Consider the following 95,304-nt stretch of genomic DNA (forward strand, 5'->3'; position numbering starts at 1 on the left):
CCTATCAGCGCCAATACCGGGTCTCCCGGGACCAGCTGGCGGTCGAGCGACTGCGCGAGCTGTTCAGCGTGGCGCTGGGTTACCCCAAACCGGACACGGCGCCGGATTTTGGTCTGTCGGAGCAAACCTGGCCCTCGGTGTCCGATCGGCCCGAGTCGCCCTATCTGGTGTTTGTGACCAACGCCAGCTGGGAGACCAAGTGCTGGCCCGAGGAGCATTGGGTGCAGTTGTTGCAACAGGCGACGCAGAATGGCTATCAGGTGTTGCTCCCCTGGGGCAGCCCGGATGAGCAGGCGAGGGCGACCCGCCTGGCCGAGGCGGCCGGCGCGGGCGTCCAGGTTCTGCCCCGGCTCTCGCTCTCCGAGCTGGCGGGCCTTCTCAATGACAGCGCTGGCGCCGTGTGCAACGACACCGGCCTGGCGCATATCGCCGCCAGCCTCGATCGCCCGGTCGTGACCGTCTACGGCCCCACAGATCCGCGCCTGATTGGCGCCACCGGCCGCCACAGCGAGCACCTGGTTGCCGAGGGGATCTCCTGCGCCTCCTGTCGCCGGAACGAGTGTCAGCGCACGGGCGGCCCCGAGGCCCAATGCCTGCGTGCCATCGAGCCCGAGCGCGTCTGGCAGCGCCTGCGTCACCTGCAGGCAAACGCCGAGTAGCCAGCACGATTGACCGTACATCATTGACCGTACCTTATTTAAAAGAACCTTGTTGAAAACGCCTTACCATTAATGGGAATGAATAATTTATGACCGTTCGCACCCGCATTGCCCCCTCGCCAACCGGCGATCCACACGTCGGCACGGCCTACATCGCCCTGTTCAACCTCTGTTTCGCCCGCCAGCACGGCGGCCAGTTCCTGCTGCGCATCGAAGATACCGACCAGACCCGCAGCACCCCGGAGTCCGAACAGGCGATTCTGGACAGCCTGCGCTGGCTCGGCATCGAGTGGGACGAAGGCCCGGACGTGGGCGGCGAGCACGGCCCCTACCGCCAGAGCGAGCGCATGGACATCTATCGCGGCTACGCCGAAGAGCTGGTCGAGAAGGGCCATGCCTTTTACTGCTTCGCCACCGCCGAAGAGCTCGATGAAATGCGCCAGGAGCAGCAGGCCCGCGGCGAGACCCCCAAATACGACGGCCGCGGCCTCAAACTGAGTGAGGCCGAGGTCAAACAGCGCCTGGACGCCGGCGACCCCTACGTCATCCGCATGAAAGTGCCGGAAGAGGGCACCTGCAAAGTCCAGGACATGCTGCGCGGCGAGATCGACATCGACTGGTCCCAGGTGGACATGCAGGTGCTGCTCAAAGGTGACGGCATGCCCACCTACCACCTGGCCAACGTGGTGGACGACCACCTGATGGGCATCACCCACGTGATTCGTGGCGAGGAGTGGATCAACTCCGCCCCCAAGCACCTCAGGCTCTACGAATACTTCGGCTGGGAGGCGCCGGTGCTGTGCCACCTGCCGCTGCTGCGCAACCCCGACAAATCCAAGCTCAGCAAGCGCAAAAACCCCACCAGCATCCTCTACTACCAGGCCGCCGGCTACCTGCCCGAGGCGGTGCTCAACTACCTGGGCCGCATGGGCTGGTCCATGCCCGATGAGCGGGAGAAATTCTCCCTGGCCGACATGCAGGAACACTTCGATATCAACCGCGTCTCCCTCGGTGGCCCGATCTTTGATGTGGAAAAGCTCTCCTGGCTCAACGGCCTCTGGATTCGCGAAGACCTGAGCGTCGAGCAGCTGGCCGAACGTCTGCAATCCTGGATCTACAACCGGGACATGCTGATGAAAGTCCTGCCCCACGCCCAATCGCGCATGGAGACACTGGGTGACTTCGCGCCTCTGGTGAGCTTCCTGGCCAGCAGCCACCTGACCCTGACCGAGGCGCATTTCACGCCCAACAAGCTGGAGCTGGAGGATCAAAAGAAGGTGCTGCAGTTCGCCCTCTGGCGCCTGGAAGCCCTGCGCACCTGGGAGCGCGACGCCATCTTTGCCGAGCTCAAGAGCCTGGCCGACGCCCTGGAAATCAAGCTCAAAGACTTCCTCGCGCCCCTGTTCGTCGCCATCTCCGGCACCACCGCCTCCTTCTCGGTCATGGACGCCATGGTCCTGCTCGGCCCGGACATGAGCCGCGCCCGCCTGCGCCAGGCGCTGGAAGTATTCGGCGGTATTGGCAAGAAGCAACTGAAAAAGCTGGAAAAGGCCTACCAGGCGCTGGAGGCGCCTTCCAACGAAGCATAGACGGTAATCCAACGACTTAAGAGCCCGCTCAATCTGTAGCGGGCTTTTTTGTGCCGCCCTATAAATCCCCTGCCGATCCTGCGCAACCTCTGGCCTCCAGCTATACTCCCTCTAGGTCGAGTGCAGGATATGACCTGTCGCTCTACCCCGATGAGACGGGAACCGATGAGAATGTCTTTATGCTTGCGAAAGGAGAGTAAAAGAGAACGCAGAACCGATGAACATCTGGCGGGTGTCGCACCATGATCGGCCGGGTGGAGGTCTTCTTTCGTCGGTTGCGTCGCAACCTCAGCCGCAGTCTCTGGTTATCGAGACTGTTGAAGTTGCCCGTGTCCGAGGGCTCGCCCAGTCGGCCCGGCCTGATTCTGGTGCAAGTGGATGGTCTCGCGCAGCGACAGTTTGAAAGGGCGCTGGCGAAAGGGGAATTACCTTTCCTCCAGCGTTTGCTGCGGCGCGAGCATTACCGGGTGCACCGGCACTACTCCGGGTTGCCGTCTTCGACGCCAGCGGTTCAGGCCGAGCTGTTTTACGGCGTTAAGGGTGCGGTACCCGCATTTTCGTTTCGCGATCGCGACACCGGTAAACGGGCCAGCATGTTTGACGCCGACGCCGCAACGAAGGTTCAGGAGCGCTGTGCGGGTGGGGCGTTCGAACCGTTGTTGAAAGAGGGCAGCGCCTACTCCGATAACTACACCGGCGGCGCCAGTGAGGCGCATTTCTGCGCGACGTCTGTGGGGTGGGGCCCGGCCTTGCGCAGTGCCAATCCGCTGGTTCTGGTAACGTTTTTGTGCGTCAACTTTTACAGTTTTTTGCGGATGGTCGTGCTGTTCTTTACCGAGCTGGGCCTGGCAATAGTGGATGTGGTTCGCGGCGTCATCCGGGGCCAGGAGATCCTCACCGAGCTGAAATTCATACCGGCGCGGGTGGGCATTACCATTATCCTGCGCGAGCTGTGTGTGATTGGTGGCAAGATTGATATCGTCCGTGGTCTGCCGGTGATTCATATCAACTTTCTCGGGTATGACGAACAGTCTCACCGACGTGGTCCGGGCTCTCTGTTTGCCCACTGGACTCTGAAAGGCATCGACGATGCCATATCCCGGTTGTGGCATGCGGCCCATCATGCGCCGGGGCGCCACTATGATCTATGGGTGTATTCCGATCACGGCCAGTCGGACGTTACGCTCTATCACGAGATGCAGGGCTACAGCCTCAAAGACGCTGTGGCCCAGGCCGCCGAAGTGCTGGCACTGAACGCAGGCGCCGAGTTCAAGTCGACGGTTGGCAGTAAGCAGGGTTATCGCGCGCGGATGTTGGGGGGGCGACGTGTCCAATATTGGTTTTCTGTGTTGGGCATTAACGGCGATGAGGTTCCGGCGCAACATTGGGTGGTCTCGGCCTCGGGCCCGGTGGGGCATGCGTATTCGCCCGTGCCGCTGAGCGACCGGGAGCGAATGGCGCTAAGCCATGAGCTGGTGCATACCCACAAGGTTCCCGCCGTGTTGACCGTGACGGCCTCCGGGAGCGTCAGTGCCTGCACCGCCCAGGGGGAGTTGTCGCTCCCTGACGACAGTGCGCGGCTGCTTGGTGCCGGGCATCCATTTGTGGCGGTGATGGGTGAAGACCTGGTGCGACTGTGTCGGCACCAAGATGCGGGCGACCTGGTGTTGCTGGGTTGGTGTGATGGTGCGCCGTCGCTGACGTTTGCCCACGAGAATGGTGCGCACGGCGGTGTGGCGCCGGAGGAAACTGGCGGCTTTGCGCTCTTGCCCAGAGACGTACCCCTGCCAGCCTCTCCCCACAATTTCCTGCGCCCTCTGGACCTGCGCGCGGCGGCGTTGCGTATCCTGGGGCGGGCGGGGCCTCAGGCGGCTGTCGGTACTTTTCAGTGGGATACCCCGAAGGCGGAGGGTTTGCGGGTCATGACCTACAACGTCCACAGCTGTATCGGCATGGATGGCAAGGTTGATACCCGGCGTATCGCCCGCGTGATTGCCCAGGCTCAACCGGACATCGTGGCGCTGCAGGAGCTGGATGTGGGCAAGGCGCGCAGCTTTGGCAAGGACCAGGCCCATCTGATTGCCCGCCATCTGGATATGGACTTCCATTTTCACCCGGCCATTCACCTGGAAGAGGAGTTGTACGGAGACGCCATCCTGACGCGATTGCCCCTACGTCTGAAAAGGGCGGGACCCTTGCCCGGCCAGGAAGGCAACATCCAACGAGAGCCCCGTGGAGCCCTGTGGGTGGCGGTAGAATTCAGGGGGTGTGAGGTTCAGATCATCAATACCCATCTGGGGCTGAGCGTGCGTGAGCGCGGGGTTCAGGTTGACGCCCTGCTGGGGAGTGAGTGGCTGAACCACGCCGAGTGCCAGGGGCCAGTGATTCTGTGTGGTGATTTCAACGCGATGCCGTCGTCAGCGGTTTACCGTCAGCTGGCTACCCACTTCAAGGATGTGCAAACCCAGATTCCGGGGCTTAGGCCACGAGGGACTTTTTTCAGCCGCTTTCCCCAAATCCGCCTCGACCACATTTTCATCAGTGGTGGCCTGGAGGCGGTCACTATGACCACTATCGATTCCCAGCTGGCGCGCACAGCCTCGGATCACCTGCCGTTGGTGGCCGAGATCCGGGTACCTGACGGGCACTCCCCTCGCCATTCGGGGGAAGCTGATATTGAACAATAAGTGCCCAAAAATCAAAGAATTAGGATTTTTGGCCGATTTAGTGTTGACAGCCCTTTTCGGAGTGCTACAATGCGCCCCGCTTCCAAGGAAGCAGCACAATCTGGGGCCTTAGCTCAGCTGGGAGAGCGCAACACTGGCAGTGTTGAGGTCAGCGGTTCGATCCCGCTAGGCTCCACCAAGTACCCACAAAAAGCCCTGGGCGAAAGCTCGGGGCTTTTTTGTGGGTACTTGGTGGAGCCTGGTTGGGTGAGAATCGCTGACGCGGTTCACCAATCGGCAGGATAGCCGATTGGCACAGCCGAAGGCTGCCCGGAGGGCGAGGGCCATGGATGGTCCGAGTGAATCCCGCCCCTAAGTTGGCTTCCAACTAGCTAGCTCGCCTAGCTCCCATACCAGAAAAGCATCCCCCTCCAATTTCATGATGGAAACAGACTATTTCCCCGCCAGGTGAACTCTGGCACACTTCATTTTCCGGTCCAGCACGCTTTCCACACTGGTGCCTTGAGAAGTATTTGAAAATCAATAAGTTAGGTTTTGGGCTAGCTAGATCACGTGCCAGCGGCTATGGCCAAGTGAGCCGGCACACTATATTTGTATAGTGGTTGCCGAGGGCTCTAAAAATATTCAGTATTTTCAATCGGTTACGCCAAATAAAGGGCAGCTCGCCGAAAGCAAAGCGTTCTGGCTCAATATATATCTGTTAGGGCTTGGAGATGTCAATGGACGGAAGTATCAAAAATCTTTTCCAGCACTACCTTTCCCAATTGGAGGTCATAGTCGCCAAGATCCCGCCAGAAAAGTTCTCTTTGACCCTGTCTAAGGGCATGTTCACTTTGGAGATGAATGCCAAAATTGCGGCCAATTTTGCTTTACGAGGTTATTGCCCGTTGTTAAAGCAGAGTGTTGTTTCGTTTTTCAGAGACGAATTGGGCAAGGAGGCTGTTCAGGCGCAACTTTCGGAGACAATAAAGTATCTAAATGAATTACCAGAAGTGAAGCAGCTAGATGATACGAAGCGCCTAAAGGATAAAGCAGGTTTTTCTGAAGTGGATCTGTCACAGCCCGCTTTTATTTACCACTATATTGTTCCAAATATGCTATTCCATATAAGCATGGTTTATGCTATAGCGAGAGCAAATGGTGTCGATTTAAGTAAGGGGGATTACGATGGTATTCATTCGTACCCTAAAGAATTTAGTTTTGTATAGTCGCTCTAACAATCACAGGCACCGCGACGGCTTTTCCATTGCGGCTTCGCCCCCATTACAAAGCCGCGCGTGCTGCGGGCGTTAGCGATCCAAGTTACCCAACCTCCCGAGCGCAAACAGGCTATTTCCCCGCCAGGTGAACTCTGGCACACTTTCCACACCGATGCCTCAAGAAAGGTTTTTGCCGATGAATAGGTTGGAAGTTGTTTTTGAAAAAATACTGTGGAATTCAAGATTTCTGATTTTAATCGCGGTTGTTTCAAGCTTGTTGGGTTCCTTGGTACTGTTCATAGTTGGGACCATGGATATCTTGAAGGTGGCGATTATGGCGTTTGATTATTACCTTGGGCGAAGCGATCAGGATATTCATGAATTTATTGTCACCGATATAATCCTAGCCGTGGATATCTATTTGGTATCGGTCGTCTTGCTTATGTTTGGTGCAGGAGCATATAGGCTGTTTATTTCGCCGATTGAAGAATCGGAAGAGAGTGGTGCCTCTCATCCTTTCAATATTCAAACATTTGATGAGTTGAAGGATAAGATCGTAAGAGTAGTGATTCTTGCAGTAATTATCGAGTTTTTCAGAGCAGTCGTAGATATCCAGTTTGCGACTCCATTGGATGCAATATACCTGGCCTTGTCGGTTTTAGCGTTAGCAGCGTCTGTCTATCTGATGAATGCAAGCCACGATAAGAAAAGCGTTAAGAAGAGTGATTCTGGCCCTTCTTCCTGATTGTTGGCTTCGCGCGCTCACTCGTCTTATTGGACTGAGCGCTCCGCCGCAGGCCGATGTTGCCATTGGGAATACCCTGGGCAGCAATATTATCAATCCCCTGGGAGTGCTCGGAGTTTCCGCGTTGCTACAGCCCCTTCCAATCAGTGATCGAACTCTGAAGTTTGATCAATGGGTAATCTTGGGAGCGTCGCTGGTTTTGTGATTCTTTCTGTATACGGGCAGTCGGCTTAGCAGGCTTGAAGGTGGATGTCGGAGAGCCAAAGAGCCAAGGATAAAAACTCTACACATAAGGTGTTTATACTATGAGTATAATACTTCGCTTGGTCCTGTCAGTGGTGCTCTCCATCGCCTCCTGCTTGTCGCTGGCATCAGAACCCCCGCAAGGCAGTTCCCTGCGGTTCACCCCCTCCGGATCCAGCGAATACACCTTCAACACCGGGACCGTCTCCGGAAAGCTCCGAGCCGACGGTGAATCAGTCGGCCCTGGCGAGGTAATTTACTCGGAAACCGGCCAGAAGATCAGCCGGGTGTATGGCTGGCTCAACCACTATCGGGTGTTCTCTGATGGTGTCCGCTACGGGCGGGGTATGCGCCACCTTCCCAGCAATGTGGAGGCCCATGAGGATGGCAGTGTGACCGTGGTATGGCCTGCGGAGGAGACCCGTCCATTCCGTATGCAAGCGACTTACCGATGGGTTGCTCCGAACAGGCTGGACGTTGATACCGAAGTACGAGCGGAAGAGGCGCTGTCCGGTTTTGAGCTGTTTCTTGCCTCCTATTTCCCCGACACCTTTACCGATGTCCGTATTCCTGTAGAGGCGTCTGACGGCGATGGTCCGGATTGGGTCTTCGCCCCGGAAGAGGACGGATACCGACAGGCCTTCGCGCGGGATGATGCCGCCGTTGCCTTACTGGAGGACGGTCGCTGGGAGCTGGAGCCTCACCCCATAGAGTGGACTCTGCAGCCCCAGTGGGTCTGGCGGCCCATGTCGCTGCGGCGCGACCCGGAAACCGGGGTCACGGTCCTGTTCATGACCGACCGGGAAGAGACCTTCATTGTGTACAGCCCTCACTCCACTCAGCGCCATTATGCGCTATATTACTCGCTGTTCGGGCGCGACCTGGAACCCGGTGAGGTTGCCACCGCGCGGTCTCGAGCCGTGGTGCTGAACAATCCCGATGAGGAAGAAATCCTTCGCGAAGCCCGCACGTTTTTTGGTGACTAGCTAAGCGGCGGGCTGGAAGGGCCCGGTCACCACAAATTTGTGTTCAAAGAATTACATCAGGAGTCGTAATCTATGCCATTGTTCAATCCATCAGTCAAAACCCAGCGCACAGTCACAAAGCTTGTTTCATCGGCCGCACTGGGTGCTGTTCTCTGTGTGCTTTCGGCCTGCAGCGGTCAACCCGCTAGTCCAGAGGGCACCGACATCGCTCCAGTGCAATGGCAGCAGCACAAGGCAAGTACGCCCCCCAGTGCGCGTCACGAAAACGGTTTTGTGGCAGTGGGTGAACGATTGTATTTAATCGGCGGGCGAGGTGAGCGGCCCCTGGATATTTTTGATCCGGCCACTGGCCGCTGGAGTCAGGGCGCCGAACCGCCGTTTGAAATTCACCATATGCAAGCCATCGCCTACGACGAGAAACTCTACGTGCTGGGCGCCATGACTGGCGGTTTTCCAGAAGAGCCTCCACTGGCCAATATTCTGATTTACGACCCCGCCAGTGACGCCTGGTCGGAGGGGCCTGAAATTCCCGCCGATCGTCGGCGCGGCGGCAGTGGTGTTGTGTTACACGAAGGGCTGATTTACATAGTGGGTGGGAACACGCGCGGCCATATGAGCGGCTATGTCCCCTGGGTGGATGTGTTTGATCCAGAAACCGGACGCTGGACAGAGCTGCCCGATGCCCCGCATTCGCGAGATCATTTTCATGCGGCGGTGATTGATGGGCACCTATACGCGGCTGGAGGACGCACCTCATCCCATGACACGGGCGAAAGCATGTCGCTCACAGTTGGGCCCGTGGATGTGTATGACATTGAGAACCAACGCTGGCACACCCTGGCAGCGCCTTTGCCCACCCAGCGCGCCGGAACGGCCACGGTGGCCTTTAATGGATTGTTGGTCGTCCTCGGTGGCGAGAGTACCAGCCAAGTGGAGGCCCACAGCGAAGTGGAGGCGTACAACCCGGAAACTGAGGAATGGCACAGCCTGCCGCCCCTACCGGTCGGGCGCCACGGGACCCAGGCGGCGCTGTTTGATGGGGAATTGCATATAGTCGCGGGCAGCGAAAATCGTGGTGGCGGGCCTGAGTTGAATGATCATTGGGTGATGGAGGTGGGGGAGTAAATATCCGTCTAAATTCAACCGCGTTCTTGCCATCTATAGAATTTCGACGGGAGGGCGGCGGACGTAGGCTCTGGAGCCGCCTTTCTGGACAACCACCAATTTGGTCAGTGTGTTGGCAGTTGCGCTAAAATCGTGCACACTTTGTGTTTGTAACTGGCGTGCAATATATTATTTTAGACATTCAAGGAGTAAGGATGAACTCTGATGAAAATAATAAGTTTCTACTTGCTGCAGCACTTTTTTGCGCATTAGCCGCTCTTTCTCATGTTGGCTGTATCGTGTTCGGCGGGGATTGGTATCGTTTCTTTGGTGCTGGTGAGCCGATGGCGCAGATGGCCGAGCAAGGGCTTTGGTACCCTACCATCGTCACTTCTGGCATTGTCGTAATCCTATCCATTTGGTCACTTTATGCCCTGTCAGGAGCAGGTGCGATAAAGCGTTTACCTCTGACGAGATTGGCTCTAGTGGCCATCGCAAGCATCTTTTTGTTCCGGGGCTTTTCATTTGTGGTCCTGGTGCCCAAGTTTCCGGAAAATAGCCTGACATTTTGGTTGGTAAGCTCAGCTATCTGTGTGGTTATTGGTAGTCTGTTTGCCGTTGGCGCTTTTCAGAAATGGTCAGAGCTTGGCCGTAAAAATGCCTTTTAAGACGCACCAGTCGATGCCTTTTCTGATTAAGTAATCACAAACTCGGGCAGTATTGTGGTAACAGTGCGTGTCTACGGTGTAAAAATTCAAGAGGGAAAAGAGCAATGGCCTCAATAGAAGAGTGTCAGAGGGATATGAACAATGCCTATTATTTCGGCATTCCGGGGATTATTTCTTCGGGCTCGATTTGGCTTTTAGCCGGTATGGTTTCGCTGCTTCACAGCCCTAATGCGGGGGTCGCGACATTAATATTTGGTGGGACTCTAATATTTCCCATTTCGGTGTTGCTTTGCAAGGCACTTGGGCGTAGCGGTAAGCACTCAAAGGGGAATCCGCTGGCCCCACTGGCAATCGAAGGAACCCTTTGGATGCTACTTTCGATACCTGTTGCTTTAGGCGCGGCATTCTATAAGCTCGAATGGTTCTTTCCCGCAATGCTTTTGGTTATTGGGGGACGCTATTTGACTTTTAACACTATGTACGGGAATCGTGTTTTTTGGACGTTTGGTGCTTCGTTGGTAGCCACAGCGTTCATTTTGGTTGTGCTTGACGCACCGGTATATGTAGGTGGCCTCGCTGGCGGTATTATTGAGTTGTTTTTTACAGCCGTGCTCTTTGTTCGCAGGTACTGAATATGGAAATAAGACCATTTGAAGAAGCTGATAGAAGGGCCGTTATAGAGCTTTGGCAGGTGTGTGGCTTGACTCGGCCCTGGAACGACCCTTATAGGGATATTTCCAGAAAGCTGGCTATCCAGCCGGAGCTGTTCTTTATAGGTGAAGTTGATGGCAAAGTGGTGGCGTCCGCTATGGCTGGGTATGATGGACATCGGGGATCGGTTTTCTATCTGGCCGTGTCACCCGATTACCAGCGCCGTGGCTACGGTAAGTTGATGATGGATAGAGTGGAAGGTGCCCTCAAGGCAATGGGGTGCCCCAAGCTGAATATCGTGGTTCGTAGTTCAAATGAGCAGGTGCTTAAGTTTTATAGTCACCTGGGCTACGCCCTTGATGATGTTGTATGCCTTGGGAAAAGGCTGATTCCCGATACTTAGGAGTCGAGTCATGCATGTTAAGGAGCCAATATGATAGTGATCTATGGAGTCAAGGAGCAGTCACCGCACCAGTGGGGTTTTCGAGGAATGACAGGTGACAAAGCGAAAGACCTAAAGTACAAAGTCAAGGTATAAGAGCATTGTATAGTTGGTCATACGTGCGCTCAAAGTACGGCGAAAGTATATCTCTTCACTTTGAATACCGATACAATAATGATTTGGACGCCAAGGGCGGTTCAACGTGGCAGCGGACGTCTCACCGCTCCGGAGTGCTCTATCCGCTGTATGGTTCCTGACGTTGGAGCGACATTGTGGGTGCATTGCCGGTGGTGGGAGCTTTGTCCGCTGTCGTTTTAAAAACCAAATCTGGGAAAAGCGATGAAAAAAGCAGTATTTGCCACACTGGCGGCACTCACCTTGGTAGGGTGTGGGCAGAAGGTTTCGGTCGACCAATCGACAATGTGCATCTATACCAATGATGAAGAGGCTAAGCAGTGCACAGCGGGCGAAATGTCCTGGTACAAGCCTGGCAGCTGGGGGAATAAACAGCTTCCGATGAGTGTGGCGGCGGCCTATTGTGATTTTAACTATGAGGTCATGTACAACGATGCGGGCGTGATCTGCGTGTTTACCGACAAGCGTTTGTCGTTGGTTCAGTAGGGACATCATCCAATCGATCAGCTATCGGGCGGGGAAAGCGTAGGGTATTGGCAGCTCCATGCTCCGGATCTTTTGGGAGGTGACAGAGTATGTGCGGATACATCGGCAACCTCTACGAGGCCCCTGGGGTGATCGACCTCATGGAAGAGCTCGGTATCCAGATGCCACTTCCGTTCTTCCAGTCGTATCAGCGGCGGGTTCACCCGGCCCTCATTACCGCCGAAGGTGGCGCCCCTGCGCTCTCAAAGGCGATCTGGTGGTATGCCATGAAGAGGGAAGGGCAGACGTGGGTTCCCAACCCCGACATCACCAGCTTCAATGCCAGAAACCTCGATGGCCGCTTGTGGAAGCCGGCCGTGAAATCGCGCCGTGGCCTGATCTTCGGGACCGAGGTCGGTGAATCAAAAGGACGGGATCACTACCTGATGCGCACTGACCGTGGGCTGGCTGTGGGCGCGCTCTACCAGGACTGGCACACGCCTGGGGAGGAGATTGTCCGCTCCATGGCGGTCATTACCCGGCCACCCCACCCGCGGTTCTCTCGGTACCATGACAAATCGATCCCGATGTCCCTTCCGATGGAAGCCGATATCCTGCGCACCTGGCTCGATCCGGCCTGTGGGGCGGACCATCCTTTGATCGCCTCCCTGTTGGATAACCCCAGGATTTATACTCCACTTTCGGTGACCCGGGTGAAGAGCTTCAAACGCGGTGAACCTCTGGGAGATACAGAGCAGTTGGCGGCCGATGAGTGATGTGAGAGTATCAGACAGGGTTTGATAGAAATTCGCCCTTACTGACTGCCATGCTGAGGTGTTGTCGTCCCATGGATTTGAAATTTTACGATAAGCTCCCCGCTCCAGTGCAGCACTGGCTCAGCATTCTCGGGTCCGCGGGCCGCTACTGGGTGGAGAGTCAGGCCTTCATTTATGCCGCAGCACTGGCGTTTTTCACCGTTTTTTCCATTGCGCCGGTTCTGGTGGTGGTTGTCATGCTCGTTGGCCTGGTGATCGGGGAGAGGGCGGTTCAGGGTCAGCTTTTCGAGCAGCTTGAGGGGACGGTAGGGCCGGAAGCGGCCGGCGTGGTCCAGACGGCTGTGATCAATTCGCAAATTGACCAGAGTGGCATCTGGCCGGCGCTGGTCGGCGTTGTCGCTACCATCATCGGTGCCACCACGGTGTTTGCCCAGATGCAGCGGTCTCTGAATGATATCTGGAGCGTCGCCCCACGGCCTTCCAGAAGCAGCCTGTGGATCTTTATCAAGAGCCGGCTGTTGTCGCTGACCGTTATCCTGGCCATTGGATTCATTCTGTTGGTCTCGCTGCTGTTGTCGGTGACCTTGCGTACCGTCATGGCGTTCGCGGAGGAGTGGCTGCCGGTTCCCGGTTGGGCGATGGTGAGCATGGAGCTGTTTCTGTCGCTGCTCGTGGTTACGGTGCTGTTCGCGGCCATGTTCAAGATTCTGCCGGATGTGGTGCTGTCCTGGCGGGACGTCCTGCTCGGCGCCTTCATCACTGCTGTGCTGTTCACGGCCGGGCGCTCCCTGATCGCCATCTACCTGGCTTATACGGCCACGGCGTCGGCCTATGGCGCGGCCGGTTCTCTGGCGCTGCTTCTGCTTTGGGTGAATTATTCCTCAATGATCCTCCTGTTCGGGGCGGCGTTTACGCGTGCGCACCTAGAGGGCCGGGGCCTGTCCGTTCGCCCGAGAAGCACGGCCGTGTGTGTGCATCGAGAATTGGTCGATGATGTGCAGTAGATGGGTTGATGTAGGGATGATTAAAACGGGTTTGCAGACCGAATTGGCTACCGAGCGGGGGCGTTGTGGCGCTATCGGTTGGTGCCGAGGTGCGGTATCAGATGTTTCTTGCGGAGGTGACTATGGAGCCCAGTTTGTGAACAAGGCGGTTCTGATATACTGCTAATCTCCATTCTCAACGCCACAATTGGACCTATGTATGCCCGACGCTGAGATACCGGCTGACGAAGCTCAACGCCTTGCGACGCTCAAGGCTCTGGGTATACTTGATTCCGCTCCTGAGCACCGTTTCGATCGCCTCACTCGCATTGCCGCGCACTTGCTGGATGTCCCGATCGCCTTGATCAGCCTGGTTGATGAGAACCGCCAGTGGTTCAAGTCCCATTTCGGTTACGAGGTCTGTGAGACCCCCCGAACCATTTCTTTCTGTGCCCATGCGCTTGACCGGCGCTCTGTGCTTACCATCCCGGACGCCACGCTGGATGCACGGTTTGCCGACAATCCTCTGGTGACCGGGGAGCCGGGCATTCGCTTTTATATGGGCGTTCCGTTATGTGGGCCGGGAGGGCACGTCCTGGGGACGCTCTGCGTCATTGATCGCAAACCGCGCCATATGTCCCAAGATGAAGTGCAAGTGCTCCAGGACTTGGCAGAAGTAGTCGAGGATGAGCTGGGCCGTCAGGAGTTACGCACGGTCAGTGCCCAGTTGCACCACAGCAGCCAGAGGCTGACTTCAGTCATTCAGGCATCCCCACTGGCTATTATCACCTGCAATATGGAGCAGCGGGTCGATGTTTGGAACCCCAGTGCCGAGCGTTTTTTTGGCCGCTCTGCGGATGATGTGGTCGGTCGGGCGCTGGTTGATATCAGCCCTGCTTTGTCCCACAAATTGCATGAGCTCTCCCAGCGCGTAGGGCAGGGCGATACAGTTCGTGATGAACGGTTCGATATCACGGTAGATGACGGCACTAATCGGCATCTCAATCTGTCGGTCGCGCCTCTGATGAGTGAAAGCGGCGCGCAGGTCGGGTTTACCGCCGTAATCGCCGACGTGACCGAACGAGAGCGCCTGTTAATGCAAACCGAGTATGAGCACCAGCTGCTGAATGCGGTATTGAGCAATGTCGATGCTGGTGTCGCCGCCTGCGATGAATCCGGCCGATTGACGGTGTTCAACCGGACCGCCCGCGACTACATTGGAGAGCCGGTTCGCGAGGGCGCCGAAAAATGGGCAGAGGTCTACCAGGTGTATGATGCCACCGGCCAACGCCTGCTATCCCCGGAAGAGCTGCCTCTGTACCGGGCTCTCAACGGGGAAACGGTGGAAAACGAGGAGTTCCTGGTGCGCCCTGAAGGCAAGCCGGAGCGTGTTTTGTCAGCCAACGGTTCTACTTATGGTCGCAGTGATGCCCAGCAGCGTGGCGCGGTGGTCGTATTTCATGATATTACCGCACGAAAAGAACTAGAGCGTAATCTCAAGTATCAGGCCACCCATGACCTGTTGACCGGCCTCCCCAATCGCGGCGCTCTGATGGAGATTCTCTCAGGCGCCATCGCTCGAGCCGAACGTTCTGGTGAGGCAGTGGCGCTGCTTTTTCTGGATCTGGATGGTTTCAAGGGTGTCAACGATACCCATGGGCATCTGGTCGGAGACGAGGTCTTGCGGCTGTTTTCACGGCGGCTGAAGGACGCTGTGCGCACCAGCGACACTGTCGCTCGGCTGTCAGGGGATGAATTCGTCATCATCGCCGAGCAATTGAAAAACGCGAGCGCCGATGCTCTACGAATCGCTGAAAAGGTTCTCAATGCCAATTCGACGCCCCTGCCGGTGGCCGGAGGCTTGATGCTCAAGACCAGCATAGGGGTGGCTCTGCATCGTGGACATTGTGGTGCGGAAACCCTACTCACTCGGGCCGATGCCGCCATGTATAGTGCGAAGCAACAGGGTGGTAGCCAGGTCTTTATTGATGCTCTCAACGTGTAGTCTTGATGAACGAGACGCTGTCCTGGCCGCACGCCTGTTCGAACTGCACGGGGTGTTTGCCATCACTCTGGGTGTGGTCGCTCTGGGTCATATTGCGGCGGCTGTGCGCCATATGCTTCGCAAAGACGGCATCGTTCGTCGGATGCTGTAGTCGTCCGAAAAATTCACCGATCCGTTCGTCAAAATCCTCTCTTTTACCCCTCTGTTGGTAGTCAAAAGAAAAGTGTTTGAAATCGAAAAAGAATGGAGGTAATCTTCGCGGTGACCTGTAACCGGTTACAGGAAACGCAAAGGACTGGCTGGATAAGATAAAAATATGCTCATTATTATCCGTTAGTAGCAATTATGGACTAAAAAATACCGTTTTGTGGCACTTAAATACTCATAAATCGCCAAGTACTTTCGGGTTTTATGACAATCGATACGCATTTCAGGTGTTTTTAGGCCGTTTTCTGGCGCCGTTTTACCGGTCCGACAGCATAGTGTTTGACCCTATAAGTACCCAATAAATTGAAAGCCCTATGAAATTAAGGAGAGTTCCATGAGATACAACAAAACACGTTTCCAGAAACGGCTGATCGCAGCGGCGGTGGCCTCCTGCGCGCTCGGTGGGTTGAGTGGCCCGTCGTTTGCGCAGGGGGCCGACCAGCCCGCGATGGAAGAGGTGGTGGTTCGCGGCATCAAGAGCTCGTTGCAGCGCTCGATCGATATCAAGCGCGATTCGACCCAGATGGTTGAAGCGATTACCGCCAATGACATCGGTAAAATGCCGGATCAGAACATCGCCGAGTCCCTGCAGCGGCTCCCCGGTGTGCAGATCGACCGGCGCGGTGGCGAAGGCACCAAGGTTCGCATTCGTGGCCTGGACCAGAACATCACCCTGCTCAATGGTGAGAACTTCGTCTCCGGTATGGAGTATTACCAGCTCGGTGAGTGGCGTCAGAATTACGATGGCTCTCTGGAGGGGATTCCCTCCGAATTGCTGGGCGGTGTTGAAGTGTATAAAACACCCGTCGCTTCCATGGTCGAAGGGGGCATGGGGGGCGTCGTCAACCTGAAGACGCGCAGTGCGCTGGATCTTTCCGAACCGCTGCTGGCGGCGAATATCAAGGCGGACCAGGGACTGGATGCGGAGGAGACCAAACCCTCGGCCTTTATCGTTGCGGGGAACAACTGGGGCGATTTCGGCGCAATTGTCTCCCTGACGATGAACCAGAAAACCGTCCATAACGACATGATCCAGAACTTCTCCCGAGAAAATACCAGCGTGTTGTGTACCGAGGGTGGTGAGTTCGACAGCGATTCACTGAGCTGCTCTGACGGGCAGTCCTACCTGGCTCCCGGGATGTTCTACGTGATGGACACGGAGCAGGAGCGCGAGCGTCTGGGCGCTTCGGTCAATCTGAGCTGGCGGGCCACCGACGCCCTGGAGTTCGGGTTTGACTGGTTCCATTCCACGCTGGATATCGAAACCCGCTCTTATACCGTCAAGCATCCCATGGCGACTGACGATGCCACCGGCATCAACGAAGATTTTGACTATGGCATCAACAGTGCCAATGATGTGGGTATTCTGAATTTCGGTACCATTGATGTGCCGGGCGGCGAGACCAACACCGCCGGTGAGGTGATGGACGGTGCGGCCGACAACCTGGCGCTTCGGGCCGAGTTCGACAACGGTGGCAATTTCCGGTGGAGTTCTGGTCTGACCTATGCCGACTCTTCCCATGAGCGCCGCGCTGGCATGGTGGATAGCCGCTTCACACCCTATACCTTTCGCGGTTATGTCGGCACGGATGAGTCGCCCAATGGCTGGGGGGATGTGGTACCCAACCCGCGCTCCAGCGACACCCGGTACGAGTATCGCTCGGGGTCTAAACCTTCTCTGGCCTACACCGATCCGAGTATCCTGACCAACCCGGAATATCATACCTACAAGTCCCACTGGGCGTTGGGTTCGGATGTGGAGCAGGAATCTTACAGCGCCCGGCTGGATACCGAGTACGATATTGAACTCGGACATCTGAAAACGCTGAAGTTTGGTGTGCGCCTCGCCGAAGAGGAAGTGGAATTCACCGAGTTGCGCTGGATGACCGACTTCAGCCGGACCGAGGGCGCCATGACGCCCAACATCTATGACGAAGACGGGAACGTCGTCACCGAAACCAATTTTGATCCGGAGACCGAACCCGGCCCCTTGAACGACGGCGTTCGCGAGGCGGTCTATTACGATCTCTGTGGCAACGGCGGTATTCCCGCGGGCGAGACCTGTGATATTGATGGCGACGGTCAAGACGACAACCGCCCCTTCGGCCCCTGGGGCTACTTTATTGATGCGGCCATCGGCCTCAAGGCGTTCGAACTGGAAACCTCCGACGGGACCAATATGGCCGAGGCGCTTTATGGCCCGGAGGTTATGCTTGGTGATGCCGGTCGCTGGAGTGGTGGTCCGGGTTATTTGCCCTGGGAGAGTTTTACCGATAATCCCGGCCGTTCTGTAGAGCTCAGTAACTTCTTCCCGTCCGGTGGTTACCAGTCCAATGTGCTGATGCACGATGCGACACCGATTGTGAATGACGTTGAGGGCTGGATTGACGGTGTGGCGCCCAACACTCCGGGGCGCTGGTTTGAAGTGCCGCTGAACTCCTGGGTGGTGACTGAAACCAGTACCGCGCTGTACGGTGAGGCGGACTTCTCCGGCGACCGCGTGCCCTATAACCTGAACCTGGGTGTGCGCGTGGTAAACACCGAGGTGGATATCGAGCTGGCGACCCGAAATCCTCAGGCGGTGGCCGAAGGCTGGACGCAGGCCACCGACGGCTGGAACAGCCAGGGGGTACTGCTGGTCTGGGAGAACCGGACCGTGACTGAAGATTACTGGGATGTGTTGCCGAGCCTCAACTTCACACTGGATACCACCGACGCCACCAAAATCCGCTTCTCCGCCGCCAAGGTCATTGCCCGGCCCAATCTGCAGGATCTGGGCCGTGGTGAGCAATACAACTACACGCGGACCAACGAGCCGGGCTTTGGTGACTACTTCCAGTTTACCGGCGGTAGTTCGGGCAACCCGTCACTGGACCCCTATCGGGCAACCCAGGCGGATGTGGCCTTTGAGTGGTATTTTGATGACCTCGGTCTGTTGTCCGCCGGTGCCTTTACCAAGGCGGTGGAGTCGTTCATTGCCAGCGAAACGCGGCTGGAATTCGGCGCCGATGATGGTCCTGACGGCGGTAGCTGGGGTGGCGTGAACCGCCCGCAAAACGGCTCGGGTGGCAGCGTCTCGGGTATCGAGCTGGCCTTCCAGCAGTCGTTTGATAACGGTCTGGGTTTCAGCGCCAACTACACCTATTCCGACAGCAAAACCGATACGGACTCCGAGCTGAACAGCAATCTCGGCCTGCCTGGTGTCTCCGAAAATGCCTTCAACCTCATGGGCTTTTACGAGAACGAATACTTGAGCACGCGCCTGGCTTACACTTGGCGTGACGAGTATCTGTCGCCGCACCGCTCGGTGTTCGATGTGGGTGGTCTGGAAAACGGCGCTTCGGAATTTTATGACGCCTACGGGCAGTGGGATGCCAACCTGACCTGGGATTTCAACGACAACTTCTCGTTTACCGCAGAAGCGATCAACATCACCGGTGAGGAGCAGACCAGCTATCTGGGGTATGAGTCCCATCCGATGACCTACACCTCGCAGGAGCCGCGTATGGTTCTGGGGGTCAGCTTCCGGATGTAAAGCCAGAGGGTGTTTTACACACCAACGTCAGGCGCCCCTAGCGGGCGCCTTTTTTTATTGTGATTCGGGTGGCTCGGGGGCCGCGACCTCTTCGTTGAGCCAGGTTCCACAGTATTTGCAGTACCGGGCGTCGCGCTCATGCTGATGCTTGCCGCAGCCGGGGCAGGCTTCATCGGAGTAGCGCTCCTGACGCAAGGAGCGTATGACTTCGGCGGAAAAAACGCCGGCGGGCAGGGCGATGATTGAATAGCCCGAGAGCATGATCATAACGGAGATAAACTGACCCAGTGGCGTGACTGGCGTGACATCACCATAACCGACGGTCGTCAGGGTGACGATGCCCCAATAGATGGACTTGGGGATGCTGGTAAATCCGGCTTCACGGGGCTCGATCAGATACAGCAACGACGAAAACACCGTTACGAACATCAATACCGAAAACAGGAAAAGCAGGATCTGCCCGCGACTGCGAGCCAAGGCGTCCAGCAGCAGGCGGCCCTGACCGACCAGGGCCATCATCTCGAGAACCCTGAACAGACGCAGCGTTCGGAGGAGGCGGAAAACGACGAGAGTCTGAGCGCCCGGAAATACCAGCACCAGCCAGGTCGGCAGTACCGCGAGCACATCGACAATGCCGTAAAAGCTCTTCAGGTACAGTCGGGGCTTTTCCAGGCAGTAAACCCGTAACGCCAGCTCCAGTGTAAACAGAAGCGTGATAACCCATTCGGTGTAGTAGAAAATCGTACCAAAACGCTCGTGATATTCCCGGACGCTGTCCAGCATGACGATGGCGACGCTGAAAAATATCAGTATCGCCAGAAGGATATCGAAGCCTTTTGCAAGGGGGGTGTCAGATTCAAAAATAATCTGAAAAATTCGGGTTCTGACCCCGACTTTGGCGGGTTTCAAGGCGGACATTCGGTAAGCCTCTCGCAAGTCAGTAAACGGGTAAAGTCGTCGTCGCGCCCGCGACTTTTTTATGGCGACTCGGGCGCCTGCTCCCAGACTTTCAACCGCTCGGCCGTGTCCTCGTCCACCAGTTCCAACGCGATGCGCTGGCGGGCGTGGTCGACGGATTTGATGATCACATGGACTTTCTGGTCGAGCCGGTATTGGTGCGCTTCGACGGTGATTTTCAGCCGGCGCGAATCGAAGCTGGGTTTGCCTTCCTGATCCATCCGCACAAAGCCTTCAATGCCCCAGTCATCCAGTTTCACGCCAATGCCCATGGAGTTGACCATGCCGATGGTGCCGGTGTGGACGCTGCCGATCCTGTCGCTGACAAAGTCGCAGGCGAGCCACTGTTCCAGTTGCCGGCAGGCCTGCCGGCCCCGGTGAAGTTGGGTCTGCAATTGCTCGAGCAGTTCGGCCGAGGGCTTCTGGGGGGCTTCCTCGCGCAGGATGTTCTTGATCGCCCGGTGGTTGTAGAGGTCGTGGTAGCGCCGGATGGGCGAGGTCACGGTGGCGTAGTGCGCAAAGCCCAGGCCAAAATGCTCGCTCGCTTCGGCCGAGAGCGAGGCCGCCTGCAGCATCCGCTGCAGCAGTGGCAGCAGGGTGGAGAAGGCCGGAATCTGGTCCGGGTTGTTGCGCAGGTCACTCAGCAGTCGCTGGAAGTCCGACAGCGCGCGCGGGTCGCCCACGGCGTAGTCCGGGGAATCTTCCTTCATCAGGCTCAGAGCGTCGTCCAGGCGTTCCGGGCGAAAGCCGATGTGGTTGGAGAAAATGCCGTGCCCCGGGTAGCGGCTGAACAGCTCGCCCGCACAGATGTTGGTGGCCAGCATGGCCTCTTCCACAATCCGGTGCGCCGAGGTGCGCTCGCGTTTTTCGATGCGATCGATTTTCTTCTGATCGTTCAGGACAAAGTAGTAATCCGGGCGATCTTCCATCACCAGCGCGTACTGCTGGCGGTGCTCGCCACGGGCCCGGGCGCACTGGTACAGCTGCTTGAGCATCGGTGCGATGGGCTCGGGCAGCTCCTCCGGGCGGGCGTCGTGGTCCAGTACTTCACTCACCAGGTTGTAGCTGAGCTTGTGGTGTGAGCGGATTAGCGCCTCGCTGAACCGGTAGTCGCCTATGGTGCCGTCGCTGGCAATCTGCATGCGACAGACCACGACGGGGCGGCGCTGTTCGGGCACCAGGGAGAAGGTGTCGTGGGACAGCTCCGACGGCAGCATGGTGACGCTCTGGCCCAGCAGGTAGACGGTGCTCGCGCGCTCCCGGGCCGCCTGATCCAGCGGCGTCCCGGATTCGATGTAACGGCTGGGGTCGGCAATGGCCACCCAGAGCTCCCAGCCCTCCTCGCGCGACTCCAGGTACACGGCATCGTCCATATCACGGGTGGTTTCCGCATCAATGGTGACAAAGGGCAGGTGGGTCAGGTCTTCCTGCTCCGGTTGTGCGGTAATAGGCGTCAGGTTGATCGCCTGGGCCTGGTCCTGAGCCTTGGAGCTCCAGTCGGTGGGCAGCTCGAATTTGGCGGTGATGTAGCGCGCCTCCACGCCCGGCTCGCCCGGTTTGCCCAGGGTGTGCTCGATGCTGGCCTGGGCCTTGCCCTGGTGCTTGAACGGGTGCCGGCTGACCCGGCACTGGATATAGTCGCCGTCCTCGTGCTTGCCCCGGCTGTTGGGCGGGATGAACAGCCAGCGGCTGAATTGCGGCAGATCGGGCTCGACGAAATGGGCATTGCCCTTGATCCGGTAGCGGCCCACAAACTGTTTGAGTTCACTGTCGAGCAGACGCTCCAGCTGCGCTTCCAGCTGGTCCTTTTTATTGCTGGTCAGACTCACTTCCACACGGTCGCCGGGCAGCACCTTCAGGGTTTCGTCCGGGGGTAAAAAGGCGTCCCGGCCGTCATCCAGGTTCACGAACGCAAAACGCCGAGTGGTGGTGCGAACCACGCCGGAGGCCAGATCTTTTTCGGAGCGGAGATTGGTCTTGAGCTCGGACAACTGTTGCAGAGCGTCTTTATTGAACATGTATGACAACTTTCTGGGCTGAATGGGAGAATGCTAGGCCGGGATAATAACAGGAAACGCCCGCCGGCGTTACCGGTCCGGCCGAGTCGGGACGACCCAGTGGCACAGTTCGGTACGACCCAAGGGCATCGCTCGGGGCGATCCTTTCGGGCAATGTCCGTGCGACCCAATCGGGCGATAGTGTAGTACTATTGGCGCAATGGATACTCTGAACCAATTGATGCTTTTTGGCGGGCTGCTGTTTGTGGTCAGCATTCTGGCCAGCACGCTCTCCCCGCGCATGGGCATGCCCCTGCTGCTGGTGTTTCTCATTATCGGCATGCTGGTGGGCGAAGACGGCTTTGGCGGCGTCCAGTATGACGATGTGCAGTCGGCCTATTTCATGGCCACGCTGGCGTTGGCTGTGATTCTGTTTGATGGCGGCTTGCGCACGGACCGGCACAATTTCCGGGTCGGGCTGCGCCCGGCGCTGCTGCTCTCCACCCTCGGGGTGGTGCTGACCGCTGGCATCTGCGGTGCCTTTGCCGCCTGGATTCTCGGCGTGGGCTGGGTGGAAGGTTTTCTGATTGGCGCGATTGTCGGCTCCACCGACGCAGCAGCGGTGTTTTCCGTGCTCAACATGCAGGGGCTGGCCCTCAAAACCCGTGTCGGGGCGACGCTCGAGATCGAGTCGGGCCTGAACGACCCCATGGCGATTTTTCTGACCATCATGCTGGTGGAGTTCATGGTCAGTCGCCAGAGCGGGTTCGACTGGATGATGTTGGGCCAGTTTGTGTGGCAGATGGGCGCGGGCGCGCTCATCGGTCTGGCGGGGGGCCGCCTTCTCGCCTACGGGGTGGGCAAGCTCGCCCTGAGCCCCGGCCTCTACCCTCTGCTCGCCCTGTTCGGGGGGATTTCCATTTTCGGCACCGCGGCGGTGCTTCAGTCCAGTGGTTTTCTGGCAGTTTATCTGGCAGGCCTGGTGGTGGGCAACCAGCTGTCCCGGGGCCTCTACAATATTCAGCGGTTTCACGACGGTATTGCCTGGCTGGCGCAGATCAGCCTGTTCCTGATGCTGGGCCTGCTGGTCTCCCCCAAGCAGCTGCTGGTGTACGCGCCGAGCGCGGTGCTGGTGGGGGTCTGCCTGATCTTTCTGGCCCGTCCGTTTGCCGTGTGGCTCTGTTTACTGCCATTCCAGTTCTCATGGCGCGAGAAGCTCTTTATCAGTTGGGTGGGGCTGCGCGGTGCCGTGCCCATTGTGCTCGCCATGTTTCCCTGGCTGGCGGGCTTTGAGAACTGGCCGTTTTTCTTCAATATCGCCTTCTTTATCGTGCTGGTCTCACTGGTCTTCCAGGGCTGGACGGTGGCGCCCCTGGCGCGCTGGTTTGAACTCGACGTGCCAACCAGCTCGACCCGGGTGCAGCGGGTGGAGCTGGGCGTGCCCGGTCAGGTGGGGTATGAATTTGTCGGCTATAAGCTGGCCGATGGCAGTCCGGCGCTGAAAACCCCCTCCGACCGCTTGCCGCTGCCGCCCAAAACCAGTCTCTTGTGCGTGCTGCGCAATGAAAAGCCGTTGTCGCTCAAAGAGGGCATCAAGTTACTGCCGGGCGATCACGTCTATCTGCTGGCCACGGCCAGCGAGCTGCCCGCGCTGGACAAGCTGCTGGTGGGCATGGACGAACCGGATCGGCTCTCGGTGCAGGCGTTTTTCGGCGAATTCGTGGTTACGCCACGCGCCAAGCTGGCGGATCTGGCGATGCTTTATGGCTTTGAGGTGCCCGAAGACAAGGCGGGCTGGAGCATTGCCCGCTATATTTACAGCCAGTACCGCCATCCGGTGGTGGGTGACCGCGTTCGCCTGGGCCAGGTCGAGTTCGTTGTGCTGGAAATGAACGACTCCAGGCTGACCAAGGTGAGCCTGAACCTGCACCGTTAGCTGGCTCTGGCACTGCTTGATCAGCCCGCTCGAAATGGTTAAGGTCTGGTAATCGATAAAAGGGGGTGTAGTGGTGGAACCGATCGGAAACAGTCTGATTTTGGTGGGAATGCCCGGCGCGGGCAAGAGCACCATCGGCGTGTTGCTGGCCAAAGAGCTGGTCAAAGAGTTTGTTGACACCGACTTGCTGATTCAGCTCTCGGAGGGCAAGTCGCTCCAGGATATTATCCACGATCATGGCTACCAGCATCTTCGTGAAGTGGAAGAGCAGGTACTTCTCAGCGCCAATTACATGAATCACGTGATCGCCACCGGCGGCAGTGTGGTTTACAGCGATGCGGGGATGCGCCATCTCAAGCGCTCCGGGCGGGTCGTGTTCCTGGATGTTCCTCTCGAAGAACTCGAACGGCGGGTGCACAACTACGCCACCCGGGGCATTGCCTGCCCGCCGGGGCAGAAGTTGCCGGATCTCTATCAGGAGCGTCGGGCCCTGTACCACCAGTATGCCGATATCGTCGTCAACTGCACGAACAAGGGGCAGGATGAACTGGTCTCCGAAATCATCTATGCCGAGGGCGAGCAGTTCGCCGAGATGGACGCCTGAGCGACCGGTCGGCGAGCTCGGCTCGACCACAGCATGACCCTGGCGTTACAGCGGCAGCTCGGTTGAGTATTTCACCTGCTTCAACGCAAAGTTTGAATTGATCGAAGCGACGTTGGGCAGTTGGCGCAATGTCTGGTTCAACAGCTGCTCGTAGTGCTCGATACTGCTGACCACCACTTTCAGCAGGTAGTCACAGTTGCCGGTACTGGCATAGCATTCAAGTACTTCCGGAATCCCCTGAATCGCCTCTTCGAACGCTTCCAGAGCCTCACTCTGGTGCCCCTGCATGATCACGCCGCTGTGCACCACCACATCGAGTTTGACCTTCCGGGCGTCCAGAAGCGTGACTTTGCCCCGGATGATGCCCTCGGCTTCCAGCCGTTTGAGACGGCGCCAGCAGGGGGTATGGGAAAGGCCGATCAGGTTGCCCAGATCCGCCATTGAATAGTCGGCGCTGGCCTGCAGAGCGCGCAGGATTTTCCGATCGAAATCGTCCAGCTCTAATGAAGTTGATGAAGCAGTCGTGGCCGCCATGGTTATTATCCTGGTTGATGGTTTCTCTCACTTTCTATTTTTAGAGTCTCACCCTCCTATTGTAGGGGGCGAAGGCGGCGCAATCAATTGGAATAGATGTGAGGGCGTAGGCGCCGCCGCCCGGAGGGGAGGGCGTGCGGCGGAGGGGAGGGCGTGCGGCGGAGGAGACTAAGTCACTGAATCCTGGTCTATTTCCCGGTTTCGTCCTGTTCGTCCTTCAACCGTTGGAGGTGTTTCTGGCTCAGTGACAGAAACCGGGGCGTGAGGCCAACATCTTCATAGATGGGGTCCCCCATTTCATCCCGGGTCACGACTTTGGAGCCCTGCTCGTAGGGAATGCCGGTCTCAATTTCGTTCAGAGCGGCTGAAAGGAGGTCAGTGATAAAGGCGTCGGCCGACTTTTTCGGGTAAAGCTCGCACAGGGCTTCAAGTTTCGCGGCGTCCTCAAGCGGCAGGCGAACCTCGTAACTGTGCTTGGTGAGTTGGCCTCGGGCACCTTTTTCCCACTGGGACATGAGTTCACTGACTTTCATTGATAAAGACCTCTTTAATGCATGTGTGTCAGGTTCGGGCCGGGGTGGAGCTTCAAGCCCCAAAATTGCGCCAAATCAATCATTTGCGCAGCTGCTCTGCTTCCGTGCGGCCCGGCGCGGCGAATACCGTCAATCCGTTGTCACAATTCAAGTATAGAGCAGTGTGTCGTCCTCTTCTATGTGGGGGCGTCTGCCCGCCAATAAAAGCCCACCCGGACAAAGGATTGAGAACACTCCCTGAAGCCTTGTTGCCGGGTTTAAAGGCCCCTGTGGGGCTGTATTGTGCTCTGGGGGAGGGCCGTGTATCGTATGCGCTTTTTGGTTGGCCAGCGGCCTGCTGACAATGACCGTTATTGAGGAGTACATCATGAGAATAATCCTGCTCGGCGCCCCCGGGGCCGGTAAGGGCACTCAGGCGCAGTTGATTATGGAGAAATTTGGTATTCCCCAGATCTCTACCGGCGACATGCTGCGCGCTGCCGTAAAAGCGGGCACGCCCCTGGGTGTGCAGGCAAAAGACATCATGTCAGCGGGCGGTCTGGTACCGGACGATCTGATCATCGCGCTGGTCAAAGACCGGATCAAGGCGCCGGACTGCGCCAACGGTTTTCTGTTCGATGGCTTTCCCCGGACCATCCCCCAGGCCGAGGCGCTGCTGGAAGCCGAAATCCAGATTGATCACGTGGTTGAGATCGACGTGGATGACGAAGAGATTGTGTCGCGCCTGGCGGGCCGGCGTGTGCATGAGCCCTCTGGTCGGGTGTATCACATCGAACACCAGCCGCCCAAACAGGATGGTGTGGATGACATCACGGGTGAGCCGCTGGTACAGCGCGAAGATGACAAAGAGCAGACTGTGCGCAAGCGTCTGGCCGTTTATCACGAGCAGACCAAGCCTCTGGTAAAGTTTTATCAGGATCTGGAAGCGTCCGGTCACCCCAATGCGCCCAAGTACAACCGGATTTCCGGTGTGGGGAGCATTGAGGAGATTCGCAGTCAGTTGGAAGCGGCGCTTAAATAATCGCCTTTGTGAAAATCGAAAAAGGCGATCCGGTAAGAGTGACGGATCGATAAAAGGCCCCCTGGTGGGGCCTTTTTTTTTTGAGTGTCGAAAAGTCGATGCGGCTCAAAAAAAATCGGTTTGCCGACATAAAACCAACGAGATTTCCTTTTCGCGCATAAAAACCGGAAAAAATTGCGATTTTTTGCAGAAAAGTTTGCTAAAAACTCGCAATAGGACTAATTTTTACATAGTATTTGTGTCGCGGATTGATTGCACACGATATGTGCGAGATCTTTATTATCAACTGATGTGCACACAACGATACAAAGTTGAGGAGAATGATTTATGGCCAGAGTAACTAAAAAACGCAAGGCTACCGCCAAGCGTGCCACGACCAAACGTGCAGTTAGCAAACGCGCGGTTACTACCCCGACAGTAGATCCGGTGGTTGCGAAAGCCGAAGCCAAAGTGGAAAAGCTGCAGAAAGACGTCGACGCCCAGGCCAAGAAAGTGGATGCCGCGCGCCAGAAAGCGGCGGCAGCCAAAGCCAAGGCGGCCGGTTCGACTCGCGCCACTGACAAGCGGGCGGCAAAAACAGCCACAGCAGCGGTAGCCAAAGCGTCCGAGAAAGCCAAGGCGGCTCGTGCCAAGGTTTCCGAGGCGCGCGTTGAGTTGACCAAAGCCAAAGCGGCCGCCACTGCCAAGGCAGCGGCGGAAGCGGCTGAGGCCAAGGTTGCCGAAACGCGTGAACGTCTGGCCAAGCGAGCCGAAGCTGATCTGGAGAAGGCCAAAGCGGCGTTTGAGCAGCGTTGGATGAAAGCTCGCGCCAAAGCGGACGAGCGCAAAGTAAGAGCCACCCGCAAGAAGCTGGCGGCCAAAACCAAAGCGGCCGAGAAGAAGGCCAAAGCCAAAATGGCTGAGGTCGAGCGCAAGGCAGCGGCCAAAGCCAAGGCCAAAACCAAGAAGAAGGCGACCAAAAAGCGGGCGACCACCAAACGGTCCACAACCGCTACTCCGGCCAAAACCGGTGCGCGCAAGGCGAGTGCCAAGCGTCGCGGTCGTCCCAGCAAGAAGTAGTCGGTAGCCTCCGGGCTGCTTCTCGGCCGCCGTTAAGCGGTGGCCGAGTCTGAAAACCCCTTTGGGCACTTCACTTTGTCGGTGAAAGGGCCTGAAGGGGTTTTTGTTTGGTGGTCCATGTGGCTGATTCTGTAACTCTCAGAGAGCCTGTGCTGGTGCGAATCAAGGCGCGTTTCGCCGGCAAGGGTGGCTCCCTTGTCAAGAGACGCAACGCCGAGTCGCGCCAGCACAGGCTCTCCCGAAGGGCCGCCACACAAGCACCCTGGGCGGTGTTGCGCTCGCTTGAATTGACTACGGCCAGTCCTGCACTCGCGCGCCTTGCCCAGAGCGCTTGTGTGACGGCTGAGAGTTACAGAATCAGCCACATGGACCACTAGCCCCCAAATCTGGCAAAATGCCGCCACTTCCCGACGACCTGTGTAACTTATGACCCGACTACTGATACTCGACTCCGCGACTGATGCCTGTTCCGTGGCCCTTCTGGATTCCCGCCTTCAGGGCGCCGATCGCATCCGGCAGCGGTTCGAACTGGCGGCCAAAAGCCACACCCGTCGCCTGCTCCCCATGGTGGATGAAGTCCTGACCGAAGCCGGGTTGTCGCTGTCTGAGGTTGACGCCCTGGCGTTCGGGCAGGGGCCCGGGTCGTTTACCGGCCTGCGTATTTGTCTTGGGGTGGTGCAGGGGCTGGCCTTTGCCCGCGATTTGCCCGTAGTCGGTGTTTCCACGCTCGATTCCATGGCGGTGGGGTTTTATCGCCAACATCCCGAGTTGCTCGAATCTGACACCCCGCTGTTGGTCGCGCTCGATGCGCGCATGCAGGAGGTCTACTGGTCGCTCGTGCGACCCGGTGAGACGGCCGGGGCGCTGGTTTCGCTGGCGGAAGAAGCGGTGGCCCCGCCCCAGAGTGTGGTCGAGCATCCGGCGGTCGCTGCGCTGGCGGGCAACTTCTGGGGTCTGGGGCAGGGCTGGCAATACTCACAGCTGCAGGCACTGACACCGGCCGGGCTGGAGCCGGCCTTTTATCCCGGTGCGGCGGATATGGCCGAGCTGGCGCTGTCAGCTTATGAGCGGGGTGAGGCGTGCTCGGCCGAAGAAGCCCAGCCGGTTTATCTGCGCAACACCATCTCCTGGAAGAAACGCGAGCGCATTCGTTCCTGAAGTGAAGTCACTCCAAAAACACGGAAAAGACCATGGACCTGATTCAAGTCATTCTCCTCGCTCTGATTCAGGGCATTACCGAGTTCCTCCCGATATCCAGCTCCGGGCACCTGTTGTTGCCCAAGGAACTGTTCGGCTGGTCGGATCAGGGGCTCGCGTTTGATGTCGCCGTGCACGTGGGTACCTGGTTTGCGGTGATACTCTATTTCCGGCGCGATTTGTGGAGCATGGCGCGGGACTGGGGGTTGCACCTCGGTGCCCGACAAGAGGCAACGGACAATAGCCGTCTGGCCTGGTATCTGATTCTGGCGACGCTACCGGCCGCCTTTGCCGGCCTGGCTCTGGATAGCGTTATCGAGGCGCACTTGCGCTCGACCCTGGTCGTGGCGCTGACCACTCTGATTTTCGGGGCTGCTCTGGGGTGGGCTGACTGGCGCGGCAGTCGCCAAAGAACCTTGCTGGATATGACCTGGAAGCTGGCTCTGATCATTGGCCTGGCACAGGCGTTGGCGTTGATTCCGGGCACGTCCCGCTCCGGCATTACCATCACCGCCGCTCTGTTTCTCGGCCTGACGCGTCACGATGCAGCCCGTTTTTCCTTTTTACTGTCCGTGCCGGTGATTGCGCTGAGTGGCGGGTACAAAACGCTGCAGCTCTGGCTGCAAAGCGGTCCGGTACCCTGGGGCGACCTGCTGTGGGGAGCGCTTCTGGCGGGCTTGAGTGCGTTTGTGTGCATTCATTATTTCATGCAGTATATCAGCCGGATGGGGATGATGCCGTTTGTGGTTTACCGGTTTATCCTCGGCGGTGTTCTGCTGCTGTTGGTTTTTGCGTAATTGCGTAATAAAGGGGTACGAAGCTCGATGACCGAAGAACAGACATCTCAGGATTTCAATACCGGTCTGCTGTCCTACCTGCAGGCGTCACCGACCCCGTTTCATGCCGCCGGGAATCTGGCCGCCAGACTGTCCGAGGCCGGGTTTCGGGAGCTGAAAGAAGGGGACAGCTGGGATCTCGTTCCCGGTGAAAAATACTGGGTCATGCGCAATGGCTCCTCACTCATTGCGTTTGTTTACGGGCGCGAGCCTCTGGTCGATACCGGCATCCGGATGGTGGGTGCGCATACCGACAGCCCCTGTCTCAAAGTGAAACCGCAGCCGGACATGGTGCGCCAGGGTTACGCCCAGTTGGGCGTCGAGGTTTACGGGGGCGCGTTGCTCGCGCCCTGGTTTGACCGGGATCTGTCGATGGCAGGAAGGGTCAGCTATCGCGATGGCGACGGCCGCATCCGCAGTGCCCTGGTGGATTTCGAGCAGGCCGTGGCCACCGTTCCCAGTCTGGCGATCCACCTGGACCGGGAAGCCAACCGCCAGCGCAGCATCAACCCGCAGAAGGAAATGCCACCCCTATTGTTGATACAGGATGGCGAAACCGAGCTTCCGGCGTTTCGTGACCGGCTTATGGCGCAACTGCAGACGCAACACCCATCGCTCACTATCGACAAGGTTCTGGATTTTGAAATCAGTCTGTACGACACCCAGCCTCCGGCGCTGATCGGTCTGCAGGGGGATTTTCTGGCGAGCGCGCGCCTGGATAACCTGCTCAGCTGCTACGTCGGAATGCAGAGCATCCTGGAGGCCGATGGCCGCTATAGTAGTCTGCTGGTGTGCAACGATCACGAAGAGATTGGCAGCGCCTCCGCCTGCGGAGCAAAAGGCCCGATGCTGCAACAGTTTCTCGATCGCGTGATGCCGGACACCGAGCAGCGGTTAAGGGTGCTGGAAAACTCACTGATGATTTCCGCCGATAATGCCCACGGTGTACACCCCAACTTCAGCGATCGGCACGATGAGTGTCACGGCCCGCTGTTGAACCGGGGGCCGGTAATAAAGGTCAACGCCAACCAGCGTTATGCCACCAACAGTGAGACCAGCGCGCTTTTCCGGGACATGGCCGAGCGCGCCGGGGTGTCGGTTCAGACCTTTGTCTCGCGTGCCGACATGGAGTGTGGCAGTACCATCGGCCCGATAACCGCCGCTGAAGTGGGCGTGAAGACACTCGATGTCGGCGTGCCCACCTTTGCCATGCACTCAATTCGAGAACTGGCCGGTAGCCGCGATGCCAGCGACCTCTATAGAATACTCAACGCTTTTTACCACTACCCGCATCCACTGAGTCAGTGGGCTTGAAGATTGTCAGGAGTTTGATGAAATGACGTGCACCCGAGCCATCAGCCTGGTGGCGGCCCTGTGCTCCACCGCCTTGCTGTCCCTGCCGGCGAGTGCCAACGGTGGTCACTTTCAGGTGGAAGATTCCAGCCTGATCCCGCCTCAAACCTGCAGTCTGGAGACCTGGGGCACCCGCGAGGAGCCCAACACCACCTGGGTGACCAACCCGACCTGTAATTTTACCGGTGGCTCGGACTGGTCGCTTCCGGTGACTTATGATGTGGAGCGGGATGATATTGCCAGCGTCGGGCTCGAGTACAAACGAGTGCTGCTCAACACCGGCAGTGGCCCGGCCCTGGCACTGATGGCCGGTGGGCAATACCAACGCGCGACGGAAGAGGTTGATGAGCTGTTTGTCACAATCCCGCTGAGCTTTCAGCCCATGGACATGCTGGCACTGCACGTCAATGGTGGGGTGCTGCACGACCGCCTGGCGGATGAGACCTACGCGACCTGGGGGCTGGCCGCCACTGTGAAGACCATCAGTGGCCCGGTACTGATTGCGGAAATGGTCGATGATGACCGACGCGAGCCCCTGTATGGCCTCGGTGCCCGGTTTGATATCGGTAGCACGCGCTGGACCCTGGACCTGGGCGTTTCCCGGGATACTCAAGTGGACGAGACCGCCTATACTTTAGGCTTGAACATTCCCCGTCTGTTCTGATTCAGGCAGACATCGGTAATACTGTGATTGAGTTTTGGTGATCTATGAGTATCCAGCGGGACACCCTGAGGGCGTTCACTCCATTCGATACCCTGTCGGACGAGTATCTCGATAAAGTCCTGGAGAAGGCGCAACTGGACCCGGTCGCGCGCGGGACCCTGATCTTCAAACGCGGCAAGACACTGGAGACCCAGTACTACCTGGTCTCCGGTCAGGTCGACCTGATTGACGCCCAGTTCGAGCGCCAGTCCCTGGAGGCGGGCTCTGACCTGGCCCGCTACCCGCTGGCGGATCACTCCCCGACCCAGGTATCCGCGGTCGCCAAGTCCGATGTCGAACTGCTGTCTCTCGAGAGTGATTTCCTGGACCTGGTGATGGCCTGGAGCCAGAGCGGTGACCACCCGGAGGGAAGCGAGGGCCGCGAAGAGGACGACAACGGCCACGACTGGATGTCGTCGCTCCTGGAATCCCCGCTGTTTACCCGGGTGCCGCCCAGCCACATTCAACAGCTGTTTGTGCGCTTTGAGGAGGTGGACCTTGAACAGGGTGACTGGGTACTGCGTGAGGGCGAGCCCGGGGATTATTTTTACGTGCTGGAGTCCGGGCAGGCGCAGGTGAGCGACAAGACCGGTCGCCCCCTGGCCCAGCTGGGAGCCGGCGACTATTTTGGCGAAGAGGCGCTGGTGGGGGATACCACCCGCAACGCCAATGTACAGATGCTGGCGCCGGGGCGTTTGATGAGGCTGGGGAAAGACGATTTTATTGCCCTGCTACAGGCGCCCGCGCTGCAGCTGATTCCGGCCGATCAGTGGTCCGGAAATAAAGCACAATTGGGTGAATACCAGTTACTGGACGTTCGACTGCCGGTGGAACGGCGCTTTGGCCGGGTGGAAGGCAGCCGGAACATTCCGCTTGGACAGCTGCGCCAGAAGCTGCCGGATTTAACCCGGGAGTCGACCTACGTAGTGGCCGATGACGCGGGCCGGCGCAGCTATGTGGCCGCGCAGTTGCTCATACAGGTCGGGCTGGATGTATTCATTCTCGAAGAGGCGAGCCGACTGCACGGCCAGACAGCGGGCTGATGCGGGTCCTGCTGCTCTCGGGGTACGATGCGCCCAGCCACAGGCGTTGGCGAGAGAGTCTGGCGGCGCGTTTCCCCCATTGGCACTGGACCCAGCTGAGTCTGCCTCCGCGCCATTTTAAATGGCGCATGCGCGGCAGCGGTTTTCTCTGGGCCCATACCGAGCAGTCGCAGCTGGCCGAACCCTACGATCTGCTGATTGCCACTTCGATGGTGGACCTTTCCGTGCTGCGCGGCCTGATCCCGTCGCTCGCGGCGGTGCCCACCCTGGTGTACTTCCACGAGAACCAGCTGGCGTATCCCACCCGCAAACAGCAGCGAGCCAATGTGGAGCCGCAACTGGTGAACCTCTACACGGCCCTGTGTGCGGATCGTATTGCCTTCAACTCCCGCTACAATCGCGACACCTTTCTGACCGGCGTCGAGCAGTTGCTGCGGCGCCTGCCGGACCCGACGCCGCCCGGCGTGATGGACCAGCTGCAGACGCGCAGTGCCGTGTTGCCGGTGCCGATCGAGCCCCAGTGCTTTTGCGCCGATCAAACGGACAGCCGGCCGTTTACCCTGATCTGGAATCACCGCTGGGAATACGACAAAGGGCCCGAGCGGTTGCTGGCCGCACTGAGGCTGTTTTTTTCCGAGCGGGAGAGCGGCGCACCGCCGATTCAAGTGCACATTGTGGGCCAACAGTTTCGCCAGCAGCCCGACGCCTTTGCCGAGATCCAGCAATTGCTTGAGCATCAGTGTGCCCTGGGGGAGTGGGGCTACGTGCAGAGCCCGGAGCGCTACCGCGAGCTGATGGCGCAGAGCCATGTGGCCCTGTCCACAGCACTGCACGATTTTCAGGGGCTGTCGGTGCTCGAAGCGGTGGCAGCGGGTTGCCGGCCCCTGGCACCCGAGCGGGAGGCCTACCCCGAGTGGTTTGCCGAGGAGTTTCTCTACCCCAGTGATCTGGTGCACCCGGAGCGCGAGGCCCGAGCACTGGCTGACCGACTGCACCAATGGGCCGGGCAACATGCCCGGGGGTGTCTGCCGGCGGCGCCTTCGGTCGAATTTCTGAGTGAGGCCCGCTTGCAGCCCGAATACCAGGCCTGGTTCGATGCCCTGATTGTGAACCGTCCGGGTGCACAATAGCCGCCGCTGCCTGTATCATTACGACCTTTTAATCAGTCCACACGGGAAGCAACATGAGCCAGCAACGGGTTTTGACCGGTATCACGACCACGGGTACACCGCACTTGGGCAACTATGTCGGCGCGATTCGCCCGGCCATTGCCGCCAGTGAGCGGGAGGACGCCCAGTCGTTTTACTTTCTGGCGGACTTCCATGCGCTGATCAAAAGTCAGGATGCGGAGCTGGTGCATCAGTCCACCCGCGAGATTGCCGCCACCTGGCTCGCGCTCGGGCTCAATACCGACAAGGCGATTTTCTATCGCCAGTCCGATGTGCCGGAAATTCCCGAGCTGTGCTGGCTGCTGACCTGCATGGCGGCCAAGGGCCTGATGAATCGTGCCCACGCCTATAAAGCCGCTGTGGCCGCCAACCTGGAGGCGGGTGAGGACCCGGACTACGGCATCACCATGGGCCTGTACAGCTACCCGGTGCTGATGGCGGCGGATATTCTCATGTTCAATGCCAACGAAGTGCCCGTGGGCAAGGATCAGATTCAGCACGTGGAAATGGCGAGGGACATTGCCGCGCGTTTCAACCATCACTACGGCGATCATTTTGTCCTGCCTGAAGCCCGGGTGGACGATCATGTGTCCGTGCTTCAGGGGTTGGACGGGCGCAAAATGAGCAAAAGCTACAACAACACCATTCCGTTGTTTTTGCCCGAGAAAAAACTGAAAAAGCACATCAACAAGATCAAGACCAACCTGCTGGAGCCCGGCGACCCCAAAGACCCGGATGATTCCACCGTGTTTCAGATCTGGCGGGCCTTTGCCACCCCCGAGCAGACCCGGCAGATGCGCGAGCAATTTGCCCAGGGCATCGCCTGGGGTGAGGCGAAGAAACAACTGTTTGAGCTGGTGAATGGCCAGCTGGGTGAGGCGCGCGAGCGCTACGAGGCACTGCTGAACAACCCCGAGCATGTAGAGGAAGTGTTGCAGCAGGGCGCGGCCAAAGCGCGCGCCTACAGCCAGCCGCTGCTGGAAAAACTCCGCCACGCCGTCGGCATCCGCCCGCTCGGCTAGGGTAGTGGTGCCCGCCGTTAACCTGCGCGGTGGGCGGAGCCCACCCTACGGGGGCGGGGGTTAGCCCAGGAAGAAGGTGGGCACCACCATCCGTAGGGTGGGCTCCGCCCACCGTCTTCCGTAATGCGGGCTCCGCCCACCTTTCGCCCACCTTATTGAAATTATAACCCGGCTACCACCCGATAAATCCCACCGGTCAACTGCTGCAACTCCTCCGGCGAAATCACAAACGGCGGCATGATGTACACCAGCTTGCCAAAGGGGCGAACCCAGATGCCCTGCTCGACAAACTGCGGCTGTACCTTTTCCATATCCACCGGCTCGTGCAGCTCCACCACGCCGATGGCCCCCATTACACGCACATCCGCCACGGCGGGCAGCTCGCGGCAGGCGCCCAGCTGTTCCTGCAGCTGTTGTTCAATTCCGCTCACCTGGGCCTGCCAGTCCCGACTCAGCAGCAGCTCAATGCTGGCATTGGCCACCGAGCAGGCGAGGGGGTTGCCCATGAACGTCGGGCCGTGCATGAACACACCGGCTTCGCCCTGACAGATGCCCTCGCTCACCTTGTCGTTGCACAGAGTGGCCGCCAGGGTCATGTAGCCGCCGGTCAGGCCTTTGCCCAGGCAGAGGATGTCGGGGCTGATGCCGGCGTGCTCGCAGGCAAAGAGCTTGCCGGTGCGGCCAAAGCCGGTGGCAATTTCATCGGCGATCAGCAGTACCGAATGCTGATCACACAGTTCGCGCACCCGCTGCAGGTAGCGCGGGGAGTAAAAGCGCATGCCCCCGGCGCCCTGGACGATGGGCTCGAGAATCACGGCCGCCAGCTCGCCCTTGTGGCTTTCCAGCATTTGGGCGAACTCTTCGATATAGCGCTCGTCCCACTCGGCATCAAACCCGCACTCGGGCTGTGGCGCGAACAGCTGCTGTGCCAGGGTGTGGCTGAATAACTGGTGCATGCCGTTGACCGGGTCGCACACCGACATGGCGCCAAAGGTATCGCCGTGGTAGCCCCGGCGCAGGGCCAGAAACCGGTGCTTCTCCGGTTGCCCCTGAGACTGCCAGTACTGCATGGCCATTTTCAGGGCCACTTCCACCGACACCGAGCCGGAGTCGGCCAGAAACACCTTGTTCAGCCCCTCGGGCGTCAGGTCCACCAGTGTCTTTGCCAGGCGCACCCCGGGCTCGTGCGTCAGCCCCCCGAACATCACGTGGGCCATACTTTCCAGCTGCGTCTTGATGGCGTCGTTCAGTACCGGGTGGTTATAGCCGTGCAGCTGACACCACCAGGAGGCCATGCCGTCAATCAGGGTCCGGCCATCGGAGAGGTGCAGTTTGACGCCCTCGGCCCGCTCGACCGGAAAGACGGGGGTGGGGTTGAGAAACGAGGAGTAGGGGTGCCAGACATGCTGGCGGTCGATGTCCAGAATCTCCTGAGGGGATAGCGGTGGAGTGGGCATAGCTTGGGCCTTTCGCAATCGGGTTCAGTGATAGATCGATATCGGTCGGGAATGCGTTAAAGACGCTCACGCTAGCAGAAAAGCCGTTAAAAATCAGCTGGTTCGGAGTTTGTTTGGGAGAGGGAAGGGTGAGGCGTAAACGAGCGGGCGCTGGAGATCCCTTCCAGCGATTAACCGCTTTACCGGACTGTCTTACCGGTTCAAATACTCCATCAACCACTGCATGGCCGGACGCTGCTGGCCGTCGCTGGTCATCAGGCCGGAGCCATCGATCCAGGTGGAGCCCACGATATAACCCCACAAGGTGATGCCAACCACGTCGGGATGATTGTAGAAAATCGGAAAATGCATCTGCATATACTCGAGTTGCTGCTGATCATCGGATTCTCCAATGTCGTATTCGGAAACGTACATCGGCAGACCCAGCTGGGCAATCTGATCGAGCTTGTCTTCGATTTCCTGGGCGGTCCAGACTCTGGGAGCGTAGAGTCCGTGCGCCTGGAGCCCCAGGGCATCCACGTAGCCGGATTCAACGATGGGCTCTATCATCTCAATGATCGCATCTGTATCCCAGGTCATGAAGTTATAGTCGTTGTAGATGAGAATCGCATCAGGGCAGTGCTCGCGAGCCAACCTGAAGGATTCGAGAATCCAGTCGTCGCCATAGGCACTTTCCGCGTAGGTCGCCGGGGCATGAGAGGGCAGTGCCTCGTTCACCACGTCAATCATCTCGGTATCCGGGTAGCGGTCACAATAGTCGACGATCCACTCCTCGATTTCCTCCCGCTGTTCCTCAGGACTCAGGCTTGCGATCCAGTTCGGCTGTTGACTGCCCCATACCAGAACGTGGGCCTTGACCGGAATGTCGTTGGCGCGAGCAAAATCATAGATGTCATCCAGCGGTCCCCAGTCGTACTGGTCCCGGGTGCCTTCCACGGAGCCCCACTTGCCTTCGTTTTCGGGCGTGATCTGATCCCAGTACTGCATGAAGTCGTCGCGAACCTGACCTCGTGTGGTGATATTGCCCACGAAAGTGACAGAGGTGTCGTTGCTGCTTGAGCTCTCGCTGGAACTGCTCGATTCTTCAGAGCTTGAGCTGGAGCTGCTCGACTCTTCAGAACTGGAGCTGGAGGAGTTGCCACCCCCGGAGGAGCCGCCACAGGCAGTCAATGTAGCCGCCAACAGGGCTGACAGCGCAATGGTCGAGAGACACGACGTCACTCGAAATTGGGTAGGAAACATGGTGTAGCCTCTTTGATTATTAGATTGTTGCTGACAACTCCCGGTGTTTTGTAAGGGAGTGCATCGAGGTTATCTAATATAGTCATAATAACCAGAAGCTTAGCTTAGTGGAGTTCGGCTCTAGCCGCAAGGCCTGTTTCGGAACAAAAAGGGGAGCTTTCGATCGATAAAAAAAAGAGCGGCTGAGCCGCTCTCTTTTTTGCCTTGGCAATACTCAGATGTCCGAGTTGCAGGCGTTACCCTGGAAGGCATCGGCCACGCCCTGAAGTGCGGGCTTGGCGGACAGGTCGGCGTTGAACAACAGTGGCCAGACATCGTCGTAGTCCGCACCGGTGGCGTTGCGGAACTGATTCATCAGCCAGCTTTCATCGTCAGTCAAGCCCCAGACCGTAAAGCCACCGCGCAGCTCAGCGGGGACAGTTTCCAGGTAGACCCGGGCAATGTCGCAGAACCGCTGTTTCTGCTCGCCGGCGAGTGCCGCATCGTATTCGAGTTCATCCGGTGCATTACCGCCGTAGGGATTGACCACGGCCACATCCAGCTCGGTGACTTTGACCTTCAGGCCCCGGTCGACCACTTCCTGAAAGGCATTTTCAAAGTCATTCAGACTTGGGTAGGTCATGTAGACGTGCATCTGAAAACCGACACCGTCGATCAGGTCACCCTCGGCCAGTCCGTCGGCGATTTCCAGGGTTTTTGCCAGGCGCACGTCGTTGGCGGTGTTGTCGTAATCGTTGTAATACAGGTCGATCTCGGCACCGGTGTCCCGGGCGGCCTGAAACGCGACTCTGATGTACTCGGGGATATCGCCCTCGGACGCTGGAGGCAGCTCGTTGTAGAACAGGGACTGACGGAAGCCATTTTCGCCTCCCTGGTCTACTGCTTCGTTGACCACATCCCAGCTGGCAACGGTGCCCGGGAACTCGGATTCAAAGTGGTTGACGATGCCTTTGACATGATCGGACAACATGGCAGCGAAGTCGCCTTCATAGTTTTCCATGAAACCCGGCACCTGGTAGCCGGAATGCCAGACCAGGGCGTGGCCATGCACGGTCATGCCGTTGGTGTCGGCAAAGCCCACCAGTTCATCGGCATCGCCGAAGGTGAAGGTGTCTTCCTGGGGGTGCAGGTAGCTCATTTTCATGATGTTGCCGGCGGTCAGCTCACTGAAGTGCTCAGTGATCACATTCTGCCGCTGGGTGGCATCGCTGTGATTGAAAATGCTGTAGCTCTCGCCGGCGGCGGAGACCGCGACGCCGACGGGAAAGTCGGCCAGCGCATAGAGCTGGAAGTCGGGATCGATGGAGAAGGCGCCATCGGTATTGTCTTCAGAGCTGCTTGAGGAGCTCGACTCTTCGGAGCTGGAACTCTCGCTGCTGGAGCTCTCACTGGAGGAGCTTGATTGTTCAGAGCCGCCCCCGGAGGAGCCGCCGCAGGCGGTCAGAGTGGTCGCCAGCAGGGCGGAGACGATCAGGGGAGAGAGTTTTGCGGTCTCCCGGTTCTTGATCTGGAGCATGATGAAACCTCTTCGGATAGTGGTCGCTGCCGGATCAGGCAGCCTGAGTTATTTTTAATAGTCTTAATAACCATAAGCTATGCTAATCCACTTTCCTGTCGGTCGCAAGGGCTCCCTTTTTGATGGGGGGAGGGGGAGCCCTTGCAATCATCGGAAGTCTTTGCGACAACCGGGGTAGGTTCGCTCGATCAGTAAACGCCGCGAATGTGCTGCTTCACCTCCTGCTGATAAAAGTCGTAGAGCTCTTCGTGCAGCTGGTCGGGCAGGGGAGGCAGGTCACTGACCTTGGCGTTTTCCCGGACCTGCTCGGGCGAGCTTGCCCCGGGAATGATGGCGGTTACCGCCGGCTGATCCAGAATCCAGCGCATGGCCATCTGGGCGGTGGTGTAACCCTCCGGCGTGCGGTCTTCCACCTGCTTGGCCAGTTTGACCCCGGTTTCAAACGGAATGCCCGCAAAGGTTTCGCCCACATTGAAGGCGTCGCCATCGCGGTTGAAGTTCCGGTGATCGCTTTCATCGAATTGGGTTTTTTCGGAAAACTTGCCGCTGAGCAGGCCGCTGGCCAGGGGCAGGCGCACGATGACACCGATATTCTGGTCTTCGGCCTTGGGCAGCAGCTCGTCCAGCAGTTTTTGCCGGAAGATGTTGAAGATCACCTGGAGTGAGGTCAGATCTTTGTGCTCGGCACAGATCAGCCCCTCTTCCACGGTTTCGACACTGGCGCCGAAGTGCTGAATCAGGTTTTCCTGCTGCATGGTGCGCAACCAGTCAAAGATTTCGCCCCGGCGCATGATCTCGGTGGGCACGCAGTGCAGTTGCAACAGATCAATGCAGTCAGTCTGCAGGCGGTCCTGCTGGCGCTTGATGGAGTCGCGCATGTGAGTGAGGGAGTAGCCGTCGGGGAATGCGCCGTCGCCGCGACCGTACTTGGTGGCGATGACCGGTTTGGGGGTGCGACTGCTCAAATGCTCGCCCAGGTAGCGCTCACTGGCGCCGCCGCCATAGACGTCGGCGGTATCAAAGAAGCTGATGCCGGACTCCAGGGCCGCGACAATGATGTCTTCCACGGTTTTGGGTTCAATCGGGCCAAAATCGCCGCCCAATTGCCAGCAGCCCAGGCCCACTTCGCTCAGTTGCAGGTTGCTGTTGCCCAGTGTTCGAGTTTGCATGTGTGCTCCTCATTGTTGAATGGAAAGGTTGAGTGGATAAGGTTGATCGAAAAGTCTTTTGGTCAATGTGACCATGCTATCAGTAATGCGCCCGGTCGTCTTTCGGGCGCGGGCTTTCAGTCGGTCAGGCAGGCCGGGTCAAACGCATAATCCCCATTGAGCCAGTCCCGCAGCTCGCGTGCTTCGGGTTGGGTGAAGGCCTCGTAGTGGCTTCTGACGCTCTGCCGCTCCTGCTGGTCCATCTGTGCCAGTCCCCGGTCCTGAAATGTTGCCTGGTCGGCGATCAGTTGCCTGGCCAGGTCCGGGGGGCACTGGGCGTGGCAGGCTTCCGCAAAAGCTTCCACCGGGCGGTAGCGATCGCCCTCGCGGTAAGCCTGGGGCAGGGTCCGCAGTGGAATTTTTGACAGCGCTGGCTGGTTCATGGGGTTGACCGCATGTCCGGCCACCAGCCCCCGCAGCCCGGTATGAGACTCGGGGTAGGCCATCAGTTGCAGCAATTGGGATTTTTCCGCGCTGTCGTTGACCGGGTAATTGTCCCACAGAAAGGGTTTGCGCCTGAGCCATTCGCTGACTTCCAGCAGGTGTTCCCTCGGGTAGTCGGTGGAGCAGACTTTGGGGCCGGTCCAGAAAACATCCACCTGGTCAGGCAGTTGCCGGCCCAGGGTTTCCCAATAGTGCGCCGGGCGGGCGCCAAAGACTTTTTCCAGGACCGGGTCCAGACTGTAATAGGTGGGGCATAGAATCAACTGGGTCGCCGATGTGACCTCGGCGGCCGTTGTGGCCAGCTCCGCCTGGCGGAGGGCCAGCTCGGGCAGGTCGCCGCGCATGTCGTCGAACAGCAGACACAGAATATCGGGCTCCAGCTCGTTGATCCGGCGGACCTTCTGCTCCAGCAGGCGGTGACTCTCGGGAGAGGGCTGGCGATAGAGCTCCAGGGGGCTCAGGCCGATACCAAACCGGATGCCGGCCTGGCGGTAGGACGCGCGCAGGCGACGGAGCTCATTCCATTCGGGCTCGGGCCAATCCTGTTGCCACTCCCGACGCAGATAAGGATCGGCTTTGGGGGCGTAGAGGTAGAAATCAAAGTTGTGTTCGGCCAGAAAGCCGGCGTAGTCGCGGCGGGCCGACCAGGGCCAGTGGCGGCCAAAGAAGCCTTCGATCACGCCCAGGGGCGGAATGGCCGTTACAGATGCCGTTGTTTCGCGGTGCGTCATGAGGTTCGGGTGCCTTGGGTTCCGGGGCTCCAGCTTACCCCTTGAGAGGCCTCGGGAAAAGCCGCTCAAATTGACTTTTTCACCCTAAGTGCTTACTATGCCTGCCTTTTCAGACGACGCTCATTTTCTCGCGGCGCCCGCGTTGGTGGCGCTCTCCGAGTTGGGACACCCCGATTCATTCGCGCTGTTTGCCGCCCGGTCAGCCGATGCGCTGGCCGGCGCGATTGCCCGGTTCAATGCTGGCAAGCGAGTGACAAAATGAGTGGTCGGTTCCGTCGGTGGCGACAGTCCCGGCAACAAAACCCGATACCAATGGCCCGCGGTGGCGGATAGAGAGGTCGTACTATGGCAAGTCCCACCCAGTTTCCCAGTTGGCAAGCGCTTTCCAAAAACGCTCAAACCCTGCGTCAGCGCGAGCTCAAGTCCCTGTTTGACGAAGATCAGGGGCGCTTCGACGCCTTCTCCATCAAAGCTCCCCAGCTGCTGTTCGACTACTCCAAGAATCTGATCACCGAAGAGACCCGCAAGGGCCTGCTGGCGCTGGCCGACGATGCCAAGGTCGCCGACTGGCGCGACCGCATGTTTGCCGGCGAGCACATCAATCGCACCGAAGACCGGGCGGTCATGCACGTGGCGCTGCGGGATCAATCCGGCGAGCCGATCATGATTGACGGTGAAGATGCCCGGCCGCAGATTGAGCGTGAGCTCAACCACATGCGCGAGCTGGTATCCAGTGTTCGCTCCGGCGAGTGGAAAGGCTTCTCCGGCAAGCGCATCACCGACGTGGTCAGCATCGGCATTGGCGGCTCCAACCTGGGTCCGCTGATGGTGACCGAGGCGCTGACAGCGTATCAGGACGACACCCTGACAACACACTACGTGTCCAATGTCGACGGTTTCCAGATTGCCCAGGTGCTGGATCGGGTCGACCCGGAAAGCACCCTGTTCATCGTCGCCTCCAAGACCTTTACCACCCTCGAGACCATCACCAATGCCAACACCGCGCGTGACTGGTTCCTCAAGGGTGGCGGCAGTGAAGACAGCACCAAACAGCATTTTGTGGCGGTGTCTACCAACGTGAAGAAAGCCGTGGAATTCGGTGTGGCGGAAGAGAATATTTTTGAAATGTGGGACTGGGTCGGCGGCCGCTTCTCACTCTGGTCCACCATTGGTCTGCCTATCGCGTTGCAGCAGGGCTTTGAGGCCTTTGAAGAGCTTCTGCAGGGCGCCTATGAGATGGATCGCCACTTCAAAGAGGCACCGCTGAGCGAGAACGCGCCGGTAATGCTGGCGCTGGTCGGAATCTGGAACCGCAACTTTCTGGGCTATCCCGCCCACGCACTGCTGCCCTACGACCAGTGCCTGCACCGTTTCCCGGCCTACATGCAGCAGGCGGAAATGGAAAGCAACGGCAAGTCCGTCAACTGGGCCGGCGAAACGCTGGAATACCCCAGTGTGCCGCTGATCTGGGGCGAAGTGGGCATCAACGGTCAGCACGCCTTCTACCAGTTTCTGCACCAGGGCACTGACATCATTCCGGCCGACTTCATCGGCTCGGTGAAAGGCACGGTGGATGTACCGGGTCACCACGACGCGCTGATGGCCAATATGTTTGCCCAGACCGAAGCTCTGATGAAGGGCATCGACGCTGACCAGGTCCGGGCCGACCTGAAGGCCAAGGGCATGGATGAGGCGCGCATCGAGGAAATCGTGGCACACAAGGTCCACCGTGGTAACCGCCCGACCAACACCCTGTTGATGGACAAGGTGACCCCGCGCTCACTGGGGGCGCTGATTGCGCTCTATGAGCACAAGATCTTTGTTCAGGGCATCATCTGGCAGATTCACTCCTTTGACCAGTGGGGTGTGGAGCTGGGTAAAGTCCTGGCCGCCGGTATTCAGCCCGAGCTGGCTGAAGGGCAGGCGGTAAGCGACAAACATGATGCTTCCACCCGCAGTCTGATAAACTACTACAAACAAGCAAAGCAACAGTAGAGGCTGTACCCGGTGGCAGAGCGCCGCCGGGGAGGCCCTATTGGCCATAAGAGGGCGCCCGCAGGCGCCCCGACCGCTGAAACGGAGACATGTGAGAGAACCGGCTGGCATCGAGTGGCAAAGAATCACGAGAGCCCCCGGAGCATTCGACCGTGAAATTAGCAAGCCAGGCAGGTGAATTCTGACAGCGGGCCCTGATCGCGGGGCCTGTGCGCGGATCCGGGTGGCCCAGGCCCCCCGGAAATCAGCCCATCCGTGAAAGGATGAGCGCGCGATGTCAGACGACGCCCCCGCTTACAGCATCCCCCTTTGCGGGAGGAGCCGTCGCGCCTGGCTGGATGTCAAGCAATCTATGGTGCTGAAATGACTCACAAAAGACTCTCCGAAATTACCCAGCGGATTATCGACCGAAGCCGCGACACCCGGGCCGCCTATCTGGAGCGGATTGAACAGATGCGTTCGGATGGTCCCTCGCGGTCTCGCCTCTCCTGCGGCAATCTGGCGCACGGTTTTGCCTCGGCCGACGGTGAAGAAAAACAGATGCTTTCCGACAGCAATGCCCCCAACCTCGGCATTGTGACCGCCTACAACGACATGTTGTCGGCCCACCATCCTTATGGTGACTATCCCGAAAAGATCAAAAGAACGGCGTTTGAGTCCGGTGTGACCGCCCAGGTGGCCGGCGGCGTGCCGGCCATGTGCGATGGGGTGACCCAGGGCCAGGACGGCATGGACCTGTCGCTGTTCAGCCGCGACGTGATTGCCATGGCCACCGCGGTATCGCTGTCTCACAACATGTTCGACGGGGCCATGTGTCTCGGTATCTGCGACAAGATCGTTCCCGGTCTGATGATCGGCTCACTGTCGTTCGGCCATCTGCCTGTGGTGTTTGTGCCCGCCGGCCCGATGACCCCGGGTCTGCCCAATGCGGAGAAGGTGAAAGTACGCCAGCTCTTTGCCGAGGGTAAAGTGGGCCGGGCCGAGCTGCTGGAGGCCGAGAGCGCCTCCTACCACAGCCCGGGCACCTGCACCTTCTACGGCACCGCCAACAGCAACCAGATGCTGATGGAGATGATGGGCATGCAGCTGCCGGGCAGCTCCTTCGTCAATCCCGGCACCGGCATGCGCGACAAGCTCACCGAAGCGGCCGTGAAGCAGCTGGTCAAGCTGACCGAGCGGACGGATCAGTACACGCCCATGGCCCAGGTCATCGATGAGAAGGCGGTCGTCAACGGCATCATCGGCCTGTTGGCCACTGGTGGTTCGACCAACCACGCCATTCACCTGGTGGCCATGGCCCGGGCGGCCGGGGTCCAGATCAACTGGCAGGACATGTCCGATCTGTCCGATATCATCCCCTTGATGTGCCACATCTATCCCAATGGCCTGGCCGATATCAACCGCTTCCAGGCCGTTGGCGGCATGGGCTTTCTGATCCGCAGCCTGCTGTCGGAAGGCCTGATGCACGAAGATGTCAAAAACATCATGGGCGACAGCATGGCCGAGTACGCCAAGGAGCCCTTCCTGGAAAACGACGAGCTGGTGTGGCGCGATGCGCCCACCGAGAGTCTGGACGACGACGTGCTCCGGCCCGCCGCCAAGGCCTTCAGCCCCACCGGTGGCATGAAGCTGCTCAAGGGCAATATGGGTCGCTGTGTCATCAAGGTGTCGGCCGTCAAGCCCCAGAATCGCGCCGTCAAGGCGCCCGCCAGGGTGTTTTACCGCCAGGAAGATCTGCAGGCGGCGTTCAAGGCCGGCGAACTGGATCAGGATTTCGTCGCCGTGGTGCGCTTCCAGGGGCCCCGTGCCAACGGTATGCCCGAGCTGCACAAGCTGACTCCACCGCTGGGGGTCCTTCAGGATCGTGGCTACAAGGTGGCCCTGGTCACCGATGGCAGGATGTCCGGTGCCTCTGGTAAAATCCCCGCAGCAATTCACCTGACACCGGAAGCGCTGGATGGGGGTCCCATTTCGCTGGTGCAGGACGGGGACATGATTGAGCTGGACGCTGAAGCCGGCACCCTGGAATTGCTGGTGTCGGAAGAAGAGCTCAAAGCACGCAAGCCCGATCAATCGGATATCTCGGCCAGTCATTACGGCACGGGCCGTGAACTGTTCGCGCCCATGCGCGCCGAGGTGGGGCTGGCAGAAGAGGGTGCCACGGTTTTCCGCTGGTAGTGAGAGCCCGGCGGGTCAGACCGGCCGGGGCCAACCGCAAGCACAGAATATAAGGTTTTTAATCCATGCTCGAAGCATTTGATTTTGTAATATTTGGCGGTGCCGGTGACCTGGCTCTGCGGAAACTGATTCCCGGTATGTATCGGGCCTATTGTAATGACGAGTTGCCCGAGGGCACCCGGATCTTTGGGACCAGTCGCCGCGAAGAGGATATTACCCAGTACCACCAGAAAGTGCGGGCGGCGGCCGAAGAGCATCTGCGCGAAGGCGAGTTCGTCGCGGAAAAATGGGATCAGTTTGCCAAGTGCGTTCATCCCCTGTTTCTCGATATTGCCAACCACGACGAGAACTGGGAAAAAATGGCCGAGACGCTCAAAGCCGGCAACAAGCAGCGCGTTTTCTACCTCTCAACTCCTCCCAGTGTTTTCGGTGTCTGCTGCAAGCACATTGCAGAGAGTGATTTGATCAGTCCGACCACCCGGGTCGTGGTTGAAAAACCCCTGGGCTATGACGCCCAGTCCGCCGAAGCCATCAATTCGGAAATCGCCGAGTATTTTGAAGAGAGCGCGATTTACCGCATTGACCACTATCTGGGCAAAGAAACCGTCCAGAATCTCCTGGCGCTGCGTTTTGCCAATGGCATTTTCGAGCATCTGTGGGATGCCAAAACCATCGATCACGTGCAGATCAGCATCTCGGAAACCGTCGGCCTGGAAGGTCGCGCCGGTTTCTACGACGGTGCTGGTGCGCTGCGCGACATGGTGCAGAACCACCTGCTCCAGCTCTTGTGTCTGGTCGCCATGGAGTCGCCCAATAAGCTGACCGCCGACAGCATCCGCTCGGAAAAAATCAAGGTGCTCGAATCACTGCGCCCGCTCAAGGGCGATGCGGTCAAGTGGCATACCGTGCGCGGCCAATACGTGGCGGGTGAAATGAACGGCGAATCGGTGCCGGGCTACCTGGATGAACTGGGTAAGGAAAGCACCACCGAGACCTTTGTCGCCATTCGCGCCCACATCGACAACTGGCGCTGGTCGCGGGTGCCGTTTTACCTGCGCACGGGTAAGCGGATGGAAAAACGCTGTGCGGAAATCGTCATTCAGTACAAAGACGTCTCCCACGAAGTCTATCCCAGCTCAGCCGGGCCCCTGTCGCCCAACCGCCTGGTGATCCGTCTGCAGCCGGAAGAGAGTATCCAGATGGTGCTGATGTCCAAGAATCTGGAAAAGCATGACACCGAGTTGTTGCCGGTTGCGCTGAACCTGAATCTGGCCGAAACCTACAAACACTTTGTCAGTGATGCCTACAAGCGTCTGATGCTGGATGCGGCGGCGGGTGATCCCAGCCTGTTCATTCACCGTGCCGAGGTCGATGCCGCCTGGGCCTGGATCGATCCCATCATTGAAGCCTGGCAGCGTCCGGAAAACCGGCCGTTGGCCTATGCCGCCGGCAGCAACGGCCCGGAGGCCTCCGAAGAGTTGCTCAGCGGTGATGGCTGTCACTGGTTCAATATTGATGATCTCCTGCCGGAAGGGAAAGGGTAATGCTCGAAGAGAAATTGTTTGAAAACCGTGAAGCGCTGCTGGCGGCCCTGCAGGAAGACTGTGTGGCAGCGCTGCAGGCGGGATTGGATGAGCGCGAGCAGGCCAGCTTTCTGGTCTCCGGCGGCAGTTCGCCCGCTCCTTTGTACCAGCGTCTGAGCCAGATCGCGCTGGACTGGCAGAATATCCATGTGGCGCTGGTGGATGAGCGCTGGGTTGAGCCGGGCCACGCGAAAAGCAATCAGTCATTTGTCGAGAAAAACCTGTTGCAGCATCAGGCGGCCACGGCTCCGTTTACTGCCATGAAAAACTCGGCGGGCAACGCTGACGAGGGTCTGGCGGAGTGCGAAAAAAGCTATCAGACGCTGCCTTCCCCCTTTGATCTCACCATCCTGGGTATGGGGCCGGACGGTCACACCGCTTCGCTGTTTCCGGAAGCCGAAGGGCTGGATCAGGCGCTGAGCACCGATGCGTTGTGTGCGGCGATCAATGCCCACCAGAGCGACGTTACCGGTGAGTATACCGAACGCATGACACTGAGCCTGGCCGGTCTTCTGAACTCCCGTCGGTTGGTGCTGCTGATTACCGGCGATGAAAAACTACAGGCCCTGAGAGCCGCACAGGCGGGTGACGATGTTCGCACCATGCCCGTGCGCGCCGTACTGCAGCAGACGCGTGTACCGATTACGCTCTACTGGGCGCCTTGAGAATCTTGAGAGTATTGTCCAATCAACCCAATCAATGAGGAAAGCAACTGTGGCTTTAAGTATCGATAAAATTCTCCAGGTCGCGCCCGTGGTCCCGGTGATGGTGGTGGAGCGTCTGGAAGATGCGGTGCCGCTTGCCCGGGCACTGTATAACGGCGGCCTCAAGGTGCTTGAAATCACCTTGCGTACCCCCGTGGCCCTGGAAGCGATCAGCGCCATGGTCAAAGAACTGCCGGATGACGCCGTGATCGGCGCCGGCACCATCGTCACCCCGGACGATCTGCAAAAGGCCGTGGATGCCGGCTCCAGTTTTCTGGTGAGCCCCGGCACGACTCCGGCACTGATCGAAGCCGCCAAGGCCAGCTCCGTGCCGTTGTTGCCCGGTATTGCCACACCCAGTGAGGCCATGAACCTGCTCACCCAGGGGTTCAAGTACCTCAAGTTTTTCCCGGCTGAGTCCGCCGGCGGTGTGTCCATGGTGAAATCCATTGGTGGTCCGCTGCCGCAGATCACTTTCTGCCCGACCGGTGGCATCAATCTGGCCAAGGCGCCCGAGTACCTGGCGCTGCCCAATGTCGCCTGTGTGGGCGGTACCTGGATGGCCCCGAAAAATCTCATCGCCGAAAAGCGCTGGGATGAAATTGAAAAGCTGGCGCGCGAGGCAGCGCAGCTGGAGCGTTGATTGCCAGAGTGACGCTTTTGAACATCAGATCTATCGAACGGACTGTTTTCGACACCAAATTTGTTAATTTCGATACCGAATCAATCAATCAGGAGATAAATGAATGACCATTAAAGTAGCAATTAACGGCTACGGCCGTATTGGCCGAAATGTGTTGCGCGCGCTGTACGAAAGCAACTACCGCGATCGTATCGAAGTAGTGGGTATCAACGATCTGGGCGATGCCGAGATGAATGCTCACCTGACCAAGTACGATTCGGTCCACGGTCGTTTTCCCGGTGAAGTCTCCGTTGATGGCGACAAAATGATCGTGAACGGTGATGCGATCCAGATCACCTCCGAGCGCGATCCGACCAAGCTGCCCTGGGGCAAGCTGGGCGTGGACGTGGTTTACGAGTGTACCGGTATCTTTACCAGTGGTGACAAGGCCAAGGCGCACATTGAAGCGGGTGCCAAGAAAGTCATCATCTCCGCGCCGGGCACCGACATTGACGCCACCGCCGTATATGGCGTCAACCACAAGAGCCTGAAGGCCACCGACACCATCATCTCCAATGCGTCCTGCACCACCAACTGCCTGGCGCCGGTCGCCAAGGTACTGAACGACAAGTTCGGTATCGAGCAGGGCTCCATGACCACCATTCACTCCTACACCAACGATCAGAACCTGAGCGACGTCTACCACAAAGACATTTATCGCGCGCGCTCGGCCACCCAGTCCATGATTCCGACCAAGACCGGTGCGGCCAAAGCCGTGGCGCTGGTACTGCCGGAGCTGGAAGGCAAGATTGACGGCATGGCGGTGCGGGTACCGACCATCAACGTCTCTCTGGTTGACCTGAACGTTCTGCTGTCCAAAGACGTGACCGTCGAAGAAGTCAATGCGGCCATGAAAGAAGCGGCCGAAGGCGAGATGGCCGGCATTCTGGAGTATTGCGACGAGCCGCTGGTGTCGATTGATTTCAATCATCATCCCGCGTCTTCCAACTACGACTCCCTGCAGGCCAAGGTTTACAACGGTCGCTGGGTCAAGATCATGTCCTGGTATGACAACGAGTGGGGCTTCTCCAACCGCATGTTGGACAACACCCTGGCGCTGATGCAGGCCAAGTAAATTACTGAGAGAGACTTATGTTAAGACGTACTAAAATCGTCAGCACTCTGGGGCCGGCATCCGAGTCCCCAGAGGTGCTGGAGAAGCTGATTCTGGCCGGCGTCAACGTCGTGCGCCTGAACTTTTCCCACGGCTCAGCCGACGACCACAAAAAGCGGGCCGAAATGGTGCGCGAGCTGGCGGCCAAGCACGGGCGCTTTGTGGCAGTGCTGGGTGACCTTCAGGGGCCCAAGATCCGCATCTCGCGCTTCGCCAACGGAAAAATCCAACTGAACCTGGGTGACAAGTTCGTTCTGGATGCCGGGCTGGACAGCAATGCCGGTGATCAGAACCAGGTGGGCATCGACTACAAAGAGTTGCCCGGTGACTGTAAGCCCGGTGACAACCTGCTGCTCGACGATGGTCGCGTGGTTCTGGAAGTCGAAAAGATCGAAGGCAAACGCGTTCACTGCATCACCCGTATCGCGGGCCCGCTGTCGAACAACAAGGGCATCAATCGTCAGGGCGGTGGCCTTTCGGCGCCGGCATTGACCGACAAGGATCTGGCCGATATCAAGACCGCCGCCCAGATCGGTGTCGATTACCTGGCCGTGTCGTTTCCCCGCAGTGCGGATGACATGAACAAGGCACGCAAGTTGATGCGCGAAGCAGGCGGTGAGAAAGCCGGCCTGGTGTCCAAGATCGAACGCGCCGAAGCGGTCGCGGATGATGAAACACTGGATGCGATCATCGAAGCCAGCGACGCGGTCATGGTGGCTCGGGGCGACCTGGGTGTCGAGATTGGCGATGAGTCTCTGATTGGTGTGCAGAAGCGCATCATCGAGCGCTCGCGTGCCCTCAACAAGGTGGTGATCACGGCAACCCAGATGATGGAGTCCATGATCGAAAGCCCCATGCCCACCCGGGCAGAAGTGTTCGACGTGGCCAATGCCGTACTCGATGGTACCGATGCGGTCATGCTTTCGGCCGAAACGGCGGCCGGCGACTTCCCGGTGGAGACTGTGGAAGCCATGGTGCGTATTATTCTCGGTGCCGAGAAGCACCCGAGCGCCAGCGCCAGCACCTACCGTGTGGATCAGCAGTTCAAGAGCATCGACGAGTCCATTGCCATGGCGGCCATGTACACGGCCAACCACCTCACGGGCGTCAAGGCCATCCTGTCGCTGACCGAGAGTGGTTCCACCCCCCGCCTGATGTCACGCATTGGCTCGCAGCTGCCGATTTTCGCATTCTCCCGGCACACCGACACCCAGCGTCGGGTTGCCCTGTATCGCGGCGTCAAACCAGTGCCTTTCGACTCTACCGATGCTCCCAATTTTGAGGATCATATGCGCGCGATTGACGTGCTCAAGGGTCAGGGTTATCTGGCGGATGGCGATCTGGTGATCGTCTCCAACGGCGATAGCAATCAGCTCGGTGGCACCAACACCATGAAAGTGTTGCGTGTGGGTGATCAGTTGGTCTGATCGCCGTTACCGAAGCTATAGGCACAAAAACGCCCCGATTGTTCGGGGCGTTTTTGTTTGGCCCTCTGTGCTAAGCTGAAGCTCTGGTTTTATTCTGACAAACGGGTGGGTATCTATGTTGAGCAGGCATTCGATTCTGGCGGCGCTGCTGATGTTGGTCAGCCCGGCGGCTCTGGCTCTGGAAATTCTCGATGGCGACTGGCAACAGGGCGCGGTCATCCGGGGCAAAGTCGAGCCGGGCAGTGAGGTTCGTCTGGGCGAGAAGCGCCTGCGGGTCGCCGATGAAGGGCTTTTCGTCCTGGGTCTGGACCGCAACGCCGAAGCCGAGGCGGCGATCACGGTGATTGGCCCCGACGGAGAGGAGCAGAGCCACCGCTTTGATGTCGCCCGGCGCGATTACGAGATTCAGCGTATCGAAGGTGTCCCCCAGAGCACCGTGACGCCCAATGCCGAGCAGGTCGCCCGCTCCCGCAAAGAGGCGGAGCTGGCCTGGAAAGCGCGCCAGGTGGAATCCGGCCTGACCGGTTTTACCCAGGACTTTCAGTGGCCTTTGACCGGTATTATCACCGGCGTCTACGGCAGTCAGCGGTTCTACAATGGTGAGCCACGCTCTCCTCACTACGGCGTGGATATTGCCGGTCCCGAGGGCGCCCCGGTGGCCGCCCCCGCCGGTGGCGTGGTCACTCTGGCTTACGACGACATGTTTTTTTCCGGAGGCACACTGATCGTGGATCACGGCCACGGCCTGTCATCCACTTTCATCCACCTGCACAAGATTCTGGTGGAGGAGGGCGAAGAGGTCGAGCAGGGCCAGACGATCGCCGAAGTGGGTGCCACCGGCCGGGCGACCGGGCCGCATCTGGACTGGCGCATGAACTGGTACGACCGGCGGGTGGACCCCACGACCCTGGTGGGCCCCATGCCGGAGTCCGACTAGCGGCGCTTTGGTGAGGCGAGTAGCCTGCCGAGGCGCTGCGGTGTAAGATATCGCTTTTATTTCATCCCCCGAGGGGCGCTATGATCGACAAAAAACTGCTCAGTATTCTGGTCTGCCCGGTGACTAAGGCCAGCCTGGAATACGATGCCGAGAAACAGGAATTGGTCTGTCGGGCCAGTGGCCTTGCCTACCCGATCCATGACGATATTCCGGTAATGCTCGAAAGCGAGGCGCGCCAGCTGACGCTGGAGGAGCGGGAACAACTCGCCCGCCGCTGATTGCCGCTGCCCGATCGCCCCCACTACCCAGCAACGAACCACGGACACTCTATGAAGAGCGCAGAAATTCGCGACGCCTTTTTGCAGTACTTTCAACGCCAGGGGCACACCGTCGTGCCCAGCAGCTCGCTGGTGCCGGGCAATGACCCGACCCTGCTGTTTACCAACGCCGGCATGGTGCAGTTCAAGGATGTGTTCCTGGGAGAGGACCCGCGCGACTACACCCGGGCGGCCAGCTCCCAGCGCTGCGTGCGTGCCGGCGGCAAGCACAATGACCTGGAAAACGTGGGCTATACTGCGCGTCACCACACCTTCTTTGAGATGCTGGGCAACTTCAGTTTTGGCGACTATTTCAAGCACGACGCCATTCGTTTTGCCTGGGAATTTCTGACCCAGGTGCTGGAGCTGCCCCCGGAGCGGCTCTGGGTCACGGTGCACACCAGTGACGACGAGGCGGCCGACATCTGGATCAAGGAGATGGGCGTCAGCCCCGAGTGCTTCTCGCGCCTGGAGGAGGACAACTTCTGGCAGATGGGCGATACCGGCCCCTGCGGCCCCAGCTCGGAAATCTTTTACGACCACGGGCCGGACGTGCCCGGCGGCCCCCCGGGCAGTGACAATGATGATCTGGATCGCTACATCGAGATCTGGAACCTGGTGTTCATGCAGTACGAGCGCCAGAGCAACGGCGAGCTGAAGCCGCTGCCCAACCCCTCCATCGACACCGGAATGGGGCTGGAGCGTATTGCCGCGGTCATGCAGGGTGTGCACAACAACTACGACATCGATCTGTTCCAGCATCTGCTCAAGGCCGCCGCCCAGGCAACCGGTTGCGACGATCTGGCCAACAAATCCCTGCGGGTGATTGCCGATCACATCCGTTCCTGCTCCTTTCTGATCAGCGACGGGGTCATGCCCTCCAACGAAGGGCGCGGTTATGTGTTGCGCCGCATCATCCGCCGGGCCGTGCGCCACGGCCACCAGTTGGGGCAGCAGCAGGCCTTCTTCCACCAGCTGGTGGGGGCTCTGGCGGAAGTGATGGGCGAGGCCTATCCGGAGCTGCACGAGCGCCGGGCCCAGATTGAAAAAGTCCTGCTGCTCGAAGAGGAGCAGTTTGCCAAGACCCTGGATAAGGGTATGGCGGTATTGGAAGACACCCTTGAGGACCTGAAGGGTAACGAGATTCCCGGCGACGTGGTGTTCACCCTGTATGACACCTACGGCTTTCCGGTGGATCTGACCAACGATATTGCGCGCGAGCGCGGTCTCAGCATCGACATGCGTGGCTACGATGAGGCCATGGAAGCCCAGCGCGCCCGGGCCCGGGCCGCCGGCAGCTTCAAAGTGGACTACACCGCGGCCGGGCTCGATCTGCCCAAAACCGAGTTTCTGGGCTACACCCGCCTGGCGGAGAGCGGCGAGATAGTGGCGCTGCTCAAAGACGGTCAGGCCGTGGACCGGCTGGAGGAGGGCGATGAGGGCGCTGTGGTGCTCGATCGCACCCCTTTCTACGCCGAGTCCGGCGGCCAGGTGGGCGATACCGGTTATCTCGAATCGGGGGACAACGTCCGATTTGAAGTGCGCGACTGCACCAAAGAGGGCGCCAGCCACCTGCATGTGGGTCGTCTGCTGCACGGTGCCCTGGCGCTGGGCGATACCCTGAGTGCCCGGGTCGATGCCGGCGTGCGTCAGGCCACCGCGCTCAATCACTCGGCCACCCACCTGCTGCACGCTGCCCTGCGTCAGATCCTGGGCGAGCACGTCACCCAGAAAGGGTCTCTGGTGGATTCCGAGCGTCTGCGCTTTGATTTCTCCCATTTCGAGGCGCTCAAGCCCGCCGAGATCAAGGCGATCGAAACGCTGGTGAATGAGCAGATTCGCGCCAACACCGAAGTTCAGATCGAAGTCTGCGACATGGAAACCGCCAAGGCCAAGGGCGCCATGGCGCTGTTTGGTGAGAAGTACGGCAATGAAGTGCGTGTGCTCACCATGGGCGATGGTTTTTCTGTCGAACTCTGCGGGGGCACACACGTGCGCCGCACCGGCGACATTGGCCTGATGCGCATCACCGCCGAGTCCGGCGTGGCGGCCGGCGTGCGCCGGATTGAAGCGGTCACGGGGGAGGGCGCTCTGGAGGTGTTCGACGAGCTCGAGCAGCTGACCGACAGCACCGCCCAGGCGCTGAAAACCCGCCGCGCCCAGGTGCCGGAAAAGGTGCAGCAGTTGCTGACGCAAAACCGCAAGCTGGAAAAAGAGCTCACCGCCATGAAGGCCAAGCTGGCCACGGCCGGCAGCGGTAACCTGCTCGATGAGGTGGTAGAAGTGGCCGGCGTCAAGGTTCTGGCCATCAAGCTCGAGGGGGCCGACGGCAAGTCCCTGCGCGAGAGCGCCGATCAGCTCAAAAACAAAATCGGCAGTGGTGTGGTGCTGCTGGCCGCCGTCGAGGGCGATAAGGTCTCTCTGGTGGCGGGCGTGACCAAGGATCTGACCGCGAAGCTCAAAGCCGGCGACCTGATGCGCGAAGCGGCCGCCAGAGTGGACGGCAAGGGCGGAGGCCGCCCGGACATGGCGCAGGGCGGCGGCTCCGACCCGGCGGGCGTGCCCGAGGCACTGAAACTGGCCGCCTCCTGGGTCGAGTCACAGATTTCCGGGTAAAACACCGGAAAACGCAAAATAAAGCTTTCCACATTGGCGCGATTTGCATTAAATTGCGCGTGTTGAGGGGCGCGAAAAGCCGCCTGAATGGTTGAGGGATAGATCGAGCATGAGTTTGTTCGTACAGAAATACGGTGGTACCTCGGTGGGCACGGTCGAGCGCATCGAGGCAGTGGCCGACCGGGTCGCCAGCTTTCGGGCCGAGGGCCACGATATGGTGGTGGTCCTCTCGGCGATGAGCGGAGAGACCAACCGCCTGATCGGCCTGGCCCAGCAGATCCAGGACACGCCCGACCCCCGGGAGCTGGACGTCCTGGTCTCCACCGGTGAGCAGGTCACCATCGCGCTCCTGTGCATGGCGCTGAAAAAGCGCGGCTGGGACGCGCGCTCCTACACCGGGGGGCAGGTCCGCATCCTCACCGATCAGGCCCACACCAAGGCGCGGATTGAAGCCATCGATGACGCCAGAATGCGCTCCGACCTGTCCGCCGGCCGGGTGGTCGTGGTCGCCGGCTTCCAGGGGGTGGATGGCGATGGCAATATCACCACCCTGGGGCGCGGTGGCTCTGATACCACCGGCGTCGCGCTCGCGGCAGCGCTAAAAGCCGACGAATGTCAGATCTATACTGACGTGGACGGCGTATACACCACTGACCCCCGGGTAGTCGAGCGGGCCCGGCGTCTGGAGAAGATCACTTTTGAAGAGATGCTGGAAATGGCCAGCCTCGGCTCCAAGGTGCTGCAGATACGGGCGGTGGAGTTTGCTGGCAAGTACAAGGTTCCCCTGAGGGTGCTGTCGAGCTTTAAAGAAGGCCCCGGCACCCTGATTACTCTCGATGAGGAAGACGACACCATGGAACAGCCGATAGTCTCCGGCATAGCATTCAACCGCGATGAGGCCAAGGTGACTCTGGCCGGCGTACCCGATACCCCGGGTGTGGCCGCCAGGATCCTGAGCCCGGTGGGCGCGGCGAATATTGAAGTGGACGTGATCGTCCAGAACGTCGGTGCCGATAACACCACGGACCTGACGTTCACCATCAACAAAAGCGATCTGAAGAAGACCCTGGGCATTCTGGAGCAGGTTGCCCGGGATGTGGGGGCCCGGGAAGTCCGCGGTGACGACCGTGTCGCCAAAGTGTCCATCGTCGGGGTCGGGATGCGCTCTCATGCGGGTGTGGCCTCCACCATGTTCACCGCTCTGGCGGACGAAAACATCAATATCCAGATGATCACCACCTCTGAAATCAAGATTTCGGTGATTATTGAGGAACGTTATCTCGAGTTGGCGGTGCGCTGTTTGCACACCGCGTTTGAGCTGGATAGTGAGCCGGAAGAAAGCCGGCTGCGGGGTTAGCGGTTGCTTGGCAAATCTGTTAAAGTAGCGCCGCATTAAGAAAGCAGGGAGAAAAAGATATAATTGGGAGCAAAAATGTTTGTCCTTATCGCCGACTATGGTCAATACTTCAAGGGGGTTTGCGGTATGACCGCCCATTCGGCGACTGGGGTTAGCCGAGAAGCGGCAGAGGACGATGGAGTCTTAGCCGTGTTCTTACAGGATGAGTGAAGGAGATTTAACATGTTGATTTTGACACGCCGTATTGGCGAAACGCTGATGGTAGGTGACGAGGTCACCGTGACTGTCCTGGGTGTAAAGGGCAACCAAGTTCGCATTGGTGTCAACGCCCCCAAGGATATCGCGGTTCACCGCGAAGAGATCTACCAGCGCATTCAGCGCGAAAAGCAGACCCAGGACGAACAGCCGGAAGACTGATTGTTCCTCTCCTGGCTTGCTTGGGCAGTACCCCCGGGTGCTGCCCGAGTGAAGCTGGCCGTTGTAATCTGGCGGGTGATTCATGGTGACCAAAAGCTGGACAAAGCATCGTTCAGACAGGGGCTCTGATCATGGCGGGTTGTACTGAGCCCTGAATCCCAATATTGGGAAGAAACCCCATTTTTTTGCATTCACACCATCTCAAGCCTTTGATTTTTCGTGAGATATGGTATGATGCGCCGCACTTGTCGAGTGGCACTGACGCAGTGTCGACACATTACGGCAATATACGGAAAAAATACGGAGAGGTGGCCGAGTGGCTGAAGGCGCTCCCCTGCTAAGGGAGTATACCCTAATCCGGTATCGAGGGTTCGAATCCCTCCCTCTCCGCCATACAAGAAACCGCCCCAATCGGGGCGGTTTTTTTATGCGTGCGTGACGCGATTTATGGCGGATGCGCCTTAGGCTCCGAAACGTCGGACCGATCCGCCCTACGAATACCTCGAGGCTCACTGTAGGGCGGATAAGCGTCAAGCGCATCCGCCAAATATCGTAGCGCGGATCGGTCCGAAGCATCGGAACCTAAGGCGCATCCGCCAATACCCCCCTACAGTCGAAAAACTTGAATACCATCACAATTCTATAAACCCCGGTCGCACAAAACCGCCTCCCGTTTTCCCTACTGCGCCAGCTCACGATAATATTACCTAATACCCCATTTCCAGGGACTGGAGATCGAAATGCCCCATTATCGGCGCAACTACCTTCCCGGCGGTACCTATTTCTTTACCGTCACCCTCTCTGACCGACAGAGCGACTGGTTGGTGCAATACATAAGCACCCTGCGCGACGCCGTCCGACGAGTGCAGCAAACCCGGCCCTTTACCATCGATGCCTGGTGCGTGTTACCCGAACATCTGCATGCCATCTGGACCTTGCCGGCGCACGATGCCGATTATTCCAATCGATGGCGAGAGATCAAGAAAATCTTCTCCAAGACTGTTGTCGCCTCAGAGCGGTTGCCCCGGCAAATCGATATTTGGCAGCAACGTTTTTGGGAACACACCATTGTTGACGAGCGGGATTACCGTCAACACCTGGATTATGTGCATTTCAATCCGGTCAAGCATGGTTGGGTCAACCGGGTGCAGGATTGGCCTTATTCGACCTTTCATCGTGCGGTTCGGGAGGGTCTTTATCCGCTGGATTGGGGCGGGGGGGAGTCGGTTGATATGAGGTGTGGTGAGAGGGGAGAGTGATGGCGGGCTTGTGAGGTTGGGGTTGGCGGATGCGCTTGACGCTTATCCGCCCTACAAAAAACTCGTAGCAATCCGTAGGGCGGATAAGCGTCAAGCGCATCCGCCAGTTTGTAGGGCCGATCGGTCCGACGTTTCGGAGCCTAAGGCGCATCCGCGTTGTTTTAAGGTTTTTACCTACAAACTCTCAATCCGCTTCACCTGCTCCTGCAGCTTACCCAAAGACGACTTCAGACCGGCCAGGCGATCGCGCTCTTTATCGACCACTTCTGCCGGTGCTTTGTCGACAAAATTGGCGTTGCTCAATTTGCCTTCGGTCTTCTCGATGTCTTTTTCGAGCTTGGCGGTTTCTTTGCCCAGGCGCTCCAGTTCGGCGTCCTTGTCGATCAGGCCGGCCATGGGCACCAGCAGCTCCAGATCGCCGGCCAGGGCGGTGGCGGAGACCGGGGCCTCGTCGCCGGGGTTCAGCCAGGTGACGTCTTCCAGGGCGGCGATCTTGATCAGGTACTGGCGGTTTTCTTCCAGGCGGCGCTGATCTTCTGCCGAACCGTTGTAGAAAAACACCGGCAATTTTTTCGCGGGTGAGATGTTCATTTCCCCGCGAATATTGCGCACGCCCAGAATCACGGCTTTCAGCCATTCAATATCGGCGACGGCGTCGCTATCGATTTTGCTGTCATCCGCGTGCGGGTAGGGCGCCAGCATGATGGTCTCGCCGGACACGCCCGCCAGGGATTTGATTTTCTGCCAGATCTCTTCGGTGATGAATGGCATCAGCGGATGAGCCAGGCGCAGCACGGCCTCCAGTACCCGGATCAGGGTCTGACGGGTGCCGCGCTTCTGGATATCGCTGGCGTTCTCGTCCCACAATACCGGTTTGGACAGCTCCAGGTACCAGTCGCAGTACTCGTTCCAGACAAACTCGTACAGCGCCTGCGCGGCCAGATCCAGACGGTAGGTCTCCAGTCCTTCAGTGACTGCTTTTTCCGCCACCTGAAGGCGCGAAATGATCCAGCGGTCGGCCAGTGACAGGGCCACTTCGCCGTTGTTCTGGCCACAGTCTTCGCCCTCACACTGCATCAGCACATAGCGGGTCGCGTTCCAGATCTTGTTGCAGAAATTGCGGTAGCCTTCTACCCGGCCCATATCGAATTTGATGTCGCGTCCGGTGGAGGCCAGGGAGCAGAAAGTGAAACGCAGGGCGTCGGTACCGTAGGCGGCGATGCCGTCGGGAAACTCCTTGCGCGTCTGCTTCTCGATTTTCTTCGCATCTTTCGGGCGCATGAGGCCCTTGGTGCGTTTGGCCACCAGGCTTTCCAGGTCGATGCCGTCGATGATGTCCAGCGGGTCCAGCACATTGCCCTTGGACTTGGACATCTTCTGGCCATAGCTGTCGCGCACCAGCCCGTGCACATACACGGTTTCAAACGGCACCTGCGGGCGCCCCTGTTCGTCTTTGATCAGGTGCATGGTGAGCATGATCATGCGCGCGACCCAGAAGAAAATGATGTCGAACCCGGTCACCAGCAGATCGGTGGGGTGGAACTTCTTCAGAAAGTCGGTCTGTTCGGGCCAGCCCAGGGTGGAGAAGGTCCACAGGCCGGAACTGAACCAGGTGTCCAGCACGTCTTCGTCCTGCTGCAACTTGACGTCCATACCCAGGTTGTATTTGCTGCGTACTTCGGCTTCATTGCGCCCGACATAGACCTTGCCGCTGTCGTCGTACCAGGCGGGAATGCGATGGCCCCACCAGAGCTGACGGGAAATACACCAGTCCTGAATGTCCCGCATCCAGGAGAAATACATGTTTTCGTACTGCTTGGGGACGAACTGAATGCGCCCGTCTTCCACCGCCTCGATGGCCGGCTCGGCCAGCGGTTTGGTGCTCACATACCATTGATCAGTGAGCCAGGGTTCGACCACCACACCGGAGCGATCACCGCGCGGTTGCTTGAGGGCGTGATCTTCAATCTGATCCATCAGACCGGAGGATTCCAGCGCTTCCACAATCGCCTCGCGTGCGGCGTAGCGGTCTTTGCCCGCCAGTTCGGCCGGCAGGTTGGTGTCCAGGTCGTCGCGGCTCTCACCGGCGTAGTTGAACACCTGGGCCCGTGCCAGAACGGCGGCGTCTTTGTCCAGAATATTGATCAGTGGCAGGTCGTGGCGTTTACCGACCTCGTAGTCGTTGAAATCGTGGGCGGGCGTGATTTTCACACAGCCGCTGCCGAATTCGGGGTCCACGTAGTCGTCGGCAATGATCGGGATGCGGCGGCCCACCAACGGCAGGTCGATAAACTTGCCCACCAGTGAGGCGTACCGTTCGTCTTCCGGGTGCACAGCCACGGCGCTGTCGCCCAGCATGGTCTCCGGGCGCGTGGTGGCCACCACCAGATAGTCTTTGCCTTCGGCGGTTTTGGCACCATCGGCGAGCGGGTAGCGCATGTGCCAGAAAAAGCCCTTCTCGTCGTGGTTCTCCACTTCAAGATCGGAGATGGCGGTGTGCAGTTTCGGGTCCCAGTTCACCAGGCGTTTGCCGCGATAGATCAGGCCGTCTTCGTGCAGGCGCACAAAGGCCTCTCTCACCGCGTCGGACAGGCCGTCGTCCATGGTGAAGCGCTCGCGGCTCCAGTCCAGAGAGGAGCCCAGGCGGCGCAGCTGACGGGTGATATTGCCGCCGGATTCGGCCTTCCATTCCCAGATCTTCTCCAGGAACTTCTCCCGACCCAGCTCGTGCCGGTCCTGGCCCTCGGCGGCCAGCTGGCGCTCCACCACCATCTGGGTGGCAATACCGGCGTGGTCGGTGCCCATCTGCCAGAGAGTGTCGTCGCCCTTCATGCGGTGGTAGCGGATCATCGCGTCCATCACCGCATTGTTGAAACCGTGGCCCATGTGCAGGCTGCCGGTCACGTTGGGGGGCGGAATCATGATGCAGTAGGGGTCGCCGTCACCCTGGGGCTTGAAGTAACCCTTCTGTTCCCAGGTCTGGTACCACTCGCGTTCAATGGCGTGGGGCTGATAGTTCTTTTCCAGGGACATGCGGTATCCTGTCGTCGTGTCGTGATGGTTGCGCGACTTGCGTAAAAGGCGCGATTATACAGCTTCCAGACTCACCGGCCTACCGGGAGGCGACTATGACTGGTCCAGGCAATCACGATCACGGTTCGGCGGCGAACAGCCCGGCCGAGACCCACGAAGTGTTCAACGTGCCGCCGGCGCTTGAGGACTTTAACGCCTACAGCGAAGATGCGGCACTGCAGGAGATGGTGCGCGCCATGGGCGCGGGCTGGGCCGAGTCGGATCTGCATCTGCAGGGGCGCCGCAGCGGCTCGGCGGAACAGATTGCGCTGGGCTTTGCCGCCAACGCCAACCCCCCGACGTTGAAGACCCACGACCGCTGGGGCCACCGGCTGGACTGGGTGGAGTATCACCCGGCCTACCACCAGTTGATGCGCGATGCGGTGGCCCAGGGCCTGCATGCCTCCCCCTGGCGCGAGCCTCGCGCGGGCGCCCATGTGCGCCGCGCCGCGCTCAACTACCTGCACACCCAGGTGGAGCAGGGGCACGGTTGCCCGATTACCATGACCTTTGCCTGTGTGCCCGCACTCAAGCATCAACCCGAAGTGGCCGAGCAGTGGCTGCCGGGCATCACATCCCTGGAGTACGACCCACGCAATTGCCACTACCGGGAGAAAACCGGCCTGACCATCGGGATGGCGATGACCGAAAAGCAGGGCGGCTCCGACGTGCGGGCCAATACCACGCGCGCCAAACCCCTGGCGGGCGTCGGCGGGGGCGAGCGCTACCAGCTGGTGGGGCACAAGTTCTTCATGTCCGCGCCCAACAGCGATGGGTTTTTGATGCTGGCCCAGGCCGAGGGCGGCCTCTCCTGTTTTCTGGTGCCCCGCTGGCGACCGGAGGGCGGCAAAAACCCGATACTCCTGCAGCGTCTGAAAGACAAGATGGGCAATGTCTCCAATGCCTCCAGCGAGATGGAGTTGCGCGGTGCCGAGGGGTGGCTGCTGGGTGAAGAGGGGCGGGGCGTGCCCACCATTTTGCAGATGGTGGCCCTGACCCGGTTTGACTGCACCCTGGCCTCAGCCGCGGCCATGCGCCAGGGGGTGCTGCAGGCGATTCATCATTGCGCCCACCGGCGGGCATTCGGCAAAGCCCTGTTGGATCAGCCCCTGATGCAGAATGTGCTGGCCGACCTGGTGGTGGAGAGTGATGCGGCCCTGGTGCTCGCCATGCGCCTGGCGCGGGCGCTGGATCAGGCCGACGACCCCGCCGAACAGGCGCTGATGCGCCTGGCCACGGCGCTGGGAAAATACTGGGTCTGCAAACGGGTGCCGGGCCACAACTACGAGGCCATGGAGTGCCTAGGCGGCAGCGGGGTGATGAATGAATTCATGACCGCGCGCCTGTACCGGGAAGCGCCGATCAACGCCATCTGGGAGGGCAGCGGCAATATCCAGTGTCTGGATGTGTTGCGGGCGCTGGATAAACAACCCGAAAGCCGGGAGGTGCTGGAGCGGGAGCTGTCCCGCACCCGCGGTTCCGATTCTCGCCTGGATCGGCATATGGATGAATTGTCGGCGGCGCTGAATGACAGCGGCGCCCGCGAGTATCGGGCCCGGAGTCTGGCCGAAGCCATGGCGGTGGGGCTGCAGGCGTCATTGCTGGTGCGCTACGGTGATTCGCGCGTGGCGGAGGCGTTTATTGCCAGTCGCATTGACCGGCCGCACGGGCTGTACGGCAACTTACCTCGGGGGACGCCGACCCGGGCGATCATCAGTCGGGCTTTGCCTATGTACGCATGACTTTGGGGGAAGTTGGCGGATGCGCTTGACGCTCCGAGGCGCCGGACCGACCCACCCTACGAACTTGGCGGATGCGCTTGACGCTTATCCGCCCTACATAAACGGCCGTGGTATACGTAGGGCGGATAAGCTGTAAGCGCATCCGCCATTCCCAAACCAGAAGCGCATCCGCCGCCAAAACCTTCACCGATTATGCGGCGCATCCAGATTCAACTCCGGCCCTTCGGGCACGATGCGGGTGGGGTTGATGGTGTCGTGGCTGTAGTAGTAATGGTTCTTGATGTGGTCAATGTGCACCGTCTCGGCCACGCCCGGCACCTGGTACAGTTGCCGCAGGTAATTGGACAGGTTCGGGAAGTCGGCAATGCGGTGGCGGTTGCATTTGAAGTGGCCCACGTACACGGCATCAAACCTCACCAGCGTGGTAAACAGCCGCCAATCCGCTTCAGTGATCTCCTCGCCCGCCAAAAACTTTTGCCGGGCCAGAATCGCCTCGACATCATCTAATGCCGAGAACAATTGATGGTAGGCTTTTGAATAGGCTTCCTGTTTGGTGGCGAAGCCCGAGCGATACACGCCGTTGTTGATGTTGTGGTACACCTTTTCGTTAATCGCGTCGATGGCGTCGCGCTGCGCCTCGGGGTAATAATCCCGGGGTGATTGTGCCAGATCCCGGAAACCGCTGGAGAGCATGCGGATGATTTCCGCCGACTCGTTGCTGACAATGGTCTCGCGCTGCTTGTCCCACAGGACCGGCACAGTGACCCGACCGGAATAGTCCGGCTGCGCTTTGGTGTAGACCTGATGCATGCAGTCGAAGCCATACAGCGGCTCCGGTCCTTCAGTGTTGAAAGCCTTGTCGGCTTTGAATTCCCAGCCGTTTTCGAGCATGTAGGGGTGAACCACTGAGTAGCTGATCACATCTTCCAGGCCCAAAAGCTTACGGAAGATCAGTGTCCGGTGCGCCCAGGGGCAGGCGTAGGATACGTAAAGGTGATAGCGTCCCTTCTCCGCCTTGAAGCCGCCCTCGCCACTGGGGCCCGCGCTGCCATCGGGGGTGACCCAGTTGCGGAACTGGGCGTCTTCGCGAATGAATTCGCCACCGGTTTTTTCGGTGTCATACCACTGGTCGTGCCACTGACCTTTAACCAAGAGACCCATGAGTCTGCTCCTGTCTGCAAATGTTGTGTTGAGACCAAGCCTAAAGCGCTTTTGATTCCAAGCCTAAAGGCCTTTGCGCAAGATATCCACGGCACTGTTAAGACCAATAACCAATCTTTACATTTACTGGTACTCGCCGGCGCGGGGTTCTGTCGTCATTTGTATGATTTTAGCGTAGCCTATGAAGCTAGTGTGCTGTAACACCCTAGTGACTGATCTCTTGTCACGGTTTCGCAGTATTCTGCCCCTCTACTCAATCGACCGATAACGAATTATGAAACAATCGTGGTACATCATAAGCAGTGCACCTCGCACGCTCGGTGCTCTTCTTCTCTTGTCTCTCATTACCGGCATCACTGGCTGCTCCGACACCTCAGAGGAGTCGGATAGCGAAGGGGACGAGCGTCCCGCCCAGCCGATACTGACCGCTGAAGTCGAGTACGACGTGGAGAGCACGTTTGTGGAGGCCATCGGCACGTCCCGGGCGCTTCGCTCCGTCGAACTGGAGCCGTCAGTGACCGGGGAAGTCTCCGAAGTGGCCATTTCCGCTGGAGAGCGAGTCGAGCAGGGGCAGGTGCTGTTGCGCCTGGATGACCGCGATGAGCGGCTGGCCGTGGAGCTGGCCGAAGTGGAGCTGGCCGATGCCAAGCGCTTGCTGGACCGCTACCAGCGCTCGGCCGCCAGCGGCGGGGTGACCCAGTCCGACCTGGATGCCGCCAACAGCGAGGTCGACCGGGCCCGAATCGCCCTGGAGCGGGCAAAAGTCCAGCTTGATTATCACACCATCGAGGCGCCGTTCACGGGGCATGTGGGCATGACTGACGTTGACCCGGGTGCCTGGATCGGTCCGGACTCCGTAATTACCACACTGGACGACCGCACGACGCTGTTGGTCCGCTTTCAACTGCCGGAGCTGTTGTTTGGCCGCTTGCAGGCGGGCGACACCATTCAGCTGAGCACCTGGAGCGACAGGTTTTCTGTGGCCGAGGGGGAAATTGTGGATGTGGACTCCCGCATTGATGAAGCCCGGCGAACGTTTACGGTGCGCGCTCACGTCGACAACACAGCCGATAACCTGCGCCCCGGCATGAGCTTTCGCGTGCAGATGACACTCTCCGGCAACCGATACCCGAAAGTGCCGGAAATTTCTCTGCAGTGGGGAGGCGAGGGCGCCTATGTCTGGATCGTGGAGGACGGCAAAGCCGAGCGGGTGATGGTCAATATTGTCCAGCGCAGCGCCCAGGGGGTGCTGGTGGAAGCCGACTTTCCCGACAATGCCCATATCGTGACCGAGGGCGTTCACGCCGTACGTGAAGGGGCGCGAGTCAGACCATTGAATGCCGAGTTGGAAACGGCGCAGACGGGAGATGAGTCGTGAGTGAGGGGCAGGATCCACGTCGGGCGGCGCCGGTCGATGACCTTCCCAGCGTCAGCATCCGCCGTCCCATACTGATATTGGTGATCAACCTGCTGATTGCGCTGGCGGGTGTGGCGGCGATTCTCGCGGTTGAGGTCAGAGAGTTGCCGGATGTGGACCACCCCTATGTGTCGGTCAGCGGTAATTACCCGGGTGCCTCACCGGAGACCATGGACGCGGAGGTGACCAGTATCGTCGAAGGCGCGGTTGCCCGTGTCTCGGGGCTGCGCAGCATCCGCTCCGATAGCGAAGAGGGCAACTTTCGCATGGGGCTGGAGTTCAACCCGGGGGTGGAACTCAATGATGCCGCTTCAGAGGTACGTGAAGCGGTCAGCCGGGTGCGGGATGAGCTTCCCGACGATGTCGAACAGCTGACCATCACCAAAGCCGATCCGGACGCCGGCTCCATCATCAATATTGCCGCCATCAGTGACGTGCTGTCGGAGACCGAGCTGACCCGACGGGTCGAGCAGGAAATCGTGCCCGAGCTGATCTCCGTGACGGGAGTAGCCGATGTTCGGGTATTTGGCGGGCGCGACAGGGTGGTCCGCGTGGTGGTCGATCCCATACGTCTGGCGAGTGTGGGCCTGGGCGTGGCCGATGTGGCGGCGGCGCTGCGAACGGCCCCCTACGATGTACCCAGCGGCAGCTTCCGCTCCAATGATCAGGAGTTGCTGGTCAGAGCCGACGCCACCGCGATCTCCGAGCGGGAAATCCAGGAAATCGTGGTCTCCGGTAGCACCAAAATCGGCGATGTGGCCCGGGTGTTTTACTCGCCCCAGGATGCCAGCTCGCTGGTGCGCTACAACGGCCAGCCGGTGGTGGGGCTCGGCATCGTGCGCCAGGCGCAATCCAATACTCTGGAAATCTCGGAAGGCATCCATCGGATGATGGGCCCTCTCAACGAGCGTTTCGATGACATTCAGCTGTCGGTTACCGAAGACAATGCCACCTTCATCAAGGGCTCAGTGCGCGAGGTGATCACCAGCCTGCTGCTGACCGTCGCCATTGTGGTGGGCACCATCTGGCTCTTCATGGGCTCCTTCCGGATCACCCTGGTTCCCAGCCTGGCGATACCCATCGCCCTGGTCGGGACTGTGGCGGCCATCTGGGCGCTCGGTTTTTCCATCAATATCCTCACGCTGTTGGCGCTGGTGTTGGCCACCGGTCTGGTGGTGGATGATGCGATTGTGGTGTTGGAGAACATTCAGCGCCGTCGCCACCAGGGGCTCGGAGCCCGCGCCGCCGCCGTGCTGGGCACGCGACAGGTCTTTTTCGCGGTGGTCGCGACCACGGCGGTGCTGGTCTCGGTTTTTGTCCCCATCGCCATTCTGCCCAGTACCGCGGGCCGGCTGTTCCGTGAGTTCGGTTTTGTGCTGGCGGTGGCGGTCATCATTTCCTCCTTCGTGGCCCTGTCTCTGGTGCCCGCCGCCGCGGCCCGCATCTCGCCCGAGCGCAAAGACGAAGTCCACCCGATCCGCGATCGACTGCACCGGCTCGGGGACTACCTGGCCCGTGGCTACGGTTGGATGATCGATCATGCGCTGTCTCACGCCTGGTTGACCTTTGGCATTGCCGTGCTGGTGGTGATCGGCGCCGGCTTTGCCTACACCGTGGTGCCCAATGAGCTGCTGCCCGAAGAGGACCGGGGGGTGATCTATATCGGCACCAATGGGCCGGAGGGCGTCGGGCTTGAATACAGCGAACGACAGGCACAGAAAGTCAGCGATGTGGTCCAGCCGTTGCTGGACTCCGGTGAAGTGGAATTGGCCTTTTCCATCATCGGTTGGCGCGATCCCAACCGGGCCCTGTTCGTGCTCCCCCTGAAACATTGGGATGAGCGTGAGCGCACCCGTATGGAAATTGCCGAGGAGCTGGAAGAGCCGTTGAATGCCATTCCCGGTATCTCCACCTGGATCGGCAGTGGCAACAGCCTGGATATTCGCGGCGGAGGACAGGGCAACAGTCTGGAGGTGGCACTCACCGGCCCGGATTACGATCAGATCTATGCCGCCGCGGAAGAGTTTATCGCCGAAATCGAAGAGCGCTTCGACTACCTGTCTGACCCGGACCTGGATTACGACCCCAACAAACCCCAGTTGTCGGTCAATATTGATCGGCGCCGTGCCTCCGAACTGGGGGTAGAGCTGGACGATATCTCCACTACCATGCGCTCAATGATCCAGGGCTTTGATGTCGTGGATCTGAGTGTGGGCGATGAAGCCATCCCGATTGTGCTCGAATCGGCCACGGGACAGATTCGCACGCCCAATGATCTGGTGAACCTCTACGTTACCTCGGAAGGTGGCGACCTGATTCCGCTCTCGTCCGTGGTCGACATTCGCGAAGACAACGTAGCGGCGGAGCTGGAACGGCACTCACAGCGCCGGGCCATCGAGATTGAGTTTCAGCTGGATGAAGACATCCCGATGCAGCGCGCCGTGGATGAAGTCCGTGCGATGAGTGCCGAGACGCTACCGCGTGGCATCAGTCTGATTTTCCAGGGCGAAGCCCAGACGCTGGGTGAAACCTCCCGGGATGTGGCGATGACCTATATCATCGCCCTGGTGGTAGTGTTCCTGGTGTTGTGCGCCCAGTTTGAAAGCTTTACCAGTGCCCTGATCGTGATGGTGACCGTACCCTTCGGGATCGCGGCGGCGATTCTGGCGATACTGATAACTGGCACGAGCATCAACATTTACTCCCAGATCGGCCTGGTCATGCTGATCGGTCTGATGGCCAAGAACGGCATTCTGCTGGTGGAGTTTGCCGATCAGCTGCGCGACATGGGCCACTCGGTGTTGAGTGCGGTTCGCACGGCGGCCATGGTCCGCCTGCGCCCCATTACCATGACCATGATGTCGACCGTATTGGGTGGTCTGCCCCTGATCCTCAGTAGCGGCCCTGGTGCCGAGTCCCGCTGGGCCATTGGCTGGGTGATCTTCGGGGGGTTGGGCCTGGCGGCTCTGTTTACCCTGTTCCTCACACCGGTGGTGTATCTGGGGCTCGCCCGCTTTGCCAAGCCGCGAGCGGCCGAAGGAGAAAAAATGATGACCGAAATGGACGAGGCGGAGCTGATTCCCGATTCGGATACCGAATGGCGCACGTCGTGATGTGAATGACCGCGCGTCCGGCCAGTGAACAAGGTTCTGGCAGTGAATTGTGCCAAAACTTAAACGAAGGCGAAAAAGGTGTTATGGTAACAGTGGGCTGCGCGGCTAATTCGGTAATGCTCAGCCGTCGCACAAGCGTCGTGGGCTAGGCGCGCGAGTGCAGGACTGGCCCGTCGTCAATTCAAGCGAGCGCAACGCCGCCCAAGGCGCTTGTGCGGCGGCCCTCCGGGAGCGCCTGTGCCGGCACGACTCGGCGTTGCGTTTCTTGACAAGGGACCCACCCTGGCCTGCGAAACGCGCCTTGATTCGCACCGGCACAGGCGCTCTGAGCGTTACCGAATTAGCCGCGCAGCCCACTAGGTCAGACGGAGCAGATCGCTTCTTGTCTGCCATTAACCTTGGCGACAACCGCCATTAGGAGGAATAGCATGGCAACTTCCACTACCAAAACAGCGACCAATGAAAGCGCAACCGAATCCGGTGCGCCTTTTACCGAAAAAACCGTTTCGGCGGCACACGAAGCCATTGATCGTCTGTCTGAGCGCGTCGCCCACACCGAAGAGCGTCTCCGTGGTGCCGCTTCCCAAGGCCAAGAATCCTGGTCGGAGAAGCAGGAAGAGTGGCGGGCTCAGGTCGAAGGGTCAGTGTCAGGCGCGCGTGAGTACGCCCGGGAAAACCCCCTGATGGCCGCCGGTATTGCCTTTGCGGCAGGCCTGGTGATTGCCAATATCCTGCGCCGCTAGCGGCTGCCAGTTATTGGAGAGTTGAATGCACGCTGGCGAAGATTCCACCGCTGAGCAGGAACCACACCAGCAGCAGAAACAGGAACAACTCGACCCTGAAGAGGCCTCTCCGGAAGAGTCGCTCCTGGATCTGGCCGCGGCCATGATCGCACTGGCGCGGCAGACCTGGAGAGATCGCTTTTCGCTGGCGAGAGCCGAGGCGAGGTTGGCGCTCAGTACCGCCATCCTGTTGATGGGGCTGGCCTTTTTGATGGCCATGACACTGACGTTGATCTGGATTTTGCTGCTGATTGGTGCCGGTTTCTACGCGTTTCAGCAGGGCCTGTCCCTGGGCTGGATACTGGCGGGCGCGATAGTGGCGCAAGTGGCTCTTGTGTTTTATCTGCGTTGGCAGATTCGCAGTGTCAAAAGCTGGCTCACCTTCCCCGCTACCCGCCGGGCGTTTTCACGCTCGATTTTTGCCGATTTCAAGGCGGCGGCGAAGGATCCGGGAGAAACCCCGCCATGATGTCATTACTGATACGGAAAAAGCGCAATCGCGTGATTGCCATGGCCGTGCACATTGATGAAGAGCGTCGTCTGCTCTATCAGATCACCCAGCAGGGTCGAGCCCAGCTGGGTGATCGCCTGCGTGGTGAGTGGGGCATTGCCGGCTGTTTTGCGGCGGGGTTTCTGACCGGTCGGTACGGTTCGAAGATGCTCAAACCGTTGCGCGCCATTCCGTTCTGGAACCTGTTTCAGAAAATCAGGCCTTATCTGCACCTGCCTTTTTAACGGAAAGACTCAGCGGCTCTCGCTTAACGGCGATTCTTTCTGGCGCGTAGCTGGCGCTCGCGTTTCTTCTCCTCTTTTTCCTTTTTTATGCGTTCATCCTCTGCTTGAGCCTCGCGCTCTTCCTGTGCTGTCATTTCCGGGGTCTCCAGGGTGACGGGACCCAACAGGCCGGCCTGCAGCTCGCTGATGAGCAATGCCGAGACCTTTTCCAGGTCTACCATCCCTCCCTTGCGCACCGCACCGCGTGCCTCACCGATGGCCTCGATCAGGGCCAGGTCACCCTCGGGTAGCGCCTCGAGCTTGTAGCGCTGGGTCAGCGCCTGGGGATACTGCTGGGCGAGATACTCTACGATGAAAAAGGCCACCTCGGGGTAATCGAACACCCGCTCCTTGATCGCGCCGGTGGCCGCCAGGCGATACCCGCAGCTGGGTGGGTTCAGCTTGGGCCACAGAAACCCTGGCGTATCGGTCAGGACAACGCGATTATCCAGCTTGATACGCTGCTGGGCCTTGGTGACGCCCGCTTCGTCGCCGGTTTTGGCGATGCGCCTCCCGGCGAGAATATTGATCAGCGTTGATTTGCCCACATTGGGGATGCCCATGATCATCGCCTGGGCATTGCGGGCGCTCAGATTGCGGTCGGCGAGCAGGTCCTGACACAGAGTCAGAATCCGTTTGATGCCGGCCGGCTGAGTGTGGCTCACGGGGATGGCGACCACGCCCTGTTCCTGCTCCAGGTACTCGATCCAGCGCTGGGTGAGCACCGGGTCGGCCAGATCGGCCTTGTTCAGCAACTTGATGCACGGCTTCTCGCCCCGCAGGCTGGGCACCAGCGGGTTTTCGCTGGAGTAGGGGATACGCGCGTCCAGCACCTCAATCACCACATCCATCTGAGCCATGACTTGCGCGATTTCCTTGCGCGCCTTGTGCATATGTCCGGGGAACCAGTTGATGGCCATTCTATTCTCTAACCCATTGTGATCATGAGGGCGGATTCTGCCCTTATTCGTCGGCTGACTCAATCAGTTTAAGGCGCGGGGCAAGCCTGTTCGGAGGCTGATGCGAGATTTTTCCGGTTATTTATATAGCCTTTTGGCATATTACAGGGGGCTTAGCATTCGGGATTGGTCTCAGTGTGGAATGAAGCGACAGGTAATACCTGATAGACTCTAAAATGTCTACTTATAGGATAATAATACGGACTGATGTGGACTACCACGCATGGAGGTACAACACACTAATAATCGATAACAGGTGAATCTATGTTCTCAGCCTTACTTCAATCAGTAAGTCTCACTCAACGTGCGTTGCTGGTATCACTCCTGCTCTGCTGCGTGCCGGCCTCGGCTCTGGAGCTGACCGGTATCCCCAACTCGCACGATCCGGCCACTTTGATGAAAGACGGCGATACCTATTTCCATTTCACCACCGGCGGTGGTGTGTGGTATTCCCGCTCCACGGATCTGACCGACTGGGGCAACCCCGGTACGATCTTCGGCAGTGGCTGGCCCAGCTGGATCAATGATGCCGTACCGGGTTTTGAAGGGGAGTTCTGGGCCCCCGATGCCATTCAGATGGGGGACTACTTCTACGTTTACTATTCGGTCTCCACATTCGGTAGCTCGCGTTCGGCAATCGGCGTGGTGCGGACCCCGTCCCTGAAAAATCCCAACTGGCAGGATCTGGGCATGGTGGTGCAGTCCTACGGTGGCTCTGACGAGATCAATGCGATTGATGCGGCACTGTTCCGCGATCATGATGGTCGCGTCTATATGTCCTACGGCTCCTGGTTCGGTGGTCTCGGTGTGGCGGAGATCAATCAGAGCACCGGTAAGCTGGCCTCTGGCGTCACCAAAATTTACGGTGGGGGTCATCAGTCCATCGAAGCGCCTTACATTACCCGCAACGGTGACTACTACTATCTGTTTTTCACTCGCGGCAAGTGCTGTCAGGGGTCGAATAGCACCTACAAAGTTCAGGTGGCTCGCTCCACCAGTGTGTTTGGCCCTTACACCGATGAGCGCAACCTGCTTCCCAATGAAGATGGCAAGCGCAAGGGCCCCGGGCACATCGGTATTCTCAAGCAGGACGGGTGCAACTTTACCACCACCCATTACTACGATCTGAACGATGGCGGCACAGCCAAGCTGGACATTCAGATGATGACCTTCTCCGGCGGCTGGCCTTCGATGACCCACAACTTCAACAACATCATGGATTGTGGCGGAACCAGTGAAGGGCTGTATCAGATTCAGTCTCGGCGTAGCGGCAAGAGTCTGGAGATCGAGTACGCGGACACCGAGAACGGCGGCAATGTCGTGCAGTACGATTTCAACAATGGCCTGCATCAGCAGTGGTACGTGATCGATCAGGGCACAGGCAATTACAGCCTGATCAATGCATTGAGCCTGAAAAGCATGGACGTATGGGGCGTGTCGACCAGTGCCGGGGCGAACATTGCCCAATATGATTATCTGGGCGGCGACGGCCAACGCTGGCAGTTCAATTCGGTCACCGGAAATTATGTGGAGATCGAATCTGAACTGAGCGGTATGTTGCTGGATGTTTACGGCAATAGCACCGAAAACCAGGCCAATATTGTGCAGTGGGACCGGACCGGTCGCAGCAATCAGCATTGGACCATGATCCGCCAGTACTAGTGGTATGTTGGTCGTAACAAGGCAAGCGAGGCACGTCGCCTCGCTTGCCTTTTTATTTGCCCGCCAAAAAATGCGTTATTGGTAAACTCTCACGTAATCAATGTACATGCGCTGTGGGAACTGGCTGCTGGCGTCGGGCTCCCCCGGCCAGGTGCCGCCGACGGCGACGTTCAAGAGGAAGAAGAATGGATGGTCGTAGACCCACTCGCCATACTGTTCTACCTCGGAGCGCGTGATGCTGTAAAAATTCACATCGTCCACGTACCAGTCGATACCGTTTTCGTCCCACTCTACAGCGTACACATGATAATTGGCGTCGGCCGACTCCCCCAGGTCGTGGGTGCCGTTGATCGGTGTGTTGCCCGAGTACCCCGGCCCATGCAGGGCGCCGTGGGTCAAATTGGGCTCGTAACCCACATGCTCCATGATGTCGAGCTCACCGTTCTGGGGCCAGCCGACACTGTCGATATCATTCCCCATCATCCAGAATGCGGGCCAGATACCCTGGGTTTGCGGCAGCTTGATGCGAGCTTCCATACGCCCGTAGGTGAATTCCTGTTTGCCTTTGGAAATCATGCGCGTTGAAGTGTATTCACAGGGTCCGTACCAGCAATTGAATCCCGCGGGGTTTTCTTGGCGAGCTTCCAGTACCAGCACGTTGCTGTCGACTTGTACATCGTACTCAATGTAAGCGTTGTCACCATCGGTGTAGTACTGCAACTCCTGATTGCCCCAGCCCTGGCCACCGGTCTCGAAGGCCCAGTTATCAGTGTCGATGGTGTCGAATTCATCGCTCCAGGCGGGTTGAGTGGAATCGCCGCCATCGTCATCGTCAACCGTTTCGAAACGCAACCAGTTCAAATTGAAGTCGCCGCTCTGCACGTTAACTCGTACGGTGTGTTCCCCGGCAGGTAAAGCGATCGGGCTGGAGCTTAGCGTGCTCCAGGATTGCCATCCGCCGGTATTGTCGATGCTCTGCGTTCCCACAATTTCGGAGCCGTTCAGGTCCACGGTAAAGGCACCGCCACCTGTGTCTGAGGCGACCCGGGAGTTCACCGCATAAGTCGCCGCATCCAGCGTTAGAGTATATTCGAGCCATTCGCCGGGGGCGATCCAGCCGACATTGTAGCCCTCCCCCTCATCGGTGCTGGCTTCGATGTCCACATCGCCCGAGCGATAGGCTCCACCGGTGTTGCCCGCCGTGGTGTCATAGGCGCTCTCGTAATCTTCCGCCTGGAGAGTCAGGCTGCCAGCGTTGCCGCCTCCATCACCGCCGCTCTGGCCGTAGATCTCAAATTCCCAAATGGAATAGCCCCAATCGTTCTCAGCGCTGCGACTGACGCCATACATGCGGACATAGCGGTAGTTTCCGGCAACTTGAAAAACTGTGGACTGGTTCGCAGGAGCGATGACGCTCGGAAGATGGCGGGTTCCTTATCGCCCGACTGGGTTGCGGTCGATAATAAATGTTGTTGCGACATCCCTGTCACTTTACAAGGTTGGAGGTTATTGCGGGCTGACCCCGCAATCACTCAACGTGGTCCACTGTCCCTGCCGGTAGCAGGTGTTGCTGTCACCCATGCTGAGGTCACCAGTCTGGGCACCGCCATTGTCGTTGAAAATGACGTTGAGTGAGTTCAGCTCGGCGCCGGTGTCGTAGCAGTAAAAGCCGTTATTGCTGTGCAGGGCTTCACCGGGCCAGCTGGCGTCCCCAATAGCACCGCTGGGGCTCGCATTCCAGAAATAGACGTGCGGGTCGTTATAGCCGCCTGCGTTGTCGTAGCAGAGGTAGGTGTTCTCGGCGGGCGGCTCACTGCTTTCCACCTCAAAACCACATTGCTCAAGGCTTTGCCACTGACCGTTGGCATAGCAGCCGTCACCGCTGTAGGTGAGGTCGTCGGTCTGGGCACCGCCATTGTCGTTGAAGATGACGTTGAGAGAGGTCAAATCGACGCCCGGGTCGTAGCAGACGTAGTCGCCATGGGTACTCATGGCTTCACCGGGCCAGGCGGTGTCGTCGATGACGCCGGACGGGCTGGGGCCCCAGTAGTAGATGTGTGGGCTGCTGTAGTTGGCGCTGTTGTCGTAACAGAGACTGGTGGCCGTTACAGTGCCTGCCTCTGGTTCCGGCTCGGTTGAACCGTCAATCCGAGCGTCGATGTGGATGGCCAGGGCGGTCATGGCCGGCAAACTGACGCTGACCCGTCCCTGATTGTCGACCCAGAGGGTTTCGCCGTCACAGTTGCCACTGTTGAAGTCGCCATCCAGCACGTTGCAGTATTCACCCTCGGGCAGGTCGGTGCTGAAGGTCCGGTTCAGGTCATTGCCTTCGCGGTTGATGGCCACAAAACCGGCATTACCCCGGCCAAAACCGATCTGGTTGTTGCCATTGTCCCACCAGTTGTTGACCGTATTGCCGCCGGTGACCTGGCGAAATTCCACCATATTGGCGATGGGCGTCCAGCGATGTTCGCACTGCCAATCCGAGCCATAGCAGTTGAGGCTACCGTTGTTGTGTACCTTGGCGCTGGGTGGGCCGGCTTCACTGTCGGTAAAGGCAAAGCTGGACATGACCTTCGGGTAACCGTAGGGCCAGGCGAGCATGAAAACGTTCCCCAGGTCGTAGAGAGCGCCGTCCTTGTAAGTCAGCACATTGCTGCCGCCGGCACCGTGACCGCGCTGGTTGTCGTGGTTATCGGTAAACACCACCGCTGAATCATCGCCGAGAAAGCCCCAGGCTTCACCGAAACTGTTGAGGTTACTCAGTTGGCCATTCTTGAATTGATTGCCGATTTCGGCGCTGTACTTGAACTCGGTAACGTCACCCCCGTTGATGTATTCCAGTGCGCTGACGGCTTCGCCCCCGAGGTCGATCACCTCCTGAAAAATGTAGGGGCTGCCGTTCAGTCGGGCGGTGATCGCGTTGATATCTTCCGGTGACATATGCTTGGAGGCATCGAGCCGGAAGCCTTTGACGCCGATGCCGATCAGGTCATTCATGTAGTCGGCCAGTGTCTGGCGGACATACTCGGCCCCGGTGTCCAGGTCGGGAAGGCCAACCAGCCGGCAGTTGCGCACGCGCCAGGCATCCCCGCTGTAGTCTTCGCTGTTGATGGTGCACGCGGCGTGAAAATCGTTGCTCGAGAACTCGGGATATAATGTACCGGCCGAATAGTCACTGCCGTCGGTTCCGGTTCCGCTGCCGGCGGCCATGTGATTGATGATGGCATCCACATAGATATCCACGCCGGCGTCGGCGCATCGATCCACCATGTCGATAAACTCGGCCCGGGTGCCGCTGCGGCTGTTGTTGATGGTGAGGCTGACCGGTTGGTAACGGGTCCACCAGGCGTCTCCCTGAATGTGCTCCTGCGGGGGCGAGACCTGCACGCCCGCGTAACCCTTCGGACCCAAGTGCTGTTCGCACTCGGTGGCAATATCGCTCCATTGCCACTCGAACAGGTGCACAAAAGTATCGCCCGCAGTGGGCTGGGCACTGGCGCCGGCGGCTGACACCAGGCTGACCGCCAGGGCACTTTGAAGCCAACGGCGCAGCCTCATCGGTGAGGTGTGGTTATGGTTATTCATAAAACCTCCATAGAATTTTATTGATGACTGTTATGGTTTTTCACTTGCCTGACCGCGCAAGTGGGGAGGTTGGGATTGCATCAACAGCTGTTGTTATAGAATTCGCTGCTGGCGTCATGGAAACGCTTCGGGGGGAGTGGGGCAAGTTGAATACGTATGCAAATTATCGGATTTATGGCTGCATACGTATTCAATCGTATTGTCTTTTCAGGTTGTGACCCTTTGAGTTGACAGCAATCAGGGCCAGAGAAAAGCGGTTATTTCAACACCGCCTCCCGGGGCTGATCGCCGTGAAAGAGCGGATAGATGCGGTTCAATGTTTCCTTGCGCCCGAGGCAGTAGGCGACGGCGCGTGCCACGTCCTGGCGGGAAATCCACTGGTCTTCCGGGTTTTCGGGCCAGACGGTGGTGAGTCGATCGGTGGCCGGATCGTCGGTCAGCCGGCCGGGGCGCAGAATGGTGTAGGGCATCTCGCTCAGAATCAGGTGATCGTCGGCCAGTTTTTTACACACGGTATAATGCTTGATTTTCAGTGGGCCGGCGTCCGGGTCTTCCGCTCCTCGGGAGCTGACCATCACAAACTGTTCGATGCCCGACTCCTCGGCGGCATCCACCGCGTTGATGGCGCCCCACAGATCCACCAGAATGGTTTTGTCCGGCCCGGTGTTGGGGCCCGAGCCGGCGGTAAAGACCACGCGGTTACAGCCCTCCAGAGCGTGTTTGAACGGCTCTTCCAGATCCGCCATTACCGGGTCGGCCCCCAGGCGTCTGACCTGCTCGGCCTGCTCCGCGCTGCGCACCATGGCTTTGGGCGGCTCCCCGTTCTTGACCAGCTCCTGGATCAACAGTTGGCCGATCTGGCCGTGGGCTCCGATAATCAGGGTAGACATGAGAGGCTCCTTATCGATGAAGGTGTGTTGAGATAGGGAATATTATCACTGAGGGATGGCGGTTGCAGACAACCCCGTCGCCGGGTCATCAGAGCGCGTCACAATTGGCGATTGTGCGGGCTCGAAACGGTCTGATGCGTATTTACAGGTAAATACCGTTTTACATATAAACATAAGCTGTGGTATACAGTCACCGGTATGTCTCGCATCGAGAGCGAACATGGAGAAACCCAATGAATAATAATCAACGTGATCGATCCCTCCTGCTGCCCCTGATTCTGGTGGTCAGTCTGTTTTTTCTCTGGGGGGTGGCCAACAATCTCAATGATATTCTGATCGGTCAGTTCAAAAAAGCCTTCTCGCTGTCGGATTTCGCTTCGGGTCTGGTGCAGTCCGCATTCTATCTGGGGTATTTCTTCTTTGCCATTCCTGCGGCTCTGTTCATGAAGCGCCGGGGCTACAAGTCCGGGGTGGTGCTGGGGCTGCTGCTCTACGGGGTGGGAGCGCTCCTGTTTTATCCGGCGGCGGAGGCGCAGGAGTACCGGTATTTTCTGTTTGCCCTGTTTGTGATCGCCAGTGGTCTGGCGTTTCTGGAAACCTCCGCCAATCCCCTGATCGTGGCCATGGGCAACCCGGAAACCGCCGAGCGCCGGCTCAACCTGGCTCAATCATTCAATCCGCTCGGGGCGATTTCCGGCGTGCTGATCGGTAAATTGTTCATTCTCTCCGGTGTGGAGCCCACGGCGGCAGAGTTGGCGGCCATGAGTGCGGCTGAGCTGGAGCAGTTTTACGCTGCGGAGAGTCGCGCCGTCCAGGGGCCCTATCTGGTGTTGGCGGGTGTGGTCCTGTTCTGGGCACTGATGGTCTGGCTGGTTCGCTTCCCCGCCGTGGCCACCCGCTCGGCGGGGGAGGCCATGTCCGTTGGTAGCTGGCAGGATTACGCCCGCCTGTTTCGCAACCGTTATTTCATGCTGGGCGTGATCACACAGTTTTTTTATGTGGGCGCGCAGGTGTGTATCTGGAGCTTCATGATCCGCTACGGGCAGGCGGCATTGCCCGGCGCGGGTGAAAAAACGCTGGCCGACTTTCTGATCTGGTCGCTGGTGGGGTTCATGATCGGGCGCTTTGTGGCCACTGCCCTGATGAGCAAAGTCAGGCCGGCCCGGTTGATGGCCTGGTATGCCTACGTGAATGTGGCGCTGTGTGCGGTGGCCATTGCCCTTCCCAACCTGGTCGGGCTGCTGGCACTGGCCGGCACCAGCTTTTTCATGTCACTGATGTTCCCCACGATTTTTGCCCTGAGCCTGCGCGGGTTGGGAGAGCAGACCAAGGCCGGCGCCTCCCTGCTGGTGATGGCCATTGTCGGCGGCGCGGCACTCACGGCATTGATGGGTGCGCTGTCGGACTGGACCTCGATTCACGTTGCCGTGGTGGTGCCGCTGGTCTGTTTTGGCTTCATCGCGTTCTTTTCCCGCTTCAGTCTCAGGCGCGAGCGCGCGCAGGACGCCCTGAAGGAGGCCTGACATGACCACTATGGTGATTGATGCCCATCAGCATTGCTGGCAGCTTCAGCGCCCCGAGTGTCAGTGGCCCACACCGGAGCTGCCGGCATTGTACCGGGACTTCGGTCCTGAAGACTGGCGCGCCCAGGCGCTGCCCCAGGGAGTGGCCGGTTCCGTGTTGGTGCAATCGCAGCCCGACGAGCGGGATACCGATTACCTGCTGAGTCTGGCCGATCGGCATGACTGGATTCTGGGTGTGGTCGGCTGGGTGGATCTTAAAGCCGCCGATGCGCCCGAGCGCATTGCGGCTTTATCAGAACGGTCAAAACTGCGGGGCTTACGTCCGATGCTGCAGGCACTGGAGGATGATCACTGGATTGATGATCCGGCGCTGGATCCGGCCATTGCGGCGATGGTTGAAAACCGGCTGGTTTTTGATGCGCTGGTTTATACTCGGCATCTTCCCCCGCTGCGTCGGTTTGCCCGACGTCACGAGGCTTTGACCATTGTTCTGGATCACGCCGCCAAACCGCCCATTGCCACGGGCGAGCGAAGAGCCTGGCAAAGGGAAATGCAGGCGCTGGCAGAGGCGCCCAATATTTACTGTAAACTGTCCGGATTGTTGACCGAAGCCGGCACGCAAAAAACCCTTGAGCATTTGCAGCCCTGGGTGGATGATCTACTCGCGTGGTTCGGACCCCAACGCCTGCTTTGGGGCAGCGACTGGCCGGTGGTCAACGCCGTGGCGGATTACGCCCATTGGAGCGAGCTGACCGGTCAGTTACTGGCGGCACTCACGGAGTCGGAACGCTCGGCGGTGTGGGGAGAAACGGCCCGGCGGGTCTATCGATTAAAGTAGTTGCGATTAGAGAAGTTGCGATTAAGGGTAGTCGCGAAAAAGTGGTCGCGCGTATGCAGTCATCATTATCGTCAAACCGGGAGCTGTGACAATTATGGCAAAAGAACCAACGAAGGCGTCCTCCGATACGGAGGAGGGGGATCGCAAATACCGGGCGCCCGCACTGGAAAAAGGCCTGGATGTCCTGGAGCTGATGGCGGAGCAGGGAGCGCCCATGACCACCTCCCAGATTGCCAGTTCGCTCGGGCGCTCGGTGAGTGAGCTGTTCCGTATGGTGCTCACCCTGGAGCATCGGGGCTATATTGCCCAGGCCGATGCGGGCGAGGGTTACGAGCTGACCAATAAACTGTTTGCCCTGGGCATGGCCCAGACACCCACCCGAACATTACTGGATGCCGCTCTGCCGGTGATGAACGAGCTGGCGCGTCAGGTGGGCCAGTCCTGCCACCTGGTGGTGCCCTCCGGGGATCAGGTGGTCGTGGTCGCCCGCATCGAAAGCCCCTCGGATGTGGGGTTTGCGGTCCGGGTGGGTTATCGTCGCCGGATCATCGAGTCGGCGTCAGGACTGCTGCTCTACGGCTGCCGGAGTGAGGCTGAAAAAGCGGTGTGGAAGCCCCGAATCGCCGCGCCGGAGGAGGCCGATCGCCTCAAGCGGTTTATCGAAGAGTCAGAGCAGGCGGTGGCGCAGGGCTATGTGCGTCGACCCAGTGATTTTGTCGATGGTGTGACCGATCTGTGCGTTCCCATTTTTGGCGCCCAAGGGGCCACGGCGGTTTTGATTGTCCCCTTCATCATGTCCAAGCTGCTGCCCTGTTCGCCCGAGGAGGTCATCGATGCGCTGTTGGCGTCGTCTGCCCGGATCAGCGCTCAGCTGAGCAGCGACTGATCGCCGTCATCAGTGCAGACCCTATCAATTTCATGTCCTTCCTGATTGAGTCATTTACGCCGCCCGGGTCCGATTGATCCGGGCGGCGACGGCCCTCTGGCCGTGACCTTGCCCTTCCAGTAAAACCATCGTATTCAGTCCCGATCAACCGCTGGTTGACAACGGGCCGCTTGTTGAGGAATCCGCCGATTGCCGGGTAACGACGGGCCTTTGAGTAAAAAAGGGTTGACACAAGCGGCGTTTTTAATTTTACTGACGATGAAATTTTCAATTATAAAAATCAAAATAGAGGGTGATTCTTGACAGATCAGGCACAAAACCATCGCCAGACTCGCCCACTGGGGCGCAGCGACGTGCGGCTTTCGCGGCTGGGCTTTGGCGCGGCGCCGATTGGCAACCTCTATCGCGCCTGCCCGGAAGCGGAGGCGCTGGGTGCGGTGGAGGCGGCCCGCTCAGCGGGTATTGCCTATTTTGATACCGCGCCTCACTACGGCTTCGGATTGAGTGAGCGCCGGCTCGGCCAGGGGCTGGCCGGCGCTGATCAGGCCGTGGTGTCCACCAAGGTGGGCCGGCGGCTGGAAGCCATTGATCCGATGGATGCCGCCGGCACCCGTCACGGCTTTGCCGATGCGCCCGCACTCGAGCCGGTGTTCGATTACACCTACGAGGGCGTCATGCGCTCGTTCGAGGCCAGCCTGGAGCGGCTGGGACGCGGCTCGGTGGATATTCTCTGGGCCCACGATCTGGGCGAGGTGACACACGGGCGCGAGGACTCCAAGCGGTGGCAGGAATTCATGTCGGGTGGATACCCGGCGATGGCGGAGCTGCGCGAAGCCGGTGTGGTCAAGGCTATCGGGCTGGGTGCCAACGAGTGGCAGGTCTGTGCCCGGGCGCTGTCGGAAGGGGAATTTGACGGCTTTTTACTGGCCGGGCGCTACACTCTGCTCGATCAGGGCGCTCTGGACGAGTTTCTGCCCCTTTGCGCCCGCCGGGGCGCCTCGGTGGTGCTGGGCGGCCCCTTCAACTCCGGGATTCTGGCCACCGGCGTCAAAGGCCCCGGCCCCCATCACTACAACTACGAGCCGGCGCCGGCCGAGGTGATCGAGCGCGTCGGGCGGATCGAGCGGATCTGTGCCGAGCATCGCGTCCCAATGGCAGCGGCCGCGCTGCAGTTCCCCGCGGCTCACCCGCAGGTCGGCACGGTCCTGGCGGGGCTGGCAAGCGCGGCCGAGGTCACCCGGGCGGTGGAGCTGATGAACTGGCCTTTGCCAGCGGCGCTCTGGGAGACGCTGCGCGAGGCCGACCTGATTCACCCGGACGCCCCTGTTCCACATTCCAGTGAAGGAAGCCAGAAGAATGACTGATTCGCGTGCGGGAGCGTCCTCTGCGCCCGCCAAAGTCCTCCTGCTGCACCCGGACGACACCGTCCTGGTGTGCATTGATGGCATCGAAGCCGGTGATACGCTCTGGATTGACGATCAACCCCTGACGGCCCCCGAGCCCTGCGCGGTAGGGCACAAGCTCGCCCGCCGCGCGCTGGCGCCGGGCGACAAGGTGCTCAAGTACGGCGCCCCCATCGGTTCCATGACGTCCGCTGCCGAAGCGGGCGAGCATGTCCATTCCCACAATATGAAAAGTGACTATCTGCGCAGTCACACTCGCCAGGATACAGGAGGTCGGCCCCATGGTTGACGTGTTTGATGCCTATGTTCGGGCGGATGGCCGCAAAGGCATCCGCAACGTGATTGTTGTCGCTTACCTGGTGGAGTGTGCGCACCATGTGAGCCGCAAAATCGTCAACGCCTGGGACGATCGGGAAGTGCATCTGATCGGCTTTCCGGGCTGTTTTCCCAATGATTACGCCTACCGGATGATGAACGCGGTCTGCACCCATCCGAACGTGGGTGGCGTGCTGCTGGTCTCGCTCGGGTGCGAGAGCATGAACCGCGAACAGCTGTTGACCGACATCCGCGCCAGCGGTCGACCGGCCGAGCTGCTGGTGATTCAGGAGAGCGGGGGCACGGCGGCCACCATCCGGGCCGGCAGTGAATCGGTTGCGCGCCTGCGCGAGCAGGCCGACCGCGTTCCAAAGGCCCCGATGGGGATGGATGAACTGGTGGTGGGCACGATCTGCGGTGGCTCCGATGGCACCAGTGGTGTGACCGCCAACCCCGCCGTGGGTCGCTGCTTTGACCGTCTGGTCCATGACGGAGCGACCTGCATTTTTGAAGAGACCGGCGAACTGATCGGGTGCGAACGGATCATGTCGGAGCGGGCGCTGACCCCCGAGCTGGGTCGGGCGATCGAAGACTGTGTGGCCAAGGCTGAGCGCTATTACCGGACCATGGGCTTTGGCAGTTTCGCCCCCGGCAATGCCGATGGCGGCCTGACCACGCTGGAAGAAAAATCCATGGGTGCCTACTCCAAGTCCGGCGCCTCCGCCATCAGCGGGTTGCTCAAACCCGGTGATCAGGCCCCGGCGGGCGGCCTCTATCTGTTGGACGTGGTGCCCGATGGCGAACCCCGCTTTGGCTTTCCCAACATCTCCGACAACGCGGAAATTGTCGAGCTGATCGCCTGTGGTTGTCACCTGATACTGTTCACCACCGGGCGCGGCTCGGTGGTGGGCTCGGCGATTTCGCCGGTGATAAAAATCTGCGCCAACCCCGACACCTATCGGCGCCTGTCCGAAGACATGGACATTGACGCCGGCCGCATTCTGAGTGGTGAGGCCGACCTGGATCAGGTGGGCGATGAAATTTTCGCCCGGGTGCGGGCGGTCGCGGCGGGTGAGCACAGCTGCTCGGAGGCACTGGGGCATCAGGAGTTCATTCTCACCTACAAAGCCTTTGAACCACTGGGCCCGGCCTGTCTGCCGGTGCGACAACTCGCAGGATAAAAAGAACATGGGACGATTGGAGAACAAAACCGCCGTAGTGACCGCCGCCGCACAGGGCATTGGCCGGGCGACGGCCGAAGCGTTCGTGCGGGAAGGCGCGCGTGTGATTGCGCTGGATATCAATGCGGACGCACTCAAGCCCCTTGATGGTTGCGAGACCCGGACACTGGATGTGTGCGACCCCGACGCCATTCTGGCGCTCGCCGCCAACCTCGGCCCGATCGATGTTCTGTTCAACGGGGTGGGCTACGTGCACAGCGGCAGCATTCTCGACTGCGATGAAAGCGCCTGGGCACAGTCCCTGGAAATCAACGTGACCTCCATGTACCGGATGATGCGGGCTTTCATACCGGGTATGATTCAACGCGGGAGCGGGTCCATCATCAACATGTCTTCGGTGGCCAGCTCCATCAAAGGCGCGCCCAACCGCTTCGCCTACGGCACCACCAAGGCTGCTATCATCGGGCTGACCAAGGCGGCGGCCGCTGACTTCATGCAGCAGGGCGTGCGCTGCAACGCCATTTGCCCGGGCACGGTGGATACGCCGTCGCTGGAAGAGCGGATCCGCGCCTCGGGCGATTACGACAGCGCGCGAGCGGCTTTCATCGCGCGCCAACCCATGGGCCGCCTGGGAAAACCGGAAGAGATTGCCCAGCTGGCGGTGTATCTGGCCAGTGACGAGTCGGCCTTTACCACCGGAACGGCTCAGGTCATCGACGGCGGTTGGAGCAACTGATTATTTTGAGAGACCGAGTGGGAGAGAGTGAGTGAAATTAATGCGTTTTGGAGCCCCCGGAAACGAACGTCCGGGGCTGATTGATTCAACCGGGCAGGTAAGGGACCTGTCGGGGATCATCGATGACCTCGCTGGCGAGGCGCTTTCGCCGGAGTCGCTGAAGAAATTGGCGAAGCTCGATACCGAAGCTCTGCCGGTGGTGGCCGATCCCGGCCGGATCGGCCCCTGTGTCAGCGGCACGGGCAAATTCATCTGTATTGGCCTGAATTACGCCGACCACGCCGCTGAGACCGGCGCCAGGATACCCGCCGAGCCGGTCATGTTCATGAAAGCGACCAGTGCCATCTGTGGCCCCAACGACGATCTGCTACGCCCCCGCGGGTCGGAAAAACTGGACTGGGAAGTGGAGCTGGGCATTGTCATCGGCAAGCCGGCCAGCTATGTGAGCGAGGCCGAGGCGACCGATCACATTGCCGGTTACTGCGTGGTGCACGATGTGTCCGAGCGCGGCTTCCAGTTGGAGCGCTGCGGCCAGTGGAGCAAGGGCAAGGGCTGCGATACCTTTGGTCCCGTCGGCCCCTGGCTGGTCACGCCGGATGAGGTCCCCGAACCCCGCAACCTGAATCTGCGCCTGAGCGTGAATGGTCGCGAGTACCAGAATGGCAGCACGCAGAAAATGGTGTATGGGCCGGCGTTTCTGGTGCACTACCTGAGCCAGTTCATGACCCTGCATCCGGGTGATATCATTTCCACCGGCACGCCGCCCGGCGTCGGCATGGGGCAGAAGCCGCCGGTCTACCTGCAGCCCGGGGATACCGTCACCCTGAGTGTCGAGGGGTTGGGTGAGCAGAGGCAGACGGTGGTGCAGGCTTGATCACACATGAAAGCACATGCGTGAAAATTCAAATAACTTTTGAAGGACTTCTCAATGAAGCATAAAAACAGAAACATTCAGGGTTTGAGTATGGGATTGATGCTGCTTGCCGGCGCAATGGGGCCGCAGGCGCTGGCCGACGACAAGCCCGCCGCCATCACGCCGGCCAAGCTGAACGAAAGCTGGGCGGTGGAGTGGTGGGAGCCGCGCCACGAGGAAAAACTCGAAGAAGCCCGGCAGCGGGACATCGATGTGGTCATGATCGGTGATTCCATCACTCACGGCTGGGAAGATGCCGGAGCGGAAGTCTGGGACGAGTACTACGCCGAGCGCAATGCCCTCAATCTGGGTTTCAGTGGGGATCGCACCGAGAACGTGCTCTGGCGTCTGCAACACGGCGCGGTCGAAGGACTGGAGCCGGAGCTGGTGGTGCTGATGATCGGTACCAATAACACCGGTCACCGCGAGGAAAAACCCGAGCATACCGCTCTGGGTGTGGAAACCATCATCGAGGAGTTGCAGGAGCGCCTGCCCGAAGCTCCCATTTTACTGCTCGGCATATTCCCGCGCGGCGAGAGTGCCGATGATCCCTTGCGTGAGCTCAATCGCCAGGCCAACAAAAAACTGGAGACGCTCGCCGACGGCGAAGAGGTGGTCTATCTCAATATCAATGAGCAGTTTCTGGAAGAGGATGGCGACCTGCGCACGCGCCTGATGCCCGACCTCCTGCACCCCAACGCCCGCGGTTACCGCGTCTGGGCCGAAGCCATGGAGCCGACGTTAAAAGAAATGCTTGGCCGGTAATTCTTGAAGGTAGGTGATGGCGGATGCGCTTGACGCTCCGAAACGTCGGACCGATCCGCCCTACGTGAGCTGCCGTGGTCTGGGTAATGGCGGATGCGCTTGACGCTTATCCGCCCTACGAATACTTCGGAGGTTATGTAGGGCGGATAAGCGTCAAGCGCATCCGCCATCACCGACCAACGTCATCCAAGCCCACCACCCACAACTTCCCTTCGGCCACCAACTCATCAATCAACGCTAACCCCTCCTCATCGGCGACTGCCAAAAGCGCGCCGGACTCCACCTCCAACCGCTCACACAGCCGCTCCGCCAATGCCGGCGCACACTCAAAGTGCTCGCCATCCACAAACAGCAGGCTCGGTTTTCCCTCCCGATGGTAGTAGGCAAAGCGCGAGGCTGGGTGTCGGTACAGCGTCCCGCCCGGCTCACGCCAGTCGATGGTCTCCTCCGGCGTTTCGGGCTCCAGATCCGGATACTTGGGCTCGGTCATGTAGTGACCAAACCACTGCGCCAGATTTTCTTCGGTCAGGTGCTCCAGCACCATTTCCCGCAGGCGTTCGATGGCGGCGGGCGGAATGGCGCCAGGGTTGGAAGCGGGAGCCGGATCGGGGTCGCGGTAGCGCTGGTCGTTGGTCAGTTGGCTGGCGATTTCCTGAGCCACATCGGTGACCACCTCCGCCTGGCTGGGAGCGCGAAAACCGATGGAGTAGGTGATGCAGTCATCGCCCTCGGCGGTGCCCCAGTGCGCCCAGCCGGGTGGAATGTAAAGCATGTCGCCCGGTTCCAGCACCCAGTCTTCGGTCGCATCAAAGTCCTGCAGAATATTCAGGGGGGTGCCTTCAATGCGCGGGCTCTGGCTGTCGCACTCTTGGCCCAGTCGCCAGCGACGTTTACCCGAGCCCTGCAACAGAAACACATCGTAATAATCGAAATGCGGACCGACGCTGCCCTGATCGGCGGCGTAGCTAACCATGATGTCGTCCAGACGCCAGTCGGGCAGGAAGCGAAAGCACTGCAGCAGCTCCTGGACTTCCGGTACCCACTGATCGACGGCCTGCACCAGCAGCGTCCAGTGGGACTCGGGCAGCTGAGCGAAGGTCTCTTCGTCAAAAGGACCGGTGCGCAGCTCCCAGGGGGAGCTGCCTTTCTCAAGCACCAGGCGCGATTCCACCGCTTCTTCCAGCGCCAGTCCCGCCAGTTCGTCGCCATCGAGGGGCGATTCAAAATCGGGGAAGGCGTTGCGAATCAGTAATGGCTTTTGTTGCCAGTAATCGCGCAGGAAGTCTTTGATGGGCAAGTTGCCCAGGTGGGTCAGAGGCATAGTAGCGGGTCGGTTGGTGTTGGATTATGGCTTCGGTGTGGCGGATGCGCTTACAGCTTATCCGCCCTACATAACCTCCGAAGTATTCGTAGGGCGGATAAGCGTCAAGCGCATCCGCCACAACCAAAGGTCAAATATTCTTCGCCTGCTCTTCGGCATTGCCAATGTAATTGGCCGGCGTCAGGGCGCGCATGGCGGCCTTGGCATCTTCGGGAATATCCAGGCTGTCGACAAAGTCGTTGAGCACCTGCTGATTGATGGTCTGCCCGCGGGTCAGGGCCTTGAGCTTCTCATAGGGCTCCTCGACCTGGTAGCGGCGCATGATGGTCTGGATCGGCTCGGCCAGTACTTCCCAGGCGTTGTCCAGATCCTGAGCCAGACGGGCGCGGTTGATTTCCAGTTTGCCGATGCCTTTGAGGGTGGAGGCGTAGGCGATAAAGCTGTAACCAAAGCCCACACCCATATTGCGCAGGGCGGTGGAGTCGGTCAGGTCGCGCTGCCAGCGCGAGATGGGCAGCTTCTGCGCCAGATGGGTGAAGATGGCGTTGGCCAGCCCCAGATTGCCCTCGGAGTTTTCAAAGTCGATGGGATTGACCTTGTGGGGCATGGTGGAGGACCCCACCTCACCGGCAATGGTTTTCTGCTTGAAATAGCCCAGGGAGATGTAGCCCCAGACATCGCGATCGAAATCGATCAGGATGTTGTTGAAGCGGGCAATGGCATCGAACAGCTCGGCAATATAGTCGTGCGGCTCGATCTGGGTGGTGTAGGGGTTCCAGCTCAGCCCCAGACCCTCGACAAACGTCTGGGCATTGGCGGCCCAGTCCAGGCCGGGGTAGGTGGCCAGGTGCGCATTGTAGTTGCCCACGGCGCCGTTGATTTTGCCCAGCAGTTCGACCTGCTCGATCTGCCGGACCTGCCGGCGCAGGCGCGCAACCACATTGGCCAGCTCCTTGCCCACGGTAGTGGGCGAGGCGGTCTGGCCGTGGGTGCGCGAGAGCATGGGGTCGGCGGCGTAGTCGTGCGCCAGCTTGGCAATGGCGTCGACAATCTGCCCGGCCTGGCCGAGCAGCTGCTCGCGGCCGGCCTTGAGCATCAGCGCGTGGGACAGGTTGTTGATGTCTTCGCTGGTGCAGGCGAAGTGCACGTACTCGAGCACCGCCTCCAGCTCTTTGTTGCCGGCAAACTGCTTTTTCAGAAAGTATTCCACGGCCTTGACGTCGTGGTTGGTGGTGCGCTCGATGTCCTTGATCTGCTGTGCCTGGGCTTCATCGAAGTCGGCGACGATGGCATCGAGCTGCTTGTGTGTCTCGGCGCTGAACTTGGGTACCTCGGCAATACCCGGATGCTCGCTCAGGCGCTGGAGCCAGCGCACTTCCACCGCCACCCGGCAGTGAATCAGGCCGAATTCGCTGAACACGGCGCGCAGCTCGGAGGTTTTGGTGCCGTAGCGGCCGTCGATGGGGGAAACAGCGTTCAGGGGAGTCAGTTGCTCAAAGGTTGCGGATGCCATGAGTTGTCTCTTGCACAAGTGGGTTCAGACGGGAGTTTAAGGGCCGGCATTGTACCGGAAATCGGGCGTTTTTGCGCGCCGGATGCGGCATGGTATCGGCGGATGCGCTTGACGCTTATCCGCCCTACAGGTACTCCAGAGTTCATCGTAGGGCGGATAAGCGTCAAGCGCATCCGCCATAACCGCCATAACCAAAGGCCGGATCGGTCAGACGCCTCGGAGCCCGTAGGGCGGATAAGCCTAAGGCGCATCCGCCACAACCAGACTCAATGCAACTCCGCCTTGGCCTCCCGCAGGAGCCGATCGACCGTCGCGGCAATCTGCTTGCGCCGGAACAACAACTGCCAGCGGGTGCCCCCCACCTGCCGCCAGAGGGTGGCAGCGCGAATCCCCGCCAGCAGCAGGGCGCGGACCTGGTTGGCGATGCGGGCCTGCTGGAGGTAGCCCTGATCGCCCGTCACCTGGATACGAAAGCGGAAGGTGCTGATGGTTTCCTTGTACAGGTCTCCCAGGTTGCCGATCACATTTTCGTGGGTGCTGGAAAAGTGCTCGGCCTGGCGGGCGGCCTGCTTCAGGCGGCTGCCCAGCGCGCCCATCATGTCTTTGCGGGCACGCAGTTTTCTCTGCAGGTGGACCACGCCCAGGCTGTAGCGCAGGGCGTCCCGGTGGCGCTGGTTGCCGGGCTCCAGGGTGGCCTGCAGAATCTCCAGGCCCGGGATCAGGTGGACGAGTGTGCCGCCATACACCGCGCGGGTGTCGGGCGGGTCGATCGCAAACAGGCTCTCGATGCTGCAGCGATAGGCGTCGGCCGGTACATAGCCGGTTTTGGCCAGTTGTTCCACCAGTCCCGCGGCCTGAAAAATGCCGGCCAGGGCGATGGTGATGTCTTCCAGTTTCTTGTTCACGATGCGGTGGGGTCCTCTTGTTTGTGTGCCTGCTCAATCACGGCGCCACCTAAACAGATATCGTCCTGATAGAAAACCACCGACTGGCCAGGAGTGACCGCGCGCTGGGGTTGATCAAAATCGACCCGGACCCGGTCGCCCTCGACTCGCACCTGGCAATCCTGATCGGGCTGGCGGTAGCGGGTCTTGGCCCGACAGCGGAAGCCACTGGCGGGCGGCGTGCCGTTGATCCAGTGGGCCTGGCTGGCTTCCAGGCTGTCGCTGTATAGCAGGGGGTGGTCGCCCTGGACGGCGATCAGGACATTGCGCTCCAGGTCTTTCTGGGCGACGAACCAGGGGGCCTCGCTGGCGCCGGGCACGCCGCCGATGCCCAGGCCCTGGCGCTGGCCGATGGTGTAGTACATCAGGCCGCTGTGCTCGCCGATGACCTGGCCTTCGGGGGTCTGGATCTGGCCCGGCTGGGCGGGCAGGTACTGTTGCAGAAAGTCCTTGAAGCGGCGTTCGCCAATGAAGCAGATGCCGGTGCTGTCTTTTTTCTTGGCGGTGACCAGGCCGTGCTCTTCGGCGATGCGGCGCACGTCGGGTTTTTCCATCTCGCCCAGGGGGAAGAGGCTGCGGGCGAATTCGGCTTCGCCCACGGCGTGCAGGAAGTAGCTCTGGTCTTTGTTGGGGTCGAGGCCTTTGAGCAGCAGGGTCTGGCCGTCCCGGTCGGCCCGGCGCACGTAGTGGCCGGTGGCGATGAGTTCGCCCCCGAGCATTTCGGCGTATTCGATGAAGACTTTGAATTTGATTTCCCGGTTGCACAGGATGTCGGGGTTGGGGGTGCGCCCGGCCTGGTATTCGGCCAGGAAGTGTTCGAAGACGTTGTCCCAGTATTCGGCGGCGAAGTTGGCCGTGTGCAGTTTGATGCCAAGACGGTCGCAGACGCGTTGGGCGTCTTGGAGGTCGTCTTTGGCGGTGCAGTAGTCGGTGCCGTCGTCTTCGTCCCAGTTTTTCATGAACAGGCCTTCGACCTGATAGCCCTGCTGTTGCAGGATCAGGGCGGTAACGGACGAGTCGACGCCGCCGGACATGCCGACGATGACGCTGGGTTTGCTGGTTGTTGCCATATTAAAGTCACGTGAGGCGGTGAAGTGAGGTAGCGCCAAAGACCGGTATCTTTAGCTTCAGGTCCGGCCCGATTTCAGGCAGGGCTTTCCAGGACACGCTGTGAATACGTCCCTGTAAGCTCGAGAGCGCTAGTCCCACGGCTCACGGTCCTGGAAAGCCCTGCCTGAAGCCGGGCCTATGCACGTTGTACGAACTGTAGGGTGGGCTCCGCCCACCATCGACCGACCTGGCCACTATCCCGAACAACTGCGTATTCTACTGATACGAGCGCAATAGCTCCAGCGGGTAGCGTTTGCCGTCCAGAAAGTCGTCCACGGCCTGCAGGACCATGGGGCTGCGCCATTCGCTCTCCCGGGCGAGCAGCTCATCCCGCGTGAGCCAGCGCGGTTCGATGATGCCCTCGTCCAGGGGGCGCTGGGGGTGTTCTTCGACGGCTTCAGCGGCGAAGGTGTGGCGCAGGTAGGTGACGCCGTTGGCGGGTGCCCGGTAGAGGCCGATGCCCAGCAGGGCGGTGGGGCGGACCTGCCAGCGGGTCTCTTCCAGGGTTTCGCGCACGGCGGCGTCGGTCAGGCTCTCGTTGGGTTCCAGGTGGCCGGCGGGCTGGTTGTAGACCCGGCGGCCTTCGGCTTCTTCATAGACGAACAGGAAGCGGCCGTTGCGTTCGACGACGGTGGCGACGGTGACGTGGGGTGCCCAGCTCATGGATGACCTCGATGATGGTTTGATGGGGTGCTACAGCACACTGGCCGGGTCGAATGTTACCGAATCCCGGCGGCTCTGTCCGCCGTGTTGCGGGGCGGGCGTTTGGGGCGGTGTTTCGTTTGCGCCTACCCGCAATCTCTGGCAAGGTTGATGCCCTGTGAACGGCCGCGCTCCGGTGCGGCGGAAAAATATTGCAATTGACGCCAGAATGAGCAAAATTGCGCTCCTTTCTCTCTCGCAAACAGAACGCAACCTCACCGCGAGCCGGTGATGGTGGTGTTTCCGGGCCCGGCCCGGTTCTTGCCAATACATTTAAGGGGTAGGTTGAAGCATTGACTAATTCCAGTGAAGCCCGGACCTGGTCCGCTCGCCAGTCCGCTGAACTCTACGGTGTAGAGGAGTGGGGTGGAGGTTATTTTGGGGTCTCTCCCGAGGGGGAGGTGGTGGTTCGCTCGCCCAGCAACGGTCAGACCGGGGCGTCCGTCTCGCTGATGGACATTGCCCGGGGCTTACAGCAGCGGGGGCTGGAAATGCCCATCCTGTTGCGGCTGGAGAATCTGGTCGACAGCCGCCTGAGCATTCTCAATGAGTCTTTCGCCGAGGCGATTGAAACCACCGGTTACCAGAACGTCTATCGCGGTGCGTTTCCGATCAAGGTGAACCAGCAGAGCCATATCGTGGCGGAGATTGCCCGTTTTGGTGAGCGCTATAACCACGGGCTGGAGGCCGGCAGTAAGGCCGAGCTGATGATCGCCCTCTCGACGCTCCAGAACCGCGAGAGCCTGATCATCTGCAACGGTTACAAGGACGCCGAGTTCATTGATCTGGGGCTGCAGGCCCGCAAGCTGGGCTTCAAGTGTTTTTTTGTGGTGGAAACCCCGGCCGAAGTCCCGCTGATTATCGAGCGCAGCCGCGCGCTCGGTGTGGATCCGCTGCTGGGCGCGCGCCTGAAACTGTCTACCAAGGTCGAGGGGCACTGGAGTGAAGACAGTGGCGATCGCAGCCTCTTTGGTCTGACCGCGATCCAGTTGGTGAAGGTGGTGGATCAGTTGCGCGAGCACGACCTGCTGCACTGCTTTCAGTTACTGCACTTTCACCTCGGCTCCCAGATTCCCAATATCCGCAGCATCCGTGCCGGGGTGTTCGAAGCCTGCCGCTACTATATTGACCTGGTAGAGGAGGGCGCGCCCCTGGGCTACATGGACCTGGGTGGCGGTCTGGCCATTGACTATGATGGCACCTCCAGCACCAGTGGCCACAGCCGCAACTATTCGGTCCAGGAGTACTGTGTGGACGTGGTCGAGGCCATTCAGCAGGCGCTGGACCCGCACGAGGTGCCGCATCCGGTGATCGTCACCGAGTCTGGCCGGGCGACGGTCGCGCACACCTCGGTGCTGCTGTTCAATGTGCTGGATGTGGGGCATTTCGACCCCAGTCCGCTGCCCGATGCGCTGCCCGAAGGCAGCCACGCCCAGCTGGTGAATCTCTGGCACGCGATCCAGGTGGTCACGCCGCAGAATCTTCAGGAAAGCTACAACGATGTGACCTACTATCGCGATCAGATTCGCGACATGTTCCATCGGGGTGAAATCAGCCTGCGCCAGCGCGCCTTTGGGGAAAATGTGTACCTGGCGGGGCTGCAGAAAATTGCCGCGTTGCTGCCGCACCTCAAGCGCATTCCCTCGGAACTGGAAACCCTCCCGCAACAGTTGGCGGACATCTATTACGGCAACTTCAGCGTGTTTCAGTCGCTGCCGGACTCCTGGGCCATCGACCAGGTGTTTCCGGTCATGCCCATCCACCGACTGAATGAAGAGCCCAACCGGCAGGCAATCATTGCCGATCTGACCTGCGACTGTGACGGCAAGCTGGACCGATTCGCCGGTCCGCAGGGCAACACCGAAACCCTGTCGGTGCATCCGGTCAACTCCGGTGAAGAATATTATCTGGGGGTGTTCCTGGTGGGTGCCTATCAGGAGACGCTGGGCGATCTGCACAACCTGTTTGGTGACACCAACGTCGCCAGTGTGCGCATCAACGCCGAGGGCACCATGGAATTTGTGCATGAACTCCACGGCGACAGCATTGCCGATGTGCTCAGTTACGTGGAATATGACCCCCAGGCCATGTTCAAACAGTTTCGTTCCACCGCCGAGCAGGCGGTGCGCGACGGGCGCATCACTGTCTCGGACCGGCAGGAGATGCTCGCCGCCTTTACCGACAGTTTGCGCGGGTATACGTATTTCGAGCGTTGAGGCGGGTGACGGCGGATGCGCCTTAGGCTCCGAGACGTCGGACCGATCCGCCCTACAGATCGCCCGACAGGTTCTGCATCGGCGGATGCGCCTTAGGCTTATCCGCCCTACGGGAACTGCCGTGGTATACGTAGGGCGGATAAGCCTAAGGCGCATCCGCCGTCCCCGGTGTCTTCACACCCAACAGATAACTTATTGAACTCAAGGAGCTAAGGCTATGGCTAAAGTACTGATTATCGGCGCCGGTGGCGTCGGGGGTGTTGTCACTCACAAATGCGCTCAGGTGCCCGACGTCTTTTCCGAGATCGTCCTGGCCAGCCGCACCGAAAGTAAATGCAAGGCCATTGCCGAGCAGCTCGATCGGCCCATCAAAACCGCTCAGGTGGACGCCGACAATGTGCCCGAGCTGGTGGCACTGCTGGAGCGGGAAAAGCCCGAGCTGGTGATCAACGTGGCGCTGCCGTACCAGGACCTGACCATCATGGATGCCTGTCTGGAAGCGGGCGTGCACTACCTGGATACCGCCAATTACGAGCCGCCGGGCGAAGCCAAATTCGAGTACAGCTGGCAGTGGGCCTATCAGGATAAGTTCGTGCAGGCCGGACGCATGGCGCTGCTCGGTTCGGGGTTTGATCCGGGGGTGACCAACGTCTACACCGCCTACATCAAAAAGCACCACCTCGACGAGATTCACACGCTCGACATCATTGACTGCAATGCCGGTGATCATGGTTATCCCTTTGCCACCAACTTCAATCCGGAAATCAACATCCGGGAAGTGACCGCGAAGGGTCGCTTCTGGGAGAACGGTGGCTGGAAGGAAACCGACCCCCTGAGCGAAAAGCGTTCGTTCGATTTTCCGCACGGCATCGGCCCGAAAAACTGCTACCTGATGTACCACGAAGAGCTGGAATCCATTACCAAACACTTTCCCGAAATCAAACGCGCGCGTTTCTGGATGACCTTTTCCGACAGCTACCTCAAGCATCTGGAGGTGCTGGAAAATGTCGGGATGACCTCCATCGAACCGGTCATGTTCGAGGGCAAGGAAATCATCCCGCTGCAGTTTTTGAAAGCCCTGTTGCCGGACCCGGCCAGCCTGGGCCCGCGGACCAAGGGCAAAACCTGCATCGGCTGCCTGGCGCAGGGCGTGAAAGATGGCAAGCCCAAAACCGTGTATGTCTACAACATCTGTGACCACGAAGCCTGTTACGCCGAAGTGAAGTCCCAGGCCATTTCCTACACCACCGGGGTGCCGGCCATGATCGGTGCCAAGATGATGCTGGAAGGCAAGTGGATGGAAGCCGGTGTCTGGAACATGGAACAGCTCGACCCCGATCCTTTCATGGAGGCGCTGAACCAGCACGGCCTGCCCTGGGAAGTGGAGGAAGTCACCCAAAATACGGGGATGGAAGACTGACTGCCGTATAACAGGTGGGCGGAGCCCACCCTACGGTGGGCCCCGTGCAATCGTTGTAGGGTGGGCTCTGAAGTGGTCTAATGATTCCGGACACCATTTAAGGTGGTATTCTACCACCCTAGAAGAGGTGT

The 95,304-nt window shown here is 59.4% G+C and carries 80 protein-coding genes and 2 tRNA genes (1 of these 82 running past the window's edge); 62 read left to right on the plus strand and 20 right to left on the minus strand.

The window, feature by feature from the left end; translation table 11 throughout:
* The 18 genes from waaC to AAE484_RS10505 form a co-directional block, all read left to right on the plus strand.
* A protein-coding gene (gene waaC, locus AAE484_RS10420) for a lipopolysaccharide heptosyltransferase I (RefSeq protein WP_341938326.1) crosses the window boundary here: on the plus strand, window positions 1–659 show its 3' portion. It extends 376 nt beyond the left edge of the window; only the last 659 of its 1,035 coding nucleotides appear in the window; its start codon lies off the left edge, out of view; its stop codon occupies window positions 657–659.
* 89 nt (window positions 660–748) lie between these two features.
* Complete coding sequence (gltX, locus tag AAE484_RS10425) at window positions 749–2,248, plus strand: glutamate--tRNA ligase (RefSeq protein WP_341938327.1); 1,500 nt, start codon at window positions 749–751, stop codon at window positions 2,246–2,248.
* 242 nt (window positions 2,249–2,490) lie between these two features.
* A complete protein-coding gene (locus AAE484_RS10430; RefSeq protein ID WP_341938328.1) occupies window positions 2,491–4,935 on the plus strand; it encodes an endonuclease/exonuclease/phosphatase family protein in 2,445 nt (814 codons plus the stop codon).
* Window positions 4,936–5,037: 102 nt separating this feature from the next.
* Window positions 5,038–5,113, plus strand: a tRNA-Ala gene (locus tag AAE484_RS10435).
* A gap of 541 nt (window positions 5,114–5,654) precedes the next feature.
* A complete protein-coding gene (locus AAE484_RS10440; RefSeq protein WP_341938329.1) occupies window positions 5,655–6,143 on the plus strand; it encodes a DUF1993 family protein in 489 nt (162 codons plus the stop codon).
* Window positions 6,144–6,330: 187 nt separating this feature from the next.
* Window positions 6,331–6,879, plus strand: coding sequence for a YqhA family protein (locus AAE484_RS10445; RefSeq protein WP_341938330.1), 549 nt, complete (start codon window positions 6,331–6,333; stop codon window positions 6,877–6,879).
* Window positions 6,824–7,084: a hypothetical protein gene (locus tag AAE484_RS10450; RefSeq protein WP_341938331.1), complete on the plus strand. Its 261-nt coding sequence runs from the start codon at window positions 6,824–6,826 to the stop codon at window positions 7,082–7,084. The genes AAE484_RS10445 and AAE484_RS10450 overlap by 56 nt, the downstream gene beginning before the upstream one ends.
* A 100-nt stretch (window positions 7,085–7,184) precedes the next feature.
* Entirely contained in the window at window positions 7,185–8,108 is a 924-nt protein-coding gene (locus tag AAE484_RS10455; RefSeq protein ID WP_341938332.1) for a hypothetical protein, read from the plus strand.
* Window positions 8,109–8,180: 72 nt separating this feature from the next.
* The gene (locus AAE484_RS10460; RefSeq protein ID WP_341938333.1) at window positions 8,181–9,233 is read left to right on the plus strand and encodes a Kelch repeat-containing protein; all 1,053 of its coding nucleotides are present in this window, start codon (window positions 8,181–8,183) and stop codon (window positions 9,231–9,233) included.
* 194 nt (window positions 9,234–9,427) lie between these two features.
* The gene (locus AAE484_RS10465; RefSeq protein WP_341938334.1) at window positions 9,428–9,880 is read left to right on the plus strand and encodes a hypothetical protein; all 453 of its coding nucleotides are present in this window, start codon (window positions 9,428–9,430) and stop codon (window positions 9,878–9,880) included.
* 104 nt (window positions 9,881–9,984) lie between these two features.
* Window positions 9,985–10,512 (plus strand): DUF7010 family protein, encoded by a 528-nt coding sequence (locus tag AAE484_RS10470; RefSeq protein ID WP_445928849.1) that lies wholly within the window; start codon window positions 9,985–9,987, stop codon window positions 10,510–10,512.
* A gap of 2 nt (window positions 10,513–10,514) precedes the next feature.
* On the plus strand, window positions 10,515–10,934 hold the full coding sequence (locus AAE484_RS10475) for a GNAT family acetyltransferase (protein ID WP_341938336.1): 420 nt from the start codon (window positions 10,515–10,517) through the stop codon (window positions 10,932–10,934).
* A 378-nt stretch (window positions 10,935–11,312) separates the two neighbouring features.
* Window positions 11,313–11,594 carry a hypothetical protein gene (locus AAE484_RS10480; RefSeq protein WP_341938337.1) on the plus strand — a complete coding sequence of 94 codons (282 nt, stop codon included), beginning with the start codon at window positions 11,313–11,315 and terminating at the stop codon, window positions 11,592–11,594.
* A gap of 89 nt (window positions 11,595–11,683) precedes the next feature.
* Entirely contained in the window at window positions 11,684–12,349 is a 666-nt protein-coding gene (locus AAE484_RS10485) for an SOS response-associated peptidase family protein (RefSeq protein WP_341938338.1), read from the plus strand.
* Window positions 12,350–12,420: 71 nt separating this feature from the next.
* Window positions 12,421–13,353 carry a YihY/virulence factor BrkB family protein gene (locus tag AAE484_RS10490; RefSeq protein WP_341938339.1) on the plus strand — a complete coding sequence of 311 codons (933 nt, stop codon included), beginning with the start codon at window positions 12,421–12,423 and terminating at the stop codon, window positions 13,351–13,353.
* 199 nt (window positions 13,354–13,552) lie between these two features.
* Window positions 13,553–15,337, plus strand: a complete 1,785-nt coding sequence (locus AAE484_RS10495) for a bifunctional diguanylate cyclase/phosphodiesterase (protein WP_341938340.1) — start codon at window positions 13,553–13,555, stop codon at window positions 15,335–15,337.
* Window positions 15,321–15,488, plus strand: a complete 168-nt coding sequence (locus tag AAE484_RS10500) for a hypothetical protein (RefSeq protein WP_341938341.1) — start codon at window positions 15,321–15,323, stop codon at window positions 15,486–15,488. Before AAE484_RS10495 ends, AAE484_RS10500 begins: the two co-directional genes overlap by 17 nt.
* 390 nt (window positions 15,489–15,878) lie before the next feature.
* A complete protein-coding gene (locus AAE484_RS10505) occupies window positions 15,879–19,079 on the plus strand; it encodes a TonB-dependent receptor domain-containing protein (protein WP_341938342.1) in 3,201 nt (1,066 codons plus the stop codon).
* 54 nt (window positions 19,080–19,133) lie between these two features.
* Here AAE484_RS10505 and AAE484_RS10510 read toward each other — a convergent pair whose 3' ends face one another.
* Both AAE484_RS10510 and AAE484_RS10515 read right to left on the minus strand, forming a co-directional pair.
* Entirely contained in the window at window positions 19,134–19,997 is an 864-nt protein-coding gene (locus AAE484_RS10510) for an ion transporter (RefSeq protein WP_341938343.1), read from the minus strand.
* A 59-nt stretch (window positions 19,998–20,056) separates the two neighbouring features.
* A complete protein-coding gene (locus tag AAE484_RS10515) occupies window positions 20,057–22,054 on the minus strand; it encodes a VacB/RNase II family 3'-5' exoribonuclease (RefSeq protein WP_341938344.1) in 1,998 nt (665 codons plus the stop codon).
* 199 nt (window positions 22,055–22,253) lie between these two features.
* Here AAE484_RS10515 and AAE484_RS10520 point away from each other — a divergent pair, with 199 nt between their 5' ends.
* On the plus strand, window positions 22,254–23,969 hold the full coding sequence (locus AAE484_RS10520) for a potassium/proton antiporter (RefSeq protein ID WP_341938345.1): 1,716 nt from the start codon (window positions 22,254–22,256) through the stop codon (window positions 23,967–23,969).
* A gap of 109 nt (window positions 23,970–24,078) precedes the next feature.
* Window positions 24,079–24,573 (plus strand): shikimate kinase, encoded by a 495-nt coding sequence (locus AAE484_RS10525; RefSeq protein WP_445928851.1) that lies wholly within the window; start codon window positions 24,079–24,081, stop codon window positions 24,571–24,573.
* A 45-nt stretch (window positions 24,574–24,618) separates the two neighbouring features.
* Here the strand turns inward: AAE484_RS10525 and AAE484_RS10530 are convergent, their stop codons facing one another.
* Window positions 24,619–25,107 (minus strand): Lrp/AsnC family transcriptional regulator, encoded by a 489-nt coding sequence (locus AAE484_RS10530; protein ID WP_341938347.1) that lies wholly within the window; start codon window positions 25,105–25,107, stop codon window positions 24,619–24,621.
* 188 nt (window positions 25,108–25,295) lie between these two features.
* On the minus strand, window positions 25,296–25,640 hold the full coding sequence (locus tag AAE484_RS10535) for a type 1 pili tip component (protein WP_341938348.1): 345 nt from the start codon (window positions 25,638–25,640) through the stop codon (window positions 25,296–25,298).
* A 367-nt stretch (window positions 25,641–26,007) separates the two neighbouring features.
* Here AAE484_RS10535 and adk point away from each other — a divergent pair, with 367 nt between their 5' ends.
* From adk to AAE484_RS10580, 9 genes are all read left to right on the plus strand, one after another.
* On the plus strand, window positions 26,008–26,661 hold the full coding sequence (adk, locus tag AAE484_RS10540) for an adenylate kinase (protein WP_341938349.1): 654 nt from the start codon (window positions 26,008–26,010) through the stop codon (window positions 26,659–26,661).
* Between the two features lie 327 nt (window positions 26,662–26,988).
* Window positions 26,989–27,720: a hypothetical protein gene (locus tag AAE484_RS10545; protein WP_341938350.1), complete on the plus strand. Its 732-nt coding sequence runs from the start codon at window positions 26,989–26,991 to the stop codon at window positions 27,718–27,720.
* Window positions 27,721–28,146: 426 nt separating this feature from the next.
* The gene (gene tsaB / locus AAE484_RS10550; RefSeq protein WP_341938351.1) at window positions 28,147–28,878 is read left to right on the plus strand and encodes a tRNA (adenosine(37)-N6)-threonylcarbamoyltransferase complex dimerization subunit type 1 TsaB; all 732 of its coding nucleotides are present in this window, start codon (window positions 28,147–28,149) and stop codon (window positions 28,876–28,878) included.
* Between the two features lie 32 nt (window positions 28,879–28,910).
* Window positions 28,911–29,714, plus strand: coding sequence for an undecaprenyl-diphosphate phosphatase (locus AAE484_RS10555; RefSeq protein ID WP_341938352.1), 804 nt, complete (start codon window positions 28,911–28,913; stop codon window positions 29,712–29,714).
* A gap of 27 nt (window positions 29,715–29,741) precedes the next feature.
* Entirely contained in the window at window positions 29,742–31,067 is a 1,326-nt protein-coding gene (locus tag AAE484_RS10560; RefSeq protein ID WP_341938353.1) for a M18 family aminopeptidase, read from the plus strand.
* A 22-nt stretch (window positions 31,068–31,089) separates the two neighbouring features.
* Window positions 31,090–31,770: a hypothetical protein gene (locus tag AAE484_RS10565; protein ID WP_341938354.1), complete on the plus strand. Its 681-nt coding sequence runs from the start codon at window positions 31,090–31,092 to the stop codon at window positions 31,768–31,770.
* A gap of 44 nt (window positions 31,771–31,814) precedes the next feature.
* A complete protein-coding gene (locus tag AAE484_RS10570) occupies window positions 31,815–32,852 on the plus strand; it encodes a cyclic nucleotide-binding domain-containing protein (protein ID WP_341938355.1) in 1,038 nt (345 codons plus the stop codon).
* On the plus strand, window positions 32,852–33,982 hold the full coding sequence (locus tag AAE484_RS10575) for a tRNA-queuosine alpha-mannosyltransferase domain-containing protein (protein ID WP_341938356.1): 1,131 nt from the start codon (window positions 32,852–32,854) through the stop codon (window positions 33,980–33,982). Before AAE484_RS10570 ends, AAE484_RS10575 begins: the two co-directional genes overlap by 1 nt.
* 53 nt (window positions 33,983–34,035) lie before the next feature.
* Window positions 34,036–35,043, plus strand: coding sequence for a tryptophan--tRNA ligase (locus AAE484_RS10580; RefSeq protein WP_341938357.1), 1,008 nt, complete (start codon window positions 34,036–34,038; stop codon window positions 35,041–35,043).
* Window positions 35,044–35,204: 161 nt separating this feature from the next.
* Here AAE484_RS10580 and bioA read toward each other — a convergent pair whose 3' ends face one another.
* From bioA to AAE484_RS10605, 5 genes are all read right to left on the minus strand, one after another.
* Window positions 35,205–36,500, minus strand: a complete 1,296-nt coding sequence (gene bioA, locus AAE484_RS10585; protein WP_341938358.1) for an adenosylmethionine--8-amino-7-oxononanoate transaminase — start codon at window positions 36,498–36,500, stop codon at window positions 35,205–35,207.
* 192 nt (window positions 36,501–36,692) lie between these two features.
* Window positions 36,693–37,742, minus strand: coding sequence for an endo-1,4-beta-xylanase (locus AAE484_RS10590; RefSeq protein ID WP_445928850.1), 1,050 nt, complete (start codon window positions 37,740–37,742; stop codon window positions 36,693–36,695).
* 214 nt (window positions 37,743–37,956) lie between these two features.
* Window positions 37,957–39,258, minus strand: coding sequence for an endo-1,4-beta-xylanase (locus AAE484_RS10595; protein WP_341938359.1), 1,302 nt, complete (start codon window positions 39,256–39,258; stop codon window positions 37,957–37,959).
* Between the two features lie 188 nt (window positions 39,259–39,446).
* Window positions 39,447–40,427 (minus strand): aldo/keto reductase, encoded by a 981-nt coding sequence (locus AAE484_RS10600; RefSeq protein ID WP_341938360.1) that lies wholly within the window; start codon window positions 40,425–40,427, stop codon window positions 39,447–39,449.
* A gap of 116 nt (window positions 40,428–40,543) precedes the next feature.
* The gene (locus AAE484_RS10605; protein ID WP_341938361.1) at window positions 40,544–41,641 is read right to left on the minus strand and encodes a beta-N-acetylglucosaminidase domain-containing protein; all 1,098 of its coding nucleotides are present in this window, start codon (window positions 41,639–41,641) and stop codon (window positions 40,544–40,546) included.
* A gap of 97 nt (window positions 41,642–41,738) precedes the next feature.
* Between AAE484_RS10605 and AAE484_RS10610 the strand changes: the two genes are divergently transcribed.
* The 15 genes from AAE484_RS10610 to AAE484_RS10680 all read left to right on the plus strand — a co-directional run bounded on the left by AAE484_RS10610 (window position 41,739) and on the right by AAE484_RS10680 (window position 58,227).
* Window positions 41,739–41,903, plus strand: coding sequence for a hypothetical protein (locus AAE484_RS10610; RefSeq protein ID WP_341938362.1), 165 nt, complete (start codon window positions 41,739–41,741; stop codon window positions 41,901–41,903).
* 83 nt (window positions 41,904–41,986) lie between these two features.
* Window positions 41,987–43,636: a glucose-6-phosphate isomerase gene (gene pgi, locus AAE484_RS10615; protein WP_341938363.1), complete on the plus strand. Its 1,650-nt coding sequence runs from the start codon at window positions 41,987–41,989 to the stop codon at window positions 43,634–43,636.
* 363 nt (window positions 43,637–43,999) lie between these two features.
* Window positions 44,000–45,814: a phosphogluconate dehydratase gene (gene edd, locus AAE484_RS10620; RefSeq protein ID WP_341938364.1), complete on the plus strand. Its 1,815-nt coding sequence runs from the start codon at window positions 44,000–44,002 to the stop codon at window positions 45,812–45,814.
* Window positions 45,815–45,879: 65 nt separating this feature from the next.
* A complete protein-coding gene (zwf, locus tag AAE484_RS10625) occupies window positions 45,880–47,358 on the plus strand; it encodes a glucose-6-phosphate dehydrogenase (RefSeq protein WP_341938365.1) in 1,479 nt (492 codons plus the stop codon).
* Window positions 47,358–48,062 (plus strand): 6-phosphogluconolactonase, encoded by a 705-nt coding sequence (pgl, locus tag AAE484_RS10630; RefSeq protein WP_341938366.1) that lies wholly within the window; start codon window positions 47,358–47,360, stop codon window positions 48,060–48,062. The genes zwf and pgl overlap by 1 nt, the downstream gene beginning before the upstream one ends.
* A 49-nt stretch (window positions 48,063–48,111) precedes the next feature.
* Complete coding sequence (gene eda, locus AAE484_RS10635; RefSeq protein WP_341938367.1) at window positions 48,112–48,744, plus strand: bifunctional 4-hydroxy-2-oxoglutarate aldolase/2-dehydro-3-deoxy-phosphogluconate aldolase; 633 nt, start codon at window positions 48,112–48,114, stop codon at window positions 48,742–48,744.
* Window positions 48,745–48,847: 103 nt separating this feature from the next.
* Entirely contained in the window at window positions 48,848–49,858 is a 1,011-nt protein-coding gene (gene gap / locus AAE484_RS10640; protein ID WP_341938368.1) for a type I glyceraldehyde-3-phosphate dehydrogenase, read from the plus strand.
* A 17-nt stretch (window positions 49,859–49,875) separates the two neighbouring features.
* On the plus strand, window positions 49,876–51,324 hold the full coding sequence (gene pyk / locus AAE484_RS10645; RefSeq protein WP_341938369.1) for a pyruvate kinase: 1,449 nt from the start codon (window positions 49,876–49,878) through the stop codon (window positions 51,322–51,324).
* A 115-nt stretch (window positions 51,325–51,439) separates the two neighbouring features.
* The gene (locus tag AAE484_RS10650) at window positions 51,440–52,261 is read left to right on the plus strand and encodes a M23 family metallopeptidase (RefSeq protein ID WP_341938370.1); all 822 of its coding nucleotides are present in this window, start codon (window positions 51,440–51,442) and stop codon (window positions 52,259–52,261) included.
* An 80-nt stretch (window positions 52,262–52,341) separates the two neighbouring features.
* Entirely contained in the window at window positions 52,342–52,539 is a 198-nt protein-coding gene (locus tag AAE484_RS10655; RefSeq protein WP_341938372.1) for a Trm112 family protein, read from the plus strand.
* Between the two features lie 51 nt (window positions 52,540–52,590).
* On the plus strand, window positions 52,591–55,194 hold the full coding sequence (alaS, locus tag AAE484_RS10660; protein WP_341938373.1) for an alanine--tRNA ligase: 2,604 nt from the start codon (window positions 52,591–52,593) through the stop codon (window positions 55,192–55,194).
* A 109-nt stretch (window positions 55,195–55,303) separates the two neighbouring features.
* The gene (locus AAE484_RS10665; RefSeq protein ID WP_341938374.1) at window positions 55,304–56,551 is read left to right on the plus strand and encodes an aspartate kinase; all 1,248 of its coding nucleotides are present in this window, start codon (window positions 55,304–55,306) and stop codon (window positions 56,549–56,551) included.
* 222 nt (window positions 56,552–56,773) lie between these two features.
* On the plus strand, window positions 56,774–56,968 hold the full coding sequence (csrA, locus tag AAE484_RS10670) for a carbon storage regulator CsrA (protein ID WP_341938375.1): 195 nt from the start codon (window positions 56,774–56,776) through the stop codon (window positions 56,966–56,968).
* Between the two features lie 302 nt (window positions 56,969–57,270).
* A tRNA-Ser gene (locus AAE484_RS10675) sits at window positions 57,271–57,361 on the plus strand.
* Between the two features lie 347 nt (window positions 57,362–57,708).
* Complete coding sequence (locus AAE484_RS10680) at window positions 57,709–58,227, plus strand: REP-associated tyrosine transposase (RefSeq protein ID WP_341938376.1); 519 nt, start codon at window positions 57,709–57,711, stop codon at window positions 58,225–58,227.
* 174 nt (window positions 58,228–58,401) lie between these two features.
* Here the strand turns inward: AAE484_RS10680 and AAE484_RS10685 are convergent, their stop codons facing one another.
* The gene (locus AAE484_RS10685) at window positions 58,402–61,254 is read right to left on the minus strand and encodes a valine--tRNA ligase (RefSeq protein ID WP_341938405.1); all 2,853 of its coding nucleotides are present in this window, start codon (window positions 61,252–61,254) and stop codon (window positions 58,402–58,404) included.
* A 101-nt stretch (window positions 61,255–61,355) separates the two neighbouring features.
* Between AAE484_RS10685 and AAE484_RS10690 the strand changes: the two genes are divergently transcribed.
* Window positions 61,356–63,041 carry an acyl-CoA dehydrogenase family protein gene (locus AAE484_RS10690; protein ID WP_341938377.1) on the plus strand — a complete coding sequence of 562 codons (1,686 nt, stop codon included), beginning with the start codon at window positions 61,356–61,358 and terminating at the stop codon, window positions 63,039–63,041.
* A 183-nt stretch (window positions 63,042–63,224) separates the two neighbouring features.
* Here the strand turns inward: AAE484_RS10690 and AAE484_RS10695 are convergent, their stop codons facing one another.
* Complete coding sequence (locus tag AAE484_RS10695; protein WP_341938378.1) at window positions 63,225–64,202, minus strand: glutathione S-transferase family protein; 978 nt, start codon at window positions 64,200–64,202, stop codon at window positions 63,225–63,227.
* Between the two features lie 274 nt (window positions 64,203–64,476).
* On the opposite strand from AAE484_RS10695, the gene AAE484_RS10700 reads away from it, so the two are divergent.
* The 5 genes from AAE484_RS10700 (at window position 64,477) to AAE484_RS10720 (ending at window position 70,249) form a co-directional block, all read left to right on the plus strand.
* On the plus strand, window positions 64,477–65,580 hold the full coding sequence (locus tag AAE484_RS10700) for an efflux RND transporter periplasmic adaptor subunit (RefSeq protein WP_341938379.1): 1,104 nt from the start codon (window positions 64,477–64,479) through the stop codon (window positions 65,578–65,580).
* Window positions 65,577–68,732 carry an efflux RND transporter permease subunit gene (locus tag AAE484_RS10705; RefSeq protein ID WP_341938380.1) on the plus strand — a complete coding sequence of 1,052 codons (3,156 nt, stop codon included), beginning with the start codon at window positions 65,577–65,579 and terminating at the stop codon, window positions 68,730–68,732. The genes AAE484_RS10700 and AAE484_RS10705 overlap by 4 nt, the downstream gene beginning before the upstream one ends.
* 428 nt (window positions 68,733–69,160) lie before the next feature.
* A complete protein-coding gene (locus AAE484_RS10710; RefSeq protein WP_341938381.1) occupies window positions 69,161–69,475 on the plus strand; it encodes a DUF883 C-terminal domain-containing protein in 315 nt (104 codons plus the stop codon).
* 25 nt (window positions 69,476–69,500) lie between these two features.
* Window positions 69,501–69,983, plus strand: coding sequence for a hypothetical protein (locus tag AAE484_RS10715; RefSeq protein ID WP_341938382.1), 483 nt, complete (start codon window positions 69,501–69,503; stop codon window positions 69,981–69,983).
* The gene (locus tag AAE484_RS10720; RefSeq protein ID WP_341938383.1) at window positions 69,980–70,249 is read left to right on the plus strand and encodes a hypothetical protein; all 270 of its coding nucleotides are present in this window, start codon (window positions 69,980–69,982) and stop codon (window positions 70,247–70,249) included. The genes AAE484_RS10715 and AAE484_RS10720 overlap by 4 nt, the downstream gene beginning before the upstream one ends.
* Before the next feature lie 23 nt (window positions 70,250–70,272).
* On the opposite strand, the gene ylqF is transcribed toward AAE484_RS10720, so the two are convergent.
* On the minus strand, window positions 70,273–71,208 hold the full coding sequence (gene ylqF, locus AAE484_RS10725) for a ribosome biogenesis GTPase YlqF (protein WP_341938384.1): 936 nt from the start codon (window positions 71,206–71,208) through the stop codon (window positions 70,273–70,275).
* 303 nt (window positions 71,209–71,511) lie between these two features.
* Between ylqF and AAE484_RS10730 the strand changes: the two genes are divergently transcribed.
* Window positions 71,512–72,909, plus strand: a complete 1,398-nt coding sequence (locus AAE484_RS10730; protein WP_341938386.1) for a family 43 glycosylhydrolase — start codon at window positions 71,512–71,514, stop codon at window positions 72,907–72,909.
* A 75-nt stretch (window positions 72,910–72,984) separates the two neighbouring features.
* Here AAE484_RS10730 and AAE484_RS10735 read toward each other — a convergent pair whose 3' ends face one another.
* The 3 genes from AAE484_RS10735 to AAE484_RS10745 all read right to left on the minus strand — a co-directional run bounded on the left by AAE484_RS10735 (window position 72,985) and on the right by AAE484_RS10745 (window position 77,387).
* The gene (locus AAE484_RS10735; protein WP_341938387.1) at window positions 72,985–74,259 is read right to left on the minus strand and encodes a family 16 glycosylhydrolase; all 1,275 of its coding nucleotides are present in this window, start codon (window positions 74,257–74,259) and stop codon (window positions 72,985–72,987) included.
* Window positions 74,260–74,415: 156 nt separating this feature from the next.
* On the minus strand, window positions 74,416–76,497 hold the full coding sequence (locus tag AAE484_RS10740; protein ID WP_341938388.1) for a starch-binding protein: 2,082 nt from the start codon (window positions 76,495–76,497) through the stop codon (window positions 74,416–74,418).
* A gap of 257 nt (window positions 76,498–76,754) precedes the next feature.
* The gene (locus AAE484_RS10745; protein ID WP_341938389.1) at window positions 76,755–77,387 is read right to left on the minus strand and encodes an SDR family oxidoreductase; all 633 of its coding nucleotides are present in this window, start codon (window positions 77,385–77,387) and stop codon (window positions 76,755–76,757) included.
* A gap of 233 nt (window positions 77,388–77,620) precedes the next feature.
* Here AAE484_RS10745 and fucP point away from each other — a divergent pair, with 233 nt between their 5' ends.
* From fucP to AAE484_RS10790, 9 genes are all read left to right on the plus strand, one after another.
* Window positions 77,621–78,910, plus strand: coding sequence for an L-fucose:H+ symporter permease (gene fucP, locus AAE484_RS10750; protein WP_341938390.1), 1,290 nt, complete (start codon window positions 77,621–77,623; stop codon window positions 78,908–78,910).
* Window position 78,911: 1 nt separating this feature from the next.
* Window positions 78,912–79,748, plus strand: a complete 837-nt coding sequence (locus tag AAE484_RS10755; protein ID WP_341938391.1) for an amidohydrolase family protein — start codon at window positions 78,912–78,914, stop codon at window positions 79,746–79,748.
* 94 nt (window positions 79,749–79,842) lie between these two features.
* Window positions 79,843–80,634, plus strand: a complete 792-nt coding sequence (locus tag AAE484_RS10760) for an IclR family transcriptional regulator (protein WP_341938392.1) — start codon at window positions 79,843–79,845, stop codon at window positions 80,632–80,634.
* Between the two features lie 299 nt (window positions 80,635–80,933).
* On the plus strand, window positions 80,934–81,998 hold the full coding sequence (locus AAE484_RS10765; RefSeq protein WP_341938393.1) for an aldo/keto reductase: 1,065 nt from the start codon (window positions 80,934–80,936) through the stop codon (window positions 81,996–81,998).
* Window positions 81,991–82,326: a UxaA family hydrolase gene (locus tag AAE484_RS10770; protein WP_341938394.1), complete on the plus strand. Its 336-nt coding sequence runs from the start codon at window positions 81,991–81,993 to the stop codon at window positions 82,324–82,326. The genes AAE484_RS10765 and AAE484_RS10770 overlap by 8 nt, the downstream gene beginning before the upstream one ends.
* Window positions 82,319–83,533 (plus strand): UxaA family hydrolase, encoded by a 1,215-nt coding sequence (locus AAE484_RS10775; RefSeq protein WP_341938395.1) that lies wholly within the window; start codon window positions 82,319–82,321, stop codon window positions 83,531–83,533. Before AAE484_RS10770 ends, AAE484_RS10775 begins: the two co-directional genes overlap by 8 nt.
* 7 nt (window positions 83,534–83,540) lie before the next feature.
* On the plus strand, window positions 83,541–84,269 hold the full coding sequence (locus tag AAE484_RS10780) for an SDR family oxidoreductase (RefSeq protein ID WP_341938396.1): 729 nt from the start codon (window positions 83,541–83,543) through the stop codon (window positions 84,267–84,269).
* Between the two features lie 40 nt (window positions 84,270–84,309).
* Window positions 84,310–85,143, plus strand: a complete 834-nt coding sequence (locus AAE484_RS10785) for a fumarylacetoacetate hydrolase family protein (RefSeq protein ID WP_341938406.1) — start codon at window positions 84,310–84,312, stop codon at window positions 85,141–85,143.
* A 54-nt stretch (window positions 85,144–85,197) separates the two neighbouring features.
* Window positions 85,198–85,947, plus strand: coding sequence for a platelet-activating factor acetylhydrolase IB subunit (locus tag AAE484_RS10790; protein ID WP_341938397.1), 750 nt, complete (start codon window positions 85,198–85,200; stop codon window positions 85,945–85,947).
* Between the two features lie 169 nt (window positions 85,948–86,116).
* Here the strand turns inward: AAE484_RS10790 and AAE484_RS10795 are convergent, their stop codons facing one another.
* The 5 genes from AAE484_RS10795 to AAE484_RS10815 all read right to left on the minus strand — a co-directional run bounded on the left by AAE484_RS10795 (window position 86,117) and on the right by AAE484_RS10815 (window position 91,498).
* The gene (locus tag AAE484_RS10795) at window positions 86,117–87,268 is read right to left on the minus strand and encodes a ribosomal protein uL16 3-hydroxylase (protein WP_341938398.1); all 1,152 of its coding nucleotides are present in this window, start codon (window positions 87,266–87,268) and stop codon (window positions 86,117–86,119) included.
* 130 nt (window positions 87,269–87,398) lie between these two features.
* Window positions 87,399–88,781 (minus strand): adenylosuccinate lyase, encoded by a 1,383-nt coding sequence (gene purB / locus AAE484_RS10800; protein WP_341938399.1) that lies wholly within the window; start codon window positions 88,779–88,781, stop codon window positions 87,399–87,401.
* A 266-nt stretch (window positions 88,782–89,047) separates the two neighbouring features.
* Window positions 89,048–89,686 (minus strand): high frequency lysogenization protein HflD, encoded by a 639-nt coding sequence (gene hflD, locus AAE484_RS10805; RefSeq protein WP_341938400.1) that lies wholly within the window; start codon window positions 89,684–89,686, stop codon window positions 89,048–89,050.
* The gene (mnmA, locus tag AAE484_RS10810) at window positions 89,683–90,795 is read right to left on the minus strand and encodes a tRNA 2-thiouridine(34) synthase MnmA (RefSeq protein ID WP_341938401.1); all 1,113 of its coding nucleotides are present in this window, start codon (window positions 90,793–90,795) and stop codon (window positions 89,683–89,685) included. The genes hflD and mnmA overlap by 4 nt, the downstream gene beginning before the upstream one ends.
* 256 nt (window positions 90,796–91,051) lie before the next feature.
* Entirely contained in the window at window positions 91,052–91,498 is a 447-nt protein-coding gene (locus AAE484_RS10815) for an NUDIX hydrolase (protein ID WP_341938402.1), read from the minus strand.
* A 332-nt stretch (window positions 91,499–91,830) separates the two neighbouring features.
* On the opposite strand from AAE484_RS10815, the gene speA reads away from it, so the two are divergent.
* Complete coding sequence (speA, locus tag AAE484_RS10820) at window positions 91,831–93,753, plus strand: biosynthetic arginine decarboxylase (RefSeq protein WP_341938403.1); 1,923 nt, start codon at window positions 91,831–91,833, stop codon at window positions 93,751–93,753.
* 217 nt (window positions 93,754–93,970) lie between these two features.
* Window positions 93,971–95,173 (plus strand): saccharopine dehydrogenase family protein, encoded by a 1,203-nt coding sequence (locus AAE484_RS10825; protein ID WP_341938404.1) that lies wholly within the window; start codon window positions 93,971–93,973, stop codon window positions 95,171–95,173.
* Window positions 95,174–95,304: the final 131 nt, after the last annotated feature.

Origin of the sequence: Marinimicrobium sp. C2-29, from assembly GCF_038419845.1 — a bacterium.
Taxonomy (GTDB): Bacteria; Pseudomonadota; Gammaproteobacteria; order Pseudomonadales; family Cellvibrionaceae; genus Marinimicrobium.

Coding starts and splice junctions, on each gene's coding strand:
- gltX (WP_341938327.1), top strand. CDS start 749: ATGACCGTTCGCACCCGCATTGCCCCCTCGCCAACCGGCGATCCACAC.
- AAE484_RS10430 (WP_341938328.1), top strand. CDS start 2,491: ATGATCGGCCGGGTGGAGGTCTTCTTTCGTCGGTTGCGTCGCAACCTC.
- AAE484_RS10440 (WP_341938329.1), top strand. CDS start 5,655: ATGGACGGAAGTATCAAAAATCTTTTCCAGCACTACCTTTCCCAATTG.
- AAE484_RS10445 (WP_341938330.1), top strand. CDS start 6,331: ATGAATAGGTTGGAAGTTGTTTTTGAAAAAATACTGTGGAATTCAAGA.
- AAE484_RS10450 (WP_341938331.1), top strand. CDS start 6,824: ATGCAAGCCACGATAAGAAAAGCGTTAAGAAGAGTGATTCTGGCCCTT.
- AAE484_RS10455 (WP_341938332.1), top strand. CDS start 7,185: ATGAGTATAATACTTCGCTTGGTCCTGTCAGTGGTGCTCTCCATCGCC.
- AAE484_RS10460 (WP_341938333.1), top strand. CDS start 8,181: ATGCCATTGTTCAATCCATCAGTCAAAACCCAGCGCACAGTCACAAAG.
- AAE484_RS10465 (WP_341938334.1), top strand. CDS start 9,428: ATGAACTCTGATGAAAATAATAAGTTTCTACTTGCTGCAGCACTTTTT.
- AAE484_RS10470 (WP_445928849.1), top strand. CDS start 9,985: ATGGCCTCAATAGAAGAGTGTCAGAGGGATATGAACAATGCCTATTAT.
- AAE484_RS10475 (WP_341938336.1), top strand. CDS start 10,515: ATGGAAATAAGACCATTTGAAGAAGCTGATAGAAGGGCCGTTATAGAG.
- AAE484_RS10480 (WP_341938337.1), top strand. CDS start 11,313: ATGAAAAAAGCAGTATTTGCCACACTGGCGGCACTCACCTTGGTAGGG.
- AAE484_RS10485 (WP_341938338.1), top strand. CDS start 11,684: ATGTGCGGATACATCGGCAACCTCTACGAGGCCCCTGGGGTGATCGAC.
- AAE484_RS10490 (WP_341938339.1), top strand. CDS start 12,421: ATGGATTTGAAATTTTACGATAAGCTCCCCGCTCCAGTGCAGCACTGG.
- AAE484_RS10495 (WP_341938340.1), top strand. CDS start 13,553: ATGCCCGACGCTGAGATACCGGCTGACGAAGCTCAACGCCTTGCGACG.
- AAE484_RS10500 (WP_341938341.1), top strand. CDS start 15,321: ATGCTCTCAACGTGTAGTCTTGATGAACGAGACGCTGTCCTGGCCGCA.
- AAE484_RS10505 (WP_341938342.1), top strand. CDS start 15,879: ATGAGATACAACAAAACACGTTTCCAGAAACGGCTGATCGCAGCGGCG.
- AAE484_RS10510 (WP_341938343.1), bottom strand. CDS start 19,997: ATGTCCGCCTTGAAACCCGCCAAAGTCGGGGTCAGAACCCGAATTTTT.
- AAE484_RS10515 (WP_341938344.1), bottom strand. CDS start 22,054: ATGTTCAATAAAGACGCTCTGCAACAGTTGTCCGAGCTCAAGACCAAT.
- AAE484_RS10520 (WP_341938345.1), top strand. CDS start 22,254: ATGGATACTCTGAACCAATTGATGCTTTTTGGCGGGCTGCTGTTTGTG.
- AAE484_RS10525 (WP_445928851.1), top strand. CDS start 24,079: ATGCCCGGCGCGGGCAAGAGCACCATCGGCGTGTTGCTGGCCAAAGAG.
- AAE484_RS10530 (WP_341938347.1), bottom strand. CDS start 25,107: ATGGCGGCCACGACTGCTTCATCAACTTCATTAGAGCTGGACGATTTC.
- AAE484_RS10535 (WP_341938348.1), bottom strand. CDS start 25,640: ATGAAAGTCAGTGAACTCATGTCCCAGTGGGAAAAAGGTGCCCGAGGC.
- adk (WP_341938349.1), top strand. CDS start 26,008: ATGAGAATAATCCTGCTCGGCGCCCCCGGGGCCGGTAAGGGCACTCAG.
- AAE484_RS10545 (WP_341938350.1), top strand. CDS start 26,989: ATGGCCAGAGTAACTAAAAAACGCAAGGCTACCGCCAAGCGTGCCACG.
- tsaB (WP_341938351.1), top strand. CDS start 28,147: ATGACCCGACTACTGATACTCGACTCCGCGACTGATGCCTGTTCCGTG.
- AAE484_RS10555 (WP_341938352.1), top strand. CDS start 28,911: ATGGACCTGATTCAAGTCATTCTCCTCGCTCTGATTCAGGGCATTACC.
- AAE484_RS10560 (WP_341938353.1), top strand. CDS start 29,742: ATGACCGAAGAACAGACATCTCAGGATTTCAATACCGGTCTGCTGTCC.
- AAE484_RS10565 (WP_341938354.1), top strand. CDS start 31,090: ATGACGTGCACCCGAGCCATCAGCCTGGTGGCGGCCCTGTGCTCCACC.
- AAE484_RS10570 (WP_341938355.1), top strand. CDS start 31,815: ATGAGTATCCAGCGGGACACCCTGAGGGCGTTCACTCCATTCGATACC.
- AAE484_RS10575 (WP_341938356.1), top strand. CDS start 32,852: ATGCGGGTCCTGCTGCTCTCGGGGTACGATGCGCCCAGCCACAGGCGT.
- AAE484_RS10580 (WP_341938357.1), top strand. CDS start 34,036: ATGAGCCAGCAACGGGTTTTGACCGGTATCACGACCACGGGTACACCG.
- bioA (WP_341938358.1), bottom strand. CDS start 36,500: ATGCCCACTCCACCGCTATCCCCTCAGGAGATTCTGGACATCGACCGC.
- AAE484_RS10590 (WP_445928850.1), bottom strand. CDS start 37,742: ATGTTTCCTACCCAATTTCGAGTGACGTCGTGTCTCTCGACCATTGCG.
- AAE484_RS10595 (WP_341938359.1), bottom strand. CDS start 39,258: ATGCTCCAGATCAAGAACCGGGAGACCGCAAAACTCTCTCCCCTGATC.
- AAE484_RS10600 (WP_341938360.1), bottom strand. CDS start 40,427: ATGCAAACTCGAACACTGGGCAACAGCAACCTGCAACTGAGCGAAGTG.
- AAE484_RS10605 (WP_341938361.1), bottom strand. CDS start 41,641: ATGACGCACCGCGAAACAACGGCATCTGTAACGGCCATTCCGCCCCTG.
- AAE484_RS10610 (WP_341938362.1), top strand. CDS start 41,739: ATGCCTGCCTTTTCAGACGACGCTCATTTTCTCGCGGCGCCCGCGTTG.
- pgi (WP_341938363.1), top strand. CDS start 41,987: ATGGCAAGTCCCACCCAGTTTCCCAGTTGGCAAGCGCTTTCCAAAAAC.
- edd (WP_341938364.1), top strand. CDS start 44,000: ATGACTCACAAAAGACTCTCCGAAATTACCCAGCGGATTATCGACCGA.
- zwf (WP_341938365.1), top strand. CDS start 45,880: ATGCTCGAAGCATTTGATTTTGTAATATTTGGCGGTGCCGGTGACCTG.
- pgl (WP_341938366.1), top strand. CDS start 47,358: ATGCTCGAAGAGAAATTGTTTGAAAACCGTGAAGCGCTGCTGGCGGCC.
- gap (WP_341938368.1), top strand. CDS start 48,848: ATGACCATTAAAGTAGCAATTAACGGCTACGGCCGTATTGGCCGAAAT.
- pyk (WP_341938369.1), top strand. CDS start 49,876: ATGTTAAGACGTACTAAAATCGTCAGCACTCTGGGGCCGGCATCCGAG.
- AAE484_RS10650 (WP_341938370.1), top strand. CDS start 51,440: ATGTTGAGCAGGCATTCGATTCTGGCGGCGCTGCTGATGTTGGTCAGC.
- AAE484_RS10655 (WP_341938372.1), top strand. CDS start 52,342: ATGATCGACAAAAAACTGCTCAGTATTCTGGTCTGCCCGGTGACTAAG.
- alaS (WP_341938373.1), top strand. CDS start 52,591: ATGAAGAGCGCAGAAATTCGCGACGCCTTTTTGCAGTACTTTCAACGC.
- AAE484_RS10665 (WP_341938374.1), top strand. CDS start 55,304: ATGAGTTTGTTCGTACAGAAATACGGTGGTACCTCGGTGGGCACGGTC.
- csrA (WP_341938375.1), top strand. CDS start 56,774: ATGTTGATTTTGACACGCCGTATTGGCGAAACGCTGATGGTAGGTGAC.
- AAE484_RS10680 (WP_341938376.1), top strand. CDS start 57,709: ATGCCCCATTATCGGCGCAACTACCTTCCCGGCGGTACCTATTTCTTT.
- AAE484_RS10690 (WP_341938377.1), top strand. CDS start 61,356: ATGACTGGTCCAGGCAATCACGATCACGGTTCGGCGGCGAACAGCCCG.
- AAE484_RS10695 (WP_341938378.1), bottom strand. CDS start 64,202: ATGGGTCTCTTGGTTAAAGGTCAGTGGCACGACCAGTGGTATGACACC.
- AAE484_RS10700 (WP_341938379.1), top strand. CDS start 64,477: ATGAAACAATCGTGGTACATCATAAGCAGTGCACCTCGCACGCTCGGT.
- AAE484_RS10710 (WP_341938381.1), top strand. CDS start 69,161: ATGGCAACTTCCACTACCAAAACAGCGACCAATGAAAGCGCAACCGAA.
- AAE484_RS10715 (WP_341938382.1), top strand. CDS start 69,501: ATGCACGCTGGCGAAGATTCCACCGCTGAGCAGGAACCACACCAGCAG.
- AAE484_RS10720 (WP_341938383.1), top strand. CDS start 69,980: ATGATGTCATTACTGATACGGAAAAAGCGCAATCGCGTGATTGCCATG.
- ylqF (WP_341938384.1), bottom strand. CDS start 71,208: ATGGCCATCAACTGGTTCCCCGGACATATGCACAAGGCGCGCAAGGAA.
- AAE484_RS10730 (WP_341938386.1), top strand. CDS start 71,512: ATGTTCTCAGCCTTACTTCAATCAGTAAGTCTCACTCAACGTGCGTTG.
- AAE484_RS10735 (WP_341938387.1), bottom strand. CDS start 74,259: ATGTATGGCGTCAGTCGCAGCGCTGAGAACGATTGGGGCTATTCCATT.
- AAE484_RS10740 (WP_341938388.1), bottom strand. CDS start 76,497: ATGAATAACCATAACCACACCTCACCGATGAGGCTGCGCCGTTGGCTT.
- AAE484_RS10745 (WP_341938389.1), bottom strand. CDS start 77,387: ATGTCTACCCTGATTATCGGAGCCCACGGCCAGATCGGCCAACTGTTG.
- fucP (WP_341938390.1), top strand. CDS start 77,621: ATGAATAATAATCAACGTGATCGATCCCTCCTGCTGCCCCTGATTCTG.
- AAE484_RS10755 (WP_341938391.1), top strand. CDS start 78,912: ATGACCACTATGGTGATTGATGCCCATCAGCATTGCTGGCAGCTTCAG.
- AAE484_RS10760 (WP_341938392.1), top strand. CDS start 79,843: ATGGCAAAAGAACCAACGAAGGCGTCCTCCGATACGGAGGAGGGGGAT.
- AAE484_RS10770 (WP_341938394.1), top strand. CDS start 81,991: ATGACTGATTCGCGTGCGGGAGCGTCCTCTGCGCCCGCCAAAGTCCTC.
- AAE484_RS10775 (WP_341938395.1), top strand. CDS start 82,319: ATGGTTGACGTGTTTGATGCCTATGTTCGGGCGGATGGCCGCAAAGGC.
- AAE484_RS10780 (WP_341938396.1), top strand. CDS start 83,541: ATGGGACGATTGGAGAACAAAACCGCCGTAGTGACCGCCGCCGCACAG.
- AAE484_RS10785 (WP_341938406.1), top strand. CDS start 84,310: ATGCGTTTTGGAGCCCCCGGAAACGAACGTCCGGGGCTGATTGATTCA.
- AAE484_RS10790 (WP_341938397.1), top strand. CDS start 85,198: ATGAAGCATAAAAACAGAAACATTCAGGGTTTGAGTATGGGATTGATG.
- AAE484_RS10795 (WP_341938398.1), bottom strand. CDS start 87,268: ATGCCTCTGACCCACCTGGGCAACTTGCCCATCAAAGACTTCCTGCGC.
- purB (WP_341938399.1), bottom strand. CDS start 88,781: ATGGCATCCGCAACCTTTGAGCAACTGACTCCCCTGAACGCTGTTTCC.
- mnmA (WP_341938401.1), bottom strand. CDS start 90,795: ATGGCAACAACCAGCAAACCCAGCGTCATCGTCGGCATGTCCGGCGGC.
- AAE484_RS10815 (WP_341938402.1), bottom strand. CDS start 91,498: ATGAGCTGGGCACCCCACGTCACCGTCGCCACCGTCGTCGAACGCAAC.
- AAE484_RS10825 (WP_341938404.1), top strand. CDS start 93,971: ATGGCTAAAGTACTGATTATCGGCGCCGGTGGCGTCGGGGGTGTTGTC.